General features: G+C 36.6%; 107 protein-coding genes and 1 tRNA gene (1 of these 108 only partly in view). 78 read left to right on the top strand and 30 right to left on the bottom strand.

Features of this window, described 5'->3' with window-relative positions:
* The 9 genes from purB to NZD88_RS02035 all read left to right on the top strand — a co-directional run.
* On the top strand, positions 1-386 hold the end of the coding sequence (gene purB, locus NZD88_RS01995) for an adenylosuccinate lyase (protein WP_259827016.1). Its footprint begins 1042 nt before the window's first position; only the last 386 of its 1428 coding nucleotides appear in the window; the start codon falls outside the window, past its left edge; the stop codon is at positions 384-386.
* 49 nt (positions 387-435) lie between these two features.
* Entirely contained in the window at positions 436-969 is a 534-nt protein-coding gene (locus NZD88_RS02000; RefSeq protein WP_259827017.1) for a hypothetical protein, read from the top strand.
* Between the two features lie 32 nt (positions 970-1001).
* A complete protein-coding gene (locus NZD88_RS02005) occupies positions 1002-1961 on the top strand; it encodes a WG repeat-containing protein (protein ID WP_259827018.1) in 960 nt (319 codons plus the stop codon).
* Between the two features lie 11 nt (positions 1962-1972).
* Entirely contained in the window at positions 1973-3397 is a 1425-nt protein-coding gene (locus tag NZD88_RS02010; protein WP_259827021.1) for a serine hydrolase, read from the top strand.
* A gap of 74 nt (positions 3398-3471) precedes the next feature.
* Positions 3472-7167: a phosphoribosylformylglycinamidine synthase gene (locus tag NZD88_RS02015; RefSeq protein WP_259827023.1), complete on the top strand. Its 3696-nt coding sequence runs from the start codon at positions 3472-3474 to the stop codon at positions 7165-7167.
* Between the two features lie 101 nt (positions 7168-7268).
* On the top strand, positions 7269-7673 hold the full coding sequence (locus NZD88_RS02020; protein ID WP_259827024.1) for a barstar family protein: 405 nt from the start codon (positions 7269-7271) through the stop codon (positions 7671-7673).
* Positions 7674-7765: 92 nt separating this feature from the next.
* Entirely contained in the window at positions 7766-8392 is a 627-nt protein-coding gene (locus tag NZD88_RS02025) for an SGNH/GDSL hydrolase family protein (protein WP_259827025.1), read from the top strand.
* Positions 8392-8724, top strand: coding sequence for a gamma-glutamylcyclotransferase family protein (locus NZD88_RS02030; RefSeq protein ID WP_259827026.1), 333 nt, complete (start codon positions 8392-8394; stop codon positions 8722-8724). Before NZD88_RS02025 ends, NZD88_RS02030 begins: the two co-directional genes overlap by 1 nt.
* 70 nt (positions 8725-8794) lie before the next feature.
* The gene (locus NZD88_RS02035) at positions 8795-8977 is read left to right on the top strand and encodes a bacteriocin-like protein (protein WP_259827027.1); all 183 of its coding nucleotides are present in this window, start codon (positions 8795-8797) and stop codon (positions 8975-8977) included.
* Positions 8978-9011: 34 nt separating this feature from the next.
* On the opposite strand, the gene NZD88_RS02040 is transcribed toward NZD88_RS02035, so the two are convergent.
* Positions 9012-9368, bottom strand: a complete 357-nt coding sequence (locus tag NZD88_RS02040; protein ID WP_259827028.1) for a diacylglycerol kinase family protein — start codon at positions 9366-9368, stop codon at positions 9012-9014.
* Positions 9369-9570: 202 nt separating this feature from the next.
* Here NZD88_RS02040 and dnaN point away from each other — a divergent pair, with 202 nt between their 5' ends.
* The 4 genes from dnaN (at position 9571) to NZD88_RS02060 (ending at position 14962) form a co-directional block, all read left to right on the top strand.
* Positions 9571-10701 (top strand): DNA polymerase III subunit beta, encoded by a 1131-nt coding sequence (gene dnaN, locus NZD88_RS02045; protein WP_259827030.1) that lies wholly within the window; start codon positions 9571-9573, stop codon positions 10699-10701.
* 67 nt (positions 10702-10768) lie between these two features.
* Positions 10769-11602, top strand: a complete 834-nt coding sequence (locus tag NZD88_RS21280) for a M23 family metallopeptidase (protein WP_279324396.1) — start codon at positions 10769-10771, stop codon at positions 11600-11602.
* A gap of 242 nt (positions 11603-11844) precedes the next feature.
* Complete coding sequence (gene pheT, locus NZD88_RS02055) at positions 11845-14247, top strand: phenylalanine--tRNA ligase subunit beta (RefSeq protein WP_259827031.1); 2403 nt, start codon at positions 11845-11847, stop codon at positions 14245-14247.
* A 304-nt stretch (positions 14248-14551) separates the two neighbouring features.
* Complete coding sequence (locus tag NZD88_RS02060) at positions 14552-14962, top strand: META domain-containing protein (protein ID WP_259827033.1); 411 nt, start codon at positions 14552-14554, stop codon at positions 14960-14962.
* Positions 14963-15012: 50 nt separating this feature from the next.
* Here NZD88_RS02060 and NZD88_RS02065 read toward each other — a convergent pair whose 3' ends face one another.
* The 5 genes from NZD88_RS02065 to NZD88_RS02085 form a co-directional block, all read right to left on the bottom strand.
* Entirely contained in the window at positions 15013-15252 is a 240-nt protein-coding gene (locus tag NZD88_RS02065) for a hypothetical protein (RefSeq protein WP_007845674.1), read from the bottom strand.
* A 53-nt stretch (positions 15253-15305) separates the two neighbouring features.
* Positions 15306-16196 carry a 3-hydroxybutyryl-CoA dehydrogenase gene (locus NZD88_RS02070; RefSeq protein ID WP_259827446.1) on the bottom strand — a complete coding sequence of 297 codons (891 nt, stop codon included), beginning with the start codon at positions 16194-16196 and terminating at the stop codon, positions 15306-15308.
* Between the two features lie 12 nt (positions 16197-16208).
* On the bottom strand, positions 16209-16616 hold the full coding sequence (locus NZD88_RS02075) for a hypothetical protein (protein WP_259827040.1): 408 nt from the start codon (positions 16614-16616) through the stop codon (positions 16209-16211).
* 93 nt (positions 16617-16709) lie between these two features.
* Positions 16710-17588 (bottom strand): CGA/CIA family class A beta-lactamase, encoded by an 879-nt coding sequence (gene bla-A / locus NZD88_RS02080; protein ID WP_259827041.1) that lies wholly within the window; start codon positions 17586-17588, stop codon positions 16710-16712.
* Between the two features lie 61 nt (positions 17589-17649).
* The gene (locus tag NZD88_RS02085) at positions 17650-18612 is read right to left on the bottom strand and encodes a Gfo/Idh/MocA family protein (RefSeq protein WP_169235766.1); all 963 of its coding nucleotides are present in this window, start codon (positions 18610-18612) and stop codon (positions 17650-17652) included.
* 139 nt (positions 18613-18751) lie between these two features.
* Between NZD88_RS02085 and NZD88_RS02090 the strand changes: the two genes are divergently transcribed.
* The 9 genes from NZD88_RS02090 (at position 18752) to NZD88_RS02130 (ending at position 26211) form a co-directional block, all read left to right on the top strand.
* A complete protein-coding gene (locus NZD88_RS02090) occupies positions 18752-19402 on the top strand; it encodes a protein-L-isoaspartate(D-aspartate) O-methyltransferase (RefSeq protein WP_169235833.1) in 651 nt (216 codons plus the stop codon).
* Positions 19403-19867: 465 nt separating this feature from the next.
* The gene (locus NZD88_RS02095) at positions 19868-20851 is read left to right on the top strand and encodes a 2-hydroxyacid dehydrogenase (RefSeq protein ID WP_259827043.1); all 984 of its coding nucleotides are present in this window, start codon (positions 19868-19870) and stop codon (positions 20849-20851) included.
* Positions 20852-20896: 45 nt separating this feature from the next.
* Positions 20897-21187 carry a hypothetical protein gene (locus NZD88_RS02100; protein ID WP_259827045.1) on the top strand — a complete coding sequence of 97 codons (291 nt, stop codon included), beginning with the start codon at positions 20897-20899 and terminating at the stop codon, positions 21185-21187.
* 386 nt (positions 21188-21573) lie between these two features.
* Positions 21574-23559, top strand: coding sequence for a urocanate hydratase (locus tag NZD88_RS02105; protein ID WP_259827047.1), 1986 nt, complete (start codon positions 21574-21576; stop codon positions 23557-23559).
* A 119-nt stretch (positions 23560-23678) separates the two neighbouring features.
* A complete protein-coding gene (locus tag NZD88_RS02110) occupies positions 23679-24596 on the top strand; it encodes a tetratricopeptide repeat protein (protein ID WP_259827049.1) in 918 nt (305 codons plus the stop codon).
* Positions 24597-24651: 55 nt separating this feature from the next.
* Positions 24652-25218: a hypothetical protein gene (locus tag NZD88_RS02115; protein ID WP_259827051.1), complete on the top strand. Its 567-nt coding sequence runs from the start codon at positions 24652-24654 to the stop codon at positions 25216-25218.
* Between the two features lie 51 nt (positions 25219-25269).
* Positions 25270-25464 carry a hypothetical protein gene (locus tag NZD88_RS02120; protein ID WP_259827053.1) on the top strand — a complete coding sequence of 65 codons (195 nt, stop codon included), beginning with the start codon at positions 25270-25272 and terminating at the stop codon, positions 25462-25464.
* A gap of 18 nt (positions 25465-25482) precedes the next feature.
* Positions 25483-25737 (top strand): DUF3997 domain-containing protein, encoded by a 255-nt coding sequence (locus NZD88_RS02125; RefSeq protein WP_259827448.1) that lies wholly within the window; start codon positions 25483-25485, stop codon positions 25735-25737.
* 15 nt (positions 25738-25752) lie between these two features.
* Entirely contained in the window at positions 25753-26211 is a 459-nt protein-coding gene (locus tag NZD88_RS02130; RefSeq protein ID WP_259827054.1) for a hypothetical protein, read from the top strand.
* A gap of 77 nt (positions 26212-26288) precedes the next feature.
* Here NZD88_RS02130 and NZD88_RS02135 read toward each other — a convergent pair whose 3' ends face one another.
* Together NZD88_RS02135 and NZD88_RS02140 are read right to left on the bottom strand one after the other, a co-directional pair.
* Positions 26289-26528 (bottom strand): hypothetical protein, encoded by a 240-nt coding sequence (locus NZD88_RS02135; RefSeq protein ID WP_259827056.1) that lies wholly within the window; start codon positions 26526-26528, stop codon positions 26289-26291.
* A 181-nt stretch (positions 26529-26709) separates the two neighbouring features.
* Positions 26710-28215: a BspA family leucine-rich repeat surface protein gene (locus tag NZD88_RS02140; protein WP_259827058.1), complete on the bottom strand. Its 1506-nt coding sequence runs from the start codon at positions 28213-28215 to the stop codon at positions 26710-26712.
* Positions 28216-28840: 625 nt separating this feature from the next.
* Here NZD88_RS02140 and NZD88_RS02145 point away from each other — a divergent pair.
* Entirely contained in the window at positions 28841-29563 is a 723-nt protein-coding gene (locus NZD88_RS02145) for a TonB-dependent receptor plug domain-containing protein (RefSeq protein WP_259827059.1), read from the top strand.
* Between the two features lie 57 nt (positions 29564-29620).
* On the opposite strand, the gene tpx (NZD88_RS02150) is transcribed toward NZD88_RS02145, so the two are convergent.
* Positions 29621-30178 (bottom strand): thiol peroxidase, encoded by a 558-nt coding sequence (gene tpx, locus NZD88_RS02150; RefSeq protein WP_259827061.1) that lies wholly within the window; start codon positions 30176-30178, stop codon positions 29621-29623.
* 176 nt (positions 30179-30354) lie between these two features.
* Between tpx (NZD88_RS02150) and NZD88_RS02155 the strand changes: the two genes are divergently transcribed.
* The 5 genes from NZD88_RS02155 to NZD88_RS02175 all read left to right on the top strand — a co-directional run bounded on the left by NZD88_RS02155 (position 30355) and on the right by NZD88_RS02175 (position 35070).
* The gene (locus NZD88_RS02155) at positions 30355-31983 is read left to right on the top strand and encodes an NADP-dependent glyceraldehyde-3-phosphate dehydrogenase (protein WP_259827063.1); all 1629 of its coding nucleotides are present in this window, start codon (positions 30355-30357) and stop codon (positions 31981-31983) included.
* 156 nt (positions 31984-32139) lie between these two features.
* Positions 32140-32649 carry an RNA polymerase sigma factor gene (locus NZD88_RS02160; RefSeq protein ID WP_169235777.1) on the top strand — a complete coding sequence of 170 codons (510 nt, stop codon included), beginning with the start codon at positions 32140-32142 and terminating at the stop codon, positions 32647-32649.
* Between the two features lie 12 nt (positions 32650-32661).
* On the top strand, positions 32662-33477 hold the full coding sequence (locus NZD88_RS02165) for a hypothetical protein (RefSeq protein WP_259827065.1): 816 nt from the start codon (positions 32662-32664) through the stop codon (positions 33475-33477).
* 483 nt (positions 33478-33960) lie between these two features.
* Positions 33961-34461 (top strand): RNA polymerase sigma factor, encoded by a 501-nt coding sequence (locus NZD88_RS02170; protein WP_259827067.1) that lies wholly within the window; start codon positions 33961-33963, stop codon positions 34459-34461.
* An 18-nt stretch (positions 34462-34479) separates the two neighbouring features.
* Positions 34480-35070 (top strand): hypothetical protein, encoded by a 591-nt coding sequence (locus tag NZD88_RS02175; protein WP_259827068.1) that lies wholly within the window; start codon positions 34480-34482, stop codon positions 35068-35070.
* Between the two features lie 43 nt (positions 35071-35113).
* On the opposite strand, the gene NZD88_RS02180 is transcribed toward NZD88_RS02175, so the two are convergent.
* The gene (locus NZD88_RS02180; protein WP_259827070.1) at positions 35114-36646 is read right to left on the bottom strand and encodes a S41 family peptidase; all 1533 of its coding nucleotides are present in this window, start codon (positions 36644-36646) and stop codon (positions 35114-35116) included.
* Between the two features lie 173 nt (positions 36647-36819).
* On the opposite strand from NZD88_RS02180, the gene NZD88_RS02185 reads away from it, so the two are divergent.
* Positions 36820-37914 carry an MBL fold metallo-hydrolase gene (locus NZD88_RS02185; RefSeq protein ID WP_259827072.1) on the top strand — a complete coding sequence of 365 codons (1095 nt, stop codon included), beginning with the start codon at positions 36820-36822 and terminating at the stop codon, positions 37912-37914.
* Between the two features lies 1 nt (position 37915).
* On the opposite strand, the gene NZD88_RS02190 is transcribed toward NZD88_RS02185, so the two are convergent.
* Positions 37916-38203 carry a GNAT family N-acetyltransferase gene (locus NZD88_RS02190; protein ID WP_034725627.1) on the bottom strand — a complete coding sequence of 96 codons (288 nt, stop codon included), beginning with the start codon at positions 38201-38203 and terminating at the stop codon, positions 37916-37918.
* Between the two features lie 377 nt (positions 38204-38580).
* Between NZD88_RS02190 and NZD88_RS02195 the strand changes: the two genes are divergently transcribed.
* The 4 genes from NZD88_RS02195 to NZD88_RS02210 all read left to right on the top strand — a co-directional run bounded on the left by NZD88_RS02195 (position 38581) and on the right by NZD88_RS02210 (position 42190).
* Positions 38581-39009, top strand: a complete 429-nt coding sequence (locus NZD88_RS02195) for a hypothetical protein (protein ID WP_169235783.1) — start codon at positions 38581-38583, stop codon at positions 39007-39009.
* Positions 39010-39130: 121 nt separating this feature from the next.
* Entirely contained in the window at positions 39131-40036 is a 906-nt protein-coding gene (locus tag NZD88_RS02200) for a helix-turn-helix domain-containing protein (protein WP_259827077.1), read from the top strand.
* An 88-nt stretch (positions 40037-40124) separates the two neighbouring features.
* Positions 40125-41126 carry an aldo/keto reductase gene (locus tag NZD88_RS02205; RefSeq protein ID WP_169235785.1) on the top strand — a complete coding sequence of 334 codons (1002 nt, stop codon included), beginning with the start codon at positions 40125-40127 and terminating at the stop codon, positions 41124-41126.
* Positions 41127-41197: 71 nt separating this feature from the next.
* Complete coding sequence (locus NZD88_RS02210; protein WP_259827080.1) at positions 41198-42190, top strand: MBL fold metallo-hydrolase; 993 nt, start codon at positions 41198-41200, stop codon at positions 42188-42190.
* Between the two features lie 211 nt (positions 42191-42401).
* Here the strand turns inward: NZD88_RS02210 and NZD88_RS02215 are convergent, their stop codons facing one another.
* From NZD88_RS02215 to NZD88_RS02225, 3 genes are all read right to left on the bottom strand, one after another.
* Complete coding sequence (locus NZD88_RS02215; RefSeq protein WP_259827082.1) at positions 42402-44621, bottom strand: NADP-dependent isocitrate dehydrogenase; 2220 nt, start codon at positions 44619-44621, stop codon at positions 42402-42404.
* A gap of 105 nt (positions 44622-44726) precedes the next feature.
* The gene (locus NZD88_RS02220; protein ID WP_259827084.1) at positions 44727-45842 is read right to left on the bottom strand and encodes a cadherin repeat domain-containing protein; all 1116 of its coding nucleotides are present in this window, start codon (positions 45840-45842) and stop codon (positions 44727-44729) included.
* A 13-nt stretch (positions 45843-45855) separates the two neighbouring features.
* Complete coding sequence (locus NZD88_RS02225) at positions 45856-46308, bottom strand: T9SS type A sorting domain-containing protein (RefSeq protein WP_259827085.1); 453 nt, start codon at positions 46306-46308, stop codon at positions 45856-45858.
* Between the two features lie 162 nt (positions 46309-46470).
* Between NZD88_RS02225 and tpx (NZD88_RS02230) the strand changes: the two genes are divergently transcribed.
* The 25 genes from tpx (NZD88_RS02230) to gcvP all read left to right on the top strand — a co-directional run bounded on the left by tpx (NZD88_RS02230) (position 46471) and on the right by gcvP (position 67103).
* On the top strand, positions 46471-46968 hold the full coding sequence (tpx, locus tag NZD88_RS02230; RefSeq protein WP_259827087.1) for a thiol peroxidase: 498 nt from the start codon (positions 46471-46473) through the stop codon (positions 46966-46968).
* 88 nt (positions 46969-47056) lie between these two features.
* Complete coding sequence (locus NZD88_RS02235) at positions 47057-47404, top strand: VOC family protein (protein ID WP_259827088.1); 348 nt, start codon at positions 47057-47059, stop codon at positions 47402-47404.
* Positions 47405-47451: 47 nt separating this feature from the next.
* Complete coding sequence (locus NZD88_RS02240) at positions 47452-47856, top strand: glyoxalase superfamily protein (protein ID WP_259827089.1); 405 nt, start codon at positions 47452-47454, stop codon at positions 47854-47856.
* Between the two features lie 102 nt (positions 47857-47958).
* The gene (locus tag NZD88_RS02245) at positions 47959-49170 is read left to right on the top strand and encodes a DUF763 domain-containing protein (RefSeq protein ID WP_259827090.1); all 1212 of its coding nucleotides are present in this window, start codon (positions 47959-47961) and stop codon (positions 49168-49170) included.
* A 295-nt stretch (positions 49171-49465) separates the two neighbouring features.
* Positions 49466-50056, top strand: coding sequence for a Crp/Fnr family transcriptional regulator (locus NZD88_RS02250; protein WP_169235794.1), 591 nt, complete (start codon positions 49466-49468; stop codon positions 50054-50056).
* Between the two features lie 77 nt (positions 50057-50133).
* Positions 50134-50544, top strand: coding sequence for a VOC family protein (locus NZD88_RS02255; RefSeq protein WP_259827093.1), 411 nt, complete (start codon positions 50134-50136; stop codon positions 50542-50544).
* Between the two features lie 222 nt (positions 50545-50766).
* Positions 50767-51228: a hypothetical protein gene (locus tag NZD88_RS02260; RefSeq protein ID WP_259827095.1), complete on the top strand. Its 462-nt coding sequence runs from the start codon at positions 50767-50769 to the stop codon at positions 51226-51228.
* 59 nt (positions 51229-51287) lie between these two features.
* The gene (locus tag NZD88_RS02265) at positions 51288-51728 is read left to right on the top strand and encodes an SRPBCC family protein (RefSeq protein ID WP_259827096.1); all 441 of its coding nucleotides are present in this window, start codon (positions 51288-51290) and stop codon (positions 51726-51728) included.
* Between the two features lie 20 nt (positions 51729-51748).
* Positions 51749-52273, top strand: coding sequence for a DinB family protein (locus tag NZD88_RS02270; RefSeq protein WP_259827097.1), 525 nt, complete (start codon positions 51749-51751; stop codon positions 52271-52273).
* Position 52274: 1 nt separating this feature from the next.
* On the top strand, positions 52275-53051 hold the full coding sequence (locus tag NZD88_RS02275; RefSeq protein ID WP_259827098.1) for an alpha/beta fold hydrolase: 777 nt from the start codon (positions 52275-52277) through the stop codon (positions 53049-53051).
* A gap of 53 nt (positions 53052-53104) precedes the next feature.
* On the top strand, positions 53105-53536 hold the full coding sequence (locus tag NZD88_RS02280; RefSeq protein ID WP_169235800.1) for a VOC family protein: 432 nt from the start codon (positions 53105-53107) through the stop codon (positions 53534-53536).
* A gap of 75 nt (positions 53537-53611) precedes the next feature.
* Positions 53612-54025, top strand: coding sequence for an SRPBCC family protein (locus NZD88_RS02285; protein WP_169235801.1), 414 nt, complete (start codon positions 53612-53614; stop codon positions 54023-54025).
* Positions 54026-54060: 35 nt separating this feature from the next.
* Positions 54061-54300, top strand: coding sequence for a helix-hairpin-helix domain-containing protein (locus NZD88_RS02290; protein ID WP_228464798.1), 240 nt, complete (start codon positions 54061-54063; stop codon positions 54298-54300).
* Positions 54301-54391: 91 nt separating this feature from the next.
* Positions 54392-55258, top strand: a complete 867-nt coding sequence (locus NZD88_RS02295) for a VOC family protein (RefSeq protein ID WP_259827100.1) — start codon at positions 54392-54394, stop codon at positions 55256-55258.
* 74 nt (positions 55259-55332) lie between these two features.
* Complete coding sequence (locus NZD88_RS02300) at positions 55333-56184, top strand: VOC family protein (RefSeq protein ID WP_259827102.1); 852 nt, start codon at positions 55333-55335, stop codon at positions 56182-56184.
* Between the two features lie 109 nt (positions 56185-56293).
* Complete coding sequence (locus NZD88_RS02305) at positions 56294-57127, top strand: SDR family oxidoreductase (RefSeq protein ID WP_259827103.1); 834 nt, start codon at positions 56294-56296, stop codon at positions 57125-57127.
* Positions 57128-57290: 163 nt separating this feature from the next.
* Positions 57291-57719, top strand: a complete 429-nt coding sequence (locus NZD88_RS02310; RefSeq protein WP_259827104.1) for an SRPBCC family protein — start codon at positions 57291-57293, stop codon at positions 57717-57719.
* A 34-nt stretch (positions 57720-57753) separates the two neighbouring features.
* Complete coding sequence (locus NZD88_RS02315; RefSeq protein ID WP_259827106.1) at positions 57754-58197, top strand: SRPBCC family protein; 444 nt, start codon at positions 57754-57756, stop codon at positions 58195-58197.
* Positions 58198-58312: 115 nt separating this feature from the next.
* Entirely contained in the window at positions 58313-58771 is a 459-nt protein-coding gene (locus tag NZD88_RS02320) for a DoxX family protein (RefSeq protein WP_259827108.1), read from the top strand.
* A gap of 129 nt (positions 58772-58900) precedes the next feature.
* Entirely contained in the window at positions 58901-60907 is a 2007-nt protein-coding gene (locus tag NZD88_RS02325) for a S9 family peptidase (RefSeq protein WP_259827109.1), read from the top strand.
* 407 nt (positions 60908-61314) lie between these two features.
* Positions 61315-61893, top strand: a complete 579-nt coding sequence (locus NZD88_RS02330) for an RNA polymerase sigma factor (RefSeq protein ID WP_259827110.1) — start codon at positions 61315-61317, stop codon at positions 61891-61893.
* Positions 61894-61906: 13 nt separating this feature from the next.
* Complete coding sequence (locus tag NZD88_RS02335; RefSeq protein ID WP_259827112.1) at positions 61907-62242, top strand: hypothetical protein; 336 nt, start codon at positions 61907-61909, stop codon at positions 62240-62242.
* 90 nt (positions 62243-62332) lie between these two features.
* Positions 62333-62590 carry a hypothetical protein gene (locus tag NZD88_RS02340; protein WP_259827114.1) on the top strand — a complete coding sequence of 86 codons (258 nt, stop codon included), beginning with the start codon at positions 62333-62335 and terminating at the stop codon, positions 62588-62590.
* A 343-nt stretch (positions 62591-62933) separates the two neighbouring features.
* On the top strand, positions 62934-63581 hold the full coding sequence (locus NZD88_RS02345; protein ID WP_259827116.1) for a J domain-containing protein: 648 nt from the start codon (positions 62934-62936) through the stop codon (positions 63579-63581).
* 663 nt (positions 63582-64244) lie between these two features.
* Positions 64245-67103, top strand: a complete 2859-nt coding sequence (gene gcvP, locus NZD88_RS02350) for an aminomethyl-transferring glycine dehydrogenase (protein WP_259827118.1) — start codon at positions 64245-64247, stop codon at positions 67101-67103.
* A gap of 69 nt (positions 67104-67172) precedes the next feature.
* Here the strand turns inward: gcvP and NZD88_RS02355 are convergent, their stop codons facing one another.
* The 3 genes from NZD88_RS02355 to NZD88_RS02365 form a co-directional block, all read right to left on the bottom strand.
* On the bottom strand, positions 67173-67337 hold the full coding sequence (locus NZD88_RS02355; RefSeq protein WP_259827120.1) for a hypothetical protein: 165 nt from the start codon (positions 67335-67337) through the stop codon (positions 67173-67175).
* A 398-nt stretch (positions 67338-67735) separates the two neighbouring features.
* The gene (locus tag NZD88_RS02360) at positions 67736-69100 is read right to left on the bottom strand and encodes a S41 family peptidase (protein WP_259827122.1); all 1365 of its coding nucleotides are present in this window, start codon (positions 69098-69100) and stop codon (positions 67736-67738) included.
* 700 nt (positions 69101-69800) lie between these two features.
* Positions 69801-70508 carry a leucine-rich repeat domain-containing protein gene (locus tag NZD88_RS02365; RefSeq protein WP_259827124.1) on the bottom strand — a complete coding sequence of 236 codons (708 nt, stop codon included), beginning with the start codon at positions 70506-70508 and terminating at the stop codon, positions 69801-69803.
* A 228-nt stretch (positions 70509-70736) separates the two neighbouring features.
* Here NZD88_RS02365 and NZD88_RS02370 point away from each other — a divergent pair, with 228 nt between their 5' ends.
* Positions 70737-70919 carry a hypothetical protein gene (locus NZD88_RS02370; RefSeq protein ID WP_259827126.1) on the top strand — a complete coding sequence of 61 codons (183 nt, stop codon included), beginning with the start codon at positions 70737-70739 and terminating at the stop codon, positions 70917-70919.
* Between the two features lie 315 nt (positions 70920-71234).
* Here NZD88_RS02370 and NZD88_RS02375 read toward each other — a convergent pair whose 3' ends face one another.
* A complete protein-coding gene (locus tag NZD88_RS02375; protein WP_259827128.1) occupies positions 71235-71966 on the bottom strand; it encodes a YggS family pyridoxal phosphate-dependent enzyme in 732 nt (243 codons plus the stop codon).
* Positions 71963-72682: an AAA family ATPase gene (locus NZD88_RS02380; protein ID WP_259827130.1), complete on the bottom strand. Its 720-nt coding sequence runs from the start codon at positions 72680-72682 to the stop codon at positions 71963-71965. The genes NZD88_RS02375 and NZD88_RS02380 overlap by 4 nt, the downstream gene beginning before the upstream one ends.
* A gap of 1158 nt (positions 72683-73840) precedes the next feature.
* Here NZD88_RS02380 and NZD88_RS02385 point away from each other — a divergent pair.
* Complete coding sequence (locus tag NZD88_RS02385; protein ID WP_169235827.1) at positions 73841-74176, top strand: DMT family transporter; 336 nt, start codon at positions 73841-73843, stop codon at positions 74174-74176.
* A 189-nt stretch (positions 74177-74365) separates the two neighbouring features.
* Here NZD88_RS02385 and NZD88_RS02390 read toward each other — a convergent pair whose 3' ends face one another.
* Complete coding sequence (locus tag NZD88_RS02390; RefSeq protein WP_259827134.1) at positions 74366-75337, bottom strand: DUF6268 family outer membrane beta-barrel protein; 972 nt, start codon at positions 75335-75337, stop codon at positions 74366-74368.
* Positions 75338-75341: 4 nt separating this feature from the next.
* Positions 75342-75770 carry a hypothetical protein gene (locus NZD88_RS02395; RefSeq protein ID WP_259827136.1) on the bottom strand — a complete coding sequence of 143 codons (429 nt, stop codon included), beginning with the start codon at positions 75768-75770 and terminating at the stop codon, positions 75342-75344.
* A 198-nt stretch (positions 75771-75968) separates the two neighbouring features.
* Between NZD88_RS02395 and NZD88_RS02400 the strand changes: the two genes are divergently transcribed.
* Both NZD88_RS02400 and NZD88_RS02405 read left to right on the top strand, forming a co-directional pair.
* Complete coding sequence (locus NZD88_RS02400) at positions 75969-77045, top strand: sensor histidine kinase (RefSeq protein WP_259827138.1); 1077 nt, start codon at positions 75969-75971, stop codon at positions 77043-77045.
* Positions 77042-77767 carry a LytR/AlgR family response regulator transcription factor gene (locus NZD88_RS02405; RefSeq protein ID WP_259827140.1) on the top strand — a complete coding sequence of 242 codons (726 nt, stop codon included), beginning with the start codon at positions 77042-77044 and terminating at the stop codon, positions 77765-77767. The genes NZD88_RS02400 and NZD88_RS02405 overlap by 4 nt, the downstream gene beginning before the upstream one ends.
* Before the next feature lie 35 nt (positions 77768-77802).
* On the opposite strand, the gene NZD88_RS02410 is transcribed toward NZD88_RS02405, so the two are convergent.
* From NZD88_RS02410 to NZD88_RS02420, 3 genes are all read right to left on the bottom strand, one after another.
* The gene (locus NZD88_RS02410) at positions 77803-78201 is read right to left on the bottom strand and encodes a YybH family protein (protein ID WP_259827142.1); all 399 of its coding nucleotides are present in this window, start codon (positions 78199-78201) and stop codon (positions 77803-77805) included.
* Positions 78202-78204: 3 nt separating this feature from the next.
* Positions 78205-78828, bottom strand: coding sequence for a class I SAM-dependent methyltransferase (locus tag NZD88_RS02415; protein ID WP_259827144.1), 624 nt, complete (start codon positions 78826-78828; stop codon positions 78205-78207).
* A gap of 71 nt (positions 78829-78899) precedes the next feature.
* Positions 78900-79634 (bottom strand): DNA-formamidopyrimidine glycosylase family protein, encoded by a 735-nt coding sequence (locus NZD88_RS02420; RefSeq protein WP_259827146.1) that lies wholly within the window; start codon positions 79632-79634, stop codon positions 78900-78902.
* Between the two features lie 70 nt (positions 79635-79704).
* Between NZD88_RS02420 and NZD88_RS02425 the strand changes: the two genes are divergently transcribed.
* A complete protein-coding gene (locus NZD88_RS02425) occupies positions 79705-81060 on the top strand; it encodes a deoxyguanosinetriphosphate triphosphohydrolase (protein WP_259827450.1) in 1356 nt (451 codons plus the stop codon).
* A 608-nt stretch (positions 81061-81668) separates the two neighbouring features.
* On the opposite strand, the gene NZD88_RS02430 is transcribed toward NZD88_RS02425, so the two are convergent.
* The 5 genes from NZD88_RS02430 to NZD88_RS02450 all read right to left on the bottom strand — a co-directional run bounded on the left by NZD88_RS02430 (position 81669) and on the right by NZD88_RS02450 (position 87477).
* Positions 81669-82049 carry a Fur family transcriptional regulator gene (locus NZD88_RS02430; protein WP_259827148.1) on the bottom strand — a complete coding sequence of 127 codons (381 nt, stop codon included), beginning with the start codon at positions 82047-82049 and terminating at the stop codon, positions 81669-81671.
* 172 nt (positions 82050-82221) lie between these two features.
* The gene (locus NZD88_RS02435; RefSeq protein WP_034747440.1) at positions 82222-82569 is read right to left on the bottom strand and encodes a DUF4377 domain-containing protein; all 348 of its coding nucleotides are present in this window, start codon (positions 82567-82569) and stop codon (positions 82222-82224) included.
* 374 nt (positions 82570-82943) lie between these two features.
* Entirely contained in the window at positions 82944-83300 is a 357-nt protein-coding gene (locus NZD88_RS02440; protein ID WP_259827150.1) for an Mpo1-like protein, read from the bottom strand.
* A gap of 139 nt (positions 83301-83439) precedes the next feature.
* On the bottom strand, positions 83440-85122 hold the full coding sequence (locus NZD88_RS02445; protein WP_259827153.1) for an APC family permease: 1683 nt from the start codon (positions 85120-85122) through the stop codon (positions 83440-83442).
* 114 nt (positions 85123-85236) lie between these two features.
* A complete protein-coding gene (locus NZD88_RS02450; protein WP_259827155.1) occupies positions 85237-87477 on the bottom strand; it encodes a CocE/NonD family hydrolase in 2241 nt (746 codons plus the stop codon).
* Positions 87478-87712: 235 nt separating this feature from the next.
* On the opposite strand from NZD88_RS02450, the gene NZD88_RS02455 reads away from it, so the two are divergent.
* Both NZD88_RS02455 and NZD88_RS02460 read left to right on the top strand, forming a co-directional pair.
* Positions 87713-90676: a tetratricopeptide repeat protein gene (locus NZD88_RS02455; protein WP_259827157.1), complete on the top strand. Its 2964-nt coding sequence runs from the start codon at positions 87713-87715 to the stop codon at positions 90674-90676.
* A 125-nt stretch (positions 90677-90801) separates the two neighbouring features.
* Entirely contained in the window at positions 90802-92568 is a 1767-nt protein-coding gene (locus tag NZD88_RS02460; RefSeq protein WP_259827159.1) for a TonB-dependent receptor, read from the top strand.
* Between the two features lie 75 nt (positions 92569-92643).
* On the opposite strand, the gene NZD88_RS02465 is transcribed toward NZD88_RS02460, so the two are convergent.
* The gene (locus tag NZD88_RS02465) at positions 92644-93741 is read right to left on the bottom strand and encodes an alpha/beta hydrolase (RefSeq protein WP_259827161.1); all 1098 of its coding nucleotides are present in this window, start codon (positions 93739-93741) and stop codon (positions 92644-92646) included.
* Positions 93742-94013: 272 nt separating this feature from the next.
* On the opposite strand from NZD88_RS02465, the gene NZD88_RS02470 reads away from it, so the two are divergent.
* From NZD88_RS02470 to pgl, 13 genes are all read left to right on the top strand, one after another.
* Positions 94014-94087: transfer RNA gene (locus NZD88_RS02470), tRNA-Arg, on the top strand.
* Between the two features lie 416 nt (positions 94088-94503).
* Positions 94504-95886, top strand: a complete 1383-nt coding sequence (locus NZD88_RS02475) for a T9SS type A sorting domain-containing protein (RefSeq protein ID WP_259827163.1) — start codon at positions 94504-94506, stop codon at positions 95884-95886.
* An 11-nt stretch (positions 95887-95897) separates the two neighbouring features.
* Positions 95898-106262: a SpvB/TcaC N-terminal domain-containing protein gene (locus NZD88_RS02480; RefSeq protein ID WP_259827165.1), complete on the top strand. Its 10365-nt coding sequence runs from the start codon at positions 95898-95900 to the stop codon at positions 106260-106262.
* Positions 106259-106537: a hypothetical protein gene (locus NZD88_RS02485; RefSeq protein ID WP_259827167.1), complete on the top strand. Its 279-nt coding sequence runs from the start codon at positions 106259-106261 to the stop codon at positions 106535-106537. Before NZD88_RS02480 ends, NZD88_RS02485 begins: the two co-directional genes overlap by 4 nt.
* Positions 106538-106660: 123 nt before the next feature.
* Positions 106661-107182, top strand: a complete 522-nt coding sequence (locus NZD88_RS02490) for an RHS repeat-associated core domain-containing protein (RefSeq protein ID WP_259827452.1) — start codon at positions 106661-106663, stop codon at positions 107180-107182.
* Positions 107183-107247: 65 nt separating this feature from the next.
* The gene (locus NZD88_RS02495; RefSeq protein ID WP_259827169.1) at positions 107248-107529 is read left to right on the top strand and encodes a polymorphic toxin type 33 domain-containing protein; all 282 of its coding nucleotides are present in this window, start codon (positions 107248-107250) and stop codon (positions 107527-107529) included.
* Positions 107530-107532: 3 nt separating this feature from the next.
* Positions 107533-107940, top strand: coding sequence for a DUF4279 domain-containing protein (locus NZD88_RS02500; protein ID WP_259827170.1), 408 nt, complete (start codon positions 107533-107535; stop codon positions 107938-107940).
* Positions 107937-108506, top strand: a complete 570-nt coding sequence (locus NZD88_RS02505; protein ID WP_259827172.1) for a hypothetical protein — start codon at positions 107937-107939, stop codon at positions 108504-108506. Before NZD88_RS02500 ends, NZD88_RS02505 begins: the two co-directional genes overlap by 4 nt.
* Positions 108507-108758: 252 nt before the next feature.
* Positions 108759-110561 carry a POTRA domain-containing protein gene (locus tag NZD88_RS02510; RefSeq protein WP_259827174.1) on the top strand — a complete coding sequence of 601 codons (1803 nt, stop codon included), beginning with the start codon at positions 108759-108761 and terminating at the stop codon, positions 110559-110561.
* A gap of 131 nt (positions 110562-110692) precedes the next feature.
* Positions 110693-111289 carry a class I SAM-dependent methyltransferase gene (locus NZD88_RS02515; RefSeq protein ID WP_259827176.1) on the top strand — a complete coding sequence of 199 codons (597 nt, stop codon included), beginning with the start codon at positions 110693-110695 and terminating at the stop codon, positions 111287-111289.
* 284 nt (positions 111290-111573) lie between these two features.
* Positions 111574-112992, top strand: a complete 1419-nt coding sequence (gene gndA / locus NZD88_RS02520; protein ID WP_259827178.1) for an NADP-dependent phosphogluconate dehydrogenase — start codon at positions 111574-111576, stop codon at positions 112990-112992.
* A gap of 11 nt (positions 112993-113003) precedes the next feature.
* Positions 113004-114485, top strand: coding sequence for a glucose-6-phosphate dehydrogenase (gene zwf / locus NZD88_RS02525; RefSeq protein ID WP_259827180.1), 1482 nt, complete (start codon positions 113004-113006; stop codon positions 114483-114485).
* Between the two features lie 27 nt (positions 114486-114512).
* Positions 114513-115223: a 6-phosphogluconolactonase gene (gene pgl / locus NZD88_RS02530; RefSeq protein WP_259827182.1), complete on the top strand. Its 711-nt coding sequence runs from the start codon at positions 114513-114515 to the stop codon at positions 115221-115223.
* Positions 115224-115343: the final 120 nt, after the last annotated feature.

Genomic DNA, 115343 nt, shown 5'->3' on the forward strand with positions numbered 1-115343 from the left:
ATATCATGAACGGAATTGTTGTGTATCCTAACAGAATCAACAAGCATATTGAAGAAGAGCTTCCTTTCATGGCAACAGAATATATCATTATGGAAGAAGTGAAAGCAGGTGGTGACCGTCAGGAAATTCACGAAGTGATCAGAGTTCACTCTATGGAAGCTTCTAAGAAAGTGAAAGAGGAAGGAAAAGAAAATGACCTTATTGAAAGAATCTTAAACGATGATTCTTTAAAATTAGATAAATCAAAATTAAAAGAAGTTTTAGATCCTAAAAACTTTATCGGTTTTGCCCCTATTCAGACGGAAGAGTTCATCAGCAATGAAGTCCAGCCGATTCTGGATCAGAATAAAGACCTGATAGGATTGGAGGCTGATCTTAAAGTATAAAGCTTATGCAGCCTTCTGGGCTGCATATTTTTTTGAAATTAAACAATTCATGAAAAATATATTTCTCTCTTTTATAGTGCTTTTTGTGAGCTTGTTTTCTGTGAAAGCTTTTTCTCAGTTCAGATCTGAGGAACTAGAGGCTTTTCAGCTTACAAAAGAGGAATATAAACAATTGAAGAATTATTTACTTTCAAAAAATCTAAAAGTAACGGATACTATTTTTATCAAATATGATTTCAATAAAGAAAACTGTTGGAATGGATTAGATAATAAAAGTAAGGATTACATTAATAAAGTTGTACAAAATTTTCAGAATTATACTTCACGATTTAATCAAAAATTTGAAACAGCTGTGGCGTATAATTTCAGACAACCTGGAAAAAGTATGAATAAGTTAAAACTTTGGGATAATACTATTATTATTGATGATCAGGAAATTCTCAAAAAGCTTATTTTCAAAACAAAAGTTCAATGTGGCTGCTCTGCTCTTATTTTGAGTGACGGATCATATTTGATGTTCAAAAGAGATCCCCATTTTGCCCTTTTGAATTTACACCATAATTATGAATTTGGACAGTTTTAACTATTGTTAATGATTTTTACCAAGTAGATCAAATGAAAAAAATACTTTTAACCATTTTATTAATACCCATTCTTTCTTTTTCTCAGAAGAAAGAGGCTTTAAAGTATTTTATCTCAAAAGATACATTGGTAGGAGTGAAAGATCAGGACGGGAAAATTATTGTTCCCGCCCAGTTTAAAATATATTCAAATCTTGAAGATGGAGATCTTGTAAAAGAGGAAACCATTTATTTGGATGGTTCCAAAAAAGGGGAAGCCAAAGAGAAAAATGCCTGGGGTTATGTATATGATAAAAAAGGAAACTTCCTGTACAGACCTTTCTTTTATGACAATGGAGCCGATTATTTCAATGAAGGCTTAAGGAGATTCGTCAAAAACGGGAAAGTTGGTTTTGTTGACCGGAATGGGAAAATTGCCATAGAAGCCAAACACGACTTTGTTTCATATTTTGAGTACGGTTACGCTGTGTTTTGTGATGGCTGTGACTGGGAGAAAACAGAAGATGAACATAAAGCAATGGTAGGGGGAACCTGGGGGGTGATGAATACCAAAGGAGAAACCGTTAAAGCCGTTGTAAAACAATCTGATAAAGACAAAGAAATTCAAGGAAAATATTATCCGTATCCATTTCAATACAACGAAAAAGAGAAGACTATTCTTCAGTTTTTTGAAAAGCAAAATAAAATACTTTCAGGATTGTATTACGTAAATGTTTATCCCGGAATGTCTGATGCTGAAAAGAAATTGCTTTTTGAAATTGTAGAAAGACCAAAAGAAAACTTTCCCTATTATCAGGTAAATGTTTATTCAATGAGCAAGAACAATCAGAGTTCCTACAGGTTTACATTTCTTGTTTCAGAAGACGGAAAAGAAAAGTACGCTATGGATTACAATGATAAAATTCCTTTTGATCAATGGCTGAAAAATGAAACGAAAGAAGCGGAACAATATCAGAAGGAATATCCTGACAATCCTAATAAATTTATAAAATAACAATAATCCCCATGAAAAACCTGTCGATTTTTTTATTGATTCTTATGTCCGCAAAGAGCTTCTCACAAAGCCAGAAAGACGTGTATTCCATTATGGAGGTCAATGCACAAAAATTAAAAGAAAAATCAGGGGCCTATTCCGTATCTGTCGGAATAGTGAAAGATGGTAAGGTGTATACAAAACATTACGGGGAAATAGATAAAGGAAAGGGAAACAAAGCAGATAACAATACCTATTTTGAAATAGCATCGGTGACCAAACTTTTTACAGGACAATTGTTGGCTCAGGCCGTTTTGGAAAATAAAATTAATCTTGAAGACGATATCCGTAAGTATCTGAAAGGATCATATCCCAATTTAGAATACAATGGAACTCCGATTAAAATTAAAGATCTGATTTCCTACAGAACAGCACTGCCGCGTAATCTGCCTGATGACACCGAAATCAGGAAAAAAATGTCAGATGAAACGCCTTTTCAATACAATAAATTAAGCGAAAATTATACAAAAGATCATTTTAAGCAGGACCTTCAAAAAGTAAAACTGGATACGGTACCCGGAGTCAAATATAGCTACAGCAATCTAAGTCTTGAACTTACAGGTTTGATGCTGGAAAATATATATGGTCAAAGCTATGAAACACTGCTTAAAGAAAAGATTTTTTCAAAAGCAGGAATGGATCACACCAAACTGGAATTGGGTAAAAATGAAGTCTTAGCAAATGGATATCATTCGAGCGGACGTCTGATGCCAAAATCCATAAGTCATTTATGGGGTTCAGGGGGTTCAAAAACCAAATCGACGATGGGAGATATGGTGAAGTTCTTAAAGTATGAACTGGATTCAAAAAACTCCATTGTTCAGGAATCTCAAAGAAATATCAGCAACAGTAAAGGAGATTGGTACGGGTATTTTTGGGACGGTTATGGCCTTAGCGAACATGGGAAAATGGGGTATAAGCATGGAGGAGCATTCGGAGACCAAGTCTGGTTTACGATATACCCTGAACTGAATATGGGTATTTGCGTTATTGTAAATGTCAGCGGTCCGGATACGTTTCCGGCTCTTTATAATTCGGTGGCCAGATTGATGAATGATCTGACGACAAAACCGGGCAAAAAGGAAACAGAAGGATACTTTCTGAAAGGAGATAACGTTGTATTTATCTATACGCATCCAAAGAATTTAAATTCAAAACTGATCAATAGCGCTTCTGTCGCAGGATCTTTCAATGATTGGAAGACAGACAATAAAAACTTTCAGTTAACGAAAAAAGAAGATAATCGCTTCGAATTGGAAGTTCCAAAATCTAGTTTCGAAAAAGGAAAAATCTATACTTTTAAACTGATTCTGAACGGAGAAGACTGGATCAATGCATCAAGAAATGCTTCCAATACAGACGGAACAGATGACAATAATCTGACGTTGAAGCTGTAAAAATATAAAGAATCAATGGGTTCTGAAAAAGTAAAAAGAAAGTAATAAATCTAATATTTAAAATCTGACATCTAATGTCTAATAACAAAAGAATTTTCGTAGAAAAAAGAGGTATTTTCGATGTTGAAAGTCCAAAAATTTTTGATGAAGTAAAAGCAGTCGTTCCGGCGGTCAAAAATGTGAAAGTGTATAATGTGTACGATATTTTCGGACTGAATGACGGAGAATTCGGGAAAGTCGTAAACAGTACTTTCGTAGATCCTGTGACTGATATTTTACACACAGAAAATCCCGGAAAAGAGATCTGGTTTGCCATGGAGTTTCTTCCAGGCCAGTACGATCAACGTGCAGATTCTGCCCAGCAGTGTATTGCTTTACTGACGGAAAATGAAAAGTCCAAAGTAAGAAGCGGAAAACTGATTCAGTTTGAAGGCATTTCTGAGGGAGACCTTGTAAAAATCAAAGACCTTCTGATCAATAAAGTGGAATCTCAGGAAAAAGATCTTTCCATCTTAAACATTCCTGCTGATGAAATTCCTGCAAAAGTTTTGATCCACGAGAATTTCATCAGTTTTGATGATGCCGGGCTTGAAAATTTCTACAATGATCACGGTTTTGCGCTAGGATTGGATGACCTTAAATTCATCCAGGAATACTTTAAAACAGAGAAAAGAAATCCTACCGAAACGGAACTGAAAGTTTTAGACACGTATTGGAGTGACCATTGCCGTCATACCACCTTTGAAACAGAATTGTCAGATATCCAGTTTGAAGGAGCATTCAAACATACATTGGAAACTATTTTCAATGACTATATCGAAAAAAGAAAATTCTTAGGCCGTGAGCTGAAACCGATCTCTTTAATGGATCTTGCGACAGTTTGTGGTAAATATTTCCATAAAACAGGGAATCTGGATAACCTTGTCATCTCAGACGAGATTAATGCATGTACCATCCAGATCGAAGCTGAATACGACGGTAAAAAAGAACCGTGGTATTTACTATTTAAAAATGAAACCCACAATCACCCTACGGAAATTGAACCTTTCGGAGGAGCTTCAACCTGTTTGGGAGGAGCGATCAGAGATCCTTTGTCCGGAAGATCATTTGTGTTCCAGGCGATGAGATTAACGGGTGCTGCTGATGTTTTAGAATCAGTTGACAAAACGTTACCGGGGAAACTTCCTCAGAAGACTATCACCAAACAGGCTGCTAACGGGTATTCATCTTACGGGAACCAGATTGGTTTGGCAACTACCATGGTTTCTGAGATCTATGACGAAGGGTATAAAGCCAAAAGAATGGAAGTAGGATTCGTTACCGGAGCCGTTCCTGTAGATTGGGTAAGACGTGACAAACCTGAAAATGGAGATTCTATAATTATTTTAGGAGGTGCAACAGGTCGTGACGGTGTTGGTGGAGCTAGTGGAAGTTCAAAAGTACAGGATGAAAACAGTATCCATACCATGTCTACTGAAGTTCAGAAAGGAAATGCCGTTGAAGAACGTAAAATCCAGAGACTGTTCAGAAATCCTGAAGTAACGAAACTGATCAAGAAATCAAATGACTTCGGAGCAGGAGGTGTTTCTGTAGCCATTGGCGAAATTGCGGATTCATTAGAAGTGAACCTTGATGTTTTACCTTTAAAATATGAAGGATTAAACGGAACTGAGCTTGCGATTTCAGAATCTCAGGAAAGAATGGCGGTTGTAGTTGATCCGAAAGATAAAGAACAGTTCATCAAATTCTGTCAGGATGAAAATATTGTTGCTGTAGAAGTGGCAAAAGTAACAGATTCAGGAAGAATGCAGATGTTCTGGAAAGGCGATAAAATCGTTGACCTTTCAAGAGAATTCCTGGATACCAATGGATGTTCTAAAACTCAGGAGGTGAAAATTACCCATCTTGAAGAAGTGAAAGAAGAAACATTATCTTTTACAAAAGAGAACTTCATTAAAATAATAAGTGACAAAAATGTAGCTTCCCAAAAAGGACTGTTGGAAATGTTTGACTCTTCTGTAGGTGCCACTACGGTTGCGATGCCTCTTGGAGGAAAATACCAGCAGACATTGATGGAAGGAAGTGCTCAGACATTACCTATTTTAGGTGCAAAAGATATTGAAACCGTTTCCTTTGCAAGCTGGGGATTTGATACCGGAATTTCAAAGCAAAACTCACTGTTAGGAGCTTCTTATGCGGTAGTAGAAAGTGTAGCTAAGATCGTTGCGATGGGTGGCAATTACAAAAATATCAGATTAACCTTCCAGGAATATTTCGAAAAACTGGGTCAGAATGCTGAAAAGTGGGGGAAACCCTTAGCTTCTCTTTTAGGAGCTTATGATGCACAGATCAACCTTGGTCTTGCTGCGATTGGAGGAAAAGACTCTATGAGCGGTACTTACCAGGATTTGAATGTTCCACCGACCTTGATCTCGTTCGCCTGTGCCAACGGTGAAAAGAAAAATGTGATTTCCCCGGAATTCAAACAGGCTGGAAACAAAGTATACTTCTTCAACCATATTCCTCAGGAAAGCGGTCTTCCCAACTACGAAAGCTTAAAAGGAATTTTCGAATTTATTTTTGAAAATATCAAAACCGGAAAAATCGTTTCTGTAAAAACCATTAAAGAAGGAGGTGTTGCAGTAGCTTTAGCCAAAATGAGCTTTGGAAACAGACTGGGAGCAGACATTACAATTGATGAAAATGCTTTATTAGCTAAAAATATAGGTAGCTTAATTATCGAATCAAAAGAGGAATTGAGCCATGCTTCTCTGCAAAACATAGGTGAAGTAAAAGATTTAGGGATCTTAGCTATAAACGGACTTGAATCTACGATCTTAGATCTTGTAGCCGCTTATACCGGAACATTTGAAAACCTCTTCCCAACTCAGGAAAAAGAAAAAATAACGGTTGAAATCGATGAGAAATCAAATTCCATCAACCCAAGAAATATCATCATTAAAAAACATGGAGTTGCTAAGCCGAAAGTATTTGCCCCTGTATTCCCGGGAACAAACTGCGAGTACGACACTTTGAATGCATTCCAGAAAGAAGGCGCTGTAACCAGTAGTCTTCCATTGAAAAATATCAGCCACCAGTTGCTGGATGAAAGCATTGATGCATGGGTAGAAGAGATCAGAACGTCTCAGATCCTTGCCTTTTCAGGAGGCTTCTCAGCAGGGGATGAGCCGGATGGTTCAGCGAAGTTCATTGTGAATGTTCTGAAAAACGAAAAGATGAGAAACGCTGTTCACGAATTACTGGACAGAGATGGAATGATCATTGGAATCTGTAACGGTTTCCAGGCTTTGGTTAAATCCGGTCTTTTACCTTACGGAAGAATCAAAGATCTGGATGAAAATTCTCCAACACTGGCTCATAATGCGATCAGAAGACATATTTCCCAGATGGTGAATGTAAAAGTAATCAATGACGAAAGTCCTTGGTTGAAAGGAATGAAAGATCAGGTATTTACTATTCCAATTTCTCACGGGGAAGGTCGTTTCATGGCTTCAGAAGAAGAAATCAAAAAGCTTTACGAAAACGGACAGATAGCAACCCAGTACCTCGATCTTGATGGAAATATTGCCCACGGAATGCCTTTCAACCCCAATAATTCATTATTCGGAATTGAAGGAGTAACGAGTCCTTGCGGAAAGATTTACGGAAGAATGGGACACCCTGAGCGCTTTGCAGAAGGCCTCATGAAAAACATACCGACCGCGAATTACCATAATATATTCAAAAACGGAGTAGAATACTTCAAATAAACAGACCAATGACCGCCACCGAATGGCGGTCATTTTTTTTATATTTACAGGGATTAAATTTTAGGGCAACCCAACCAGCTTCCAACAATACATTCAGGACAATGTTGAATTCAGATAAAAATAAAGCAATCACAATCAAGGGCAACCATTTTTCCGATTTGTCAGGCTTTTACGATGAAGTCTCTTTAGTGTTAATGAAAGATACAGACTGGAAAGTAGGAACACTCGACGGCTTTGATGATATTCTGTACGGTGGTTTCGGAGTATTTGAAAGCGGAGAGGAAGTTGAAATCGTCTGGAAAGATTCCCAAAAATCAAAAGACGATCTTGGGCTGGAAGCTACCCGTCATTTTTATGAAAACAAGATCAGGCAGGGAAAACCTTTTAACGTAGAATTGATTCAGCAAAAACTGAATGAATTGACTTCCGGAAATGGTCAGACGTTATTTGAAATTTTAATTGAAATTATAGAATCACACAAAAATATTACATTAATTTTGGATTGATATTAAATGAATGATGAATGATGAATGATGAATGATGAATGATGAATGATGAATTGTGTTCAACAGTACTAATTTCTAGCCTCTTATTAAAAATGAAAAAAATGATTTACGGGCTGTTTTTCGGAGACAGTATTACATATGGAGAGTATGACGGAGTATTTGGTGGATGGGTAGATATTCTTAAAAGGTATGCGCTGCAACAGTTTCACGAAGGAAGTAATGAAATCATCCTTTTCAATCTTGGAATAGGTGGTGAAACTACAGAAGGCCTGCTCAAAAGAATGCCTCATGAACTGGCTGCCCGGAATTCTGCGGAAGGAAATATTGTTTTTATTGGTTACGGCGCCAACGACCTCGCGATAAAAGACGGAACCCAGCTGGTAGCCCCTGAACAGTTTAAAGAGAATATTAAAACAGCCGTTCAGCATGCCAAACAGTATGCCAATGATATTTATCTTGTTAGTATCCTTCCGTTCTCTCAAAAGGTAGATGGTGTACAAACTCCTGCAGGAAAATTAAGAACCAACGGAGACGTTTTAGTGTACAACCAAATCCTCAAAGATATAGCGGCTGACAATGCTTTGCATTACATTGATTTTTACGCTGCTTTTGTTCAGGATAAAGAAATTCTGCTTTCCGCAGACGGAGTTCATCCTAACGAAAAAGGCTACGGTATAATGGCTGAAACGGCAATCCCCATCATAGAAAAATATTTATAATGGCTTATCTGTTTTCTTACGGAACCTTGCAGAAAAAAGAGGTACAGCTTGAAACATTTGGAAGACTGCTGGTAGGTGAAAAAGATAGTCTGACAGGCTATACATTGAATAGGGTAGAAATTACCGATCCGGAAGTGTTGCGTAAAAGCAACCAGAAATATCATCCCATCTTAACGTTTTCCGGAGATAGCGAAGATGAAGTGGAAGGAATGCTTTTCGAGGTCACCGAAGAGGAAATTCTTCAGGCGGACGAATATGAAGTAGATGACTATAAAAGAGTAGAAACAGTGTTCAAATCCGGAAAGAAAGGATTTATTTATGTGGGTAGATAAAATTAATTTATCTTGATATGGTGAAATATTAGTTTTATTTGTTAGTTTTAGGTTGACAAATAAAAATAGTATGAAAAATCTAAAAAAACTTAAAAGACAGGAACTGAAAAATGTAAATGGGAAAGGGATAAACCCACCTTTAATTGTTGTTCCTGTTGATGAAAATGGATATTGTAATTATCCTTATGGTTGGTATTGTCCCAAATTTAATGGGTGTATGACCTCCGAATCATGGGACTTTCACTGCTCTTAAAAAACGGCAAGCATTTCTTTTTAGAAGTGCTTTTTTATTGAAACACATATTTCCAGTACACAATAATCCCGATCACAACAGATCCGATAGCCATCACAAGAACAGCTCCCGCGGAAATATCTTTAATAAAGCCGATTCTCTTATCGAAATCGGGTTGAATGACGTCACATATCCTTTCTATTGCTGTATTGAGAATTTCGGCACTTAAAACAGCTGCAGAGGCCATAAGAACCAATGCGGTATCTACTGCTGAAAGCTTAAAATAGAAAATGAGGAAAAGATTAATGAAAAAAGCCACAAGCTCAATTTGGAAATTTCTTTCCGTTCTTGCCATCAGGAAAATACCCCGGAAAGCATGTAGAAAACTTTTATGAATAAGTGGTTTTTTCATGATTCTTTTTCACAAATATAGGATTTGTATTTTGATGCTAATAGGATTTCAGATCTTTGGCGTGAAAATTAATCATCACTGAAAAGGGAACATAATATCAAGTCTGAAAACAGGTTAGTGATATTTGTTCAAAACTCCTTAAGATTATTTTTTTCATTATAGTTTCTATTTATTATATTTGTAGAAACTTATTTTTAAATCTATGAAATTTATTATTTCAAGTGGTGAACTGCAGAAAGCATTGCAAACTGTAAGTGGCGTAATATCAAGCTCTCAATCGAGACCGATTTTAGAAAACTATCTTTTTGAACTAGACGGGAATAACGTTACCATTACAGCTTCCGATGGCGAGACTACTCTTGTTACTTCTTTGGAGGTAAAGTCTGATGATTCGGGTAAATTTGCCGTTCCTGCTAAAATTTTTCAAGATTTTATCAAGACTTATGGTGAACAGCCTTTGACGTTCGTTGTGAAGGATAATGCGGAAGGAACCGGAAGCCAGCTGGAGATTTTAGATGAAAAAGATAATTTCGCTGTAGCGCTGGATAATGCTGAGGACTATCCTGAACTTCCGGAATTTGATGCTTCCCAAAGCGTATCAATGCCCGCCGGAGTTTTATCCGAAGCATTGACCAACACTCTTTTTGCAACAAGCAACGACTCTCTTCGTCCCGTAATGACAGGAGTGCTTTTCCAGTTTGGAGAAAATGAAACGAATTTTGTTTCTACAGATTCCCACAGACTGGTTGTGTATAAAAGAACAGACCTGATGAATGCTGAGCCCATGGAATTCATCATGCCTAAAAAACCTTTGAACATTTTCAAAAACATACTGGCAAGTTCCAACGAAGACGTTAAGATCGACTTCAACGAGAACATGGCTAAATTTACTTTTGGAAAACATATCTGGATCTGCAGACTGATAGATGGGAAATATCCTAACTATACCGCTGTGATTCCAAAGGAAAATCCAAATGTACTGACGATCAACAGAAACCTTCTTTTAGGAGCGATCAAAAGAGCGTCAATCATGTCTAATAAATCTACCAACCAGGTAAGATTTAAATTGTCTGCCAATATTCTTCACCTTCATGCAGAAGATACAGAATATGCAAACAAAGCAGATATGCAGATTCCTTGCGATTACAACGGAGAAGATATCAATATCGGTTTCAGCTCTAAATTTTTAACGGAAATGCTAAGCATTCTAGGTTCTGACGATATCACAATGAAAATGTCACAACCCAACAGACCGGGGATCATTGAACCTCTTGACGGTCTTGAAGATAATGAAAACATCCTGATGTTATCAATGCCGGTGATCGGATTGTAATATTTAAAATGTATAAAATATAAAGAGATTGATTTTTTCAGTCTCTTTTTTAATGAGTTAATGCCTAATGAAAAGAATATTTATATTCCTCTTAATAACCCAATCTATCAATTTGTTTTCTCAGAAAAATATTAAAGTATACCATGAGAAAAAAGGAGATACTGTGATGTTGTATGCTGACAATCAAGAGATATATCCTATGTCTTTTGTTTTTTCCGGACCACCGGAATTAGAAAATATGAAAACTCCTGAAACGTTTAAAATGACTCAGGTTATACCCGCTAAATCATTGAAAAATAGAATAGCCTATTTTGTTATTGCTGATAAAAAAAAGAAGTGGGCTGTAAAACAGATCCCGGGTTATATGATGTATGTTGGAGATGTCACTTTGACAAATTATGACAGGGACTATCAATATGACCTGCCGTTTAAAAAAGGGAAATCGATTAATGTTTTTCAGGGATATAATGGCGTTTTTTCTCATCAAAATGAAAATTCTTTAGATTTTAAGATGCCTGAAGGCACAGAAATTATAGCTTCCAGAGAAGGATTGGTAACAGATCTTGTTCAACATAACAATAGCGGCTGTCCCTCAAAAAGCTGTGCAGATCAGGGCAATTATATTACAATCATGCATTCAGACGGAACCTTTGCACAGTATTATCACTTGCAACAAAATGGTGTTAAAGTAAATATCGGAGATCATGTGAAGAAGGGCGATACCATTGGCTTAAGTGGAAATACAGGTTGGAGCAGTGGTCCTCATTTGCATTTCATGTGCTATCTTCCAAAAGCAGCAAAAGATAATTCCAGAGAAACGATAAAAACTCTTTTTAGAACAGGTAAAGGAGACAATGCAGAATATTTACTGCAGAAAAAAAACTATTCAAAAGAATATTAAATTACATGCTTTGTAAGCCGTGTTAATGATTAATCATGACACAATGGTGATAAATAGAATTAATTTTTATAAAAATAAAAATCCGCAAAATTTACTAAATCTGAGATAAGAAAAAATAAAAATTATTCTCTTAAAGTGATCTGTAAATTTCTCTACTTCTTAAAAAAACACGACATTTGTACGGGAAAAACCGTGCAGGAAATAGGGTACGGAAATTCAATAAATTTTTCAAAATATAGCAAATGAAAATATCAAACAACTGGCTGAAAGACTTTATCAAAACGGAACTGAAAACGGAAAGAATCGGAGAATTCCTTACTGATATAGGTCTTGAAGTTGAAGGGATAGAAAAATTTGAAAGTGTAAGAGGCAGCCTGGAAGGGATCGTAGTAGGAAAAGTATTGACCTGCGAAAAACATCCGAATGCAGACAAGTTAAAGAAAACAACAGTTGACGTAGGAAACGGAAAAATATTGAATATTGTTTGCGGAGCGCCCAACGTAGAAGCAGGGCAAACAGTTCCTGTAGCAGTTGTCGGGACTAAAATCTATGACAAAACCGGAAACTTTTTTGAAATCAAAGAAGCGAAGATCAGAAGCGAGGTTTCCCAGGGGATGATCTGTGCAGAAGATGAACTTGGCCTTAGTGAAGACCACGGAGGAATCATGGTTTTAGACGAAACTAAATATGAAGTAGGAAAGAACTTTGCTGATTATTTTGAACTGGCCAACGATGAAGTTTTGGAAATTGGTCTTACACCGAACAGAACAGACGCGATGTCTCATTATGGTGTTGCAAGAGATCTTCATGCATTCCTTTCAACGAACCAACAGAAATCAACATTTGAGAAAGTGTCTTCTGAAGCTTTGAATAATGAAGGTTCACACAATTTCACTTTAGAAGTTGAAAGTGCTGAACTATGTCCAAGATATATTGGAGCAGTGATTGAGGAGGTGAAAGTAGCTGAATCTCCAGCCTGGTTAAAGTACAGATTAAAGGCGATAGGCTTAAACCCAATCAACAATATTGTAGATATTACCAATTATATTCTTCACGGTTACGGACAGCCTCTTCATGCATTTGATGGAGATAAGATTGCTGACAGTAAAGTGAAAGTTGGAACTGTAAAAAAAGGAACGAAATTCACAACTTTAGATGGTGTTGAAAGAACTTTAAATGGTTCGGAAGTCATAATCAAAGACGGAAAAGATAATCCAATGTGTATTGCCGGTGTTTTCGGGGGTGCTCAGTCAGGAGTTTCTGATGAAACAAAAACGATATTCCTGGAAAGTGCTTATTTCAATCCTGTAGCAGTAAGAAAAGGAGCTAAATTTCATAATTTAAATACAGACGCTTCTTTCAGATTTGAAAGGGGAGTAGATCCTAATATTACCAGAACAGCCATCACTCACGCGATTAAACTAATCCAGGAGATTGCAGGCGGAAAATTGGTGGGAGACCTTTTAGAAGAATATCCAAAGAAAATAGAAGACAATTATGTGATCATCAGATTCTCAAAGATCGAACAGATCTTAGGAACTAAAATTCACAGAGAGAAAGTAAAAGAGATTTTAAAAGCTCTTGAAATTCAGGTTTTAAACGAGATCCAGAACGGACTTGAAATTTCAGTGCCTGCTTACAGAGCTGATGTAACGAGAGAAATTGACGTTATCGAAGAAATCTTAAGAATCTACGGATACAACAAGATCGATGCGCCGCAAAAAATTTCATTTACACCTGTTAAACTGAGCGCCAACGATCAGGATGAGCTGGAAAACAACTGGGCAAGAACGTTACAGAGCATTGGATTCAACGAAGTGATGAACAACTCGCTGACTTCTGTAAAAGATGAAACCGATGCGGTAAAATTGTTGAATCCTCTAAGTGGAGATCTTGCATTCATGAGGAAATCTTTATTGGAAGGACTTCTGCAAAATGCAGTGTACAATATCAACAGAAAGAATCAGGATATCAAGTTCTTTGAATTCGGAAAAATCTACCACAAAAAAGATCAATACGAGGAAAGAAAACAATTGGCGATCCTGGTAACAGGAAGAGATGTTGCCGAAAACTGGCTACAGCCTAAATCTGCGGTGAGTTTCTATAATCTTAAAGCCTATGTGAAGGTTTTATTAGAAAAACTTGCTGTTGATTATAAAGAAGTGGCTTCAACAGACGAAAGGTTCTCTGATTCATTAGCTTACGAAGCAGACGGGAAAACTTTAGTGAAAATTGGGAAAGTATCCCCTGTATTACTGAAAGACTTTGATATCGATCAGGAATGTTTCTACGCAGAGATCGAACTTGAATTGGCACAGGAATTACGTTCTAAAAACGAACTTAAGTTCAAAGATATTCCTAAATTCAACAAGATTAGAAGAGACCTTGCCTTGTTGATCGATAAAAATATAAACTATCAGGATCTGTATCAGACTGCTAAAAAGAACAAATCTCCTTTCATTAAGGGCATTAATTTATTTGATGTCTATGAAGGGAAAAACCTTCCGGAAGGAAAGAAATCTTATGCAATGAGTTTTGAACTTCTGAATGAAGAAAAGACCCTGGAAGAGAAAGAAATTTCTGAAGTAATGGATTCTCTGATCAAAGCATTCCAAAAAGAATACAACGCAGAGTTAAGATCTTAATCAGGAACAATATACTATTGAAACGGGCTATAAAGCCCGTTTTTTTGTTTTACTCCTGCTGATTGTGTAAATTTCACAAATGATTATGTTTAAAATATTCAATAGGACGGGCTTTAGCCCGTTTTCTCATTATTTGAAATGAAATTTGGTTTTAACCAAAAAATAAAGAATATGATTTATGAAATGAAATGAATTTGTGTTTAAAAATAATCAGAAAATAGAATTCTTAAAAAGTAATAAAATCCTTCGCGCGCCGTTTAAATAATATAATTTCCTTAAATTTGAGTAATTCAAAAAGAAAAAAATGAAAAATCTTTTTTTAAGTATAGGTGCGGCTGCTATTCTGGCATCGTGCGGTACAATGTCCAGCGCTTCTGCATCTAAAGTAGGAAAAGCACAGCCTTCACTGGCTAATACAAAATGGACATTGGCAGACAATGTGAAAGGCAAAGTTCCAACCCTGAATATTGAAGGGGAAAAGATCAATGGAAATGGGGGATGCAACAACTATTTCGGAACGGCTAAAATAGATCCTTCTACAGGTGATTTCGCTGCAGGACAGATGGGGTCTACCAAAATGATGTGCAACAATATGAGTGTTGAGCAGAATTTTATGGATATGGTAGGAAAAGCTAATAAATATGTGATTTCCGGAACTACCTTAGAACTGTACAAAGACAATCTTCTGCTGTTGAAATTCAACAAAGCGGAATAAAATAAAAAAGGAACTCAATTTGAGTTCCTTTTTTTATGTTTAGGTCGTTATTATTCTTCCTCTTCTTCGTCGTACTTAGCCAACTCTTCATCACACCATTTAAACGCAGCCTCTACCACTTTTGTAGCTTCGTCTGCCATAGTTTCTTCATCGTCACCTTCTAAATCATCCAACCACTCAACTTCTTCTTCTTCAACGTTTAAGATGAATCTTGGATATTCTGTGTGAACTACGAATAAATCTTCAGGAAATTCCGAATTGTCTGCTAATAAAAACTTTGGTAATTTCATTTTTTTTAATATTTTAACTTTGATCAAAGATAAATAAAATTATTGACTTAAAATTATTTCAAAAACATTTTTGAAACTTTTTCAGCTTTTTTATTTTCTGAATAATCATAGAAACCTTCCCCTGACTTTACCCCCAGTTTTCCTGCCATTACCATGTTCACAAGAAGTGGGTTCGGAGCATATTTAGGATTTTTGAAGCCGTCATACATTACATTAAGAATCGCAAGACAGATATCAAGACCGATGAAATCTGCCAGTTGAAGCGGACCCATTGGGTGTGCCATTCCAAGCTTCATTACTGTATCGATTTCTTCTACACCAGCTACACCGTTGTAAAGGGTTTCAATAGACTCGTTGATCATCGGCATAAGAATTCTGTTGGCTACAAAACCTGGATAATCATTCACTTCCACAGGAACTTTCCCTAAAGTCTTACTCATTTCATAAATCGCATCAAAAGTCTCTTTAGAAGTAGAATATCCTTTGATGATCTCAACCAGTTTCATAATAGGAACCGGGTTCATAAAATGCATTCCGATCACTTTATCTGCTCTTTTGGTAGCCGCTGCGATCTTTGTAATGGAAATAGAAGATGTATTGGTTGCCAGAATACAGCCTGCAGGTGCTAATTCGTCCATCTGACCGAAGATTTTCAGCTTCAGGTCCTGATTTTCAGTTGCTGCTTCTACAATAAGGTCTGCAGATCCTGCAGCATCTTTAAGTTCTGTAAAAGTGCTGATATTGCCTAGTGTTTCAGCTTTCTGCTCTTCAGTAAGGTTTCCCTTTGCAATTATTCTGTCAAGGTTAGTGGTAATTGTTTTCAGACCTCTGTCAAGTGCTTCCTGAGAAACATCTACCAGATTTACGTTGAATCCGCTTTGTGCAAAAGTATGCGCAATACCGTTCCCCATAGTTCCTGCTCCAATAACTACAATGTTTTTGATCATTTTATTCTTTTATTTATAGATAGTTAAATTTTTTCTGTTCTTAAGGTCATCGTTAGAAAAAGTGACAGCACTGTCGAAATTCACAGTTCCATCACTGTACTCATTCCTTTTGCTGTTCTGTATAGATATCGCAGAAGAAAGGCCTTGCATGAAAAGTTTTTGCTGCTTTTTGTTTAGCTTATCGACCCCTATATATAAGCTGAATTCTCCTTCTCTACCTTTGCTCCTCTGTATCAGCACTTCAAGAGCTTTTAGTTTGTTTTTTTTCTCAAACTGCTTCAGATAATCTGTCACAGGTTCAGTAGATGCTGTTCCGCAGCAAATACTGCCATAGTAGATCTCAACATAGCGTAGATTCTTTTGTGAGAACAGAAAAGTGCAACAGAACATGAATAGTGTTAATAATACTTTTTTCATATCAATGGTTGTTGTGAATGAGCTTTTCATCCGGTTTTATAATTTAAACCTGAATTTTACCAATTCCTCTGCTTTAAAAATAAGCTTAATATTTTACTTATTAAAATCGTCCCATACTGCCTTTGAAATGTCAGAAACCACTTTGCAGTTTACGGCATCCGTTTCAGTAGAATTGCTTACAAATACGGCAATGGCGTAATGTTTTCCATTCGGAAGGGTGATGATTCCCATATCATTTTCAGCAACAGTAAGACCGTTATCATACTTTCCTGAAGAACCGGTTTTATGGGCTACAGGCGTATTTTTAGGAAGCTGTTCAATAATTTTATTAGTGCCGGTTTTGGTTCCGATCATGATCTGCATCAGATAATCTGTAGACTTTTTGGAAAGTAATTTCCCGTCATAGAATTTTTTCAGAACCTGAACCGCAGAGTTGGGCGTACTGTAATTGTCGTATTGCGTTTTCCAGTTTTTGTGCATGTCATCTTCATTACGCTTGATCTGGAAGCCTTTTACACCTTTAGAATTCATAAAATTCTGAACAGTCTGTGTTCCTCCGATCAGTCTCAGCAGCATATCACAGCCATTATTGTCACTTAATGCAACGGTATAATCCAACACTTCACCCAGAGACAGTGAAACATTGGCATCAGGATACTTCTGGCGGATCGGCGACCATGTATTTTCAAGCATATCCGCTTTTTTAAAGAAAAGTTTCTGGTCTAATGACAGTTTTCCTTTATCTACAAGATCCAGAACCGCACAGGCAATATGGAACTTGAATACACTTAACGTAGGCAATGGCTTATCACCGTTTTTATTGTATTTAAAATTATTTTCAAAACCCAGAACTGAAACGCCAACTGTTGCTTTTTTACCTTCAGTAATAGCGTTTATTTTTTGTTCTAATACTGATTTCTGAGCGAATGTCAATGATGAAACCAGAAGAAAGAAAAATCCTATTTTTTTCATAATACGGTCATTAAAACAGATCTCTTTTACACTTAAAAAAGAAAGCTGAGGTTTAAAATAATTAAGAAATCAGTTTTACAATTTCCAGAGCAACCTTTAAAGCTTCAGTTCCGTCTTCCAGGGAAACTTCTACATTTTTATTTTCCATAATGGCATCTGCAAAAGAATTCAATTCATCAAGGATCGCATTATTGGGCTGGATATTTGGATATTCAAATAAAATCTGGTTTTTTTCGCCTTCAGCATTTTCAATGATCATGTCGAATGGAGTAGGGTTTTCAGGAGCGTCTTTCATTCGGATCACTTCTGCTTTTTTCTCAAGAAAATCTACAGAAATATAAGCGTCTTTCTGGAAAAACCTGCTTTTTCTCATAGCCTTCATAGAAATTCGGGATGTCGTAAGATTGGCAACGCATCCATTTTCAAATTCTATTCTTGCATTGGCAATATCGGGACTTTTGCTTACCACGCAAACACCGCTTGCATGGATATCTTTGACCTTAGATTTTACCACACTCAATAAAATATCCAGATCATGAATCATTAAATCCAAAACCACAGAAACATCCGTTCCACGGGGATTAAATTCTGCCAAACGGTGAATTTCGATGAACATCGGATTCTGAATATAATCTTTTGCTCCAATGAACGCAGGATTATATCTTTCAACATGTCCAACCTGTGCTTTGATGCCATTTTCACGGCATTTTTGAAGAATTTCCTCAGCTTGTTCAAGCGTTTGGGTAACCGGCTTTTCAATAAAAAAATGAAGACCCTTATCAATAGCCTTTAAAGCATAATCATAATGATAAAGAGTTGGTGTTACGATATCCAACATATCAATTTGATTTAATAAATCTTCAAAATTTTCAAAATATTTATACCCGAATTCAGCTTCTATTTTTTTTCCGTTTTCAATATCTTTATCGTGGAAACCTACCAGCTCGTACTTATCTGATTGGTTAAGAAGTCTTAAATGAATCTTTCCCAGATGTCCGGCACCTACCAAACCTGCTTTTAACATAGATTTTTTAATTTTGGTAAAGATAAGAATTTTAGGTATTAGGAAATACGTTGTTGCATTTAGGTTGATAAGTATTGATAGTTTTTTTACTTTTGTAGAAACTACTATCTGTAACCTAATAACTACTATCTTACTAATGATGCATGATTCGTTTGTACATAAAGGAAAAAGAAAAATCCTGGTTGAATATTTAAGACATAAGATCGGGATCTCAGATGAGAATGTACTTTCGGCAATGAGTGAAGTTCCGAGGCACCTTTTTATCGAAAGTATTTTTGAGGATTTTGCCTACGAAGACCGGGCATTTCCAATTTTGTCACACCAGACTATTTCCCATCCCTCAACGGTGGCGGAACAATCGGAGCTGCTTCAGATAAAACCTGGCGAGAAGGTCCTTGAGATCGGAACCGGATGCGGCTACCAGACTGCTGTTCTGCTGACTATGAAGGCTTTGGTATATACCGTGGAAAGACAGAAAGATCTGTTTGATTTTTCGAAGAAGAAATTCCGTGAATTACATTTGAATCCAAAATTTCAGAGTTTTGGGGATGGTTTTGCAGGACTTCCGACCTTTGCGCCTTTCGATAAGATCATTGTAACCTGTGGGGCTTCCGTTTTACCTACAGAATTATTGAAACAACTGAATGTCGGAGGAAAAATGGTCATCCCATTAGGACCTACCGATGAACAGATTTTATACCGGTTTACAAAAACGGCTCCTACACAATTTGAAAAAGAGGAATTCGGGGCTTATAAATTTGTTCCGATGTTGGGAGACACGAACCATTAAATAGTAACGAAGATTTTTTCTACCATAAAACGGCTCTAAAGTTTTTAATTTATTTAAACACTTTAGAGCCGTTTAGTTTTAAAAGTTTATCATCCTTAAAATAAGAACAGTATATCACCAGAAAATCAAATATTTTCATAGAAACTTAAGTGTACTTCTTTTCTATGAGCAATATATTCAACTTAAAAATAACTTAAGTTCCTATAAAAAAAATTATGACTTTTGTGGTTAAAAATTGAAGTTTTAATAATCGTTAAGACCGGTTCGGAATAGTAATTGGATTAGAAAACATCAATAATTTTTAATTCGATAGTTAAAGAACCTCACTTTTTAACGCAGTGAGTTTTTTTTATTTGAAAATTTCACGAATATCTGTCATTTGTCCTTGAAGGATCTTAGTGAACCTTGCGATACAAAAATAGGATATCAAAAATTGTAATCACTAAAATTAAATCAAAATAAAAAATGAAAGTATTTGTAAACAGAAGGATTCCGCAAACAGGAATCAATATGCTGAAAGAGGCGGGACTGGAAGTTTTTATTCCGGAACATGAAAATCTGTCTCACGAAGAATGGCTGATCTATTGTCAGAATCACGATGCCATTTTAAGCGTGGGTGGAGAATTTAAATACGACAAAGATTTTTTTGCTCAATGCCCCAATATAAAAACGATCGCTTTATATTCTGTAGGTTTCGACCATGTAGATATTCAGGAAGCGAACCGTAGACAGATTCCGGTAGGAAATACACCTGACGTTCTCAGTAAGGCTACTTCTGATGTCGCTTTTTTATTGATGCAGTCGGTGGCGAGAAGAGCGAGTTACAATTTTCAGAAGGTAAAAGACGGGAATTGGGGAGACTTTGACCCGTTGCATGCTTTAGGACAGGAATTGTACGGAAAAACCCTGGGAATATTGGGATTGGGAAGAATTGGTTTTGAAATGGCTAAAAAGTCCCAAAAGGCTTTTGATATGAACATCATTTATCATAACCGCCACCAAAATGAAGAAGCAGACAAAGAATTGAACGCGACTTATGTTTCTTTCGAAGACCTGATTGCACAGTCAGATGTACTAAGTGTTCATGCTAATTTTACCCCTGAACAGAAAGATCTTTTCAATGGTCCTGTGTTTGAAAAAATGAAGGATAATGCCATCTTTATCAATACCGCAAGAGGGGGGTTCCAAAATGAAAAAGACCTCTATGAAGCCTTGGTTTCAAAGCAGATTTGGGGAGCCGGTTTAGATGTTACCAATCCTGAGCCGATGTCTAAGGAAAGTCCGCTCTTGGAGCTTTCCAATGTATGTGTACTACCGCACATAGGTTCGGCGACCATCGAGGCCAGAACAGGAATGGCGAAAATTGTGGCTGAAAATATCATTGCTTTCTCCAAAGGGGAGAAAATACCTTATTGTGCAAATCCTGAGGTATATTCGGTGAGTTCTTAGCAGCTTGGAATTATTTTTGTTGATAAACCTTAAACACTTAATATCATGATACCAGAAAACAATACCAACGAACAGAACAGAAAACTGGAAGAAATGGATTATAATCCCAGTGAAGATATATTTAATAAAGAAAAACATATTCCGCTGGACGGTGACGGAAATCCCATCCTGAATGAAGAGGACGATGATAAAATAGATAAAGGTCTTGATATCCCCGGAACTGAAGATGACGACGATATGGAAGAAATAGGATCCGAGGATGAAGAAAACAATTACTGGAGCCGCAGCGATAATGCAGACGACCACGAAGAAGAAAATGATGACGTTTTAACCTGAATTCTGAATCTATACAACAGACTAACCTTACTGAAATCAGTGAGGTTTTTTTATTTTTGAAAACTATTTATTCTCTGACGAATATCATTTCCCTTTTTGGAGGGGTGGATTCGACTAAAAGGAGAAGACGGGGTGGTCAAAAAGTAAAACATAAAATTTCAACATAAGCATTTTATTATTCAGCATTTTGGGAGCACCCCGTCTTCCCAAATTCTATAAATTTTGTAATCCACCCCTCCAAAGGAGGGGAATATTCAGTCGGTATTTTTATTATAGTCGGTATTTGTAGATTAACACATCATCAAATTCCCTTGCCTATATTTTCTAATTTGAATATCTTTAAAACTTCAAAACATTGAATTCTAAACATTGAACTAGATAGCAATATGACATTTCAAGAACAGATACAGCAGGGGATTCCGAATCAGCTGCCACAGCCTAAACCATACGAAACCAATATCAACCATGCACCGAAGCGTAAAGAAATTTTAGGGGAAGAAGAGAAAAAGCTTGCCCTGAAAAATGCCTTACGTTATTTCGAACCTCAGTTTCATGCAGAACTGTTGCCTGAATTTAGAGAGGAACTGGAGAAATACGGGAGAATTTATATGTACAGATTCCGTCCGGATTATGAAATGAAGGCAAGGTCCATCACAGATTATCCCGGGAAATCGGAGCAGGCAAAAGCGATCATGCTGATGATTCAGAATAATCTGGATTATGCAGTGGCGCAGCATCCTCACGAACTGATTACTTATGGTGGAAACGGAGCTGTATTCTCCAACTGGGCACAATATCTTCTGACGATGAAGTATTTGTCTGAAATGACAGACGAACAGACTTTAACCATGTATTCCGGGCATCCGATGGGATTATTTCCCTCTCACAAAGATGCGCCGAGAGTAGTCGTAACGAACGGAATGATGATCCCTAATTACTCCAAACCGGATGATTGGGAGAAATTCAATGCATTAGGTGTTACCCAATACGGGCAGATGACAGCGGGAAGTTATATGTATATCGGTCCGCAGGGAATTGTTCACGGAACCACGATTACCGTTCTGAATGCTTTCAGAAAGATCAAAAAAGAACCGCAGGGAGGACTTTTTGTAACTTCCGGATTGGGAGGAATGAGTGGTGCACAGCCAAAAGCAGGAAATATTGCAGGCTGTATCACCGTATGTGCTGAAGTAAATCCAAAGATCACAAAAATCCGTCACGACCAGAAGTGGGTGAATGAGATTTATGAGAATATAGATGAACTGATAGAAAGAGTAAGAAAAGCTCAGGAAAATAAAGAAACGGTTTCTCTCGCTTACCTTGGAAACATTGTTGAGGTTTGGGAAAAATTTGATGAGAAAAACTTAAAAATCGATATCGGTTCAGATCAGACATCACTTCACAACCCTTGGGCTGGTGGTTATTATCCGGCAGGACAGAGCTTTGAAGAATCCAATAGAATGATGGCTGAAGATCCTGAATTATTTAAAGAAAAGGTTCAGGAAACATTAAGAAGACACGCTGCAGCGATCAATAAACATACTCAGAAGGGTACGTACTTCTTTGATTACGGAAATGCCTTTTTACTGGAAGCTTCCAGAGCAGGAGCAGATGTAATGGCTGAAAATCCTACCCTGGGAAGAGAATTCAAATATCCTAGTTATGTTCAGGATATTATGGGTCCAATGTGCTTCGATTACGGTTTCGGACCGTTCCGTTGGGTATGTGCCAGCGGAAAACCGGAAGATTTGCAGAAAACAGACAATATTGCATGTGCTGTTTTGGAGGAGATGGTAAAAAACTCTCCTGAAGAAATTCAGCAACAGATGAAAGACAATATCCAGTGGATCAAAGGCGCTCAGGAAAACAAACTGGTTGTAGGTTCACAGGCAAGAATCCTTTATGCAGATGCAGAAGGAAGAATGAAGATCGCAGAAGCTTTCAATAATGCTATCAAAAACGGAGAAATCGGTCCTGTTGTTTTAGGAAGAGATCACCACGATGTTTCTGGTACGGATTCGCCTTACAGAGAGACTTCCAATATCTATGACGGTTCAAGATTTACTGCAGATATGGCGATTCACAACGTGATCGGTGACAGTTTCCGTGGTGCTACATGGGTGTCTATCCATAACGGAGGTGGAGTAGGCTGGGGCGAAGTGATCAACGGTGGTTTCGGAATGCTGCTGGATGGAAGTGATGAAGCAGACCGAAGACTGAAATCTATGCTTTTCTGGGACGTGAACAACGGAATTTCCAGAAGAAGCTGGGCGAGAAATGAAGGCGCCGTTTTCGCTATTAAAAGAGCTATGGAAGCAGAACCTAATCTGAAAGTAACGCTTCCAAATTTTGTGGATGAGAATTTGTTTTAATTCAACAGAAATTAAATCATAATAAACAACTTTGCTGTATTTTGTATAGCAAAGTTGTTTTATTTTTAGCATGATAACTAATAGTATAGATTGTTATATAAAATTTCAGATAACCGCCTATGAGAAAGCTCTTTTTAAGTGTGATGTTTTGCTCTTTATTTTCAATTCCGGCTTTGGCTTGCTTAAACGGAGAAACCAAAGAGCTCAAAGACGGAACTATGATTTATATGGATTTTCAGGGGTTTGTTCCCAGGGGCCATCATTTTAACAATCCTGAAGACCTGGAAAAAACTTTAGGAGGACTGGAAAAAGAGTACAAAAGAACTAAAGATCTGGATTATTTATCGGATAAAGGCTATATCCTGATTATTCTTAAAAAATATAAAGAAGCCATAGAATTGTACAAACGTATAGAATCTATTGCTCCCGGCAGATACTCTACAGCTTCCAATATGGGGACCGCGTATGAATTGATAGGTAACAACGCTGAGGCTTTGAAATGGATCGAAAAGTCTATTGAAATCAAACCTGAATCTCATTTCAGTTCCGAATGGATCCATGCCAATATTTTGAAAGCAAAAATTAAAGGAATTGAAAATTATACCTCAGAATCCTTAATTCAGACTGATTTTGGAAACAAAAAAATTCCTGAAACGGATTTAACCAAAGACGAATTATTTAAACTTCGCAAATCTCTTTTTTATCAGTTAAATGAACGGATATCTTTTGTAAAGCCTGAAGACAAAATTGTTGCTCAGCTATTATTTGATTTGGGAAATGTGGCTTTTTTAATGAAATTTAAAGATGAAGCTTCAAGAGATTATGAAGAGGCAAAGGATTATGGTTTTAAAGATCCTATCATACAACAAAGGATGATTTCTTTATCATCAATAACAGCCGGCAAAGAAGCGCAGCACAGTTCAATTGATGAATCAGCGGAAGAGATGATCAAAATCGGGTTGTCTGTATTTTCGTTACTTTTTTCGGCAATGATCGTTTTCATTTTCAGAAAGAAAATATTTCTGATGCTTAGATAAAATTCTTCCTTCCAAAATTTTCAAAAATAAATTATCTTTATAAAAACATAATGATATGATACTTACTATGCCAAAGCCTTGTCATGAGAATTGGGAAACGATGACAATTGATGACAAAGGCAGATTTTGTTCTGTTTGTACTAAAACAGTTAAGGATTTTACAAGCTTCTCAGATGAAGAGCTTTTGATGAATTTTAATTCCGGTGAAAAAATATGTGGCAGGTTTACGGAAGACCAATTGGGAAGAAATATAAGTTTCTCATTAACCAGTAAAATTGCTTTCGGATTCTTGGCTGCAAGCGGAATAGTAACCACTGCCAATGCGCAGGAGTTAAAAGATGAAGAAGTAAAAAAGGTAGATTTTAAAAAAGGATTTGAAGCTGTAGAGATTATTAATAATACCCTGAATAAGACCGTGTGGTTGGGTATGCCAAGTAAAGAAGACATTGAATCTACACAACCTTTAATTCTGTTGGATAATAAAAAGATATCTGAGGAAAAAATGAAAAAGATCAGTTCTGATAAAGTAAAAAGTATAAAAGTTCTTTCTGGTGAAGGGGCAAGAAAGATTTATGGTGAAAGAGGGCAATATGGAGTAATTGTTATTGAAAGTAAAAAATAAGAATACTTGAAAAAGCTCACCGCTCAAATTGATGAAAAATATTTTTTTTAAATGAAACTGAAAACCAGATATATAAAACTATCCCTGTTCTTTTTAGGAATAATTTTACTTGTATTAGTGATAGGTCTTTTATTTCCATTTGTTTATGGTCCTGGAATACAGGATTTCACCAAAGGTTTAACAGGTCGTTATAATTTATACAGAAATTCTTCCCATAAGATTTTTGTCGCTCCTGAAGACGGGTGAAGTGATGAAGATGCAATAATTCCTTCAAAAGTTATTAAGGTGAATACTTACGATGAATTTATTATAGCCGAAAGACAGGGTTTGAAAATGCGAAATCCTAAAGATAGTTTGGACGGTTATGAAATTCCGGATCCAGATGTAATGGATTACTGGATTCTCAACACAGATAAAAATTATGTACTAAAAAATTTAGACAATGATGATTTTAAAAAGAAATTGGATTCTCTTAAAGTTCCAGTTAATATTAAATTAATTGATGTCTATGAATATTAAATTCACTTCAGAATATTGAAAAAATATACAGCCCAAATTAACAACAAACAACTTGTCTTAGTTTCAGAAGATCAAAAAGAGATTGGCAGGATTGTAGAACTGAATAAGTTCTTTTCTTCAGGCTATTATATTATTTTCAATTCCAGAAGCTACGATATAAGAAATGTTGGTTTTCTGAAGAACGATGCAGAACTTTTTAATTCCAAAGGCGTCATTTATTTTACAGATTTGGGGAAAGAAAGAATCATTAAGTCTGGAGCCGATGTTAGGATTTATAATTTCAAGTTGAGTAAAACAAATCAGCTATTTGAAAAAGGAAAACTCTTAATAGAAGTAATTACCGAAGAGAAAAGGAAACTTAAATATCCTATTTATCACGTTGAGATTGATGAATCTGTTGATGGCTTACTGGCTTTGTTTTTCTTACATTATTCAACGCAGGAGTTTAGTTCTATTGGTGGGGATGGGGATTAATAGTTTGGTTTAAACTTTTTAGATATGAGAAAAACCTGCTTTGAGGCAGGTTTTTCATGCTTTATATTTATTGACACCTATGAATCTTTTTGTGAATCATCAATATCAGGAAATTTTATTATTAGGTTGCCTAAGCTGTCAAAAAAAGAACTTTCTTTTATAATAATTTCTTCGTTTAATGGCATATTCTCTAATTTCTCCACAAATTCACGTGTGAACTTTTTAATATCCTCGCTCGGATTTGTTATGCCTTCTTCCTGCATATCTTTTCTCATAATATAAATATCGAGAAAATGTTCAACGTCTAATTTTTTCATATATAAATATTTTTAACTAAATTATTCTAGGGCCATACACTAATATAATACCCTGTGTTGGTGTGAGTATCTTATTCTACTGTATTGAGCACGAGCTTGGAAGCTTGCGCTAACGGGGGAGTATCTTGTTTATCTGTTATTTTATAGAAGAACAAGCTTGAAATTTTCCATCGTAAATTTTTTACTTTTTTTGTATTTTAAATGATTTCAATTTTGATTTCAAAAGGTACCAACCATTATCTAAATTTGAAATATCAATTTTGTTATTTCCCTTTTGAATTTTAATAGTTTCTACTAATTGACCATTCATATTGTAAATACTAAAATTTTCAGAATTTTCAGTTTTAATATATAAAACTCCATTTGTTGGGTTAGGATATATATTTGTATTTATTTCTTTTTCTGAATTCATTACTGAGAGAACTCCGTTGCAACTAGCATTGTATATATCTCCACTAATTGTCCAGCCTTTACTATTTGTTAATTGATTTCTATATAATAATCCAGAATTACTGTAATTTTTTGATGTTGCACCTAATGTTCTATTGTTAGGAGTATTTGTATTTTCTGCCCACCCCTTCAATGTACTACTGTAATTTATGCAACTTAAACCCGACCATTGTAACATCGAAGTTAAATCAACATTAGATTTTAATTGCCAATTTCCTAAATTTTGATTAAAAGCGTAAGCAGCAAAAAACATTAAAGACATATCTGTAACATTAATTGTATTCCAATTTGATAAATTTTGATTAAAAGCATGGGCTTCATGAAACAGATGCCCCATATTTGTAACATTTGTTGTATTCCAATTTCCAATATTCTGATTGAAAGCTAATGCATATTCAAACATAGAAGACATATCATTGACATTTATTGTATTCCAACTTCCAATATTTTGATTGAAATTATCTGTAGTTTGAAACATTGCTGCCATTTTTGTTACATTTTTAGTATCCCAGCTTCCAATATTTTGATTAAAGACTTTAGCATTTCTAAACATGATTGACATTGTAGTAACATTGGATGTATTCCAATTTCCAATGTTTTGGTTAAATGATTGAGCGTTATCAAACATTTCAGACATATTAGTAACACTCGATGTATTCCAATTGCCAATATTAGCATTAAAATTTGTTGTATTACTGAACATACCTTGCATATTTTGAACATTTGAAGTATCCCAATTATTTATATTTGGAATGTCAATTAAGCTTGAGCATGAAACAAACATATAGAACATGTTTGTAACATTAGAAAAGTTGGGTGTATCAGTAGCAATAACTTTTAAGTTTCTACAACCAAAAAACATATTAGATAAATCAGTATTCCAATTAATATTTCCCCATTGAATTAATTGAGTTATTTTGTTTCGATCTGAATTATGTAATGACGAGTATCCAAAGTTTAATTTGAAAGTTGAAGAAGGTAAAATAGTTATTAAATATTCACCGGGTTGAGGTAAAGTTATGGTTGTAACGCCGGTACTGCCAAGACCACTACCAATAATAGTTGGATTTGAAGTACTTTGATAAGAGTAAGTATATGATCCTATCGCGGGTATTTTTAATTCATTCGAGTTATCACTATTAATGTTTGTATTCCATTTAGATATTATAGCATTTTGGGTTTTGGCAGTAGTAAAAAGCACTAAAAAGAAAAATAAAAGATAAAATTTTTGTAGCATAATTTGAGTTTTGAATTGGATGTTTTTATAAATAGATTTTAAATTTAAAATTAGTCAAATATAAAAAAAGGATTTTAATCACTGTTGTGAGAAACCGTAATTTAAAAAATACAATGCAACTTATCCAAAATTTCCAAATCCATAAAAAACACCAAAAGAAACAGCAAATCAAATTAATGTCATCTAGAGAAAAATACAACATCGTCCAGAACTAAAGATTGATGTCTTCTTTGCCTCCTAAGTATAAATAATAAAAATTAAAACTTTGCGTCAAAAAAATCAGATAAACTCAACATTTACATTAGGTCTCAACTTTTACTCTTAACCAAAAAAACTCAGCACACCGCTGAGTTTTATATATAGTTTTAAGCTTCTTGATGGGAAATCGCAAAGGCGCAAGAAAATCAAAGATTTTCAGCTATAGATTCATTGTGAAATGGGCGGTACTAAATTTTATCAGAGATAAAATCTTTGCGCCTTAAAACGTGTTTTTGTCATATAACTTGCGTCTTTGCGATGTTCCAACCATAAAAAATAAAAGTTTTTTACGGCTTGTTTTTACAGAACTTGTCTAAATATTTCCAACCTTTTCCATAATTACAGCATCTCTATATAAAAAGAGACTATGAAAATCACCATACCAAAACCATGTCACGAAAACTGGGAAATGATGACGCCTGAAGAGAAAGGAAGATTTTGTTCCGTGTGTTCCAAAACTGTACGGGATTTCACTGTGGCTTCTGATCAGGAAATAATAGAGGTTTTTTCTCATTCATCAGAAGATATTTGTGGAAATTTTAATGCATCGCAGCTTAACCGAGATCTGCAATATTCTTTTATCAATTCACTCTTTGCGAAGTTTGCGGTCGGTTTTATGTTGACAACAGGAGGATTTGTTTCGGTATATGCCCAGCAAAATGAAGTACACGATACTTTAAAAACAGACGAAATAAAAGATGTAGTGATCTTCCCCAAAAAACAAAAAATGCTGCTTGGATCAACAACAGTAGTACCGGGAAATCTTTTAGCGAATACTCAACAGAGTGAAATGCAGGCCCAGCTGAGCGGTTTGATGGGGAAAGGAATTCCTACTGTACAACAAGGCGATACCGCTCACCGGAAAATGACGATCGGGGGCGCTTCCTCAACTTTGAGAAGCACTGAAAAACCTTTATGTGTAATCAATGGAAAGGTGAGTAGTTTTGAAGAACTCAGTTCGATGGACACTAAAATAATAAAAACCATGAATGTTCTGAAAGGGGCTTCCGCAACGGCAATGTATGGCTCAAAAGCTCAAAATGGCGTCATTGTAGTAACTACTAAAAAGAAAGAAAAACTAAAAAAATAACCAGCTTCGGCGATCGAAGATCGCCGAAGCTGGTTAAATTATTTCAAAAGCAAAAACTTACTTTTTCACCGCTGCAATAGCAGCCTCATAATTAGGTTCATGTGAAATATCATCCACCTGCTCTTCATAAACGATTTTCCCGGAAGGATCAATCACCACAACGGCTCTGCTTAAAAGCCCTTTCATCACAGAATCTGTGATTTCCACTCCATACGTTTTTCCGAAATCAGAACGGAAATCAGAAAGCATCACCACATTCTTGATTCCTTCTGCGCCACAAAATCTTTTTTGGGCAAAAGGCAGATCTTTGGAAATACAAAGAACCACCGTGTTTGGAATATTGGCTGCATCTTCATTGAAATGATGTACAGAAGCCGAACAAACTCCCGTATCTACACTTGGAAAAATATTAAGAATAATGAATTTTCCTTTGTAAGAATCAAGAGTCTGATCTTTCATCGTAACATCTGTAAGCGTAAACTTGGGCGCCGCTTTATTCACTGCCGGCAGTTTGGCGTAGGTATGTACCGGTTTTCCTCCCATCATCACCGTATTCTGAGCGAACGTGCATACTGAGAAAAGGAATAACGTGCTGAAAATTAATTTTGAAAACATGAAATTTTATTTTTAGTAAAATTATTCATTTTTTTAGTACCCAACATTAATTTTAATTCAAACACCCGTCAAATAGAGCAAATCTATCAACTGCCTGTTTTTAAAATCAATTTTATCGGTTACCTTTATTCTGTATAATATTAGAATGATACTCAATTATCAAAAAATAAAAATTTATGGATTCAGTCAACAAGCCGTTATTTCAAGATATTTTTAAAAACGAAAGCGAAATTCCAGAAGAATTTAAAGTTCCCGAGATTCACCAAAAGGTCTATCTTCTCAATGGAGAACTGGTAGAATGGAAAGGAGAGGTCCAGAATATCTATTCGCCCGTCTGTATCCCTACAGAAAATGGCCTGGAAAGAAAACTTCTCGGAAGTATTCCCAACATCGGTCCCAAAGAAGCAATGGAGGTTCTTGAAGCTTCCGTAAAAGCCTATGATAATGGTCTGGGCGAATGGCCAACCATGTCTGTAGAAGGGCGTATACAGTGCATGCAGAAATTTGTTTATCTCATGATTGAGCAGCGTGACCTGGTTATCAAACTTCTGATGTGGGAGATCGGGAAAACGTTGGCCGATTCTACCAAAGAATTTGACAGAACCGTAGATTATATCAATCAAACCATTGATGCTTTGAAAGATCTGGACAGGGAATCTTCCCGTTTTCAGGAAGCAGAGGGAACCATAGCGCAGATTAGGAGAGCTCCTCTTGGCGTTGTTTTAAGCATGGGCCCATTCAATTATCCTTTAAACGAGATCTTCACCACATTGATCCCTGCACTGATCATGGGAAATACAATATTGTTTAAGCTTCCAAAGCATGGTGTTTTAGCCCATTATCCTTTACTGAATGCATTTAAAGAAGCCTTCCCGAAAGGAACGGTCAACACGCTTTACGGTAAGGGTTCAGAGATCATCACTCCAATCATGGAAAGCGGAAAAGTAAATGTTCTGGCCTTCATCGGATCCAGCAAAGTGGCCAACGGACTGAAAAAGCTGCATCCTAAAGTCAACCGTTTGCGCGCTATCCTGAGCCTTGATGCTAAAAATGCCGCCATCGTGACTAAAAATGCCAATCTGGATGTTGCGGTAAGCGAATGTATCCTTGGAGCATTGTCTTTCAACGGACAGCGCTGTACCGCCCTGAAATTGATATTTGTTCAAAAGGAAATTGCAGACGAATTTACTCAAAAATTAAGTGCTGCTGTTTCTGCCCTCAAGCCAGGGTTGCCGTGGGAAAAAGACGTCAAAGTAACCCCACTTCCTGAAGTGAACAAACCTCCTTATCTGAAAGAATGTATTGAGGATGCTTTGGCAAAAGGAGGGAAAGTTTTAAATGAAAACGGAGGATTTACTGAAGAGTCTTTTGTCTTTCCTGCAGTGGTTTATCCGGTTAACAGCGAGATGAAATTATACCATGAAGAGCAGTTCGGTCCGGTGATTCCGGTGGTTCCGTTTGAAGACATAGAAGAACCTATCGATTATCAGGTGAATGCGTCACACGGAATGCAGGTGAGCATTTTCAGTGAAGATCCACAGGAAGTTTCCAGGCTAATTGATCCGTTTGTGAATCTGGTAAGCCGTGTCAACATCAATTGTCAGGCGCAGAGAGGTCCGGATGTTTTTCCGTTTACAGGAAGAAAAGACAGCGCAGAAGGAACACTTTCTGTATTTGATGCGCTTCGCTCATTTTCAATCAGGTCTCTGGTAGCTGCAAAACTGACGGATTCCAATAAGAAATTATTAAATACGATCGTGAGAGAACATGATTCTAATTTTCTAAGCACAGACTACATTTTCTAGACAGATTTCTGATTCTATTTAACATAAAATAATAATCCTCAATAAATTTCTTTATTTTTTGAGGATTTTGTACTTTGAGACAGAGAGTTTTTAGTTTTTTGTGTTAAAAAAGTAGTGTTTTTATCAAAATGCTGCTTTACGAGTAGAGTTTCGAACATGTCTTTAATGGAAAAAGAATTTTTAGAGAAAATAGAGAAGCATAAAGGTGTTATCTTCAAGATCTCTAAAATGTATATGGACGATCAGGATGATCAAAATGATCTTTATCAGGAGATCATTTATCAGGCCTGGAAATCATACGGAGATTTCCAGAGGAGGAGTGACTTCTCTACATGGCTTTACCGAACTGCACTTAATACAGCGATTGTATTTTTGCGCAGTGAAAAAAAACGTAGTTTTATACAAAATCAGGGTATAGAGAATCTTGTTGTTCCACATGAATCCTATAATGATGCAGATGATAGAAATATGAAGCTGATGTATGAAGCTATCCACCAACTCAGTCCTATAGACAAGGCACTTATTTTTTTCTTTTTGGAAGATTTTCCGGGCAAAGAGATCGCACGTCAGCTAGGTATTACCGAAGTGAATGCCCGTGTAAAGATGAATAGAGCCAAAACAAAATTAAAGGAAATCATCGAAAAGCAAAAGAGTGACCAGATTTAAAAACAAAAACAAATGGAGTTAGAAAATTTTAAAACACTTTGGAATAAAGACAACAAAGAGGATTTGCCTGAAATTTCCATTGAAAAACAGACAGAGATCCATTCACCAATGCAAATGCTCAGGATCAATATGGAGACAGAATTCTGGTTAATGGTTGTCACCATGCCTATGCTTCTGATAGGATTTCCGTTTGCTTCCGGAGATACGAATATTGTCATCATATCAGCTTTTGTCGTCGCACTGACGATGGGTTTTATTATTTATTTCTATTCCCGTTTTCTCAAGCTTTACAAAATACTTCGTAAAAGCGGTATCAATACAAACTATGATCTGTTTAACCTTAAAACACAGCTTTTAATATCGAAAGAAATCTACATTTCCTATTATATTTCCTACATTCCGCTTGCTTTTCTGTTATCGCTCATCAAGATCAACTTTCATTTTGAAGAAAAATACAACCTGGCTATTTTTGGAGTTAGTTTTCTGATGACGCTGATGCTGGTCTGGTTCATTATAAAATATTGGATCTATTATATGTACGGTCGCTATATAGAAGATGTGGTACGCTTGGTGGATGAACTGAATGGCTTGGAAATAGAACAGAAAAAGGCCAGAAAAAATTCATGGTTTGAGCGTTCCCAGAGATTTTTCATGAATAAATTCGGTCTCAAAGGAAATATCCTGAATACGGTGATATGGTTTGTCTCGGTATATATTTTTATCATTATATTTTTGACGCTGGTTCTTTTGCTATTCATCATTATCGGTGTAAAACTTGATTTTATTGATCTTCACATACTTCAAAAAGCGTTAGACAGACTGAATTGATTTCTTCATAAATTTAATCATATCCATTAGTCCCGACAGAAATTTTCTGATGGGGCTATTTTTTTATACGAATTAATAAAAAAAAGGTCTGTTAAAAAACGCCTGTATGAGAGGGCTAAGGAGCTTGTGAAAATGAGAAGAAATATAATATTGTTTTTTAATGTAAATTTTTCCCCAAATGGTGTAACATTTTTGCTTTTTTTCTACTAACTATTAGAAATATAAAATGTTAGTCACATATTTGAGTTGTTGAGGCTCAAATTTTTAACTAACCTGTTCAATTTAATTGATAAACCATTTAAGAGAAAGTTTATAGATTAAGATTATTTCGTCCAAAGGCTATGTTTTTTTAACGGATGCTGGAGAAAAACTAAATAAAACACACAATGAGACCCGGCAGGAATTTTCTGTTGGGTTTTTTATTTTAAAAAATATTTGTAACATTTTTTTACAATTAAAACTAACTCTATAGAGCCCGAAGATATGAACTCGTTAGAGCAGGAATTTTTAGACAAAATAGAAAAACATAAAGGAATCATTTTTAAGATTTCTAAAATGTATATGTCCGAAAAAGACGACCGTGATGATCTTTTTCAGGAAATTACCTACCAGATCTTGAAAGCCTATCCCAACTTCAGAGGGCAGAGTGAATTTTCTACCTGGCTGTACAGGATTGCCCTCAACACCGCTATTATTTTTCTGAAATCTGAGAAAAAGAGAAGTTTCATTTCTAATGGTGAATTGTCCGTCCTTAAAGTCATTCAGGATGAATATGATGACGGAAAAGAAGAGAAACTTGCTCAGATGTATAAAGCGATCCGTCAGTTGAATCACATTGATAAAGCTTTTATTTTTTACTATCTGGAAGATTTTTCAGGAAAAGATATTGCAGAGCAGATGGGGATTTCCGAAGGTAATGCAAGGGTAAGAATGAACCGCGCCAAAAATAAGCTTAAGGATATCCTGAACTCAAATAAATCATAATTTTTAAATCAATCCCAAATGAATATAGATGAACTAAAAAACGTATGGAATGAAGATGTTTCCGAAGAAGCACCTGAAATAAGTATGGAGCAGAGAAATAAGATCAACCTTCCGCTGGAAAAAATGCGTAAAAATATGCGCATGGAATTCTGGTCCATCATTGGAATCTTTATATTTTCATTTATAGTATGCGCTTTCTGCAGACCCTTTAAACTACAGTTTTATATTACGGTTCTCATAGCGTCAATGCTGATGGTTACAATCTTCTTTTTTAGTAAATTTTTCAGGCTTTATAGCGATATAAGCAATCCGATGCTCAAAACATATGATTCTTTAAAAGATCTGGTGATGCAGGTTAATCTGAATAAACAGTATTATCTATCCTATTATCTGAGCTTTGTGCCTTTTATCGTCTGCGAAATGATCATTGTGATAGAATTTATTCCTTGGCCTGAACCTATGAGTGAAATAAAAACGGCCGTGATTCTGATCAGTTCAGTTACGATAGGATTGTTTGTGCTGTTTGTGACCGGGAAATTCTGGTTCAACCGTTACTACGGAAGATATATTGTACATATTGAAGATCTTTTGAAGGAATTAAAAAAGTGAAAACAGTTTCGGCGGGCTGAAAGCCCGCCGAAACCTTATAAAACTATTGATGTTCTTTTTCTTTTGCAATTTCTTTTTTTACCCATTCCAGCTGCGGATCTTTTTTATCGATAATATCCTGCATGCTTTCTGTAATGGTAATATCAGGGATGACTCCTTTTTTTGTATTCAGAAAATCGATGTTGGGTTGCACCAATAACAATCCAATAGGAAGATTGATCCTCGAATTAGGCAGCTTTTGGTAGGAATAAAACCCTGCAACAGTTCCATCATTCGCACCGCCGGTTTCTTCACCTACAAGAACTGCCCGTTTATCATATTTCAGTTTCGCTGTGATAATTGAAGATGCTGAAAAACTTCCACCGTTGATCAGTACAAAAACCTTCCCATTAAAGGCGTCTTTATTGGGTTTCGTAGGTTGATCTGCTTTCATTTTATAGTAGACCTTTCCATCTTTTTTATAAGTGCTGAAAGTCTGGGCAAAAACATAAGTAGGGTAGGCCAGACTCTTAAAAGCATATTGAAAAGCACTACTTTTTCTGAAATAATTGGTCTTTAGAGGAGTCAGTCTTGACGTAAGCTGTGAAGGTTTTATAAGGACATAGGGCTTCGGAGCCAGATATGAATACAGGTTGTTGATCTCATACAAAGACCCGCCGTAGTTGTTGCGGACGTCTATGATAAGGTATTTGGATCCGGCATTTTTTATCTTTGCAAATGTTTCCTTGTAAAACTTATCCGAATAATCCCTTGAAAAACTTTTTACTTTTATATACGCTGTTGTGCTGTCTTTATCCAGAAATTTGAAATTCCGGTTATAAGAATTGCTGGAGGCTACATAATCATTCACTTTCTTTTCAGGAGTGCGTTTTTCCTGCTGTTTATCCTGGTCCAGATCATTTTTGGATTTGGATTCCCGGTGTAATGTATATGTGTGTTTTTCACCGTTGTACAGTGTTTCTATAGTTGCGGTGTTTTTAAACCCGTTTTCTGCAGTATAAAAATTAAAGAAAACATCCTTTAAAAAATAAGACTGAAAGGTATCGTTATAGCCGTCGCTGCTGATGAGTTCACGGTATTTTTTTAAATATTCAGTAACAGGAATAGCATTGATAGACAAAACTTCAGTTCCCGGTTGTATGTTTTCTATTGAGTCTCTGTTTTGAATGATATAGAGATGATTATCTTTTACATAATATTCAAAACGGCTGAACATTCCTTTCTTATTTTCAATAGTTTTAATTTCTCTTTTCGAAAACTTTTTTCTGGGGATTCTCAGCGACAAATGTCCTTCACGGATATCTGCAATAACGGGTTGCAGTTTAAAATAAAACTGCAGCGGAGTCAGAGGTTCGTTGATCGTCTGTTTCAGGCTGTCAAATTTATGGTCAAGATCCTGTTTGGAAATATACCAATAAAGCTGGGGATGCATCTTCTGAAGCTTAGAGTAGGCATAGTCTATGTCCTCCTTAAGCTTGTCCGGTTCAATGCATGACGCTCTCTGCTCATTATGCCTTCTGATAGAAGCACATGAAGAAAGGGCTGCTGCCAGCAATATGATCGAATAATTTTTCAATGTGTTTTGACTTTTTCAATCGGCTAAGTTAAAAAGTTTAAGATTATTCTCGATTAAATAAATAATAAATTATTCAAAAAGCTTTATAAAATTAGTTAAAAACAACCTTCCATAGAATGATATTTTTAAGAGAAAGTAAAAGTCAATACCTTTGCCTCCTTATTTAAATGCAGATGATATATTTGATTTTAATTGCTGTTTTTCTGGTTGCCATGTATTTCATAGTGATGAATCTGCCGGCTTTCGGAGCAGAACCTAAAGGTAAAAGATTACAACGTATAAAAAAGTCAAAGCTTTATAAAAACAGAAAGTTTCAGAATATCAGCCATACTCCGAATATTGCTGAAGGGTATAGTACCCTAAAAGTCACTTATGATTTCGTATTCGGTAAAAAAGATCCGTTACTGAAGCCATTAAAAGCTATTCCTTCTATTCATACAGATTTAAAAAATATCCAAAAAGATCAGGATGTGTTCATCTGGCTGGGGCATTCGTCCTATTTTCTTCAGACCGATGGTGTTTCCTTTCTTATTGATCCGGTGCTGAGTTTATATGGTTCTCCTTTTAAATATTTCAATAAAGCTTTTAAAGGGTCAGATATTTTTAAACCGGAAGATATTCCCAATCTCGATTATCTGGTGATTACACATGATCATTTTGACCATTTGGATTATTCAACAGTGAAATCCATTAAAGACCGGACGGGTAGGGTTATTGTGCCGTTAGGAGCCGGAGCACACTTTGAAAGATGGGGCTACCATGAAGAAAGTTTGATTGAAGAAGAGTGGGGAACAGAAGTGCTTTTAAAAAATAATCTAAAAATAACCTTCACGCCGGCGAGGCATTTTTCCGGCAGGAAAATAAAGCAAAACAATACGCTGTGGACATCCTACGTTCTGGAAACTCCTACGAAAAAGATATTCCTGGGCGGTGATAGCGGATACGATTCCCATTTTAAAACTATAGGGGAGCAATTGGGGCCTTTTGATTATGCAGTTCTTGAGAACGGACAATACGATGAAGCCTGGAAATATATACATGCACTGCCTGAAGATGTTATTCAGGCAGCGGTTGATTTAAAAGTAAAAAATATTATTCCTGTTCATTCTTCAAAATTTGCACTGGCTCTTCATCCCTGGAATGAACCGCTTCAGAAAGTAACAGATTTAGGAAAAGAAAAAGGTCTCAATATCCTTACCCCGATGATTGGGGAAGTAGTGGATTTGAACCGTTTTGACCACCAGTTCAGAAATTGGTGGGAAGACTGATTCAGGCATGCCAGATGTCCTTATACCTTGCAGGATGATTTTCAAACTGCTGGCGTACAAAATCACATTCCGGATCTACCAGAAGGTCTTTTTCCTCAGAATAGCGTACCAGCTCATCCAGAAGCATTTTGGCATAGCCGTGCCCTTCACGTTCCTCAATAATTTTGGTGTAATAAACGATCAGGAGCCTTCCGTCAATTTTTATAGACATATATCCTGCTTTCTCTCCATCCAATAATAGTTGCAGTTCGTCCTGATAGGGAGATATCTCAAACTTTATATTTTCCATAATAATTAAGATTTAGTTGAGTTAAATGACTTGCTTCATTCAGTTCGTCAAGCATTGAATAATCTGGCAACATGACAATCCTATCGGATTTATACTTCTCACTCTTAAAATTACAAATTAAAATAATACGAAACATGAGTTTCCCCTAAACTTAACGAAATTTTAAGTTCTTTTAAAAAGGTGAGTGCGTTGTAATGTTTCAGACGAAGAGCGTATAACAAGGATCCTGTACTTATAATGAACAAAGTTCTGAGGATATTATTCTAAGATGGACCAGGGGTGATTTGTTTTTTTAACAAAGATTAGGATTGTGCTTTATGAGATTGGCATTTTAATTGACTATGCTAAAACAGTTTAACTTTAAAACAAGCTAAAAGATGAAAAAAATATTAATTGCATTAATGCTTGCAGGCACATTTGGCCTCACTTATGCGCAGTCAGATTATTATAACGATTACAGAAGAAGTATCACAGATGTTAACTGGCAATCCGTGGCTGCAGATCTGCTGCTTTCGGTAGCACAAACCAACCAACTGAATGCTTTAAATGACAGATACCGTGATTATGATTCCTGGAACAGGGCTTATGTAAGCCAGCCAGATCGATGGAGAGAAGACAGGTATTATGAAATAGAAAGAATACTTGGAAGAGAAAAGTATACTAAGTTTAAAACTAAATACTATAAAGGTCAGAATCCTGTAGCGGTCTATAACCGTAACAAGAATAACTATAAGAAAAGTAATTCCAAACAATACAAAGAGTATAGAAAGGAATATAAAAAAGAACACAAAAAGGGACATCACTAAGTCTCAAATATCAACTATATATTTAATTTTAGATGGCTGGCATTTTTGCCGGTCATTTTTTATGGTATCTATAATCAGAATTTAAATATTTTTATTCGTTTGAATTTTATAACTTAGTACTATGGAATCTAAAGAAACTATAAAAGGATTTTATTTACGCAATGCTTCAGTAGAGAGGCTGGAGACTGATGCCACAGCCGGAGTAGGACATTTTAATGTGTTTACACGGGAAAGCTGCTCATTGTTAACCTCTTATAGCAGGAGAGATTATTATAAAATTTCACTGATTATTGGAAAAGGAAAGCTTCATTATGCAGATAAATGGATCTATGTAGACCGTCCGGCGCTGTTATTTTCAAATCCCATCGTTCCTTATTCCTGGGAAGCAGAGAATGATGACCAGACTGGCTGGTTCTGTCTTTTTACAGACCAGTTTCTGCAAAATGGGACCCGTCTGGGGAATCTTCAGGATTCACAACTTTTTAAAATTGGGGGAACTCCTATTTTCTTTGTTGATGAAGAGCAGCAGAAGACCATCTCCGATCTTTTTATCAAGATGATGTCCGAGATCGAGTCTGAGTATATGCACAAATATGATATGCTCCGTACCTGCCTCCATCTTTTGATTCATGAAACCATGAAAATGCATCCTGCGGAAAACTTTGAGCCCTATCAGAATGCGTCACATAGGGTTGCTTCATTATTTATGGAACTTCTTGAAAGACAGTTTCCCATTGACAGCCCTGAAGCCTATCTGAAGTTAAAAACACCCAATGATTATGCACAGAGTTTGTCCATTCATGTCAACTCTTTAAACCGTTCCGTAAAAGAAATGACCGGAAAGACCACAAGTCAGCAGATTGCTTCAAGAATTACTCAGGAAGCCAGCGCACTGCTGAAACATACAGACTGGAATATCTCCGAAATTGCCTACGGATTAGGATTTGAAGAGCCTGCCTATTTTACCAACTTCTTTAAAAAGCAGACCGGATTGGCTCCCAATGCCGTCAGAACAACGGTTGTTTGATTTTTATAATTCTTAGTTTGAATTCTATAGAGCATCCGGGCTGTCCTTGTTATAATTTTGTCTTATCAATTTAAAATCACAACCCATTATGAAATTCAGAAAATTAGGAAACACAGGAGAGCAGTTATCTGCAGTAGGTTTAGGATGTATGGGAATGAGCTTTGCTTATGGCCCGGCAGATGAACAGGAAAGCATCAGCACATTACACAAAGCATTAGACTTAGGGGTCAACTTTTGGGATACGGCAGATATGTATGCAGCCGGAGAAAATGAAAAACTGATCTCAAAGGTTTTGGTTCCCAACCGGGATAAGATCTTTATAGCTACCAAATTCGGATTCAGGTTTAAAGATGGAAAACCAAGTCACAGCGGAGCTCCGGGAACGTATTTTGACGGTTCGCCGGAATGGATAAAAAAAGCCGTTGATTTAAGTCTTCAGAGACTGAAAATAGATACCATTGATCTTTATTACGCCCACCGGATTGATCCGAATATTCCGGTAGAAGAAACGGTAGGTGCTATGGCAGAATTGGTAAAAGCAGGAAAAGTAAAGTATCTTGGGTTATCAGAAGCTTCTCCGGAGTCTATCAGAAAAGCGAATGCCATTCACCCGATCACAGCGTTGCAGTCAGAATATTCCATTCTTACCAAGGATATAGAAGATGAAATACTTCCGACCATCAGAGAACTGGGAATTACATTGGTGCCATATTCTCCGTTGGCAAGAGGCCTTTTTGCCAATATCAATGAAGTGCAGAATTTTGGTGACGAAGATTTCAGAAAGACATTACCGCGCTATCAGGAAGAGTATTTGGAAAATAACAGAAACCTGGCCAGAGAAATCAATGAATTTGCTCAGTCTAAAGGTATAAAAGGGACTCAGTTAGCCCTGGCATGGGTGTTAAACCAGGGAGAAGATATCATTCCGATTCCGGGAACTAAGCGCATCAAATATCTGGAAGAGAATATTGAAGCGGTGAACATCGATCTTTCACCATCAGATCTGGAAACCATCGATAGTCTTCTTAAAAAATACCCTAATGTAGGGGAGAGATATACTGAAGGTTCTATGAAATTAGTCAACAACTAAACATCCCTATTTCCGGATTCCTGCTTATTATTCAGGAATCCGGATCTATTATAAAAACACCTATTTTGATTATGAACAGAAGAGAACTTTTAAAAAACGGACTGATGGCAGGTGCATTAAGCTTTGTCCCTTTTACAGATGTTTTTGCAGGAACTAAAACAATTGTGCCTGGTCCGGAAGAAGATCTTTCCGGATTTAAAAAGATAAAACTGGGAGAATTGGAGGTATTCATTCTTACGGATGGATATATTCACGAGAAAAATGTCGATACATTCTGCCCGAGAGCCGATGTACCTCAATTGAAAACAATTCTGAGGGATAATTTCCGACCGGATGATTATATAGACATGGCGATGAATCTGATGCTTGTCAAAACCAAGGACAGACTCGTTTTATTGGATGCCGGAATGGGGATTTTTGCTGATGAAAGAACTGGTTTTCTTTTAAAAAGTCTTCAAAAGGCCGGGTTTTCTCCAAAAGATATCACAGATGTTTTTATTTCCCACGCTCACCCGGATCATATCGGTGGAGTGGTAGACAAACAGAATAATTTGGTTTTCCCCAATGCAGATTTTTACATTTCAAAGATTGAACATGACTTTTGGCTACAGGCTTCCATGAAAGATTTTAAAAACAGCTTTCTAAAGACCCAGCCGGAATTTCTTAATCAGGTGATTCCACCTATCCAGAATATTCTGAAAACGATTCGTCCGAAGCTCAGGTTTTATGACTTTAAAAAAACGCTGTTTGATCATTTCAGTTTTCAGCTCGCTCCCGGACATACACCCGGACTTACGGTCATGACTATTTCTTCCGGTAACGATACACTCATATATGTGGCAGATCTTATCCATTCCGATGTGATCCTTTTTCCGCATCCTGAATGGGGCTTTTCAGGGGATACAGATCTTGATATTGCTGTAGAATCCCGTAAAAAACTCTTATCACAGTTAGCAGAAACCAAGACTAAAGCTTTTTCTTATCATCTTCCATGGCCGGGACTTGGCTTTACAAAAAAGAAAGGGTCCGCCTATGAATGGATTCCTCAGAGCTTTATGAACTAATTAAACTTCAATTTTCTACGACATAGTTTCTATAATAAATCCTCTCATTTCCGGGAGGATTTGTTGATTAATAGTCTAAAGAGTTTGAGAATGGCAATGTATTTTAAATAGTATTTATTTGAAGGCTTAATAGAAATGGTTTCAAAATTTATTAATTCAGGCACAAAAAAAGCCCCTTAAAAAAGGAGCTTTCATTTATATCAATCAGGAATTAAATTCCGTCAATGATTTCATTTAAAACAGTACTTGGTCTCATCGCTGCATACGTTTTATAGGTGTCAGTTTTGTAGTAACCGTCAATGTTTTGAGGCTTACCCTGAGCACTTATTAATTCAGCATTGATAACCTCTTCGCTTTCCTGCATTGCGTTTGCAACCGGAGCAAAATGAGATGCCAATTCAGCATCTGCAGTCTGATTCGCTAAAGCTTCAGCCCAGTACATTGCTAAATAGAAGTGAGAACCTCTGTTGTCGATTTGTCCGACTTTTCTTGCCGGAGATTTATCAGTCGCTAAGAATTTAGCGTTAGCCTCGTCTAAGGCATCTGCTAAAACCTGAGCTTTTGTATTTCCCTGCGTCTGAGCCAGGTGCTCTAAAGAAGCCTGAAGTGCTAAGAACTCACCTAGAGAATCCCATCTTAAATAACCTTCTTCCAGGAACTGCTCAATGTGCTTTGGAGCAGAGCCCCCTGCACCTGTTTCGAATAAACCACCTCCGTTCATCAATGGAACGATAGAAAGCATTTTTGCAGAAGTCCCTAATTCAAGGATAGGGAAAAGGTCAGTTAAATAGTCTCTTAATACGTTTCCTGAAACAGAGATGGTGTCTTTGCCTTCTCTTGCTCTTTTAAGCGTTTCAGTCATAGCATCCTTTACATCCAGAATTCTGATGTCAAGACCTGTAGTATCATGATCCTTAAGATATTTTTCTACTTTTTTGATGATTTCTCTGTCGTGCGCTCTTCCTTTGTCTAACCAGAAAATAGCAGGTGTATCAGAAAGTCTTGATCTGTTTACCGCTAATTTCACCCAGTCCTGGATAGGAGCATCTTTCGTCTGACACATTCTGAAGATATCACCTGTTTCTACTTTTTGAGAAAGAAGAACGTTTCCTGCTTCGTCCTGAACTTCAATAGTTCCGTCTGCAGATGCCTGGAAAGTTTTGTCGTGAGAACCATATTCTTCAGCTTTTTGAGCCATTAAACCTACGTTTGGAACAGAACCCATTGTGGTAGGATCTAATTTTCCGTGCGCTTTCATATCATCAATAACAGACTGATAGAAACCTGCGTAAGAACGGTCCGGGATAATGCATACCGTATCTTCTTCCTTACCTTCTTTGTTCCACATTTTACCGCCTCCTCTTACAAGGGCAGCCATAGAGGCATCAACGATGATGTCAGAAGGAACGTGGAAATTAGTAATTCCTTTGTCAGAATTTACCATAGCCACTCTTGGTCCGTTGGCTAAAGCAGCTTCAATATCGACTTTAATCTCAGCTTCCTGAGCATTTCCTTTGATTTTATCGAAAAGGTCAGCAAGACCGTTGTTTGGATTAACGTCTAAAGATTTGAATGTTTCAGCATATTTAGTGAAAACATCCTTAAAGAAAGTTTCTATGATAGCTCCGAAAATAATAGGATCAGAGATTTTCATCATCGTAGCCTTCAGGTGAGCAGAAAGAAGGACGTTTCTGTTTTTAGCTTCATCAATAGCTTTCTGTACAAAAGCTCTTAAAGCATTTAAGTTCATTACAGAAGAATCAATCACTTCTCCGGCTTGAAGACCTGCGAAATCTTTTAATAAAGTTTCAGAACCGTCTGTTCCTTTGAATGTAATTTTATATTTTGTGGCATTCTCAAGCGTGGTAGAAGTTTCTGTTCCGTAGAAATCTCCGTTGTCCATGTGCGCAACGTCAGTTTTACTGTCAGAAGCCCAGTCTCCCATTCTGTGAGGATTGGCTTTTGCATAGTTTTTAACCGCTTTTGGAGCACGTCTGTCAGAATTTCCTTCTCTTAATACGGGGTTTACAGCACTTCCTAAAACTTTAGCATATTTAGCTTTGATCGCTTTTTCGTCGTCATTCTTAGGCTCTGCAGGATAATTGGGAACGGCAAAACCTTTAGACTGTAATTCAGCAATAGCTTCATCTAACTGAGGGGCAGAAGCTGAAATATTGGGTAATTTGATAATGTTTGCATCTGGTTGAGTGGCCAATTGACCTAATTCAGCCAATGCATCACCGATTTTCTGGTCATCTTTCAAAAACTCAGGGAAGTTGGCTAGAATTCTTCCCGCCAAAGAAATATCCGGAACGGCAATCTCAATGTTTGCTGATTTTGTAAATGCTTTTACGATAGGTAAAAACGAGTGTGTTGCCAACATTGGAGCCTCATCCGTAAGGGTGTAATAGATTTTTGATTTGTCTGACATTATACTGGTATTTATTATTTGATTTTTTAAGAATCACAAATTTACTAAATATGATTGTTTTATAGAGTTATTTTGCATAAAAAAAGAGGCATGTGCCTCTTAAGTTTATATTTGTGTGATGGTATAAGTTCCGGTACCATCAAAATTGAGGCTGAATTCAACCTTATAGTTTTTGGGTGTGGTAGAAGAAAGATTGGGAAAGGTAATCGCTGCACCTTCTATATCAAAAGATCCGTCATTCAGGTTATCTCCTAAATCTTCAACCTCTAGACTATCTGAGGCAAGCTGGATATAAAATGAACCTCCGGTACTGGTGGTAACTCCATTGATAATAGCCGTAAATTTTCCTGTAGCATTATTATAGGTGACAGAAGTTACTGGCGTGGTACCTGAAATAGCAGTAAACTTGATTTTGGGAACAAAGTTGAAGAAACCTGCCTTCATTTGCGGACCGTTAGAAGCGACCAGGATCTGGTAGTATCCGTTGGACGCAACATTATAATTACTTCCGTTAGCAGTAACGAATCCGTTGGAGTCTGAACCGTAAACCTGTGCACCATTACTCGGTGAAGCTATGAACTTAATCTGGGTATTGGCCTGAAGGTATTTATAACCTACTTTCGTAGTGCCGTTTCCCCGTAGTAATTCAGCGGAGGAAGGAGTAAAGGAGTTATATGATCCATACGTATATAAGTTGGAAGGTAAAGTATTACCAGATGAGCTCGTATTCGTAGGCAGACTTAATATACCGGAGTCGCTTACGTTTAATGTATAATTGGTTCCGTTTGGAGATACCAGAGTAATGCCCTGGCCAGGACCAGTAACGATTGTTTTACTCACCTGCGCATAAGGAACACTCATTAGTTGATTCACTCCAACATTGGTATAATTACTTCCACCAGCAGGATCCATTTCTACTTTTACAAATTTGGTATTGGCTCCCCAGTTGATTCCTCCGAAACTCCCTGTAGATGCAGTTCCCTGTCCAATATTTAAATTAATCAGACCTTTAGAGTTAGTCGTTTTGTTATGTGTTTCAGTATACAGAACGTTTCCTGTAGCAGTGTTTTCTAAAATGCTTACTCTTAATGAAACGTTTCCATTGGAAATCGGTGCTCCCGAAGCATTGAAAGCAATAGTCTGATAGCTGAAAGCCTGCGGAACCTGTGCGCTTAATAAAGTGGCAATGCATAATCCTATAGTAGCGTAAAGTTTTTTCATGTTTGAATAGTTTTTAAGGTTTTTTAATGATTTTAATAGGTTTAAGATCCGGATTTTTAAAAGAGATCATATACACTCCGGAATTAAGACTGCGGAGATCAAGCTTCCCACTGTCCAGTTTCGCTTTTAATACAAGCCTTCCCGCAGTGTCATACACTTCTGCATCCTCAATTTTTGATGTTGAGTTTAAAGTGATATGAACAAAATCAGCGGTAGGGTTGGGGTAGATCTTGACATGGTCTTTCTCAAGTTCTTTAACGCCTAAAACCTTTAAAACAGATTGATAATACATTCCCATAGTTCCTGAATTAGCCTGGTCAGGATCAGTAGGAATTACATAAATTTCCCCTACAGAATGCGTGAAATTGGTGTCAGAAACTGCCCCGGAATTAACATTCCCGATCACAGACTGGGCGAAACCAAAGACCGGCACTCCAAAGAGCAAGAGAGTAATTTTTTTTCGCATTGTTATTATTTTTTTTTGGATAACGAATATAAATAAAAATCTGACTAAAAAATCACTGCAGGGAGATAAGTCTTTTTATTTTCACTTTAAGAATTATTTAACCTTTAATTGACTCTAAAAACTTTCTATTTTAAGTAAATTTGAAGAACAAAAAAATAAATTATGTCAAATATTACATTAAAAGGAAACGCAGTCAATACAATAGGAACTTTACCATCAGTAGGAACTACCGTTAAGGATTTTGCTTTGGTAGATTCGGGTTTAAATGTGAAAACACTTCAGAGTTTTGAAGGAAAGAAAAAAGTTTTTAATATTTTCCCAAGTATCGATACGCCTACTTGTGCATCTTCAGCAAGAAAATTCAATGAAGAGGCTTCAGGCTTAGGTAATACAGTTGTGATCAACGTTTCTAAAGATCTGCCTTTTGCTTTGACAAGATTTTGTGCAGCGGAAGGGTTGAATAATGTAGAAACCCTTTCAGATTTCAGAAGCAGTTTTGGCGACGATTATGAAGTAACTATTACAGATTCTCCGTTAAAGGGACTTTTAAGCCGTGCTGTCATCGTAACAGACGAAAATAACAAAGTAGTTTATACAGAGCAGGTTTCTGAAATTGCAGACGAACCTAATTACAGTGCTGCTATTGAAGCATTAAAATAATTTTGAGATAAAATCTTTATAAAAGCCTTGTGAAATTTTTATTTTGCAGGGCTTTTTCAGCAGTAAGTATGTCAAAAATCCGGGTCAGATGGTAAAGAGAATTATAGCCAATATAAAGACAGATGATCTGTCAAAAGCAGATCATTTCTATCGTGATATTCTGGGTCTTGAAATATTGATGGATCACGGATGGATCAAAACTTTTGGAAATGATGAAGATGCAAAAGTTCAGATAAGTTTTGCCAGCCAGGGAGGAAACGATACCGAAGTTCCTCATCTTTCTATTGAGGTGGATAATGCAGATGAAGTGTATGAGAAAATGCAGGAGGCAGGTTTCGAAATTATTTACGCAATGACCAATGAAGATTGGGGAGTACGCAGATTCTTTGTCAAAGATCCATTTGGACAATTAATTAATATACTTTCACATCAATAATTTATTTTGCAATAGGCAATATTGATTCAAAAAGACAACTTTTACATATGAAAGCAGAGAAGATTATTCCGGTTCTCAGGATTTTTGATTACAAAAAAGCGATCGAATTTTATATCGATTGGCTGGGGTTTGAAGTGGTATGGGAGCATCATTTTGAAGAAAATACACCTGTTTATATGGAAGTGAAAAAAGAAGACATCATTCTCCATTTAAGCGAACATCATGGAGACGGAACGCCCGGAAGCAGAGTGTTCATCTGGGGAGAAGGTGTTGCAGATTACCACAAAGAACTGATTGATAAAAAATACAAATACAACCGCCCCGGACTTGAAAAAGCCTTTTATGGAGCGGTATCTTTTACAGTAGATGATCCGTTTGGAAATAAAATCATATTCAATGAAGAATTTGATGAGGAGAAACATAAAGACCTTGAATTCTCTTCAATTCATTAATATCAATAGGAACGGATTTTAGTCCGTTTAATAATGAAATGTATAATAAAACGCATGATTCAGATCATCAAAAAATTCATCAGATAAAACTACCTTTACATCATGAAACGTTCAGGAACTGCAGATATGCCTTTACATTACGGAAAAGTACCGCCGTGGCTGTATGAGCGTATGTCCGCCCTTGGACTTTCCATTATTGAAGTCATTTTAATGGATTATGGTAAAAATGAAGTGCTCAGAAGGCTGGCAGATCCCTTCTGGTTTCAGAGTTTTGGAGCTGTGATGGGAATGGATTGGCATTCTTCAGGGATTACCACTTCGGTGATGGGCGCTTTGAAACGTTCCATCAACCCTAATTCTCAAGCGCTGGGGCTTTATATCTGTGGCGGAAAAGGGAAATTCTCAAGAGAAACTCCATCGGAACTTATTCAGATTGCTGATAAAACGGGGCTGAACGGCCATGAGCTGGTAAGAGCCAGCAAACTCTCCGCGAAAGTGGATAATACAGCCATTCAGGATGGGTATCAATTGTATCTGCATAATTTTATTTTAGCGGATAACGGGAGCTGGAGCGTCGTACAGCAGGGAATGCATGAATCAGATGGTACTGCGAGACGCTATCACTGGCATTCCGGAAATATCAAATCATTTATAGAAGAGCCTCACACGGGGATCAATGGTGTTTCCAGAGGAAAGATCCTCAACCTTACCGATGCTGAAGCTTCAGAAAACAGAAAAGGAATTCTGGATATTTCCCATACCGATTCCATTGATGTGATGAAAGATTTTTCAAGACTGATTCTTCCTGCTCATCATGATGTTCAGGCCTCAGACGTTGATTTAAAACGTTTGGGTGCCCTTTTATATCTCACCCGCGAGCAGCAGCCTCAGAATTTTGAGGATCTTTTAATGCTCGAAGGTGTAGGACCCAGAACCATGCAGTCTTTGGCATTGGTGAGCGAAGTGATCCACGGTGCCCCGTCAAGGTTTGCTGATCCTGCACGGTTTTCCTTTGCCCATGGAGGAAAAGACGGACATCCTTTTCCGGTTCCGACCAAAACCTATGATGAAAGCATCAGTATTCTCAGAAAAGGAATCGAAAAATCAAAACTCGGAAATTCTGATAAGCTGAATACTTTAAATAAACTTCATCAGATTGTAGCTGCCACCGAAAAAGACTTTATACCGGATTTCGATATCCAGCAGGTGATAGAAGAAGAAAGACAGAATTCATGGCGTTTCGGAGGAAAAACGGTTTTCGGAGATGCCGAACCTCCCAAAAAACCAAAACCGATCCAGCTCTCTCTATTCTGATATAATGTATAATAGTTCAGAATGTTTTCTTACGCTCAATTTTTTTTAATAATCATCGGTTCTTACCATTACTCCCATTGAATGGGCGAGCATTCCCATCCTTTGGAGGGGAGGCAAATTGAAGATTTGACGCGGGTGGTTAAAACATGTTTAATTATTTAGAAACAATAAAAAAAGTTAGTAAAAATACTGTTAAATGCAGCTTTCTTTATATATTCCATTAATTTGTTTAATGCTTTTGATCCATGATTCAATTAAAAATTCTATTTTTAAAGCTTTAACAAACACCGACTCAATGACCAGTAAAGCCTTAGAAATCTGCTATGATTTCCCGTTTTTTCTACAGGAAGAGCTTGACGAAATATTTCAGGCTCATGAAAAAGTGTCATTCCAAAAAGGAGACATCATTCTTGAAGAAGGAAAAATGGCCAATGAATATTATATTCTGGAAAAAGGCCTCGCTCGTTCCTATGTCAACGATTTTAGCGGAAATGAAGTAACCACCCACTTTTTTGCAGATAATGAGATCATTATTGAAGTCTTATCTCTTTTCCAGAGAATTCCTTCCCAGGAAAATATCGTCTGCATCACAGACTGTGAATGCTGGAGGTTTGACTTTGAAACATTCCAGGAGCTGTACCATAAAATTCCTAATCTCAGTGAATGGGGCAGATCATGGATGTCAAAAGAGCTTTTTGTCTATAAACAGCGTTCCGTGGAAATGTTTACCCTTTCTGCAACCAAACGTTATCTTAATCTTTTAGAACAAAAGCCACAAGTGGTGCAGTTTGCGCCCCTCAAACAGATCGCCTCCTACCTGGGTGTTACAGATACTTCTCTGAGCCGGATCCGTAAAGAAATAGTTTCCCATCCCAAGAAAAATTAAATCTTGTCCTATGGCAAGTTGATTTTCATAAAGGCTTGGTAATTTTGGTTAAAAGTTAAACATCAAATAATTATAATATGAAAATCAATCAGATCTATGTCAATCTTCCTGTAAAAGATGTGCAGAAAACAAGAGAATTTTGGACAAAACTTGGTTTTTCTTTCAACGAACAGATGTCTAGTGAAAAAGCAGTTTGTGTCGAAATGAAAGAAGAGCAGATTTACGTCATGTTTCTGACCGAAGAATCTTTCCAGACTTTTTCCGAAAGACCTGTTCCAAAAGGTGATACTACACAGGTTCTTGTTGCGATTAGTCTTGACAGCAGAGAAGAAGTTGACCAGGTAGTGAATACAGCTTTGGAAAATGGAGCTACTCAGCATGAGGAACCTCAGGATTACGGATGGATGTATCATAATTCTTTTTGGGACATTAACGGTCATGGCTGGAACGTCATGTTTGCGGACGCTTCTCAAATCCCGGCAGAATAATTTTATACACCAGTCAGTTGGATAAAAAATTAAAGGTAGTCAATACTTCTATTCCGGAAAGCAAAAAATAACCATATAAAAATACCGTGTTAATTTGGAAAGCCACCATAAAGAATCTGTGGCTATCCGGATACCCTGTGGGAAAAAATGAGCAACTTGTCATATTCTCCAGTTCAGCGAATTCGCTTGATTCAGGAGACGTAAAAATAAAAATCTAAAGTTATGGAAACACAATCGAATGATATAGAAATCATAAAAATTCAGGTATTCAGCAATTACAAAGTGATTTCAATGAATATCGACAGCATTACCCATGAAGAATCTATGATCTTTCCGAATGGTGAAGCGAACTGCATGAACTGGATTTTAGGACATTTAATTTACATCAGAAATGCTTTCTTAAATGTTCTTGGCGAAGAATCTGTGTGGGACATTGAAAAATTTTCATGCTACAACAGAGGAGCTATTCCACTTGAAAGAAAAGAGGAATTGGTCACTTTTGAAGAACTGAAGTCTTATCTCCAGCAATCTCAGGATAAACTGGAGGCAAAACTCATCAGTATGGAAAGCTTTCATCCGGAAACGGTGAACGACATTGCGATCTTAAGCTTTCATGAAAATTATCACAGTGGACAATTAGGCTATCTCAGAAGAATTCTCGGAAAACCAGGCGCTATAAAATAATCCTGAAAAGAATAGCTTGATCTGAAACATCAGCAAAAAAAATCCAAATCCCTAATACTATGGACAATTCCTTTTCAATTCTCCACGACCTGGAAGTCGATGCCACCCTGGAAAATGTATTTCGAATGGTTTCCGTTCCCGAATTTCTCAATGAATGGTGGACGCATTATTGTCAGGGCGTCCCCGAGTCCGATTCAGAATATACTTTCGAATTTTCCGAAAAGGATATTTTAAAAGGAAAAATCTCAAAATTCAATCCTCCTTATGAAATTGAATTTTTAATAACAGACGGTGATAAAGATTGGGTAGAAACCAGCGTTGGATTTATTTTAAAAGAAGCCGGAAATGGAACTAAGTTAAGTTTTTATCATACCAACTGGAAAGATACCAATGAGCATTTTCGTCAGACCTCATTTTGCTGGGCACTGTATTTAAGAGTTTTGAGAAAATTTGCAGAAGAGGGACTTCATGTTCCTTATTCAGAAAGATATCATTTTTAAAACAACTAAAAATCAAAGAAATGGACACACCAAAATCAAAAAAAATGGAGATCGTTATGCCGGCTTACAGAATGCACAGCCAAAGCTTTCTCAATGTTTTGGACGGTATTTCGGAAGAAGATGCATTGAAAAGAATTGACGGAAAAACCAACCATATTGTTTGGATGGCAGGGAACTTTGTGAATATGCGTTATAGCCTGGGTTGGGTTTTAGGACTCAGGGATGAGGATCCTTATAGCGATCTTTTCTTTCAGGGAAAAGCACTGGATGAAAGTTATACGTATCCGAGTTTAGATGAATTGGAGAAAAACTTCCATGATATTTCGCCAAAAGTATTCCAGAAGCTGGCGGAAGTGACCGATGAAGAATGGGACGAAATATTCGAGATCGGGATGAATATTCCTTTTGTCCGGGAAACCAAACTCAACTTCGCAGGAATGTGTATAGGTCGTGAGGACTATTTATGCGGACAGATAGGTCTGATGAGAAGAATATTGGGTTATCCGGGAATGAAATATGATATGGATGAAAATCTAAAATATTAATATGGAACCCAAAGAAAAAGGTTACAAACAGGTCAACGGAATTCGTATGTATTATGAAATTTATGGTTCAGGAAAACCTCTGGTACTGATTCATGGTGGCGGTTCCTCGATCCTGTTTGATTTTAAGGAAATCATCTCCAGGCTGGAAGGACAGTTTCAGTTAATAGGAATTGATCTGCAGAACCATGGAATGACCGATCACCGGGATATTCCCGAAACTTTTGAACAAGATGCTCATGATGTAACCGCTCTTTTAAAAGAACTCCATATTGAAAAAGCTTCCTTCTGGGGCTTCAGTAACGGAGGAAATACCGTGATGCAGATTGCCCACCGTTACCCTGGAATTGTTGAAAAACTGATTGTTGCCTCCGCATTCTACAAAAGAAATGGAATGATGGATGGCTTTTTCGAAAGTATGGCAGAAGCCACTTTGGAATCAATGCCAGAACCTCTTAAGATCAATTTTCTTAACCTGAATCCGGATTTTTCAAAGCTTGAAAATCTTTTCGATAAAGACAGCAAAAGGATGCAGACTTTTGAAGATTGGGATGAGGCTGTTTTAACCTCCATAGAAGCTCCCACCTTATTGATCAGCGGAGACAAAGACGTTATGAAACCTGAACATACGGTAGAAATGTGGCGATTGATCCCGGATTCTCAACTGATGATCCTTCCGGCAACCCACGGCTCCTATATGATGGCCGATTTTGGAGGAAATACAGACCATAATTTAATAAATCTAACGGTTAACGAGGTGACGAAATTTCTAAACCCTTAGCGTTTAAAACAAAAACATAAAAATCATTACTATTAATTTAAAAATCAAAAATCATGGCTAAATTAAATCCATACCTCAATTTTGACGGAAAAGCAGAAGAAGCTTTTACCTTTTACAAATCTGTTTTCGGAGGAGAATTCCGTGGAGAGGTTTTCAAAATGGGCAATGCCCCGGGAACCGAAAACTTATCAGACGAAGAAAAAAACAGGGTGATGCATATTGCTTTGCCAATCGGAGATGACCTTCTGATGGCTTCGGATATTGTTCCAAGCTTTGGACAGACCCTTAACGTAGGAAATAATAATTATGTTTCAATTTTTCCGGAGTCCAGAGACGAAGCAGACAGACTGTTCAAAGGACTTTCTGAAGGCGGGAATGTAGAAATGCCGATTGAAGACCAGTTTTGGGGCGATTATTTCGGAAGCTTTCAAGACAGGTACGGAGTTCATTGGATGGTGAACTATAATGAAGAATACACAAAATAATCTTATATTTAACTCAATTATAAGGGCAGTTCAAACCCGGACTGCCTTTTTACTTCAACATTAAAAAGTAGAATTATGGATCCTATTAAGATAGATATTACGATTTTAGCTCCTGTAGAAAAGGTTTGGAATTATTTTAATGAACCAAAACACATCACAAAATGGAATTTTGCCCATGAAACCTGGGAATGTCCAAGTTCGGAAAATGATTTGAGAGTAGGAGGTAAATTTAAGACCAGAATGGAAGCGAAAGACAAAAGTTTCGGTTTTGATTTTGAAGGAATCTATGATGAGGTGATTCCGAATGCCCATCTCAAATATCATTTAGAAGACGGAAGAAAAGTAGAAGTTATATTTGACAAGATAGACGAAAATACGACCAAGGTGACCGAAATTTTCGATCCTGAAAAACAGAATTCCGTGGAGATGCAAAGAGACGGCTGGTATGCTATTCTCAATAATTTTCACAAGTACGTTGAAAATCACTAAAACACACAAGTGCAGTCATGATCAATCTCTTAATAATGGCAAAATGTTTAGGCTCTATTTGTGCTGTTAATCATGTTGTTAAAAGTAATAATTTCCTGTGTGGTATTATTGCAGTACCGGCGAGAAGGTCTTTAGAAAGAGAAAAAATAGACTCTTTTGAAAAACTTTCGGACTATTCTGAAGAAGAGATCATGCAACTTCATGGTTTCGGGAAGAACGCCATGGAAAAACTGAAAAATCATATGAAGGAACATCAGGTTTCTTTCAAAAATTAATGCCTGTAATTACCGGATATTTTTGTCATTGTGAGCCCCAATTGGCTTGCAGTGATTCATAAAACTATATATCAACCCTAAATTTAATAGTATGAATAACGATATTTTTCCATGTCTCTGGTTTGATGAAGAGGCTAGGGAAGCCGCAGAATTCTATGGCCAGGTCTTCGACGGAAAAATCACCGCAGATACTCCTGTAGTCATGAATATGGATCTGTTCGGGCAGAAACTGATGCTGCTGAACGGAGGTCCCCACTTTAAAAAGAATGCATCCATTTCCTTTATGGTCATCTGCGAAACAGAGGATGAGGTACAACAGTATTGGGATCAGCTGACAGATGGCGGAATTGCCCTTCTGGCTCTGGATTCTTATTCCTGGAGCAAGAAGTACGGCTGGGTGCAGGATAAGTACGGCGTTAGCTGGCAGCTGTTTTTAGGAGACAAACAGGGATCGCAGAAAATCATTCCTACGATGATGTTCATCCATGAGAATAACGGAAAAGCAATGGAAGCGATGGAGTTTTATACCCAGACATTCCCCAATTCAAGCATTGGAAATATCCTGAGATATGGAGACGGCGGAGAAGGACACCCTATATCCGAGCCCGCTGAAAATGTACAGCATGCCCATTTTACCATTGACGGATACAGCTTTTTCTGTATGGATAATTCTTATGATCATCCATTCGATTTCAATGAAGGAGTTTCTGTCGTGATCATGACCGATGATCAAAAGCAAACCGATCACCTTTGGAACACCCTTATTTCAGATGGTGGAAGAGAAAGCATGTGCGGTTGGCTGAAAGACAGATACGGAGTGAGCTGGCAGATTGTTCCCAAAAGACTGATTGAATTAATGAACGATTCAGATCAGCTGAGAGCTCAAAAAGTAGTTCAGGCAATGATGAAAATGCAGAAAATAATTGTAGAGCAGCTGGAAGAAGCCTATCATTCATAAAGCCAAAATAGTCAACTTATTTCTTATGAATTTGTAATTGCCATCAACTGAAAATTCCACTAAAATCTTAAATTATGAATAATAATATCTTTCCATGCATTTTGTGCGGTGGAGATGCTAAAAAATCAGCAGATTTTTATTGTAAGCTATTTAACGGGAAAATTACCGTAGATACAGAGGTTGTTATTAATATTGAGCTTTTCGGACAGAAAATAATGCTTCTTAATGGTCCGCAACAGGAGAAAAATCCTTCAGTCTCTTTTATGGTGATCTGTGATACTGAAAATGAAGTACAACACTACTGGGATAAGCTAAAAGAAGGAGGGAAAGTTCTGATGGATCTCGATTCCTACCCCTGGAGTAAGAAATATGGCTGGATACAGGATCAGTATGGGGTTAGCTGGCAGCTGTATTTAGGTGAAAAGGCAAGCGACCAGAAACAGGTTCCTACCTTGATGTTTATTCATCACAACAACGGAAAAGCTGTGGAAGCTATGGCATTTTATACAAAGGTTTTTCCCAATTCAAGTATCGGAAATATATCAAAATATAAAGATGGAGGAGAATCCGTGGAGAATCCTGAGCATGTCATGCACGCCCATTTTACCCTGAATGATTACAGTTTGTTCTGTATGGATAGTTCGCATGATCATCAGTATGATTTTAATGAGGGCATTTCAATGGTGGTGATGACTGACGGTCAGGAAGAAACCGATTATTTCTGGAACAGTCTTTCCGCTGGAGGTAGCGAAGAAATTTGTGGATGGGTAAAAGATAAGTATGGGTTAAGCTGGCAGATCTTTCCAAAACAGTCAATGAAGTTGGTGAGTGATCCTGATAAGGATAAAGTTCAGAAAGTTCTTCAGGCGATTATGAAAATGAAGAATATTATCATAAAAGACCTGGAAGAGGCTTATCATTCTTAAGATAGATTGGTTAAAAGATGAACAATAAATTCCTCTTTTAGCCCTTTTCCGTTTGTATGTTTCAGTTTTCGGCTTGCTGTTTGATGGAGTTTAGGGAAAAGATTTGCTTATGAAAACACAGAACAAGTCACAATCCAAATCAAAAGTTCCCAAAGAAGGACTTTTCCCGGAAATCATCCGTAACGATTATGAGGGAAGCCGGAAGCTCAAAGGAAAAAAGGCGGTCATCTCAGGAGGAGACAGTGGAATAGGCCAGGCTGTAGCCGTTCATTTTGCCAGAGAAGGCGCAGATGTTGCAATCATTTACAATGAAAGTGATGACGATGCTAAAGAAACCAAAACACTTATTGAAAAGGAAGGACAGCAATGTATGCTCATCAAAGGAGATCTCACCAAAAAAGCATTCAGAGCAAAATGTGTGGAAAGGATAAAAAAAGAGTGGAAGAATTTGGATATTCTGGTTAATAATGCAGGAATTCATACTTCGAAAAACACTCTGGAAAAGATATCTGATGAGCAAATTCAGGAAACTTTTAATACCAATATTCTTTCTATGATTTCTTTAACGAGAGATTATATACCTTTAATCTATGAAGGGGGCCGGATTATCTGCACAACTTCTGTTACAGCATACCGTGGAAGTGATCACCTGATCGATTATGCAGCAACCAAAGGGGCTATTTTATCTTTTATCCGGTCATTGTCAACCAATCTTGCTGAAAAGAAAATAACAGTGAACGGAATTGCTCCCGGACCCATCTGGACGCCTCTTGTAAAAGAAGCTTTTGATGATCTTTCAACATTTGGAAAAGATACCCCTATGAAAAGGGCGGGACAGCCTTCGGAAGTGGCGCCGGCTTATGTTTTCCTTGCTTCAAAAGATGCCACTTATATTACAGGAGAAGTAATTCATATCAATGGCGGAGATTTCGTTGGAGGATAAAATCAGAGGCTAGAAGTTAGAAGTTAGAAGTTAGAAGTTAGAAGTTAGAAACTGGAAGTTATAACTATCAATAGTAGTATTTTTAACATTTACCATCTGAAATCTGAAATCTGACGTCTGGCATCTTGATTCTTGACTCTATCTAACCCTAAATAAAACAACAATGCAAAAAATATTTTTTGAAATTCAAATCGATGCACCCAGTGAAAAAGTGTGGGATGTACTTTGGAGTGACATCACTTACAGACAATGGACTACTGCTTTTACAGAAGGCTCTTTTTATCAGGGAACATTTGAAGAGGGAAGTATCATGAAATTTTTTGACCCCAACAATAACGGAATGTACAGCCGGGTTGAAAAAAATATACCCCACAAAGAAGTCAAATTCCTGCACCTCGGAGAAATTTATGATGGTGTAGAAACACCCCAGGATTGGGGCGAAGCTACAGAAGCTTATGTTTTAGAAGAAACAGAAATAGGGACAATTTTAAAAATTGAAATTCAGACCCCTGAAGAGTTTAAAGAGTTTTTTGAAGAAAAATTTCCGACAGCTTTAGGCATTGTGAAAAATCTTTCTGAAAATCAATTATAAACTGCAAAAATCATCAACCATAAAAATTTAAAATATGGAAACCTTATCGTACGAAATCATTATCAACGCCTCATCACAGAAAGTATGGGACGTTCTGTGGACTCCTGAAACCTATACCGAATGGACTCAGTATTTCGGTCCCGGATCTGTAATGAAATCCGACTGGAAAGTGGGTGGAAAAACTTATTTTGTGAATGCAGAAGGGGCAGGGATGGTATCAACTATTGACAGTCTGGATAAACCCAATCAGATCATCTTCAAACATCTGGGAATGGTAGATAAAGAAGGCAACGAAGACATACACAGCAAAGAAGTAATGGAATGGAGTGGTGCTTTCGAAAAATATATTCTTATTGATCTGGATGGAAAAACCAAGCTTCATACTGAGGTACAGGTCGAAAAAGAATGGAGAGAACATCTGAATACGGGATTTTTAAAAAGCCTGGAAGTGGTGAAAAACCTTGCCGAAAATAAATAATCCATATATTACCTTAACAAAAAATAATCGAATAGATTTTTGAAATCTATTAGGTTTAATATGGATATCATGTGAAGATGCAGTATCTTTCTGATCAGTTATAATCAACAACCCTATGAAATTATTAAGCATTCTTTTCGGAACATTTCTTCTCGCATTGCTGGCTACCTTTGTTCTTCAGGGAAGGCCTGATTTTTTATTCTCCGGAAATCTGGGAATGGCTGTATTCATTATATTTACAGGGTTTTCACACTTCAAATTTCAGAAAGGAATGGCGATGATGATTCCCGATTTTGTTCCCGGTAAAATGTTCTGGGTTTATTGTACGGGAGTTCTTGAAATTGCTGCCGGAATAGGATTAATGATCCCTTCAATACGTGAATTGACGGCGATACTCCTGATTATTTTTTACATCTTGGTTTTTATCGCGAACATCAATTCTTCAAAGAAAAATATCAATATTTTCAAAGCAGACTATACCGGTCCCGGCATGCAGTATCTTTACCGTGAAAGAATCCCAATGCAGATTATTCTGATCGCATGGACTATATATTTTGGAATTTATTTAAATTAAACTCACTGTTTATATAAACTCATTCTATCATTTTTTTCATAATTGATGTAACATTTTGAGGTTAAAGGTGTCCTATTATAAAGAAGACTTACAAAGTTGACTAACACCTAACATTAAATCACATGAGTTATGAATCTGAATACTAAAATTTTTGGTGCGGCTCAAATCGTACTATCAGCCATTATGATCAATGCACAGACTTCAACGGCTAAACTGCCGGGCGACCTTACGCTTCCCACTTCCAAAGAAAATCTTGATAAGCTGATTTCCTATGATAAAGGGAATTTCAAGTACAAAGTAGAAGACTATTTTGCCAGGCCCAATGCCTCACAGTTTAAAATTTCACCGGACGGGCAGTACCTTTCCTATAAAGAAAAAGACAAAGACAAAAAGAACCATGTCTATGTAAAAGAACTGAAAACCGGGAAAATCACGAAAGCTATCGTAGAAAAAGATGATCTTATCGGAAGCTACGGCTGGCTGGACAAAAAAAGATTGTTCTATACGCAGGATAAAGGAGGTAATGAAAATACCCATATGTATGCCGTAGATATTGACGGACAGAATCTCAAGGATCTGACTCCTTTTGATGGAGTAACCCTGAATTATGCAGATATCATTAAGGATACAGAATTCGTTATTGTTGCTTTGAATAAAAATAATAAACAGATTTTCGAGCCTTATAAAATCAATTTCAATACGGGTGAAATGACCCAGCTTTTTGAAAATAAAGACGTTAATAATCCTATCGACGGCTATATTTTTGACAAGAAAGGAAATATGAGGGGCTATACGGTTCTGGAAAATGGATTGACCACAAAGACCTACTATAAAGATTTGGAGACGGGTAAATTTAACCTGATCAAATCAACAGACTGGAAAAATACCTTCAATATTATAGGATTAAACGACAATTCTAAAAATAAAGATGAAGCGTATGTAGTCACCAATTTAGACAGTGATAAAGAAAGAATCGTGCTGTATGATCTGAAGAAAAATGCAATTATAAAAGAAGTGTATTCTAATCCTGTATATGATGTTAGTTCTATAAGTACTGCTCGTAAAAACAGGAATTATGAACTGGATTATATAAGTTATAACGGGGTTAAAAGCGAGACCATTCCAGTAAGTAAATTTTATAAAGAAGTTTACGACAAATTAAAATCTGAATTCAAAGACAAAGAATTTTCGGTGGTTTCCTCCGATGATAATGAAGACAAGCTTTTAGTGGTAGTAGGAAGCGATAGATTATATGGAACTTATTATGAATATGATACAAAATCTAAACAGATAAAACTTCTGTATAACTTGATGCCACAGCTGAAAGAAGAGGATATGGCAGAAATGAGGCCTATTGAATTCAAAAGCAGAGACGGCCTGACAATCCGGGGGTATATCACAATGCCCAAGGATGCAGTGAACGGCAAGAAAGTTCCATTGATTGTTAATCCTCACGGCGGCCCGCAGGGTGTTAGAGATAATTGGGGATTCAATCCTGAAGATCAGCTTTTTGCCAGTAGAGGATATGCGACACTGCATGTGAATTTCAGAATTTCTGGTGGTTATGGAAAAGAATTTCAACACTCAGGCTATAAGCAGATAGGACGTAAAGCAATGGATGATGTGGAAGATGGTGTAAAATATGTGATAGAACAAGGCTGGATCGATAAAAATAAAATCGCCATCTACGGGGGAAGCCACGGTGGTTATGCGACCCTGATGGGACTTATCAAAACACCAGATCTTTACGCGTGTGGAGTAGACTATGTAGGGGTTTCCAATATCTTCACGTTCTTTGAATCTTTCCCGGAATACTGGAAGCCTTACAAAGAAATGGTAAAAGAAATATGGTATAATCTGGACGATCCCAAAGAAGCTGAAATTGCTAAAGAAGTTTCTCCTGTCTTCCATATTGATAAGATCAAGAAACCTTTATTTGTAGTTCAGGGAGCCAATGATCCAAGGGTGAATATCAATGAATCAGATCAGATTGTAAAGGCGATGCGTGCCAAAGGAGTTGATGTTCCGTACATGGTAAAATATGATGAAGGTCACGGATTCAGAAAAGAGCCAAGCAGAATAGAACTGTACAAATATATGATGGGCTTCTTTGCCGAGAATTTCAACAAGAAATAATACGGATTGTATAATAATAGGAACGGAGAGTGTTATGCTTTCCGTTTTTTGTTTTAGGAGAAGCTAGAGGCTGGAAATTAGAAATTAGTGGTGGGAGATAGAGCAAAAAGCAAATCGAGATGCTAGATTCCAGACACCAGATATGAGATTTTATGTTGAGACTAAGAGGTAATCATTTGAAGTTTAAATATTCAAAACTTATAATCCACCAACACTGAAACAAAAACCCGGTACAATGTTTTTTTGTTATGGTTTCAATCTCCTTCTCTAAAACTCTAAAACTCTAAAACTCTAAAACTCTCAAACCCTCAAACTCAGAAACCCGCTTCCAGAAACAAAATTCCAACAGTCAATAATTTTTTTTAAATTTATTAAAGTAAAACCAAAAGGCAGATCGTCATAGCAATATGGAGGTTGTCGAAGAAATAACAATGCCACAGGAGGAGAAAGCAAGTATCATCTCACAAACCGTTTCAAAGTACGGAGGAAAGCTGATGTCTTATATTCGTCCGAAAGTGAAAAACACCGAAGATGCGGAAGATATTCTGCAGGAGGTCTGGTATCAGTTCAGCAGTATTACCAATCTTTCTGAGATTGTAAACGTGGGTGGATGGTTATATAGAGTCACTGCAAATAAAATCACAGACAAGTATCGTAAGAAGAAAACCGAAAATCTTGAAGATTTCGTGTATGAAGATGAAGACGGAAGTTTTTCTATAAAAGATATTCTTTTGTTAGATGAAAGTGCAGGTCCGGAAGTGAAAATGTTTCAGGATGAAATTTGGAAAAAATTATTTGAAGCATTGGATGAACTTCCCGAAAAACAAAGGCTGGTTTACGTTGAAAATGAATTAAACGACAAAATACTTCAAGAAATTGCCAATGAACAGGGCGAAAATATAAAAACCATTATCAGTAGAAAAAATTATGCTGTGAAGCATTTGAGAAACAGACTGAGAAGATTATACGAAGATTTAAATAGTTAGTAAAAAGAAAGTTATGAATCATAATAAACACAAAAAAGGCTGGATTCTTTTATTCTTATGTCCGCCATTGATTTTACTGGGCGTTACCTGGATTGTCATGTCCCTTTGGAATTGCTTGCTTCCTGATATTTTAGGCGTGAAATCAATCACCTATTGGCAGGCAATGGGAATTTTGATTTTGAGTAAAATCCTATTTGGAGGTTTCCATTTTGGAAAAGGGGTGAGAGACTTTAAGGAAAGAAAAATGAGGGAGAAAATGGAAGGACTTTCTCCGGAAGAAAGAGAAAAATTTAAAGAAGTATGGAGAGACAGATGTTCAGGAGGGTTCTTTAACAGAAACAACGGATAATTTAAAAATTTTAAGAAGTAGTAAAGTAAAATTGAAATTCATCCGTCTATATAAAAAACAAGAAGTAGTAAAATTTAAAATTTTGAAAAAATGAAAAATTCAGCATTAAAAGGAGCTCTTGGAGCACTTGCCGTTGTGGGCGTGGCATTGGCTGCCAAAAAAATAGCACAGAGAAAAAGATTTATGAAAGGTATTTTTAGCGAATACGGAATCAAAGAAAGATCGCCTTTCGGTCTTGCAGATAAGATCAGAGAAATGGACGATGAGCAGTATCAGGAATTGAAGGGTAAATTCAAAAAAGAATTCACTTCAAGATGTTGTAAAAAAGACAATACCGTAGAAGCATAAGAAGTAAATAACTCAATTGAAATTGTTTAATTCCGGCGCGGGAAGCAAAGCTTCCCGCGCCGGAATTTTTTTGTATAGACCACTGTCATTGCGAGCGAAGCGAAGCAATCTCTCCGGTTCCCGAACCACATGAAAAAAAGATTGCCACGCTACGCTCGCAATGACAGGGTTGTGTCAATTAGTAAAGCATTTTGTACTGTAGGTGTTCAAGAAATTATATGACAAGATAAACACCTGCATCATTTGAATACAAACCTTTGCATTTTTTACCATAGGAGGACATTATATTTTATCTTGAGGAAGCAATAAGAAAAAAAATAATTCCTTATTTTTGCATAGCTTAATGAAAGATTACTACTATTTTCTCGGGATTACACCGGATGCTTCAGAAGAAGACATCAAGAAGGTCTATAGAAAGCTATCTTTAAAATACCATCCTGATAAGAATGACAACGATGATTTCTTTGCAGGACGTTTTTGCGAAATTCAGGAAGCTTATGAAATTTTGAGCGATTCTGAAAGGAGACGCACCTATGATCAGAATTTGGAGAGCCATCAGAAAAGTTTCAGATATAATATTCCACCGAGTATTAAAACGTTTACGGCGAATAAAATTCATGCTAAAAAAGGAGAGGAGATCATCATCAACTGGCAGACGAGCAATGCCGATGTGGTGAAGGTTTTGCCTTTCGGTTTGGAAAAGCCGTTTGGAGAAAGGATTTTTAAGATCACAGAATTTAAGGACGGGAAATTTCAGTTATTGCTTCATGTAACGAATTCTCTCCTTCACAAAACGGTAGTTCAGGGAATTACCATTACCGAAGTTTTTGAGAACGATAGTGCTCAGTTCAAAAGCAGTGTGGAGGAAATGTTTAAGCCTCAGCCCCGAACAAGAATGAACAGATCCGGCCAGCCAAAGATCATGATGCTGATCTGGGGAATTATTATTTTGGTGTTGGCGGTATATTTTTTATTCAGGAATTTCGGCTAGTTTAAGCCATCTTTTTTCTTCCCGGACATTTTTTACATCTTTTCCCTTTCTTGAACTTCTTACAGCAAGATTTCTTTTCACAATACATATCTTCATTATTAAATGCAAATACAGGAGCTAAAGGCGGTACTTTAAATGGGACAATCATATTCATGTTGCAAATATATTAATTTAGAATAAATATAATTAATAAAATTTCATAAAAGTTACAATGCCTGTTCTTCAACATGTTCAGTCCATATTCACATCTTTATTTTCGATGAAAAATGCTGATTAAGGATTTATATACTTCCCGAAAAATGAAGTTGAGTAAGACATGAAAACATCAAATATGGGATTATTAGGTACCCGTATAAAGTGAACTTTTTGATTCTTGTGGGGAAATGATAAGATTTCCGTGGATAAACGATCATATAGATGTTGATAAATTTTACATATTATTTAGGCAAATGATGAATCGGACTGTTGATTTAACAAATAATATGCGATAGGGTCACAAAAGAGGCTTCTTCAATTTTAATCAATAAACAGATTTCATTTCAATTTTTTTAGAACTGATATGATATTTTCGTTATTGTTTCGGCAATTTTGAACTCTTGTACAGTCGTTTAAAAAATTGTAATTTTACGAATCTTTTTTACAAACAAAATCTAATAAATAAAAATGAATACAGAACAGTTTGTGAGCCGTCACATTTCCCTTAATGAAGCCGATAAACAGGCAATGTTGGAAAGGTTAGGCGTTTCAAGTATTGAAGAACTAATTTCTCAGACCATTCCTTCTTCTATCCGATTAGAGAAAGACCTTGAGATCTCTGCACCGCTTTCAGAATACGAAATGCTGAACCATTCGAAAGATTTGGCATCGAAGAATACTGATTATACGAGCTACATTGGTTTTGGATACCACAATACACTTTTGCCATCAGCTATTCAGAGAAATATCTTTGAAAATCCAAGCTGGTATACGGCGTATACACCTTATCAGGCTGAAATTGCACAGGGAAGACTGGAAGCTCTTCTTAATTTCCAGACGGTAGTATGTGATCTTACAGGATTTGGGCTGGCTAATGCTTCACTTTTAGATGAATCTACAGCCGCTGCAGAAGCAATGCACATGTTCTTTAACAACAGAACAAAGGACCAGAAAAAGGCCAATGCAAACAAATTCTTCGTTTCCGATCTTGTTTTACCTCAAACAGTTTCAGTGTTAAAAACTAAAGCTGAAGGTTTAGCGATCGAAATCGTAGAAGGTGATCACAAAACACACCAGTTGGACGAGAGCTATTATGGTGTTTTATTACAGTATCCAGGTAAAAACGGTATCGTTTTAGACTATACGGAAGATATTGTAGACTATAAAAAATTAGATTTGCAGGTGGTTGTAGCTTGTGATCCGATGGCTTTGGTGAAACTGAAATCTCCGGCTTCCATGGGTGCTGACTGTGCCGTTGGAACTTCACAGAGATTTGGGATTCCATTAGGGTACGGAGGACCTCACGCAGCATTTTTCTCTTGCAGAGAAGATTACAAAAGAGATATTCCGGGAAGAATCATCGGGGTTTCTCAGGATATGTACGGAAAACGTGCATTGAGAATGGCGCTTCAGACCAGAGAGCAGCACATCAAAAGAGAAAGAGCCACTTCCAATATCTGTACAGCACAGGTACTTCTTGCGGTAATGGCAGGAATGTATGCGGTTTATCACGGTCCAAAAGGATTAAACTATATCGCTGACCAGATCCACTTTAAAGCCAACGCTTTGAAAAATGGTCTTAAAGCATTAGGTTACCAGACCGTTGAAGAACCTATCTTCGATACGGTGAAAATCACCATGAGTGAAGATGAAAAAGGAAGATTGATGAGAATGATGCTTGATCACAGACTTAATCTGAACTATTTCACAGAAGGTGTAGTAAGCATTGCAATCAACGAAAGTACAACATTGGAGAAATTAAACTATCTGATGGCTTCTTTTGCTCAGTTTAAAGACAAGCAGACTTTCAAATTAGAATTAAAAGAAGGATACAGCATTCCGGAAGAATTGTTGAGAAAAGACGAGATTCTTACGGAGCAGGTATTCAACAAATACCATACGGAGACAGAATTGATGCGTTACATCAAACGTCTTGAAAGAAAAGACTTATCGTTAACGCATTCAATGATTTCTCTTGGTTCTTGTACCATGAAGTTGAACGCTGCTACTCAAATGTTGCCGCTTTCTTGGGATAACTGGGGAGCTGTTCACCCATTTGTACCGGTAGACCAAGCTGGAGGGTATCAGGAAATGATCAGAGAATTGGAGAAAGATTTAGCTGAAATCACTGGTTTTGCAGGAACTTCTCTTCAGCCAAACTCTGGAGCTCAGGGAGAATATGCTGGATTAATGGTGATCAGAGAATATCACATTTCAAGAGGCGAAGGCCACAGAAATGTAGTATTGATCCCTCAATCTGCACACGGAACCAACCCGGCTTCTGCAGCAATGGCAGGAATGAAAATTGTTGTGGTTAAAAACCTTGAAAGCGGACAAATTGATTTTGAAGATTTAAAAGCTAAAACAGAACAGCATTCTGAGAACTTATCTTGTGTAATGATCACTTATCCGTCAACATACGGATTCTTTGATGACAATATTAAAGAAATTACAAGCCTGATCCACAAACATGGCGGACAGGTATATATGGACGGTGCCAATATGAACGCTCAGGTAGGATTCACTAGTCCTGGAAACATCGGGGCAGACGTATGTCACCTGAACTTACACAAAACTTTCGCGATTCCTCACGGAGGTGGAGGTCCTGGAGTAGGTCCGATCTGTGTGGCTAAGCACCTGGTTCCTTTCCTTCCTTCCAATGCGAATATCAGAATCGGTTCTAAAGAAGCGATCGAAGGTATTTCTGCTGCACCTTATGGTTCAGGTCTGATCCTAAACATTTCTTATTCTTACATCAAGATGTTAGGAACAGATGGATTGAAAAAAGCAACAGGACACGCGATCATGAATGCGAATTACCTAAAAGAAATTTTAGCAGAGCATTTCCCGATCTTATATTCAAACGAGAGTGGAAGAGTAGCTCACGAATGTATCGTAGACTTCCGTCAGTTCAAAACGTTAGGAATTGAAGTGGCTGATGTGGCGAAAAGATTGATGGACTATGGATTCCATGCACCAACCGTTTCTTTCCCTGTAGCTGGAACATTAATGATTGAGCCTACAGAATCTGAAAGCAAGTCTGAAATCGACCGTTTTGCAGAAGCATTAATCTCCATCAAAAAAGAGATTGATGAGATTGCTAACGGAGAAGCAGATCAGGCTAACAATGTGCTTAAAAACGCTCCTCACACAGAGCAATTGGTGATCTCAGATTCTTGGGATAAACCATACAGCAGAGAAAAGGCAGCTTATCCATTAGAGTGGGTAAGAGACCACAAATTCTTCGCCTCTGTATCCAGAGTTGATGAAGCGTATGGAGACAGAAACCTGGTTTGTACTTGTGAGCCGATTGAAGCTTATATGTAATCATTAACAATCAATATAAAACGCCCGTTTAGATTCTAAACGGGCGTTTTTCTAATTATTTTTATTCTGTTACCTTCTTCGATAGCTGTAGGCTACAAGAAGTGCTATGGCCATGGTACCAAAAGTTACCATTGACACTGTTTTAATTGAAATCTCACTGTCTTTTGTTTGTGATGTATCACGATATTGATCACATGAAGTCAGGAATACTACTGTCATGAATAGACAGCTCAAGAGTAATTTTTTAATCATAGGTATATTTGTTTGGTTTTTAATGTTTTACGAGCAAAAAATATACCGGATGTTCTATGGGAATGAGAATTCTGTATGCGGTAAATAGGAAATTCTTAGAATAATTAGGATAGGAAGAGCTTTTCAAATTGTTGTCATTAAATGTATTCTATCGGTAGTCATTGCGAGCGAAGCGAAGCAATCTCTTTTTTACGGCAAAGTCTATAAAGATTTCTTGATTAATAAGTGCCGATATAGTCTGTAAAGATATGTTTCTTCAACAAAGATGAAAATATAGGCTAGACATAATAAATATTGAGAAAGATAGACCTGAAGTTATGATAAAACCCTTCTCAAAACAGAAAAGGGTTTATTGTTGTATATAAAAATAGATTGTTCTTTTATTTCCCGTTCAGCACTGTATTCACATAGTCAGTCCACTCATAGACCGGAATGCTTCTGTCTAGGTAAAAATCAGGCTGTAATCCCTTTCCATCGATCGTAAAATCGGGAATACGCATGCTTCTTGAAAGTGAATAGCCTAATTCAAACTCTTTGCAGGGCGAAGGAACATAATACATATTGGAAACATCCAAAACGCCAAAAGTCGTAGTCCCGAACAGTTTCACTTTCTTACTTTGCTTGGCCGCCAGCAAAAATTGCTCGTCTGTACTTCCGTTTCGTTGATTAATGATGATTCCTACATTTTTCGGATAAGGATAAATGGTATCATACTTTGTGAGGCTGACTACATTATCATTGAGGTTGACGAATTTTCCCTGCTGTTTTTCCAGTGTATTAAATGAAGCCTGAGCCCATTTTTTATTCTCTTCATCGAAGCCGTATTCAGGTTTGTTGATGAAATCCAGCATTCTCTGATTGTTCAGTTGGGTAGATAAATATTCTACGCCTACAGTTCTGATTGGATTGGTGTAAATCAAAGGAAGGATATTGTGATAACTGGCATCACTTCCTCCGGTTCCGTTTCTGATGTCAATGATGAGATTTTCAGTGGAGAGGATTTTATCTTTATTGGCAGCAATAACGCTGTCAATCTTCTTTTTCTGGGAAGCCTGAAAAGACGGGATTCTTAGATAAAAAGTAGTTTCGTTTAATTTTTCTATATATGGTTCATTGGCGCCTACCGATTTAAAATACTGCGTATATTTGGGGTCGTCCTCAAGCTTTGGATACACTCTTGAAAGACTGAAATCTCCGATTTGTAAATGGTTTTTCCCCGTTAGAGTTACTTCTTTGGATTCCACCCCGGAATGATCACGCATATAATACACAGAGTTTAATTTGCCATCTGAAGAATTGAGTTTCAGCTTTACCTGTCCTTTTGTCCAGGTTTCTGCCCCCGATTCTATGATAAATCCTACATACTGGTCTCCCTTCTTTTTAATCCCAATGGTATAAGGTTCGGTATACCAAATCCCTTCATAGTCGGACGTTTTCTTTTGGTCCAGATACTTCTTAAAATCTTGCGTTTCTACCGCCAGAGTTTCCCAACTGGCAAATGGGTTGTTTGATTTTTCGGGAGTAGCCGATTTGGGAGATTCTTGCTTACTAATAGGTCTGATAGAAGCGTGTCCCGAACGAAAAAAAGTAAGCCATTCGGACAAAACAAGACTGCATTCACTGAATGTTTTAGCAGATTTTACTTTTTCGGATGTGGTTTTATTATGGGCTTCATAAGCCTGATTACTTTTTTGCTTTAATGCATATTCAAAACCTGCATCATTTGTTTCAAAAGTTTTTTTCACCCATTCAAAATTTTTTGTGCAATCGCAATTTTGGGCGTATACCGAGGTAGTTATTAATGTGAATAAAGACGAAATTAATACGGCTTTTAAGTTTTTCATGGTCTTAGTTTATATATAGGACATTCGAAAGGTTTAAAATATTACATTTTTACCGTTGCAATAAGGGTTTATGGCAATGTAAAGCCAATCCAAATTAGATGGGGCTAAAAATATATAAATATCCACTGAAAAGCAATATTTAATTCAATGCCTGATGAAATCAATGACATAAAACTACTTTTTTTGCAATTATGGCCATTTTGCTGCAAAAGCAACAATTGCAAAATAAATGAGTAGCATTATAATATTGGTTAAAAGGTTGACCATGAAAAATGGTTTCAGTAATCTCCATCCCTGTTGTTTGGTTTTTAATGAAAGCCAATAAAAAGGAAAATTCAATGAGTAAGGTTGCAATAAAACTGCATAGAAATCCAATAAAGAAACCTCCAAGTTCATATTCCCCAACTCTTGATTTCATACCCCAAAAATCAGGATAGCCATTTGCAAAAGAAAACCTGGGATGAATAACAGGAATAGTAAGAGGTAATTGTGGTAATTAGTTTTCATCATATAATTAGTAATACGTAATGGATTTTAAATCCGAACTCTCAGATATATTATTGAGTCCCATATTGTCCAGTATGAGACAGCCTGTAATTTTTTATTTTGTATAAATAATTGGTGCTTTGGTATAATTTTTCATTTGTTCTGGAGTTCCAATAATTTTCACATTATCATCAACGTACAGGACATTCATCATAAGGTTTGGATTTTGGGTGATATCAATCGTTTTAATATTGTTTTTATTGATGACAATTTGAATTAATTCAGGGTTATTGGTTAGATCCAATTTTTCAAATTGATTATTATCAATCGACAGATATTTTAATTTTTTAAATCTTTTGACATCAAAATCACGAATTTGATTATCCATCATATTGATTGATTGTAGATTTGGACAATTAATAATAGTGACTTTTTTTAGTTCATTTCTTCCAACAGCCAATTGTTCTAAAGAAGGGATATTGGCTATTTCGAATTCGGATAATTTATTTCTTGCACAATAGATTTCTTTTAATTTATAGAAGTCATGAAGTTTTAGTTTGGTAATTCCATTGATCGTTAATGAAAGGTATTCAATATTTTTGAAATATTTTACGTCATCAGCATTTGTGAGATTCTGTTCCATTAAATCAAGTCTTGAAACAGATTCAGCTTCTTCTTTTTCTATTTTTCCGTTTTTATTCCAATCTATTTCCGGATGCTTCAATAATACACTTTTCTCAAAGCTTGGATTAGTGAAATGGATAGATTGGGCACTTATGAATTTGGCGCAAAATAGGAAGATAATAAAAAGAGTTTTTTTCATTTTATATTTAAATACATTTTAGCTAAAATTGCAGATTATAACTTAACACCACGGGGCAGTTAGAATATTTTCGCTAAAATTAATAAAATTGCATTCAAAAACAATCCCTAAACTAGCTGTTGGTGAAGGAAAAGATGGAAAAACTGTCTGAAAAATAAGTTTTATTTTTATTCTTTCCGCCTGATTTTTTTTGATAGATAGAAAATACTGAAAATTGCGGCAATGGTTATGCAGGTCACTAAGAAAGTGGCCTTAATCGTTTCGCTTTCATTGCTTGTTGAAGATTTTGAACAGTCCATCAAGAGTAATGAACCGATTAAAATAAAGAACAATATTCCGAATGATTTTCGGAGAGAGATCAAATTATCTTGTTTCATCATCAGAGTGTATTGGTGTCCTGTAAATCTATAAATAAAACTGATCTAACCTATTGTAAATGAAAAGATTAAAATTTTTAACGTAAAATTTTAATGATTGCTTTAGAAACTGCTTATTTTTAGAATACAAACCTTTCCTTTTTGAAAAAGAAATACTGAATTAAGAGAAGCTGAAATCAACAAAAACAGATGATTATTTAAATATTTTCAGATCTGTAAAATCTGTGGGAAGAAATCCTAACACAAACAACACGAATCTCCTCCACAAATAAAAAAACATCCACACACAAAACCCCAAACGCCACACACTCTCAAACCCTCAGACTCTAATACCCTCAAACTTCAAAACTTAACCCCTTTCGTTCCAATAAAAACTATCCGGATGAACTCTTGCTCCAAAAACGGCTGTTCCCACTCTCACCATCGTAGCCCCTTCTTCAATGGCAGTTTCGAGATCTCCGCTCATTCCCATGGAAAGTTCTTTCATTTCGACGTTAGGAATATTTTGACTGATGATTTCCTGTTGCATATTTTTCAGGATTTTAAAACAGGATCTTACTTTTTCAGTTTCTGCACTGAAAAGGCCGATGGTCATTAATCCTTTGATCTTTAAAGTACTGAATTCAGAAACTTTCCGGGTCAGTTCAACAGCATCGCTGGGATGTACTCCGAATTTACTTTCTTCATCTGATGTATTCACCTGGATCAGAACCTCCATTGTTTTTCCTTCGGATACAAGTCGTTGATGAAGTTTTTCAGCGAGATCCAGACGGTCCAGAGACTGTACACAAACTACGTCGTATTTTAAGATATCCTTGATTTTATTCGTTTGCAGATGTCCGATAAAATGATTTTCATGTGGAGTATCTTTCAGTTCGTCATATTTTTCTTTCAGCTCCTGAACCTTATTTTCAGCAATTAAGGTCTGTCCGTTTTCTAAAGCTGTTTTAATATGCTCTGCAGAAACCGTTTTTGTAGCCAGCAACAATCTGACTTCATCAAGAGGTCTGCCTGCTTTTTCACATGCTTTCTTTATTCTGTCATTGATGATTTCGAGATTGTGGAGAATATCTTCTTTCATGATGGTGTAATTGACTGAGATTCCAGTTGTTTGATGAGTGCTGATTTTACGGCTGTAAAAGCATGATCTTTTGCTTCAGCAAAGGAAATGTTGTATTGACGGTCTATACTTCTCAAATCTTCCGGAAACTGAGACAGAAGGCGATCATAGAAAGTATCCAGAAATTCTGCAGAAGGCATTTCATAATTGATCTTCAGCTGAAAACGTCTCACCAAAGCGGTATCAATAATCTCCGCATGGTTGGTTGCACAGAGTAGAAGAGCATTTTCAGGATAATAATCGATTAACTGGATGAGGGTATTCACCAGTCTTCTCATTTCACCTACATCTTTGTCGTCACTTCCTCTTGCTTTTCCAATCTGATCCAGTTCGTCCAGAAAAAGAACAGATCTTTCCCTGGCAGCCTTATCAAAAATCATTTTAATATTTTGTGAAGTTTCCCCAATCCGGGACGAAACAATATTGCTGAGATTTAAAATCAGGATACTTTTGCCTAAAGCATTGGCAACGGCTTTAGCGGTCATCGTTTTCCCACAACCGGAATTTCCCTGCAAAAGGATCTTATTGTTCACAGGAAGCCCGTATTCCTGCAGTTCTTTCACGTAAGTGTGCTCCTTGATGAGCTGTGCCAGTTGGTCTCTGTTGTTTTTACCTAGAAATACATCGTTGAGGGTTACTTCCTCTTTATCCTGAATAATGAGATTGTACAGATTCATACTAAAACTAAAAAATGATTCTTATCTAGACAAAGATAAAGTTTTATTGAATGATTACCGGGTCCTGAAATAGAATAAGCTGGTAGGCCAGAAAAGGGGAGGATATACGGAATATTCAATAGGAATGGGCTTTATCCCGTTTTAACAAGAAAAGCCAGGCTATTGCCCGGCTTGACTATTTGGATATATAAAATTTGTTATGAAATTTAATTTTTTGGGGTTATGTTTTTGGGCCCTTTTACTCCAGTGAGTAAAAGAGCAGAATCTGATCATTCAGATCAAAAACATAAACAATACAATTAATATAGATGTTCTATAGGCTAATCTCCTTTAATAGAACTTAGTTTCTTTCTTCTCTTTTTACTGTCATAAAGTAAGAAGCGAATACTACTACACATGTTGCGATTCCGATGTAAGTTACCATTTTTGTTTTATTTAATTATTTGTGATTATTTTATCAATTATCTAATTGCAATATTACAACTTTCAAATCATGTGCCAAAGCAAATAATCATGATGTATATCAGTGTGTTATGTGTGATTAATTTTAATTTTTAACGAGTGTTTGTTTACAAAAAATTAATATGTTTTTATGGAATTATTGATATCTTTATTGTCTTATCTTTAAAAAATTAAAAAATTGACAACGGTTTGAACACTTCTATATTGGACCTGATAAAACAAAAAATAAGAAATGCGATGCATACTATTCACTTTTAACTTTGTTTTTTAACGTCAGATTTTAGGAGATGGACGAAATATTATGTTAAGAAAGCTTATTATTCAGGACCGGATTTTATCCTTGAATTTCTAAATGCTGACAGATGACATGACATCAATTTGAAACTTTTGTCACATAGCTATGAAATAATGACAGGTTTTAAACTCTTACTGTCAGACTTTTTTTGCCTCAATATTATTTAACTTGTGTAAGTGCTTCATAATAAATAGTTTGATAATTTATCACCAGGAGTAGAGTTATTAAGTCATTTTTTTTTATACTTTTTTTTCTGTTTAAGTGTACAGGAAAGGATTGAGATCAATTCAAAAATTGAAGGTGATTTTTGAATTCAATAATAGGATCTGACAGGTGTTTTATCAACCGATTTTTAGTGAAAAGCAGCAGCTTTTCCTTATTTTTGTAGAAAACAAGCTTTTATGGGACGCAGTTATATCTTTCTTGCTTTAGCAATCGTTTTCGAGATCATAGCCACTACTTTTCTGAAAAAATCAGAAGAATTTTCAAAGCTTTGGCCTTCTGTAGTGACCGTCATAGGATATGCTGCCGCATTTTACTTTCTAAGCATTACACTGCGGCAGATCCCTGTAGGAATAACGTATGCCATATGGTCTGGAGTAGGAATTGTTTTTATAACGATGATTGGTGTTATCGCTTTTAAGCAGGTTCCGGACCTGCCGGCTATCATAGGAATTGCATTGATCGTGATAGGAGTGATCGTTATTAATGTGTTTTCAAAAATGGGGACGCATTGATTTTTTTTAATTTAAAGATTTAAGAATTTAAAAATTCAAAAATTTAATGGATTCTATATAAAATTCAATAGGAGTGGGCTTTAGCCCACTTACAGGAAAATAAATCCGGCTATCGGCTTTAGCCAAATTATTAAAATTTTAAATACTTATTTTTTTCAAAGTTCCTTAAGAACTTCCAGAGGGTTGAAATTATTTTGCTCTAGGCTTTCCAAAAGGATTATAAGATATTCCGACATTGACATAGAATGAAGGTTTATAGCTGGCTTCAAAAATATAATCTTTAAAAGATTCCTCCTTATCAAACACTCTGGCCCGCGGAACCGCTCTGATCCCGGTTTTTAAAGTTCCGATAAAATTACTCCCAAGATTGTGTTCATAGATAGCCCCGGAATTGATTTCCAGCTGGCGGAATTCATACGTCCTGTTATTTCTGTACGTATAAAAAGAGGTATTATCCATTTCTGTTCCTAGAGAAATTCTGCCGTTGGCAAAAATATCCTTTCTAACCAAGAGTTTTTTAGGAAGCAAAATATCAAGTACCCAACCGTTGTTGAATTTGTTTTCATAGGTGAAGATCGGTAGGATCGGGATCTGTGAACTCGGATCAATAAAACCGGCAAGACCGATTATCATTTTTGTTTTTGGAGTTGCTTTTAAAATTACGGAAGCAGTTACAAGTCCTCTGATTCTTTCAAAATGCTGATCACTTCCGTCCACGGAAGCGTTGGCCGTATAAATTGCTGTTTTATTGAACAGTTTCGAAAAATAACTGAAATTAACAGCTTCAGAATGATAATGAAAGTCATTCCGCAGGCCTGTTTCTGCGATAATTGATTCTTCGGTATTGAATGCTGTATAACGGTAATTCAAAGAAGTACTGAGCAGCCAGTTTTTCTTTTTTACAAAATAGATGTTGGCGCTGGCTTTTAGCTGCTGGAAGCTTTTCATTTTATTGTCAGGCAAATCATTCCCGTCGAGTTTTGATGAAAACAGGAAAGGAGCTGTCTGGCTAAATTCAATATTAAGGTCCCGGCTTTGCGGAAATTTGTCTGCAAAATAAGCCCTTACCTTCAGCGGAATGCTGTCTTTTTTTTGGGAATAGGCAATATTCTTTAAGGGAAACAAGGCAAGGGGAATAAGAGCTCTTCTCAGTGTTTTCATGGTTTTATTTTAAGGATTTGATGGCAGATTGAAAAAAATGGAACAAGAATATTTTGTCATAAAATATCTCTATACTGTTCTCGGTTATAAAATCAACATGGCGGTTAGTATCAGAAATCGGATCTTCCTCTACGAAGACAAACCAGATTTCTTTAAGCTGATGCCTTCTTTTAAACTCTTCAAAAACATTCCAGTCAAATGGGGTAGAGTGTTTCAGATCGTAAAATAAAATTCCTTTTTTAATACCATTTTCCTCTATAATATTAATAGGATGATGGATATAGCTTAAAATCTTAATTTTCGGGTCATAGCATTCTACAAAATGGTGTAGGTCGATCAGTTGTATTACTTTCTCTTCTTGCTGCGACTCTGTCATATAAAAACATTCTAAGGTGATTTCTTCGGTAAGTTCCTGAAAAACGGCTAATTCCATAAGTGTAAAAAAATTGAACAGGGCAAAGAAAAAGAGAAAAACGCCACACGAATTTGTTTTTATACCAAACCGCTTCTATTTTATACGAAACCGGAGTACTTGACAATTGGTATAAAAAAATACAGGGTTTGTATAATATTATAGGTATTCTTTACGTTATTCTCTATTTTTGTTCTGCATTAAAATCTGCAGGACCCTATGAAATACGGTACAGAAAAATTTAAGGAAACACTTGTGATTGATTTTCTGGTAGAGGATCGGTTCCGGCTGTGCAGACATGTGCTGTTTCTGATTTTCTTTTTCTCCCTGTTGTACAGTGCGAGATTCTGGCACTGGTATTCAGGAATTCATCAATATTATGTTCTGCTATTTGTATATACCGTACTCATTACCATGGTATATATTAATATCTACGTTCTGGTACCCAGGTTTTTCTTTAAAACAAGATATATAACGTACTTAGTCTTGCTTGTCATGATGGGAGTTGTGGGCCTTAATATAATAGGATTTAGTCTTAGATTATGTTTTGAAGATTTCAGAGTGGAAAATATCAGAAAAGAAGGGAATAGGGGAAGTATTTATGAAGGTGTTTTGATGTGTGTGCCCATTATCCTGACTACAACCACAGTGAAACTGTTGCAGAAATGGATCAATGATTCCAAAAGAATTACAGAACTGAACAATCTTACTTTACAGATGGAACTGAATGAACTCCGGAACCAGATCAATCCGCATTTTCTTTTTAATATGCTGAATAATGTCAAAGCATTGACCAGAACAGATCCGGAGAAAGCCTCCGCTGTTATTGTTAAGCTTTCAGAATTTTTAAGGTACCAGCTGTATGAGAACGGCGAGGAGAAAACGTTGCTTGTTTCGGAAATAGATTTTCTGTCTAATTTTCTGAACCTTGAAAAGATAAGGCGGGATAATTTTTCTTTTGATATCCATGCAGAAACGGGGGACAGAAATGTAAAAAGCACTTTTATTCCTCCGAATTTATTTACAACCTTTGTTGAAAATGCCGTAAAACACAGTGTAGATATTAGTAGTACAGAATCCTATGTGAAAATTGATATTGAGGTTGGCAATAAAACGCTTTATTTTACCTGTACCAATTCTATGAACCCAAGTTTGGCAGTATCCAATAACAAATACGGAGGACTGGGGTTGGCTAATATTAAAAGAAGACTTGAACTCCTGTACGGTAAAGCATTCGAACTGAATATCACTTCTGGAGAAAAAGAATACACCGTCAAATTAAAAATTCCTGTATGAATTGTATAATCGTAGATGATGAACCGCTAGCAAGAGCAGAAATGCGTTCGCTGATCCAGGAAATTTCAAAGACCGAAATCCTTGGAGAGTTCTCCAATGCCCCTTCCGCCCTTGATTTTCTGAAAACCAACGACGTAGATCTTATTTTCCTGGATATTGAAATGCCAATGGTAACAGGACTGGAATTCGCAGAAATGCTGCCGGGGCAGAGCCTGATCATTTTTACAACAGCCTATTCGCAGTATGCTTTGAAAAGTTACGATCTCGATGCAATAGATTATTTATTGAAACCTATTGAGAAACAACGGTTAGAAAAGGCTATCAGTAAAGCGGTTCTCTATAAAGAGCTGCTGTCTAAGGATACCATAAAAAATACAATAGAATCCAATACAAAAGATTTTTTGTTTATAAAAGCAGACAGGAGATACTATAAAATCAATTTTACGGATATTAAATTTATTGAAGGTTTGAAAGACTATGTGGTTATTCATACCCAGCATCAAAAGCTGATTACTGCAATGAATTTAAAAACCATACATCAGAAGATTCCATCAGAGGCTTTTGTGCGGGTAAGTAAATCGTATGTCGTCAATATGGATTATATTGATTCATTCGATAACCATAGTATTTACATCAATGACTCGGAAATTCCTTTGGGAGAAGTGTATAAAAGTGCTTTTTTCATCAGATATTCAGGCGGATCATTAAATCCTGAATCTTAAATCATTAATAATTCCGCCTTTTTTATTTGTCTCATTTAATCTTCGAAAACCTGACCGGCAAAAGGATTGTCTACCAGCCAGAGCCAGATTCCTTCTTCATTTTCCTTCATCATACAGGTTGTGGCTCCGTTCATTTCAATAAGATTTCCATCGGGTGAGGAGGCCTTTAAGGTCCATTTGTCTACCCATACGGCAAGATCTCCGACAATGGTCAGTTTTTGTTTGTTTCCCTGAATATCAGGTTTCCAGTTACATAAATGTTCCAGAGGTCTTTTTATGTTGTCCAGTCCTTTTATTTCAATTCCGTCCCGTTCAATATATACTCCATCATTATCAAAACAGCTTAATGCCCCATTCAAATCACCTGTCAATATACAGTGTCTGAAATATTTTACGGCTTCTGCAGGGTTGGTTCTATCAAAGTTTTCTGGCATTTTTTATATTTTTTGTCCTATAAATCTTATGACAGATCCGGTTCCATTATGAAATACCCCTTCATTGAGTTCAATTTCTTTCTCTTCCAGTTCAATAACTTCATAATTCGGGAAGTCAGCCTTGATCTCATCGATTGAAAATAAGGATCCGATATCTTTCGGGCCACCCACTTTTTCGTTTTTCAACACATACTCAAGATGACTTTTACTGAAGGCTTCAAAAATAATCAAACCACCCTTACGTAGATATTGGTCCAGGACTGTATGCAGGGAAGATTTAATATCGGCAGGGAAGTGAGCGTAAATAAGAGCAATCACATCAAACTGTTCTGTATGGAAATCTAATGTTTCCAGTTCGCCCACCTGATAATCAATTTTTACATCATTATTTTGGGCAAGCTGCAAGGCTTTGTTTTTCCCTTCTTCACTGATGTCAAAAGCGAAAACCTTCCAGCCAAGTTTTGCAGCAAAGACAGCGTTTCGGCCTTCACCTTCTGCAGGAAAAAGTATGTTTCCGGGATTGAGCTTTTCAAGCTGTTCTTTTAAATAATTGTTGGGTTCTATGCCGTATGCAAATTCATCACTGCTGTATCGTTCATTCCATCGGTCTAGCCAGGTATCGGTCATTTCGTAAATTGTTTAAACCAAATTTACGCATTTCATGAATCTTAATATTGATTTACATTCAAATATTTATTTTAATACAGCTTCTGGTCTTTTTCACAGTAAAAACTCCGTCTTTTTCCAAGTCCGGTCTGCTTTTTTACCAGTTTTTCACCACATTTCGGGCAAATGGTTTTGGTATGAACGAGCCACTTTTTCTTTAAAACAAATTCACGTTTCCAGTCCAAAAAATCGAAACTATAATTTCTCGCCTCAGCGATCAGTTCCCTGAGTTTTTTCACGGGCAGATTTCCTATTAAACTTTCAGGGTGTACCCCAATTCTGAACAGAACTTCATTCTTAATAATATTCCCTACACCCGAGAAAATGTCCTGATTCATCAAGGCGTCACAGACCATCATTTCAGGTTTGGATTTCAGTTTCTTTTCTGCTTTTTTGGGATCCCAGATCTCACTCATAATGTCAGCTTCCCAATCGATGGTGGATAGAAATTCCAGATCTACAGATTTTACAGAACAGGTGTAAAAGTACAGACTTCCTGTTTGGAAGAAGAGGGATAAACGTAAGCTTTTATCAGGCTTTGTCTGTTCATCAACACTATAAGATCCGAACATCAATAAATGAATACGGACTGCTGATTCATCAAAAACAAGATAAGTCTGCTTGCCGAAAGTACGGACCTCACGAAGAGTCTGGCCGATCAGCGGTTCCTTATCGAATTTTGCATTACCCGAGGCTTCTGTCACTGTATTTCCGACAAAAGGCAACAGGTTTTCTTTCATTAAAATGATGGATGGTCCTTCAGGCATGGCTTTGCTTTTCAATAAAAGTTCAAATACTATTCCGTAAAAATAAAATTTGGAGTAATTTTGAAAAATGATGAATTTAAACCAGATTTATACGAATCAGCGTACAGGAAACAATCCGCATACTAAAGCTTCAAGAACTGATTTTCAGAGAGATTTCGACAGAATTATCTTTTCTTCAGCGTTCAGAAGACTCCAGAATAAGACCCAGGTTTTTCCTCTTCCCGGAAGTGTTTTTGTACACAACAGGCTGACACACTCGCTGGAAGTTTCGTCAGTAGGCCGAAGTTTGGGAAGTATTATCGGGGAATTTATCTTTGATGCTTATAAAAATGACCTTACGGAAGATTCAAAAAACTTCTATCTTCATAATTTAGGAAATGTTATTGCTGCCGCTTGTTTATGTCATGATGTTGGAAATCCGGCGTTCGGTCATTCAGGGGAAGACGCGATCGCGAGCTATTTTGAACGAAATGAAAAGGACCTGAAGCAAAAGTTCAATGAAAAAGAATGGGCAGATCTGGTGAATTTTGAAGGGAATGCCAATGCCATAAGAGTGCTGGCGCAACGTCAGCAGGGAAAAGATGAAGGAGGAATTCAGCTCACCTTTTCTACCCTCGCCAGTATTGCAAAATATCCGTGTGAAGCTGTTGCCAAGAAAAAAGGAATTATCCACAGAAAGAAATTCGGTTTTTTTCAGAATGAGAAAGATATCTTTCTTGAAATTGCAAAGGCTACGAATTTAATTGTAGAAAACGAAGAACCTTATATATTCAAAAGACATCCTTTTGTTTGGCTTGTAGAAGCTGCAGATGATATCTGTTATAATATTATTGATATGGAAGATGCCCACAGATTGGGGATCGTATCCACTTCAGACTGTGAAAACCTGTTTTTTGAACTGATCCGATCTGAAAGCAGTGATATGGACAAGGTGAAAAATAAGCTGGCTTCCATCTCGAATGAAAATGAGAAAATTTCATACCTTCGTGCTAAAGCGATCAATGCTCTGATCAATAAATCGCTTGAGATCTACAAACATAATTTTGAAAACATTCTTCAGGGAAATCTGGACAACGGACTTCTTGATATCTACAAATCTGAAAACCGTGCTCTTCAGGATATCGAAGCATTCTCAATCGAAAAGATCTACAACCATAAGGCCGTGGTGGAAATAGAAAATGCCGGGTACAACGTAATGTATGAGCTTCTTGATCATTTCATTCCTTCTATTCTGAAACAGGAGGATGACAGAAAATCTTATGATAAAAAAGCGTTGAAACTACTTCCGAGACAGTTTGTTTATGAGGAAGGTACTGATTACCAGAAAGTGTTGGGGGTAGTCGATTTTGTTTCAGGAATGACGGATAATTTTGCCACCGATCTTTATCGAAAAATCAAAGGAATTGATATCGGAATGACGGTTTAATTCTTTATCAGGTATAACTAAAAACTTCACAAATTCTTTACACTAATTTCACTAATACATCAAGGGGAATTAGTGTAAAGAATTCATGCGATTCGTATTTTAATAAACGCAAAGTTTTTATTTTAACATCGGATAGTTTTAGCAATGCAAAGATCAGAATCAATCTTTGATTGATTCGACTAAGCAGGCGTATTATGCAAACGCTTAATCAATGGAGAAACCATAATACTTTGCTTATCTTAAAGTTAGAAGCTTTTTGTGTTAGAACTTTGCGTCAAAAAAGAGTTGATTTTTATAACTACAAACATCACAAATAGTTTCACCAATATCACTACTGTGTCAGGGATATTGGTGAAATTCGTGTAAAGTATTCGTGCAATTCGTATTTTAATTTATAACGCAAAGTTTTATTTTAACATCGGATAGTTTTAGTAATGCAAAGACCAGAATCAATCTTTGATTGATTCGACTAAGCAGGCGTATTGTGCAAGCGCTTAATCAATGGAGAAACCATAATACTTTGCTTATCTCAAAATATAAAGCTTTGTATGTGAAATCTTTGCGTAAAAAGAATAATTGATTTTTAATCAAAAATGCTATACAGATCACTATTGACAATTAGGGCAAATTCCGGATACTGTCAGATTGATTTTGTGAACTTTGTAGGTTACAGGTAATTTAATCTTGGGTTCAACATCTTCCACACAGGTCACCGTTTTACACTGCTCACAGCTGAAATGCAAATGGTCGTGATGATGAATTTCTGTTGTACAGGTATGGCATTCCGCATACTTTATGGTACCATCAATGTCTACCACTTTATGGATGATACCTTCATCCATCAATCTTTCCAGTACCCTGTAAATCGTTACACGGTCGCAGAGTCCATCCAGTAAAACCTGCAATTGGGCATGGGATAATGCTACTCCGGATTCATGGATAAGCCTTGTTATTTCCGTTCTTGCTATTGTATTTCTTGACTGTTTCATGTTTTCTGTAAAATTCTAATACAGCTAATGCCATGCTGTTGCACTAGCAAATATAGGATTTATTTTTGAAAGTATATTGTATTAAAGACTGCAGAAGAGATAGCTTCAGACACCAAAAAGATAGAGGGCTACAAAATAAAAACTCCCGGAAATTTCCGGGAGTTTTTTGATATTATTTCTTGGTTTTGGAAACCTCTTTGATCAATGTGTATTTTATGGATGATCCGTCAGCTGGTGGATTGGCGATCTTTTCTGTTTTTACTTTCAAAACATATTCATAGCCAGGCTCATACGTAAATCCTTCAATGTTCGTGTAGAAATTGGTCCAGCTTTCTGAGGCCTTTTCTTTTACCTGCAAACATTTCATGGGTGCTACTCCGGTACAGTCTGCGGTCTCAGGTCCTACGATGAACGTTTTTTCGTCAGCTCCGGCCGTGTTAGCCGTAGTGGTACATTGGGTCATTGCGAATAGTGCTACTGCAGGAACAGCTCCTTTTAGAATGGTTGCTATAATTTTCATAAACTTTATTTTAAAGCTTAGTTCGCAATTACTATGCCGAAGTTTTTGATGTAATTTATCTACTGTTTTTTAGTTTTTAATGATTTAATTTAAGCTCTTCTAAAAATTTAATGAAAGAGTCCAAAAATCAAGATAAATGATGAATAACCTTGGTCAAGATGAAAATTACAAAATCTAAAAACTTACCTTTTTTATTACAAATGCTTTGGGATTACCTATTCTATTGATCACTTCTTCTCAGACAAGCCTGAAGAATTCATCTATAAAAATCTTTGATTTTTTTAAACTTAAGTGTACTTCTAAACGTTAATTATTCAACTTAAAAAACTCAAGTTTCAAAAAACTTTTGAGTCTTTTGTGGTTTAAAAAAGATATTAATTTGAGGCTTCAGGATTCTCAGTTTCCTTTGGTGCAGGAGCAATTCCTCTGAATTTTTGCTTACCGATTAACAGCTCAAAAAATAATCTGAAATCTGAGATCAGCGACCACAGAGGATACTTAAAAGTAGCGGGTTTATTTTTTTCAATAACCAGATGGCTGAACCATGCAAAACCATATCCGAAGATGGGAATGTACCATAGAAACCTTTCCTTTCCGGAACTGATCACATACCAAATCACTAAAAATATCAGAAGAGTTCCGATAAAGTGAAATATTCTGGTTCCTGTTTTACTGTGCTCAGTAAGGTAGAACTGATAAAATTCTCCGTAGGTTTTTATTCTTTCAGACATAGCCAATTAGTTTATAGTTTCTGTTAAGATCTATGCAATAATGCTGCCGATTTGAAGAGAAGCGGAAAGGTGAAAAAGCAAAAAGGCAAATTGCTATTTGCGAATTTGCCTTTTATTATATTGTATCGTGTGTAAATCACTATTTTGAAACCGTTTCCTGTCTAAGTTTACTGTTTCGGTATCCGTAGCAGAAATAGATGATAAGACCCAGAGCGAACCAAAGTCCGAACCAGAACCAGTTTTCATGACTCATTCCTGTAAGAAGATATAAGCAAGAGCTTAAACCAATCAGAGGAATCAGAGAGAAATTTTTAATAAAGGTAACAATACACAGAACCAGATTGATCACAATGAAAACCAAAATAGAAGCTCTGAATTCTCCTTCTTTAGGATCATTCCACTCTACTAAATTATTGAAAAATTCCGGTTGCCAGATGTAGAAACCGATTAATCCACCGATAAAAATAACGGGGAATATGATCTTACCATTAATATAAGGAAGGTGAAATCTGCCTTTGATCTTTTCTTTGGCAGGAAGCATTAAAACTCCGGCACAAACCAGTACGAAAGCGAAGATCGTTCCGATACTTGTAAAATCAAGAATAAACGTTTTATCTGTAAACAGGATAGGAACTCCCACGGCAATACCTGTAACAATCGTAGCAAATGATGGGGTTTTATATTTTGGATGTACAGTCTTGAATTTCTCAGGCATCAGCCCGTCACGGCTCATCGCGTACCAGATTCTTGGCTGTCCCATCTGGAATACCAATAATACTGTAGTGATGGCCACAATAGCAACGAAAGAAACCACAAGTTCCATCCACGCTACGTTAGCATTTGATTTTTCGAATATGAATGAAAGCGGATCTCCGATACCGTCGAACTTTCTGTAATCCACCATTCCTGTCAGAACCAATGTTAAAGCAATGTAGATTACCGTACAAAGTACCAGAGAAATGATCATCCCCTTCGGAAGTGTTTTCTGAGGATCTTTTGTTTCTTCAGAAAGAACGCTTAATGCATCAAACCCGATATAGGCAAAGAAAACTCCTGAAACTGCACTCATAACTCCTGCAAAACCATTTGGCATGAATGAAGCGACGTGCGTTTCTGGATTTACGGGCGTCCAGTTCTCTGTATTAATGTACGCAAAGCCAACTATAATTACTAAAACAATGACTGCTAGTTTTAAAATAACTAAAGAATTGTTGAAGTTTTTACTTTCTTTTACCCCTACATAACAAAGCCATGTGATAAGACCGTTGATGACCAATGCAGGCAGGTCAAGGATAAACTTGAAATTACCGATCAAAGGTGCCGTATTCCATGCCGCTAAAAGTTCTTTATTCTCCGAACCGTTCTGAAAAGCTTTTCGGGCTTCTGTATAGCTGCAGGTAAGATAATCCGGAATATGCATTCCCACACGTTCTAAAAAGCTTGTGAAATAATCTGACCAGGAAAAGGCCACGTAAATATTCCCGAAAGAATACTCCATGATCAGTGCCCATCCGATCACCCAGGCAATCAGCTCCCCGAAACTGGCATAGGCATACGTATACGCGGAACCGGCAGTAGGAATCCTGCTGGCAAATTCAGCATAGCACAATGCCGTAAAACCACAGGCAAAACCACAAATTAAATACAGGAGAATCACTCCGGGGCCACCTCTGAAAACTGCTTCACCTAAGCTGCTGAAACTTCCTGCTCCAATAATGGCCGCAATACCAAAAAAAACGATATCCCAAACACCTAAAACCCTTAAAAGGCTGGTAGATGTATCTGTTTCTGAATAGTTTTTCCTTCTGAAAAGTTGATTCATTCAATATTTATATTTGAGTTTGAAAAAAAGCAAATGTAATCATTTTTTATTTTGGTGTTGGCTGTAATCATAATATTTCGTTAAAAAGGCTGAGGTTCTCATGGTTAAATGCCTTTATTCTTGGTAAATAGGTATTTCCACATAGCTGTCGTTGTACCATTTTATCTCCAATGGCTCACTGGCATCTTTTATCGTTTCATCACTTACATCTTTTCCGGTTCCGTAATTGATCTGCCAGTTTGGGTTTTTATTGACTCCGACCAATAGTATCAATTTGCTGCCTTTTTCTATTTTTTTGCTAATGAATATTGAATTTTTTATAGGAATCTGTTCTGTTTTACCGGGCTCAAGGAGCTGGCGCACGGCATTGTTTTTGGCATAGCTCGCTCTTACAATATGCGTTGATAATAAAAAGGTCTTGCCCTCCGGATTTACCTGATACAAATAGGTGTCTGTATCAAAATCTTTCTTGTTAATGGAAACATTGAAGAATCCTGCAAGATTTCCACTGATGATCAAATCTTTGCTTAAAACTTCGCTTTCAAAATAAACGGAATTAGTGGTTTTTACACTGTCAATTTTGCTTACTGCATGATACGTCTCTTTTTGATCCCTGTTTTTAAAATCTACTGTTTGTTTTATGAAATTTTTCTGCGTAGGCTGATTGAAAACTGATGGCGTGTTTTTATGATCCTGAAGATAGAATTTCATTGTCGAAGTATGCATTTTTTCCAGAGTTGGAACATGTTTCCATGTATTGGTGTTCATCACCTGAAAATTGATCCTGTCTTTTAAAAGATCGGGTTTCTTTCCATTTTTCAGAATATAGTCAAACCAGGAGAAAGCAAGGTCATCGATACTTATCCTCGCTGCAGGATCGATCGGGTTACCATTCACATAAGTAAATCCGAAACTTTGAGCACCGCCATGGTCATAAGGACCCATTACCAGATAATGGTTTGCATTTTTGTTATATTGGTGATGTGCTTTAAAATAGGACAGAGCACCTATCTGATCATCGTCATAATATCCTGTAGTTGTCAGAATGGGAATGTTAATATTAGCAAAATCTTCTTTATATGGAACCATTTTCTGCCAGTATTCATCATAGCCGGGATGATCCAGCCATCTTTGAAAAATCTTATTCGGTTTGCCGCTTATGGTATCCAAAGCCCTGAATGATTTTCCGCCTTTGTACCAGGCCGTATTAATAGAATCCCATTTTTTAGCATTGTTGAAGTCTGCTTCATCTGTAAGCTTATTATTCGTTACATAATTGATCCACTGCAGCATATAGCTCATGAATATATTGTTTTGGGCGGGGTAGTCTATTCCGACGCCTACCGCAACTTGTGGAACAATGGTTTTTAAGGCCGGATGCAGTTTCTTTACTGCTGCCCACTGGCTGAAGCCCAGATAACTTCCTCCGATCATCCCAACTTTACCGTTACTCCAGGGCTGTTTGCTAACCCAGTCGATTACTTCATAAATATCCTGAGATTCGTGTTCAAAAGGATTGTTTTCATCATTGCTGTTTCTTTTGCCACGGGTATTCACCACAGCCCCTACATAATTGTAAACGGCCGCTCTTTTCCCGAATAAAGCATCAATGGGTCCGGCGTAGATATTATTGGTCAGAATAACAGGAAGTGGAGCGGTGTTTTCCTTTTTTCTGACAATAGTAATCGTCAGGGTATTTCCATTTTTTGTTTTCAGATCTTTGGTTTCGGTAATGAATTTCTCCTGATCTTTTAATTCTACTAAATGCACAATCTGAGGTTTGATGCCCGAAAAGGATTTATAGTTCAGATAACTTTTACATAAAGCCAGAGCGGCTCCGTAGTCTATGCTGTCTTTATCTTTCTGCTTCTCCAGTGTTTCTTTTAAAAGTTTTCTGCTTCCGTTCACATCCCCGTCTACCGCGATCCCCACCTTAGTGATCAGCTTATCCGGAAGGCTTTCATACTTTTTATTGAATGCCTTTTGAAGAGCAACAGGAAACGTTAGCTTTTCTTTTGCCTCCATCAGTTTGGCCATGCTATAAAATTCATAGGCGATAAACTTATTCCCGGCCATGTTATGAGCAGCAAATTCATTACGGTAATCCGATAGCGTGGTAATCGATTTTTTATAATCTTTGGCAACCATCTGTAAACGGAGAAGGTTATCTAAATAAGCTAATCTGTTGCTGTTTTTAAGTTTCAGAAACTGCGGTTGTGTCATCAATTTTGAGGCAAGCAAAGGCATTTGTTTCTCTAAAATGGTAGAGTCTGTGACTGCATTTTTGGGAAAGGAAAACTTCTGAGCCTGCATCAGGTTGACTAATATTAATGCTAAAAGTATTTTAATTTTCATGTAATGGTATGTTTTTAGCTGTGTAGAATGAGGATTTCATCAAAATATTCTTTTGATAATGTTCTATTGATATCTATTCACGTTTTATAATACTAAAGTAATCATTTTTTATCATCAAAGGGTGAAATGGAGTCAATTGTTAATTTATGTTATTAAACCTTTAAAACTTGCTTAAACAATAAGTTTTTAATATTTTCGTTAACTTATAAGACTAATCTTTTTATTCAGAAAAAGAATGAATTCAAAAAAAATACTTCTCTCAGCTGCAGTGCTTTATTTCGGAATTTCCGAAGCGCAACAGTCACAGTACTTTACACAGCAGGAAAATTACAGGTTCAATCTCGCAGAAAATCTTTATCAGACCAAAATATACAATGCTTCTCAGTTCGAATATGCAAGACAGTATTTCTATAATCAGAACTTGTCGAGATCTAGAAAAGAGGCGGCGCAATTTTTTGATAATGTGATCGGGGTGATTCTTCAGAAAAACCATGCGGAGGAAGGACTGACTGCCTTCATGAAAGAATATCCAAATTCAGCTTATTTTGCTCAGGCTAATCTTCCGTTGGCAGATTATTATTTAGCTAAAAAAGATTTTGACAAAGCGTTGGAGACACTGAAAAAAGTGAACCAGTATCAACTTTCGAAAGAAGAAAATACACAGTACATTCTGAAACTGGGGTATGCCAAATTCGTGACCGGTGATACCAAAGGAGCTACGGATGCTCTGGAAGAGGCGTATAAAACGGCAGATGAATCCCAAAAAGGAGACATTGCTTATATGCTGGGGCATTTGTATTACTCAAGTGGTCAGAATGATAAAGCTTTTCAGTATTTCGATTCTGTAAAAGATCAACCTAAATTCTCTAAACTGGTGCGTCCTTACTATGTACAGATGTATTATAATGATAAGAATTATGACCAGGCTATTTCTGAGGGAACTGCTTTATTGAACGAGGATCTTTCGGATTCTTATAAAGCAGAGGTTCATAAGATTATCGGAGAGAGTTATTTCATGAAAAATGATTATACTTCGGCTTATCCGCACCTGAAAGACTATTTAAGTGTACAGCAGAATCCGTCTGAAAATGACCTTTATGAAATGGGGTTTGTGGCGGCTCAGCTTAAAAAATATGATGAAGCGGTTTCTTATTACAACCAGCTTGTCAACAGCAATTCAGCGCTGGCTCAGAATGCTTACTATCAGTTAGGAAATGCATATCTGGCAGTAGATAAAAAGCAAGAGGCTCTTTCGGCATTCCGTTCTTCTTATCAGATGAATTATGATGCTAAGGTTAAAAAATTAGCACACGAACAGTACGCGAAACTAAGTTACGATATCGGAAACCCGTTTGAAAGTCCTTCTGCGGTAATCCAAAGCTATATCAACGAGAATCAGAATGATGCCAATGCGCAGGAAATGAGATCACTTCTTGTGAAATCATATTTATACTCCGGAAACTATAAAGAAACCCTTAACGCGATCGACAGACTTCAGAATTCTACCCCTGAGATTAATAAAGTGGATCAGGAAGTTTCTTATTTGTTGGGAACTGAGGAATTCAACAAAGGAAACTATGATGAAGCGGAAAGGTATTTCCTGAGAAGCTTAGGATTTAATATCAATAAAGAATTTTACAACAGAGCATTATATTGGCTGGGACAGGTGTATTACCAGAAAGGGAATTATCCGTCTGCTATCGCCCGTTACGAGAAGCTTCTTACTGAAACCTTCCCTGAGAAACAGCAATTGCCATATGATTTAGGCTATGCTTATTTTAAAGCTAAAAAATTCGATCAGGCAAAGACGTATTTCAATCAGTATCTGAGCAATCCGAAACCTGAATTTAAAAATGATGCAGAGCTTCGTCTGGCTGATATTCATTACGCGAATAATGATCTGAACGAGGCGATTGCGATCTACGATAAAAATGAAGATGCCACCGACTATACTTTATATCAAAAAGCAATGGCTTTAGGATTTAAAGGTGACACCCAGGCGAAAATTACCAATCTGAAAAATCTTCTTTCTAAATATCCGGATTCTGAATATTATGATGATGCCCAGTATGAAATGGGAACGGCGTACTCTGCACAGGATGATTTTACGAATTCCAATGATTATTTTGCGAAAGTGATCAAAACCTCTTCGGATAAAGATCTTATCGCGAATGCATCGATTTACAGAGCACAGAATTATATCGACCAGAACCAAAGTGATAAAGCACTTTCTGAACTTAAATCTTTAGGAGAACAGTATAAAAATACGGCTTATGCGGAGAAGATCGTTCAGGCTGCGAAACCTATTTTTACGAAAAACGGCGATGTTTCCGGATATGAAAGCTTTGCGAAAAATATTGGGGTGAATGTAGACGCTGCTGAGATCGATGAGATCAATCTGTCTACAGGTAAGCAGTATTTCACGAAGAAAGATTACAAAAACGCTATTTCTTATTACGAAAAATATTTAACGCAGAATCCTACTGGAGAAGGTCTTTATCAGGCTAAATACGAGCTGGGAGAAAGCTACTATCAAACCAATAATGCTACGAAAGCACTTCTTGTTCTTCAGGAGGTAGCATCAGTACAAAACGACTATCAGGATGATGCGCAAACCCGTCTGGCACAGATTTTCGTGGCTCAGGGTAATACGGCGGAAGCTAAAAAGTATCTTGAGAACATCAAAAACTCTTCAGACATCAGCATTAAAAACTATGCAAACGTCGAGCTGATGAAGGTCTATGCCAGTGAGAAAAACTTCTCTCAGGCTGAAAAACTGGCTGATGCGGTAATCGCCAATACGAAAAACTCTGCTGCGGTTATTGAAACAGCGAAAGTGATCAAGGCGAGAAGCATAATGAATTCAGGAAAAGATAAAGAGGCACAGTCAGCTTATACTTCCCTTGAAAAATCATCCAATACATCGGTTGCTGCAGAAGCATTGTATGCAAAAGCTTATTATCAGAATAAAGGAAAAGCATTCAAGTCTTCCAATGAGACTATCTTTAAATTAGCCAATAATTATGCCTCTGAAGATTATTGGGGAGCAAAAGCTTTGGTGCTGATGGCTAAAAACTATGTTGGATTGAAAGATAATTATCAGGCCAGTTACACCTGCGACCAAATCATCGAAAACTATAAAGATTTCCCTGAGATTGTAGCAGAAGCAAAAGAGGTTAAAAAGCAGATTAAAAAGTAAAATGTATAAAGTAAAATGTAAAAAGTAGAAAGTAGAAAGTAGAAAGTAGAAAGTAAAATGTACAAAGTACAATTCGATAGATACATGATACATCTGACATTATACATGAATACAAATATTGAGCAATGAACAGAAAAATTCAATTATTATCCATATTATTTTTAGGGTTTTCGCAGTTTGCGTTTTCCCAGATCAAGGAGGAAAAACTGATTCTTAATAAGAAGCGGGAACCGGAGGTGAAGAAGATCGAGAAGAAGAAGACTTCTGTGGAAACCATCAAGAATTATCCGCCAGAAGAGAAATCCCAGAATCCTGTGAAGTATACCATCACGGATGTGCCTGCGGTTTCGGATTTTAAGACGTCTACCATTCAGGGGCAGGATGTAACTCCGAAATTCGAGGGAACAGCTCAGAATAACTATTTACAGTTTGGAATGGGGAACTTCGGGAAGATTTTAGGAGATGCCAATATTTCCAAAACCCTTGATAATAAGCTTGAAGTAGGCGCAGATTTCCATTTCCTTTCCACTTTAGGTCTGAAAAAAGAATATGAGTGGGATTCCAAGCAGAGTTCTACATCAATTGGAGCCTACCTAAATTCATACGGTGAAAAAGGAAAATTCAATCTGAATGCTCAGTATGGACTGGATAATAACAGATATTATGGAATTTACGCGTTAACACCTGCTGCAGATGTAGATTTGAAGCAAAGGGTCAGCCAGTTCAAGGTGAACGGATATTATGATTTTTATTCCAATGAAATCTTAAATGATGTAAGAGTGAAATCCTCTTTCCTGAAAGATCATTTTGATGCACAGGAAAATCAGGTTTCCATTTTGGCCAACCTTTCAAAGCATGCAGTAGAGATTGGAAAGTCAGGAATTAACCTGAATGCAGATTTAGGAGTTGGGGTAGAAGCTGTGAAAACAGATTTCGCGATTGTCAACAAAAACTCTTCCAATTTCTTTAATACGAGCCTTACTCCGAAAGTAACATTTAGAAAAGGAGATTCCTATCTAATGTTAGGTTCCGGATTCTCTTTCCTGAATGCCAAGAATTCTAATGATGCATTGGGCGGAGAGGTGAAAAATAACAAAACGTACTGGTTTCCACAGGCTGAGTTCCAGGTGGCTGCCGCTAAAGAATTTAAATTCTATGGTGGGGTAGACGGAGGTCTTAAGCTTAATACGTACGGAGACCTTCTTCAGGCGAACCCATTTATTCTTTCTGACCAGTTTTTAAAGCCAACAGAAACGCAATATCATTTTTACATAGGTTTACGTGGAGATATCGACGAAACGTTCAAATATGACTTTTCTGCCGGTTATGGAAAAATGAGGGATATTATGTTCTTCCAGGGGAACAACCTTTTCGACAACGTCTATACTTTGAACCGTTCTGCCTACAATTTTGCGAATACATTCTCTGCTGTGTATGATGACGGAAATGTAAGTGATATCAAGGGAAGCGTACAGTATTTCCCGCTTGAAAATCTGGTTTTAGACGGAGAAGTAAGATTTACCAAATACGATCTTAAGAATTACGAAGATATTTACAACGTTCCTTTAGTGAATGCAAGCATCGGAGCGAAATATACCATGCTTGATAAAAAGTTATTGTTGGGATTCAAAGGGGTCTTTGCAAGTGACAGAACCACAAACTCTTTCGCGATTGAAGTAGCCAATCCAAACATGGTTTACCAGTCTACGGAAAACAGAAATGATAAAGTTGGGGGCTATGCAGATTTAAATCTTTCCGCAGAGTATAAATTTCACAAAAATTTCAGCGTTTTTGCACTCGGAAATAACCTTCTGAACTCAAACTACCAAACGTATAAGGGCTATAAAGTCCTGGGTGCACAGGTTGTTGGAGGTGTGAAGATCACTTTCTAAGTCTAAGAAATATTCAATACAATAAAAGCCTTACATTCCAGAATGTAAGGCTTTTTGTTTTTACCATAATGGTGTTTATCTTTTCTGTGTTGTGGTTGGAAGTACGTCATTTAATAAAGTGACCAACATTTTTCCCGGCTCTTCCCAAGGAATCAGATGGGCGGAATTCTCAAACCAGATTCCTTTTTTTGCAGGAGCCTTTACGTTTCGGAGCCAGGTATCTGTAGGTTCAGAGGGAGTTGTATAATCGTGGCGTCCCATAAACATGAAGACAGGAATCGGAAAGCTTTTAACGCCCTTAAAATCCACGTTTAAAAACTCGGGTAAAAGTCTTTTCAATGTAAAAAGGCTTCCTCCGCCAAGAGCATCAAGGTCCTTTTCCGAATATTCCGAGAAAAGCAGAGGGGCCTGAAAGTAGTACCTTGAATTATTCCTGAACGCGGTAAGTCCGCCATAATATTGGGGCCATTTCCTGGCAATGATAATTCTTTCTCTTGTTATGGGCTGATTTCCGGGATAGGGTGCAATGGATTTCAACTCTTTGATGGCTGTGTCGTTTTTTAAACGAATGGCTTCTTTTAGAGCGTATTCAACGCTTAGCCGTTCATTATCTTTTGTATTGATGATCTGGCCGATGCCTACATACGAATAGAATAAATCGGGTCTTTTCAGAGCTGCATTCATAGAGACAATAGTTCCCCAGCTGTGTCCCATCAATATGACTTTTTTCTTCTTATATTTTTTCTCAATATACTCTGCCAGTTCAATAACATCTTTTACATATTGGTCAATATGGATGGTTTCACCTAAGCTAAGGGTATCATTGATAGCATAGGTTTTTCCGGCTGCCCTCTGATCATAGTTAACCACTGTGAAATATTCCTCAATGGGCCTCTGAAACATCCACATCACCGGAGCTATTGGAGAGGCTGGACCTCCGTGGACAAACAGGATAATCGGGTTTTCTTTATTCTGACCTCTTACATATACCTGCTGTTTTATATTTCCTACAGTGAGAGGATAGCTTTCCTGAATACCATTTGGCGAAACAATGGAATCCAAATCTCTAATGATTTCTTTAGCTTTAGCATACTCATCATTTGTCTGATTCTTTTGTGCAAAAAATATAACCGTCCAAAAAAGTAAAAAAGCTGACAATACTTTATTTCTCATAATTTTTGATCTATAAAATGTATACTATGTTTTTCTGATGAGTCTGGAATTTATTCTGAATGTTACATTTTTGGATTTTAAATAACTGATCTTTAATTATTTATCTTTTCCTTCATTGGTCCCTGTTGGAAAAAAGATAATTTGTTTTGTCAATGATTTTGGAATTAAACTTTTGCAGGCTTTATAAATTGTAAAAAAATCAGTATTTTCGCAGTCGGAAATCGTAAGCGATACGTCTTTTGAGACTATTATTCTTCATTGCTTATGAACACGGCTGCGTAGTTCAACTGGATAGAATATCAGATTTCGGCTCTGAGGGTTGGGGGTTCGAATCCCTTCGCGGTCACAAATTTAAATCAACAACCTGCTGTTTTACAGTGGGTTGTTTTGTTTTCAATGCTTTGTTTTTTGTGATTGGCCAAGATAAGCCTTTACTATGGTCAGTTCATTCCGGAATTACGTGTCAGTTTAATCAGAGTTTACCCATTAATAGGGAATAAACCTACACTAGTGATATTTAGTCAAATGATTATTTGTTAACATTTTTTATATTTTTTTATATTTTTTTTATGATATGTTGTTTTTTTTTATATTTTTGAAATACCAAATGAATAAAAACTACAAATAGACTAATCATGAAAATAACATTATTTCTTCAATACACAAAGTTATAGTTCTCTAAAACTATGATTACAATTTTAAAATCTAAGATTGTAAATCCTCATTTTCTTTTTTCTAATGTTCCACATAATTCCAATTATTATGTCAAAATATCTATGCCATAAAACAGCAGCTTTACTGGTGTTATTATATTCGGTCAGTGCTTATTCTCAATTGGTTGGATCTGATGTCCAGATATGGGAAAAATCAAACCTGACAGCTCGTGAAGTTTCCAATTTAAAAGAGGAGAACCTGCTCAATTTCCATTATGGAATTAAGGATAAGTTTCTTAAAAAATATATTAAACACAGTAAAAATAAGAGTCATACCCTGAGTCTTGTCCATACTTCCAAGGAGGATGAAAAAATATGGGAGAATGAGGCGCAGAAGATCGCTTTGAGTAACAATGTTTATGAAAAGAAAGGGGCGGATAAAAATATCAAAATCCGTAAAAGACCAAGCTTGTTTACTTTTACCAAGAATTCTGAAAAAGCAGATGGGAAATCAGACAGCATCAAAATCAAGTTTGAGGACCGTCATCTTTATGAATTGATTTTCATCCCAAGAAAAGCTAAGAAAATGGATCTTAATAAAATTCATTCTTATCTATCCATCAAGTATGGGATTTCTCTTGAAAAAGGAAAGTATTATGGAAGTGATGAAAAAATAATCTGGGATCCTGAAAAACATAAAGAATTCAAGTACAGACCTACCGGATTGGGACGGGATGACGGAAATGAGCTGTATCAGAAACAGTCATCTAATCAGGAAGATCAATTTTTAACAATTGGGAAAACAGATATAAAAAAGACCAATGTAGAAAATACCAGCCCTTTTGATCATAATAATTTTGTCATGTGGTCTGATGACAACAAATCAATGGAGATGAAGGCTGAAGGGAATTTTAAGGTTCTGGAAAGAAACTGGGAAATTAATTTTATAGGTTCTACTATTCCAAAAACGGATTATAAAATAAGGATAGATAAAAGGGTCATTAACCCGGATTCGCTTCCTGTTGTTTATTGGATGTTTCTAAAAAATTCAGCAGGCGAATTAACGAAGGTGCAGGGTGTTGAAAACGAGAATTATGTAGATTTCAGTAAAGTAGATTTCTATAAAGAAAAAGAAGGAGAAGTTTTCAATCATTTTACATTTGCAGTAAGCCCTTTACGAGATATAAAGAAAGACAATCAGAGCATTTCCGGCTCATCATCCATTAATGAAAATCAACTTTCATTAGATCTGGATAAAATTGTTCTGTATCCAAACCCAGTTAAAAAAGGACAAAACTTTATGGTAAAATTTCCTGAAATGGAAAACTTATCTATTGCTATTTATGATGGTGGAGGACGACTGGTTAAATTAGAGAAAATAGACCATCATTCTAGATCGTACAGCAGTTCGCTTGATATTCAAAGTTCGTATCTCATCAGTCTTACACAGAACGGAAAAATAATAAAAACATTCAAATTAATCGTTGACTAAAAAACCAAATCATGAAAATAAGATCATTAAAACTTCCTTTTAGAAAGAAGTCAGCCCTGCTGGTGTGTTTTTTTGCAACTATGTTTGTTTTTGCAAGTTTTACAAAAGAAGACCGGTATAAAGTTCGGGAATGGAGGAAACACCTGATGAGCAGGCTTACGGATAAAAAAGATATAGATCAGCCAACGACCCATTCAGATGAAATTTTATCTGAAGACAAGGCTGACATAAAAAAAACAGATCAATATTCGTCAGATTCCAACACTCATTCTGGTTCTGAAGGTTTAAATTTAAATCATGCATTTGATATAAAAGTAGATTCTGAAGAAAAGGCTCCGGATATAATGAACGTGTATTCGGCTAAAGAAAAAGAAGGAACGGTTGGAGTCTTTTCAGATCAGGAAGAGGACAGGATTTCAGATAATTTCTTTACCATTGATATTCCTGCGCTAAGTAAAGAAAACACCAGTGCTTATTTAGAATATGATCTGTTTGGTTTAGCTTCGCATCAGTCCGTACCAAGATCCATTAATCATAATCTGGCAATGGGTGGTGAAATTATTGTACCTCATGCAGCCTGGAGCCATCAGAAAGAAGAATTAAGTTCGGAACTTATTAAAAACGGAATCAATACAATTTTGTTCACCGCTCCCGGAGACGGTGTAAAATATAAGGTTAAAAATCTGAAGATCGTTTTTGAAAAAGCCAAAAGAGCATCTAGTGAACTGGTCGTAAATTCCATGATGTCAGGGGATCAATTATATGTAAAAGGATTTAACAAATTATCAACAGATCTGAATATTAACGGGACTGACTTTAGTACTAAAAATGGCGAGTTTGAAAAAATAGTTCAGTTATCAGAGAAAGATAAACTGACTGGGAATTTTTCAATAATAACCCATGGAATTACTCAATTATATAAGATTCCTGCAGATACGAAATCATTTAAAGTTTCAAATAATAATTATTTCAATTCCAAAGGGATAACCATTTCAAATGACAAAGAATTTGATATTCAGTATGAAGATTTAAATTTGAAAATAGAAAAGGAAACATCTGAGGCTGCTTATATTGAAGTTTTAAAACTGAGAGAAAAAGATATTCCTTCAGCTTCAAACGGGCTAAAAAATGTTACACTGAACAAATCAGCGTATCGTTTTTCTGTAATTTCAGGAAAACTGAATAAAAAAGTTAAGATTACAATTCCTTATGACGAAAAAAGACTGGGATTGTTTTCTCCCAAAGAAATCAAGGTTTTTTCATTTGACTATGCCAAGAGGCAATGGAAGATGGCGGGGCCAACAGAAGTAGATGAGAAAAATAAGACGGTAACATTTGAGGGTGATGGCGATGGTGATTATATCAATGGTGTTATCTCCGCTCCTGAATCACCACAGCTCAATTCTTTTGCACCAACTACAATCAGTGGTTTGAAAGCTGCAAATCCAGTGAGTGCTCCTTTAATGGAAGCTCCTACAGCAAGCCAGACGGGAGATGCTAATATCAATTATCCATTAATGTTGCCGGCGGGTGTTTCGGGTATGCAGCCTTCCTTATCTGTTAATTATAGCAGTGGCAGTGGAAATGGCTGGATGGGAGAAGGCTGGAATATCGGTGGTTTATCATCAATATCAGTAGACACACGATGGGGGACTCCGGCTTTTACAACAGGGCAGGAAACTGAACTCTACTCCATAGATGGAGAAATGTTGGTGTATCCCAATGGCTATCTGCCTCACAGACATAATAAAGTGAATCCAAATGGCACATTTGATACTTCCCGGCAGGCAAGAAACGGAGCCGGCGCGAAAACCTTCTATTTAAGAAAAAACCATGACTTTACCAAAATCGAGAGGTTTGGAACAGATACTTCGGATTACCGGTGGATTGTTACTTCCACAAACGGTACAAAAACGTATTACGGCGGCGACCAATCCGCGCTTGTCCCAAATGCCGTTCTGAAAAATTATAATGGGAACATTATACAATGGGGAATATGGAAGGTAGAGGATGTTCACGGAAATAACATCATTTACGAATATAAAAACCAATCCATCAATAACTTTACAGGAGATGATCAGAATCTTAATGCAGGATGGGTATTCCATATTGATAAGATCTTTTACTCGGGAAGGAATGGTCAGAAAGGGCCTTATATTGTAACATTTTTTAACGATACTTCAAGACAGGATAAACAAATTAATACTAAAGGCATCCTCAAAAGAATTGAGCCTTATTTGCTTACAAAAATAAATGTTGATTTTAAAAATACGAGTAATCAGCAGCTTGGCATAAGGTCTTACAATTTCACATATAATACCGGGATATTTCAGAAAAGCGTTCTAAGCAAAATGCAATTGAAGATAGTTAATGCACGGACCGATGGTGCATCGTTTGACTATAATTTTGAATACCATAGTGATAGTACAGTTTTTGGGGCTGCTACCAATATAGCAACTCCGGGGACTGATGCTTTTTCTGACGTAGTAAGTTCTATAACGAGCCCTTCCAAAATAAGTGCAGATAATAATTTTGAATGGGGATGGTCTTTAAGAACAGGAGGAGGTTTGGCATTATTCAGACCTCAATTGGGAGGGGTGAAAAACTTTATGTTATCCCTGTTTGGTGGTGCTTCATATCCTCGAATGAAAAGAGGACAAGAGTTAGTAGATTTCAATGGTGATGGGATATCAGATATTTTATATCGCAAGAGAAATGGCGATAACGGTATTAAGTTGATTCCCGGAAGCATTGATAGTAATGGAAAACTGGTCTTTAACAGTACACAGCAGTCGGTAGGGAATCTAAACAGTAATTTTTCGTATTCAAAAGGGACAACATGGAATTTGGGAGGAAGTGTTGTTTTTAATTGGTTTAAAATAGGATTTGATTTTTCATATATTAATTCTGAAAGTGAAAATGAAACTCCGATTTATATGATGGATGCCAATTCTGACGGATTACCGGATGTTATTAAAGATGATAAAGTCTGGTTCAACAGAAGAAACGGCGATGCTCAGGAAATGGTTATTACCAGTGATTTAACCGAAAATATGGTTATTACTGATAATGATCCTCAGCCCTACACCGAGCCTGAAGATCCTGATGATATTGACCCTGTAAAGCCCAAAAATGATGTGGTCAAAGTGTGGATTGCTCCGAAAAACGGGTTTGTAGAAATTTCTGATGAAGTAGCTATTGATTCTGGTCAGGATAATTCTGCAAAAGCGGTGTATTCGATAGAGATTAAAAACCCGAATGATGTTTCAAAAAATTGCCGATTATATTTAAAGGAGCTCAACAGTACTGCAAGTCAGGGTATTTCGATACGTCGGTATGATAGTTATCCGGGAACACCACTGGGAGTAGCCAATTCTTCCAGAATTTATGTAAAGTCCGGTGAAAAAGTATATTTCAGATTACACAAAAGATCCGGAACTAATTATATTGTAAAAACAAATCCTATCGTCACCTATACCAATAATGTTGGGGATCCATTACATAATGAATTTATTGAGGAACAGGATGGATATTGGCCTAATCAAACAAATTATGATGATAAATTCTTTTTGAACAATTTGACGAAGTCTTTTAAATTTACGGAGCCGGCTCATATTCGGATTACTATTCCTGAATTTACAATACCTACACTATCCGATAGAGTAAAATATTCTATCGTTCTCATTAAGGAAGATACCAGTGTAGCACAGAATCAGCAGACTATCATCAATGTCATTTATGAGGAAATCCTCGATCCATCTCCCGGACAGGCTGTAACGGTTTCACCGGTTGATCTTAATTATTCCGTACCGGCTCTTAACGATCCGGACGAATCATGGCATTTAAAATTCTTAGTAGAAACAGATTCACACATCAATAAAGAAATTGAATGGAATGATATTTTGGTTGAAGGGTATCCTGATGCCTCTCACAGACACTATGCTGTAGCACAATATCCGTCTTATCATATCAGAGACCTGAAAAATAAATTTGATATTTCTACTTTAAATAATCTACCATCGGGGAATGATGACTATTCTATTTCTATCAATAAGAATTTTAGTTTCAGTCCTTCCGTATCCGGTAGATTCCTGTACGTTATCAAGAAAAAAGGAATTTTCCTTGATAAAAGAATAGTAGAAATATCTAACGGTACCTTAAAAGAGTTTACAATAGATCATAATCTTATTAATGGTAACGATCCAATACCTTTTTATCATGGTGATCCTACAGCCAATATTATTGATGATCAGGAAAAACTGAATATCTTAATTTTCTGTGACACTAATAAAGACAGGCTTGCGTATGAAGCACTTAAATTGCAGCTGAACAATAATATCTTTAATATTTACAATCAGTCAGGAAATTCTCTTTTAAATCATACCATCGAAACATCAATAAACACAGGTGAGTACAATGGGGTAAGTGCTGTTTATCACAACTGGGGGCAATTCCTTTATAATGAAGCTAAAGATATTGTTCCTGGGCCAGGAAGTACCAATCAGCAACCTCCATTGATTCCTGGCTGTGAGCCGCGTAAGGAAAATGACTGTATCATTATTCCAACAGGACCCAGCGGAAGCACCGCCCCGGCATATACCACCAATCCAAATACACCTAAAGACCAGTATGGTGCATTAATAAATGATGCAACGCTTGAAAATCCTTTCCAGTTTAATTTAAATTTTCCCGCTTGTGCAGGGATTACCAATGCGCAACAATATGGGGAATGTATGGGAGATCAGCTTGCCAACGATTTTCAAAACAACTATGCCAATAATCAGGTATTTGGTGCAGCATCTCCTTTCACACCGTTAAATGCTTATAAAACCGAAAAGATAACAGAACATAAATGGATTAATCAGCTGTTTCATGAGCAATATTCAAAAAAAGGAAGTTTCAAAGATGATGAAACGCCAACTTCTCCATTTGTAGACAGCGATACCGATACTGATGACATTGAAGTAGCCAACAACCCTAATACAAGAATGTTTGCTATTTCGAAAAAACAGAAAAGCAAGTCGAAAACTAAAAATGCTGGAATAGCCATCGGACTAAATTTCACCAATTCTATTTCAGAACTGAGAAATATAGGAAACATCCAAACACAGGACTTTTTTGACGTGAATGGGGATAATTATCCTGATATGCTGTATCGCGGCCAATCCCAACAAACTAGTATCTTAGGAGGTTTGAAGGGTGCGCAGAGTGGTATCGAAGGAACGGACAAAGTGATTACAAGAACAGACGACTTTATGAACTCGAAATCTAAGGCATTTGGTGCATCAGGAAGCAAGTCAGTAGGTAGATACAGTCCTGTAATCGGAGATACATCTGTTTCGTGGTCTATGAATATTGGTTCATCCAATTATCCGAACTCGTACAATAAAACAACTGAATACTGGATGGATATTAACGGTGACGGTTTGGCTGATAAAATTGAAGGAAACTCATACAAGCTTAACTTTGGAACCGGGTTGGTTAATGGTAGTATCCCAGGATCAACAGGATCATTTGCTGGATTCGAAGAGCCTGTATCAAAGCCTGTACATTCTTCATCTTTTGGAATTGGCGGAGGGATAAACTCTGTAATTGATGCAGTTCAGGGTGTTGAATTGGGGATAGCTGTTTCCGGTGGAGTTGGCGGAGGATCCTCTACCGCTACCTCAAAAAGATCATTCCTTGATGTAAATGGTGATGGGCTGGTTGATATTGTCCAGGTAGATGAAAATACCGGACAAACCAATGTGAAATATAATCTGGGAAATCGCTTTGGTAATGCTCAGGGTCTGAATGTCAGCCTTGCGGAAGAATCAAAAACACACAGTGGCTATGCCACCTTAAACGGTGGATTCTATATTAATATACCAGCTATTACGATTTTTGGTATTACTCTTTTATACTTAAAACCTTTCGGAGCAGACCTCACTGCCAACGTGGGATTGTCGGTATCTGAAATCAATAAGGGCTTAAGAGATGTTAATGGTGATGGTTTGCCTGACCTTGTGGTTAATACCAATGATGGTTTAAAAGTATACTATTCCCAGATCGGTAAAACCAATAAGCTTAAAAAAGTATCCTACGCCGAGTCATATAGTCTTACTCCACCTGTAAATCTTGGTACTGCTTTTACCATTAACTACGGATTCTCTAAACCGTCTTACAACGATCCACAGGCAAAGCTGGTAATGTCCGAAGTAACCATACCAAACCCTGATGCCTTCTCAGGAACCTATACTTTGAGTACAAGTGGCAAAGATATGATCAGCCGATTTGATTATGAAAACTCAAGATATGACAGAAGAGAGCGGGAGAAGTATGGCTTTGCAAAGGTTAAGACATACGTAATGTCAGATAATTCTACGGTCTATCGTACAACCGTTCAGAACTTTTACAATCAAAACTATTTTGTTCGTGGTTTATTAAAATCTACAGAAACTTATGGCGGAACGGGAACATCCAATCTGTTATCATCTGCTATAAACAATTATAAACTTTACAATTTTAATCAGACCATTAGTGAGCTGATTGAGTTGCCTGCTGCTCAGTTTGAAACCTATGATGTGGGCGGAACAGAAGGAAAGAAGATGGGTCGCGTATTATTGTCTGGTTCTACTAAAGCCAGTTACGAAAACGGGAATTCAATTTCAACACAAAGCCAGCTATTCTATAATAACAAAGGGCAGCTTACCAAATACCAGTACACAAGTCCGTCTGCGAGTTATAACAGTGTGATCGCTTATCATACCAATCTCAATAATAATATATTGAATGTACCGAGCACTATTACGGTGTATCCCGGAACAGGCTCTGTAAATCCTCTGCGTAAACGCTCAACAGAAATTACAAATTCCAATACCGGCGATATTTCTAAGATTAAAGTATGGCTTACTTCAAGTGACATTGCAGAGACAGATCTTACATATGATGTGTTTGGAAATATTAAAACCGTTAAATATCCTACTAATGAATTTAATGAAAGATCTGAACTGGAATATTTTTATGATCCTATGGGGAAATATGTCATTCAGGTAAAGGATCCTATTTTTAATCTGTCTTCCTATGCTACCTATGACCCTACGATGGATACGGTTTTAGAATCTACTGATGTTACAGGTAATAAAATGAGCTATGAGCATGACGGATATGGACGACCGCTTAGAATAGTCAGTCCTAATGATTGGCAGACGCAGCTTTATACCATTAATTATGAATATTATAATACGCCGGTGACACAGAGTAATGGTAGCAAATTATATCTTTTCACAGCAAGAACAAAACATCTTGATCCTTATCATCCGAATAACGATATTGAAACCATTTCTTTTGCAGATGTTACAGGTGACGTTATACAGGTGAAAAAAGATATAGAGATTGATGGTGAGGAAAAAATGTCAGTTTCAGGAAGGGTAATTAATGATAATTTGGGAAGAACGATTGTACAATATCATCCGGTCTTCGAAAATAAAGATGTTGCAGTAAATAATAAACTCACTCTTACCCTTGCTCAGCACCTTACTTATGCGGGCTATGATTACAAAGACAGAACAGTCTCTTCTACCGATGAAGCAGGTAATTCTGTAGATACCAAGTTCCTCATAGAAAACAGCAGCTTTAAAACAGAAACTACCCAAATGCAGAATGCATCAGAACAGATGAGAACAGAAGTTTTTGCCAATGCTGAAGGAAAAACCGTAGAAACAAGAAATCATTTGCCGGGACAGGTTTTAAACACGGTATTCTCATATAGCCAAATAGGAGAGATAATGAATGTTGTTGATCCTGAAGGTTTGGAAACCAGCTTTAGTTATGATATGGGTGGCAGAAGAATAAGCCAGAGACATCCAGACCGCGGTGAGACTTCCTACACGTACAGCAAAGCAGGGCAGCTTACACATGTCTTAAATAATAACCTGAATAATAATGGCGGTGTTCCTATTCATTATGTATATTATTACAACCGATTAACAAATATCGATTTACCGGATATACCGTCAGGTGGAAATCCTGCCAATGTTACCTACAAATACGGAAGTTCAGGAAATAGTGCTGGAAGAATTGTTGAGAAGCAGGATGGCACAGGAGTATCCTCATATCAATACGGGAAAATGGGTGAGCTGATTGATGAAAACCGTTATATCTATGGTTTCTATATGCCGACTCTTAATTTTAACACTAAATATAATTATGACAGCTGGAACAGAATTCGAGCTATTGAATATCCTGATCATGAAGATGTTCGCTATGAATATGATTTGGGTGGAAATTTAAAAAGAATATACAACAAGGACGGATATGAATATGTAAAATCCATCAAATATGATCATTACGAGCAACGTAAGAATATTGTTTTCGGCAATGATACTTCGTCCAGCTTTACCTACGAACCGGGTATGAGAAGACTGCAAAACCATCTTTTGGTCGACGCTAACAGTAATTCGTTATTAGATGGTGCTTACCACTATGATTACGCAAGCAACGTAGTAGGAATTGAAAACACTAGCCAGACCACCAATACAGGTTTTGGAGGAAACTATTCTCTTAATTATGAGTATGATACTCTGAACAGGCTTATAAGATCTTCAGGAAACGCTGAGCCGGGTAGAAAAGAAGGTTTGCCACCTACTCCAATTGTAGGAACTATAACCTCGATGTATGATACCGAATTATCTTATAACATGAGCAGCGGTATAGATATGAAAAGACAACATCATGAGCAGGATGGCGTGGTAAATACTCAAAACTCTTATCGTAATGAGTACCATTATATAAAGGGAACCCATATGGTAGAAAAAGTAAGAGATCTGGGTACTGGAAACGAAGAATATTTTAATTATGATGCCAATGGAAATGTAATTCAATATACCACATCTGATAAAAACGTTCTTGATTATTTCTATTGGGATGAACAGGATCGACTAAGAGGTATAAAAAAAGATGTGCAGGGAATGTTCCAGTACTATGTATATGATGACAAAGGGGAACGTACTATTAAAGCCAATCTACAAACCGGTTCTGAACTGTACCAGAATGGAGAAATGATTGATACTGGTTTAGTATTTGATAACTTTAAGGTATATCCTAATCCCTATGTTGTGTATACTTCTGATGGTATGTTTACCAAGCATTATTTTGCCGGAAGCCAGCGTATTGCGAGCAGGCTTGCAGATGCAGGTGGCATTTTCAACAGCAGACAGGCAACATCTGCGGGTAGTAAAGAAGGTGAGGATCCTAAAGATAAACAATCTGCTGCTGAAGCCGACTTCAAAAACTATTTTTCAAAAGCAGGCTATGAAAAAACGGAAATAGAGAAGGAATTTGCCAGAGCTCCGGCACCTGTAGGTGGTCTTTATTACCTGCACGGCGATCATCTGGGTACAGCAACCTATGTTACCAATGAATATGCAGAACCTACACAATTTTTCTTAAATTTACCTTTTGGCGAAACGATGGTAGAGCAGCAGGAACCAACAGCCTATGTCAATCCATATAAGTTTAATGCGAAAGAATTAGACAGCGAAACAGGTCTTTACTATTATGGAGCAAGATATTATAATCCAAGATTAAGTATTTGGTATGGGGTGGATCCGCTGGCAGTCTACAATCCTGTAATGGAAACCCAGTTTTATGGGGATGGTCAACATAATGGGGGGGTATTCTATTTGGGAAATTTGAATCCTTATATTTATACCTATCAGAATCCTATTAAGTATGTTGACCCAAATGGAAAACAGGTTAATGCAGTAGACCCCTATGCTGGAGTTGGACAAAAAATAGCGAATGGTGCATCTAAACTGTGGAATGGTATAAAACAAGGTTGGGCACAACAATACAGTACCAAAACAAATGCAGATAAATATGGAGGTTTAGAAAGGTATAGACAATGGCAATCCAACCCTGGCTATAATGAAGGAGAAGGAAAATATGACAGGATGTTTAGGCTTATGGGAAATAGCCATCGTGAAGAAATGCTTGATTTTGGCGGCGGCGGATATAATATGTATGGTGGGTATGGTAGAATTGCAAACATTGAAAAAGGTATTTTAAATGAAGCCCAATTAATTCTGAAACAAGAAGGAACTTTAAATAAAATTTTTAAAGCTGGGGTTGGTCAGGAGATTAACATTGGAGGTAGGACAATAATTGTTGAGCCGGAAGCTCCTATGTCTGGACTTACTCTTTTTGAAGAAAATGCTTTTGTAATTGGTAAGGATGCTTTTAAATCACCTTTGGAATTAAGAAAAACCCTACTACATGAATTATACAGACTTAATACTAGTAAGCTGAAAGGGCAAAATGTAACACAACAATCTGTAAGCAATGAAACAAAAGCAGCTTTTGATTTTGCTGAAAAAAATGCTAAAAAAATAAAATGAAATGTTTTTTAATAAAAAGTATTTTTAGATTACAAATTAGAAATAAATTAATCATTACAGGAAATGTTAAATCTGATTCTGAGCTAGAAAATTATAAAATTAATACAATAGTATTAAGAGATGTAACAATACCTATAAATACGGTTAATGAAACTGTCATTGAGAATCAATCATATTTGGCCCTGACTTTTGATATAAATTGTATTAATGAAGATTTGTTATCTGAAATAATGAAACTTAAACAAGGACAAGCAATTGAAATTGGGGATGGTTAATTTAAGTGAATTGTATCGTATACTTTAAGACGTAATTCAGATAGGGTTCCTACTTTCGGATGCTAAACTTATACTTTCCAATTTAGGAAATCGAGAAATTAGAGTATTGAAATAAGATACTCTATTTTTCTTAAATTCACCTATGGTAGAGCAGCAGGAACCAACAGCCTACGTCAACCCTATAAGTTTAATGCGAAAGAATTAGACAGCGAAACAGGTCTTTACTATTATGGAGCGAGATATTATAATCCTAGATTGAGTATTTGGTATGGTGTTGACCCGCTGGCAGTCTATAATCCTGTAATGGAAACTCAGTTCTATGGGGATGGACAGCATAACGGAGGGGTACTTTATTGGGGTAATCTGAATCCATATATTTACACCTATCAAAATCCTATTAGATATATTGATCCTAATGGTAAGCAAGTCGACTGGCAAAAAGCATGGAATGATACAAAAGTATTCCTTAGTGATGCTGGAGATGTTTTACACAAAACCGCTGAAAACTTAGCTCCCATTACTGTTCATATTAAATCTAAAGAAGAAATAGCACAGGATAAGGCTAAGTATGGAGATGGCTTTACTAGCAGTTTCAAAGAAATGTGGGGTGACCTCAAAAATTTTGGAAACCAAGTCGAGGACTAGGAGATATTGATTTTGATGATGTTCAGGAACGCTTTAATAATGCTTCCGCAAAAGAAAAAGCTGTAATGGCTACTACGATGGCTGCTATTTTGTTTTCCTTGAAAAAAGGTAAATTAGATACTAAAGGGTTGGTTTTGTTAGGAGCAAAAAATAATTTTAAAATCCTTACTGCCAATTTGTTGAAAAAAGCAGGTATTGATGCTCATGAATTGAAGTATGAATTTTTAGGTAAAAAAGCAAAAATATCAGAATATGATTTATATAAACATACTGATACAAATGAGGTTTTAATACTTAAAAAAGGAGGCAAAGGAGATCCAATACATACAGGAGAATATATAAAGTAAATTATGGATTACAATACTAATATTAAAATGGTTTTTTCAATATTTGGAAGTCCTTTTGACCCAAATTATTTTTCAGAATCTATAAATGTAATTCCTACAAATTCATGGATGGAAGGAGAATTTATACCTAATAATAAAAAAAACAAAAAGCGAGAAGAATCAGCTTGGGAATATTCAATACATTTTGATACCATATATTTTGAAGAAGTTTCTAATAAATTTGTCAATATTTTTGAAGACAAAATAGACAGTATAAATAAATTCAATAATCTTACATTGAAATTTGATATTGTATTGGAAATAGTAGAAGAACAGGGATTATCATTATATTTTAATAAACCTTTTTTAAATATAGTTAATAGGTTAAGTGCTGAAATTGATGTCGATACTTATATTTTAAGAAATGAATGAAAAAGTCTATTTTAATAATATTTTTATGTTTCACAACATTATTTTTAGCTCAAAAAAGAATTGATTCAACGGATTGTTTCGTTAACAAGTATGATGACGTTAAAGAAAAATTCTTTAAGACGCCAAGTTGTAATAATTATGCAGAGATTAAGAAATTGGTTATATGCAAACGTAGCACAATACAAGATTTTTCGATCATTTACATTGCAGCACATCAATCTAATTGTATCCAGGCACATCAAGATTTATTTAATTATTATAAGCAATTAAATTTTGAATTATCAAAAAAAGATAAGTGTTGCAGAAATACTTTATTATTAGAAAACTTGGATAGTAATTCAATAAAGTTAGCCGTTAAGTCGCTGCTTCAAGCACAAATAGATAAAAGTACAATTGCAGGTTATTATTACTATGGCACTTATGTCGCTAAGGATAAGAGATTGGCAATAAAGTCTCTTCGGGAATCTTACAATTACGAAGTTACAGAAAATGATTTAGTTGAGGAGCTAGACCAAATGAAGGAATTATTAACACCTTGTTCAAATTCAAATAATGTTAAAAGATAAAATTAAAGGTTTGGATTCATTACAGAAAAATGCTCCTGTTTCTGGGGCTTTTTTCATGTATGCACCCAGTTTTCTACCCGGTTCATGTTTTTTAGTGTAAAATAATTTCATATTCAGTAGCTAAATTAGAGGTCAAGTGTGTAAAATATACTTTTCTTTGTGGTACCTGGTTTATTTTTTCCGTTAAAACCTCCTTTTTTACCCTTATTGGCTTGTAAATTGATATCAAAAGCTTTATCGAATTTTTTGATTATGATGAATAAACTGATTGCAATTTTAATTTTCTTTTTAAGTGGTTTTTCCCTTCTGAATGCACAGGAGAAAAAAGATTCACTTTATTATAAAATAGAGAATTTTTCAGATAAAACGAAAGTCACCAAATTTATTCACCGTTTCATATTTCGTAGACAAGCGGATTCTGCATCGGTGAGAACAACAACTGAGAAACTGTCGCAAGAGACCTATAATGGGAAACACATCAGAAATATCAGGATAGAAACAATTGACCCTTTCGGATATGGTTCGAAAGAGAAAAAAGAAAAATCCAAATGGTACGATTGGTTCACCAACCATCTTCATGCGAATACAAGAGATACTACCGTTAATAATTATTTACTTTTTAAGGAAGGTGAGGAGTATAACGCGCAGAAGCTCTACGAATCTGAGCGTTTACTGAGAACAATGCCTTTTATAAACCGTGTGAATATAAGCGTTTCCGACAGTACATCCGGCAAAGATTCTATTGATGTTGTGGTAAAAGTTCTCGATTCCTGGAGTCTGAAGCCTAGGGTCAGTTATTCAGGAAGTAAGATTGGTTTGGGAGTTACCGAAGAGAATGTATTAGGATTAGGGCACGAATTGAATTTGCTGTACAGAAACGATTCCAAGGAAAAGCAGGATTATCTTTTAGGAAGCTACACCGCATATAACCTTTGGGGTTCTTATATCAACGCTCAGATCCTGGGGGAACGTGATTTTTTGAAAAATGAAAGAATCAATTTCAATGTCAGAAGAGATTTTTTCTCACCCCTGACGAAATGGGCCGGAGGTCTTACATTCGAATATTTTATGCGGAATGTGGCACTTCCGACAGCGACAGATACTAAATTTCCGGAAGTTCAAATCAAGGTGTACAGCCAGGACTTATGGGGTGGTTATCAGATTCCCGTTTCAGCTGATTCTAAAGAAAGAGTCAACAGTAATATTGCCTTGATAGGAAGGTTTCAGAATTACCAATATAAAGACAGTCCCGGAATAGATCAGTATCAATATTTTAGTTCTTACAGCAGTTTTCTGATGTCTGTCGGATTTATTCGAAGAAATTTTTCGGTTCAGAAGAATATTTTTCAATATGATTTACCGGAGGATATTGCGTATGGAAATGCGGTTAATTTAACTGCCGGAGCTTTATCTAGAAGTAATGAAGTAAGGCCTTATGCGGGCATTTCTGCGTCTTATGGTAATTTTATAAAGATTGGTTATTTCAATCTGAAAGCTGAGTTTGGACGATTTTTTAATGAGGATAGTCAAAATCGGGAGTCTTTCCGTTTGGACGGAACGTATTTTACCAATCTCATGGATTGGAAGTTTGCCAAAGCAAGACACTTCTTTTCTCCTACTTTAGCATTGGGAAATCCACAGCATAATTATACTTATAGAGACAGAATTAATCTTTCTGCTGCAGATGAATTTCCTGTTTATAATTCAGATTTTATAGGAACTAAAAAATTGGTCTTAAGATATCAGCTTCAGCTTTTTGTCAATAAAACATGGAAGAATTTCCATTTCAGTCCGTATTTAACTGCCGCAGTCGGCTGGTTAGGAATGCCTGCAGACAAATTGCTTAAAACCACCGCTAACACAAAAATAGGGGTGGGAGTTTTAATCAATAATCCGTTTTTGGTTTTCAACAGAATTCAAATTTCTTTTACCTATTATCCCCGTGTTCCTTTCGATAATAATTCGGTTTTTGATTTTAACAGCAACCGGAATAATATTTTACCAATGAATAGTTTTGGAACAGATATTCCTCATTTTGTGAATTTTGGAAATTGATAATGAAATGATTCTTGTGAAATTTTAATGCATCAAGCTTCCCCTTCGTTTCTTCAGCGCACCGTTTGATCAAAAAAAAGATCAAATCTGCTATTAATTTCTTAAATTATGAAGATTATATAACGTACCCAATGATTTTTGAACAACTCAAATTAAATATTGATGTTAAAGACAGTACTTTTAATGAACTTTACCCCAATCATATAAGAGAATTGGCAAACCGCCACTGGACACCCATTGCTGTTGCCAGAATGGCAGCCGAATACCTCGCCGAAGAGCCTAATAGTAAAGTACTGGATATTGGTGCCGGTGCCGGAAAGTTCTGCCTGGTCGGCGCAGCTTCTACAAAGGGAATGTTTTTTGGAGTCGAGCAAAGAGCCGCTCTTACTAAAATATCAAAAAAAATAGCGAACAGGCATAAAATTACGAATGTAGAATTTATACATTCCAATATCAACGAAATTTCTTTTTCGGATTATGATGCATTCTACTTTTTCAATTCTTTTTATGAAAATATAGATACTTCATGTTTAATCGATGATACGGTGATGACGGACAGGGATTTATATTATGATTATTCAGATTACGTAAAAGAACAGCTTGATAAAACTCCTGTAGGGACACGTTTAGCTACTTATTGGAGTAAATGGGATGAAATTCCAAGCAGCTTTGATTTAACCGGTACTGCCTGCAATGGATTATTGAACTTTTGGAAGAAAATTTCATGATCATTGTAAAAACAATTCAGTATCATTGATAAATTATTTATTTAACGAAATATATAGGTCTGAACATTGTATATTTTTTACTACAGTTTTTTGTAGTAATACTTTTTATGTACTAAAAAAATACCAATCAGAGATATTGCAAAAAACGATAGTGTACTATTAATCTATAAATGAACGATATATGATAAGGTTGGGAATTTTTTCCATCCTTTTATTTTTTTACTCATTAGCATTTACGTAATTTTATACTCCGTAAAATAGAATTCATATAAATATCAATAAAAATGGATAAATATAATTACGGGATGGTGGGTCTCGGAGTGATGGGGAGGAATCTTCTTTATAATATTGCTGACAACGGGTTTTCGATCGCAGGATTTGACCTTGATGAAGAGAAAGTAAAAGAATTACAAGAAGGTGCCACTTCAGAAATGAAAGTAAAAGGGACCGCTACTTTAGAGGATTTTGTATCCGCACTGGAAGCTCCCAGGAAAATCATACTTATGGTTCCTGCAGGAAAACCTGTAGATGCCGTTCTGGAAAGCATTACACCGCTTTTAAGCCAAGGAGACATCGTTATTGATGCCGGTAATTCTTATTTCAAAGATACCAACAGACGTATCGCTGATTTGGCCTCAAAAAATCTGCATTTTATGGGAATGGGCGTTTCCGGAGGTGAACAAGGAGCCAGAACAGGTCCTAGTATTATGCCCGGAGGAGATCTGGAAGCTTTCCGTCTTCTTAAGCCAATGCTTGAAGCCATTGCTGCAAAAGTAGATAACGAAGCCTGTACCGCTTATATGGGGAAAGATTCCGCAGGGAACTATGTGAAAATGGTTCACAATGGAATTGAATATGCCATTATGCAGCTCATCAGCGAAGCCTACGATTTACTAAAAAGAGGAGCTAACTTAAATAACGATCAGCTATACGACGTTTTCAAAGAATGGAATAATGGCGAAATGAATTCGTTTTTAATTGAGATCACCAGAGATATTTTCCAACAGAAAGATTCATTAACGGAAAGCTACCTTGTAGATCAGATCTTAGATAAAGCAGGAGCAAAAGGAACCGGGAAATGGACCTCTGAGCAAGCTATGGAAATTGGGGTCTCTATTCCAACCATTGATATTGCTGTAACTTCAAGAATTTTATCAGCGTATAAGGAAGAGCGGGTTCAGGCCTCTCAACTCTATTCTGAAAAACATATTACAAGCCCGGAAAATACTGAGTTATTCATTAAAGAAGTAGGGGATGCTCTGTATCTGGCTACATTAATCAGTTATGCACAAGGTTTAGCTTTATTGGTTAAAGCTTCTGAGGAGTATGATTTTCGGATTCCATTAAAAGATGTCGTAAAAATTTGGAGAGGAGGCTGTATCATTCGTTCAGTTCTGCTGGAAAAGTTTTATTCCGCATATACCCAGAATCCTGATTTGTCTAATATTTTACTGGATAAAGATATTGCTGTGATCGTTAAAGAAAAAATAGGTTCATTACGAAAAACGGCTGCTTTTGCTGCTTCAAACGGAATTTCAAGTTTGGGAATTCAAACTGCTTTAGGGTATTTTGATGCCTATACCACAGAATCACTGCCTGTGAATCTTATCCAGGCTCAGCGAGATTATTTTGGAGCCCATACCTATCAGCGTATCGACAGAGAAGGTGTTTTTCACACGTCTTGGCAAACAGCAAAAAATTAAAATTCGGAAAAATGAACGAAAATAAAGTCTTGAAGCCAACTACAATCATAATTTTTGGTGCTACAGGAGATTTGGCAAAAAGAAAACTTTTTCCCGCGTTTTATAATTTATATATCGATGGCAGGATGCCCAAAGGTTTTAATATTTTAGCACTCGGAAGGGCAGATCAAACCAATGAATATTTTAAAAATTACATTAAAGAAAATCTTGAGCATTTCTCAAGAAAAAAGATAACTTCAGAAGATTGGGCGGGTTTTCAGGCCCATATTACCTATTTTCAGCATCAGTTGGATGAGGAGAGTTCCTACAAAAATCTGTATCAGAAATTAGAAGATTTTGATATGGTTTACGGAACAAGAGGGAACAGATTGTTTTATTTATCAATAGGACCCAATTTTGTTTCTATCATTTCCAATCATATCAAAAATACGTTATTAGCTTCTGATCCTAAAAAAGACCGTATCATTATTGAAAAACCCTTTGGCCATGACAAACAGTCCGCAATAGAGCTGAACAGTTTGCTTGCCGAGGCTTTTGAAGAAGAGCAGATCTACCGTATCGATCATTATCTGGGTAAAGAAACGGTACAAAACATACTGGCGTTTAGATTTGGAAATTCTATTTTTGAACCTTTATGGGATCATAAACATATAGAATCTGTACAGATTACAGTGGCTGAAGAGGTAGGCGTTGAGACAAGAGGCGCTTTCTACGAACAAACAGGCGCTCTGAAGGATATGATTCAAAACCACTTGTTGCAGATTCTGTGTATGGTGGCTATGGAGCCACCGGCTTCATTGGAATCGGGTGAGATCAGAGACCGTAAAGTAGATGTCCTGAAGTCGATTCGAAGAATTTCAGCTGATCAGGTGGATCATTATGCGGTAAGAGGTCAATACGGAAAAGGGACGATCAATGGAGTAGAGGCTAAAGGCTATCGTCAGGAAGATGGGATTGCTGCGGATTCTAATACAGAAACTTTTGCCGCGGTAAAATTCTATCTGGACAACGAAAGATGGCAGGATGTTCCTTTCTACGTTCGTACCGGGAAAAAAATGAAAGAAAAACATTCCTATATTACCATTCAGTTTAAACCACTTCCACATTCCACATTTTCAGAAAGTTCACAGCTTTTATCAGCCAACAGACTGATTATTAATATTCAGCCGCTGATGGATATCAGACTGCAGTTTATGGCGAAAAAACCGGGACTTTCCCTGGTTTTAAAGCCTGTTGAAATGATTTTTGATAATTTCGCCTGCCAGGAAGATACTCCCGAAGCTTATGAAACCTTATTGCTGGATGCACTTATAGGTGATCTTACTTTGTTTATGCGTTCTGATCAGGTAGAAGAAGCCTGGGATGTGGTAAAAACCATACAGGAAGCCTGGGAGAATAATAAAGATTCATCTTTTCCAAACTATGAAGCAGGAAGCTGGGGACCGAAAGAAAGTATTGCATTGGTTGAAAGACAGGGGCATAACTGGGTATAAAACAATATAAATTTAAATTAGACGAAAATGAATATCACAGTATTTGATGATTTGGATAAGCTGTATAAAAAAGCAGCAGATACCTTTGTTGATCTCTCAAAAAAATCTATTCAGAAACATAACCGTTTTGTGGTTGCATTAAGCGGTGGTTCTTCACCTAAAGCTATTTTTAAATTGTTGGCAACTGAAGAATATTCGGAAAAGATTGAATGGAACAAGGTCTACTTTTTTTGGGTGGATGAGCGATGGGTTTCTTTAGATGATGAAAAAAGCAATGCGAAGATGACGTTTGAATCACTTTTCGATCAGGTTCCCGTAAATAAAGAGCAAATTTTTCCAATGTATCAGGACGGAATAAGTCCGGAAGATTATGCTAAAGAATACGAGCAGAAGATCAGAAATATTCTGGGAAATGAAGGCATTTTTGACTTCATCCTGTTGGGAATGGGAGATGATGGTCATACCGCTTCTCTATTTCCGGGTGAAGATGTATTAGAGGAAAAAGAAAAGTGGGTTTCTGCCTATTATCTGAAGCCTCAGGACATGTTCAGGATCACGTTGACGGCACCATTGATTAACAAAGCTGAAAATATACTGGTTGTTGCATTCGGTGAGTCAAAAAAACAGGCATTGAATGAAGTTCTTAATGGAGAATACAATCCTGCATTATATCCACTACAGCTTATTGATAAAAAAGAAGGCTTCCAGTTTTTCACAGATGAAAAAGCGAAAGGCTAAAATAAAACCTCATCGTACTGTTTTATTTTGAGTTGAAGCTTTAATAATATAACAAACGTTGCACGTTTTGAAGGTACTAAAATGTCCGAACCATTGAAAAATGATTCGGACATTTTTATA

Origin of the sequence: Chryseobacterium pyrolae, from assembly GCF_025153485.1 — a bacterium.
In the GTDB taxonomy this organism is placed as follows: domain Bacteria; phylum Bacteroidota; class Bacteroidia; order Flavobacteriales; family Weeksellaceae; genus Chryseobacterium; species Chryseobacterium antibioticum.

What these genes read in the sequence shown, in the direction of transcription:
- NZD88_RS02000 (WP_259827017.1), top strand. Translation starts at nt 436, where the DNA reads ATGAAAAATATATTTCTCTCTTTTATAGTGCTTTTTGTGAGCTTGTTT.
- NZD88_RS02410 (WP_259827142.1), bottom strand. Translation starts at nt 78,201, where the DNA reads ATGCCAGAAAACTTTGATAGAACCAACCCTGCAGAAGCCGTAAAATAT.
- NZD88_RS02325 (WP_259827109.1), top strand. Translation starts at nt 58,901, where the DNA reads ATGAATCTGAATACTAAAATTTTTGGTGCGGCTCAAATCGTACTATCA.
- NZD88_RS02400 (WP_259827138.1), top strand. Translation starts at nt 75,969, where the DNA reads ATGAAATACGGTACAGAAAAATTTAAGGAAACACTTGTGATTGATTTT.
- NZD88_RS02105 (WP_259827047.1), top strand. Translation starts at nt 21,574, where the DNA reads ATGACATTTCAAGAACAGATACAGCAGGGGATTCCGAATCAGCTGCCA.
- NZD88_RS02340 (WP_259827114.1), top strand. Translation starts at nt 62,333, where the DNA reads ATGAAAAATTCAGCATTAAAAGGAGCTCTTGGAGCACTTGCCGTTGTG.
- NZD88_RS02255 (WP_259827093.1), top strand. Translation starts at nt 50,134, where the DNA reads ATGAAAATCAATCAGATCTATGTCAATCTTCCTGTAAAAGATGTGCAG.
- NZD88_RS02200 (WP_259827077.1), top strand. Translation starts at nt 39,131, where the DNA reads ATGGAATCTAAAGAAACTATAAAAGGATTTTATTTACGCAATGCTTCA.
- NZD88_RS02185 (WP_259827072.1), top strand. Translation starts at nt 36,820, where the DNA reads ATGATATATTTGATTTTAATTGCTGTTTTTCTGGTTGCCATGTATTTC.
- NZD88_RS02025 (WP_259827025.1), top strand. Translation starts at nt 7,766, where the DNA reads ATGAAAAAAATGATTTACGGGCTGTTTTTCGGAGACAGTATTACATAT.
- NZD88_RS02250 (WP_169235794.1), top strand. Translation starts at nt 49,466, where the DNA reads ATGACCAGTAAAGCCTTAGAAATCTGCTATGATTTCCCGTTTTTTCTA.
- NZD88_RS02085 (WP_169235766.1), bottom strand. Translation starts at nt 18,612, where the DNA reads ATGTTAAAAGCAGGTTTGGTAGGTGCCGGACATCTGGGAAAGATTCAT.
- NZD88_RS02500 (WP_259827170.1), top strand. Translation starts at nt 107,533, where the DNA reads ATGGATTACAATACTAATATTAAAATGGTTTTTTCAATATTTGGAAGT.
- NZD88_RS02195 (WP_169235783.1), top strand. Translation starts at nt 38,581, where the DNA reads ATGAAAAAAATATTAATTGCATTAATGCTTGCAGGCACATTTGGCCTC.
- NZD88_RS02395 (WP_259827136.1), bottom strand. Translation starts at nt 75,770, where the DNA reads ATGGAATTAGCCGTTTTTCAGGAACTTACCGAAGAAATCACCTTAGAA.
- NZD88_RS02135 (WP_259827056.1), bottom strand. Translation starts at nt 26,528, where the DNA reads ATGAAAAAATTAGACGTTGAACATTTTCTCGATATTTATATTATGAGA.
- gndA (WP_259827178.1), top strand. Translation starts at nt 111,574, where the DNA reads ATGGATAAATATAATTACGGGATGGTGGGTCTCGGAGTGATGGGGAGG.
- NZD88_RS02010 (WP_259827021.1), top strand. Translation starts at nt 1,973, where the DNA reads ATGAAAAACCTGTCGATTTTTTTATTGATTCTTATGTCCGCAAAGAGC.
- NZD88_RS02275 (WP_259827098.1), top strand. Translation starts at nt 52,275, where the DNA reads ATGGAACCCAAAGAAAAAGGTTACAAACAGGTCAACGGAATTCGTATG.
- NZD88_RS02405 (WP_259827140.1), top strand. Translation starts at nt 77,042, where the DNA reads ATGAATTGTATAATCGTAGATGATGAACCGCTAGCAAGAGCAGAAATG.
- NZD88_RS02215 (WP_259827082.1), bottom strand. Translation starts at nt 44,621, where the DNA reads ATGTCAGACAAATCAAAAATCTATTACACCCTTACGGATGAGGCTCCA.
- NZD88_RS02375 (WP_259827128.1), bottom strand. Translation starts at nt 71,966, where the DNA reads ATGAAAGAAGATATTCTCCACAATCTCGAAATCATCAATGACAGAATA.
- NZD88_RS02270 (WP_259827097.1), top strand. Translation starts at nt 51,749, where the DNA reads ATGGACACACCAAAATCAAAAAAAATGGAGATCGTTATGCCGGCTTAC.
- NZD88_RS02445 (WP_259827153.1), bottom strand. Translation starts at nt 85,122, where the DNA reads ATGAATCAACTTTTCAGAAGGAAAAACTATTCAGAAACAGATACATCT.
- NZD88_RS02120 (WP_259827053.1), top strand. Translation starts at nt 25,270, where the DNA reads ATGAAACTGAAAACCAGATATATAAAACTATCCCTGTTCTTTTTAGGA.
- pheT (WP_259827031.1), top strand. Translation starts at nt 11,845, where the DNA reads ATGAAAATATCAAACAACTGGCTGAAAGACTTTATCAAAACGGAACTG.
- NZD88_RS02480 (WP_259827165.1), top strand. Translation starts at nt 95,898, where the DNA reads ATGAAAATAAGATCATTAAAACTTCCTTTTAGAAAGAAGTCAGCCCTG.
- NZD88_RS02155 (WP_259827063.1), top strand. Translation starts at nt 30,355, where the DNA reads ATGGATTCAGTCAACAAGCCGTTATTTCAAGATATTTTTAAAAACGAA.
- dnaN (WP_259827030.1), top strand. Translation starts at nt 9,571, where the DNA reads ATGAAATTTATTATTTCAAGTGGTGAACTGCAGAAAGCATTGCAAACT.
- zwf (WP_259827180.1), top strand. Translation starts at nt 113,004, where the DNA reads ATGAACGAAAATAAAGTCTTGAAGCCAACTACAATCATAATTTTTGGT.
- NZD88_RS02465 (WP_259827161.1), bottom strand. Translation starts at nt 93,741, where the DNA reads ATGAGAAATAAAGTATTGTCAGCTTTTTTACTTTTTTGGACGGTTATA.
- NZD88_RS02335 (WP_259827112.1), top strand. Translation starts at nt 61,907, where the DNA reads ATGAATCATAATAAACACAAAAAAGGCTGGATTCTTTTATTCTTATGT.
- tpx (WP_259827087.1), top strand. Translation starts at nt 46,471, where the DNA reads ATGTCAAATATTACATTAAAAGGAAACGCAGTCAATACAATAGGAACT.
- NZD88_RS02145 (WP_259827059.1), top strand. Translation starts at nt 28,841, where the DNA reads ATGAAAATCACCATACCAAAACCATGTCACGAAAACTGGGAAATGATG.
- NZD88_RS02260 (WP_259827095.1), top strand. Translation starts at nt 50,767, where the DNA reads ATGGAAACACAATCGAATGATATAGAAATCATAAAAATTCAGGTATTC.
- NZD88_RS02425 (WP_259827450.1), top strand. Translation starts at nt 79,705, where the DNA reads ATGAATTTAAACCAGATTTATACGAATCAGCGTACAGGAAACAATCCG.
- pgl (WP_259827182.1), top strand. Translation starts at nt 114,513, where the DNA reads ATGAATATCACAGTATTTGATGATTTGGATAAGCTGTATAAAAAAGCA.
- NZD88_RS02450 (WP_259827155.1), bottom strand. Translation starts at nt 87,477, where the DNA reads ATGAAAATTAAAATACTTTTAGCATTAATATTAGTCAACCTGATGCAG.
- gcvP (WP_259827118.1), top strand. Translation starts at nt 64,245, where the DNA reads ATGAATACAGAACAGTTTGTGAGCCGTCACATTTCCCTTAATGAAGCC.
- NZD88_RS02005 (WP_259827018.1), top strand. Translation starts at nt 1,002, where the DNA reads ATGAAAAAAATACTTTTAACCATTTTATTAATACCCATTCTTTCTTTT.
- NZD88_RS02210 (WP_259827080.1), top strand. Translation starts at nt 41,198, where the DNA reads ATGAACAGAAGAGAACTTTTAAAAAACGGACTGATGGCAGGTGCATTA.
- NZD88_RS02300 (WP_259827102.1), top strand. Translation starts at nt 55,333, where the DNA reads ATGAATAATAATATCTTTCCATGCATTTTGTGCGGTGGAGATGCTAAA.
- NZD88_RS02290 (WP_228464798.1), top strand. Translation starts at nt 54,061, where the DNA reads ATGGCAAAATGTTTAGGCTCTATTTGTGCTGTTAATCATGTTGTTAAA.
- NZD88_RS02100 (WP_259827045.1), top strand. Translation starts at nt 20,897, where the DNA reads ATGATACCAGAAAACAATACCAACGAACAGAACAGAAAACTGGAAGAA.
- NZD88_RS02225 (WP_259827085.1), bottom strand. Translation starts at nt 46,308, where the DNA reads ATGCGAAAAAAAATTACTCTCTTGCTCTTTGGAGTGCCGGTCTTTGGT.
- NZD88_RS02020 (WP_259827024.1), top strand. Translation starts at nt 7,269, where the DNA reads ATGTTGAATTCAGATAAAAATAAAGCAATCACAATCAAGGGCAACCAT.
- NZD88_RS02165 (WP_259827065.1), top strand. Translation starts at nt 32,662, where the DNA reads ATGGAGTTAGAAAATTTTAAAACACTTTGGAATAAAGACAACAAAGAG.
- NZD88_RS02380 (WP_259827130.1), bottom strand. Translation starts at nt 72,682, where the DNA reads ATGAATCTGTACAATCTCATTATTCAGGATAAAGAGGAAGTAACCCTC.
- NZD88_RS02295 (WP_259827100.1), top strand. Translation starts at nt 54,392, where the DNA reads ATGAATAACGATATTTTTCCATGTCTCTGGTTTGATGAAGAGGCTAGG.
- NZD88_RS02235 (WP_259827088.1), top strand. Translation starts at nt 47,057, where the DNA reads ATGGTAAAGAGAATTATAGCCAATATAAAGACAGATGATCTGTCAAAA.
- NZD88_RS02510 (WP_259827174.1), top strand. Translation starts at nt 108,759, where the DNA reads ATGATGAATAAACTGATTGCAATTTTAATTTTCTTTTTAAGTGGTTTT.
- NZD88_RS02330 (WP_259827110.1), top strand. Translation starts at nt 61,315, where the DNA reads ATGGAGGTTGTCGAAGAAATAACAATGCCACAGGAGGAGAAAGCAAGT.
- NZD88_RS02280 (WP_169235800.1), top strand. Translation starts at nt 53,105, where the DNA reads ATGGCTAAATTAAATCCATACCTCAATTTTGACGGAAAAGCAGAAGAA.
- NZD88_RS02140 (WP_259827058.1), bottom strand. Translation starts at nt 28,215, where the DNA reads ATGCTACAAAAATTTTATCTTTTATTTTTCTTTTTAGTGCTTTTTACT.
- NZD88_RS02240 (WP_259827089.1), top strand. Translation starts at nt 47,452, where the DNA reads ATGAAAGCAGAGAAGATTATTCCGGTTCTCAGGATTTTTGATTACAAA.
- NZD88_RS02090 (WP_169235833.1), top strand. Translation starts at nt 18,752, where the DNA reads ATGCATGATTCGTTTGTACATAAAGGAAAAAGAAAAATCCTGGTTGAA.
- NZD88_RS02515 (WP_259827176.1), top strand. Translation starts at nt 110,693, where the DNA reads ATGATTTTTGAACAACTCAAATTAAATATTGATGTTAAAGACAGTACT.
- NZD88_RS02310 (WP_259827104.1), top strand. Translation starts at nt 57,291, where the DNA reads ATGCAAAAAATATTTTTTGAAATTCAAATCGATGCACCCAGTGAAAAA.
- NZD88_RS02285 (WP_169235801.1), top strand. Translation starts at nt 53,612, where the DNA reads ATGGATCCTATTAAGATAGATATTACGATTTTAGCTCCTGTAGAAAAG.
- NZD88_RS02095 (WP_259827043.1), top strand. Translation starts at nt 19,868, where the DNA reads ATGAAAGTATTTGTAAACAGAAGGATTCCGCAAACAGGAATCAATATG.
- NZD88_RS02365 (WP_259827124.1), bottom strand. Translation starts at nt 70,508, where the DNA reads ATGAAAAAAACTCTTTTTATTATCTTCCTATTTTGCGCCAAATTCATA.
- NZD88_RS02205 (WP_169235785.1), top strand. Translation starts at nt 40,125, where the DNA reads ATGAAATTCAGAAAATTAGGAAACACAGGAGAGCAGTTATCTGCAGTA.
- bla-A (WP_259827041.1), bottom strand. Translation starts at nt 17,588, where the DNA reads ATGAAAAAAATAGGATTTTTCTTTCTTCTGGTTTCATCATTGACATTC.
- NZD88_RS02160 (WP_169235777.1), top strand. Translation starts at nt 32,140, where the DNA reads ATGTCTTTAATGGAAAAAGAATTTTTAGAGAAAATAGAGAAGCATAAA.
- NZD88_RS02060 (WP_259827033.1), top strand. Translation starts at nt 14,552, where the DNA reads ATGAAAAATCTTTTTTTAAGTATAGGTGCGGCTGCTATTCTGGCATCG.
- NZD88_RS02065 (WP_007845674.1), bottom strand. Translation starts at nt 15,252, where the DNA reads ATGAAATTACCAAAGTTTTTATTAGCAGACAATTCGGAATTTCCTGAA.
- NZD88_RS02345 (WP_259827116.1), top strand. Translation starts at nt 62,934, where the DNA reads ATGAAAGATTACTACTATTTTCTCGGGATTACACCGGATGCTTCAGAA.
- NZD88_RS02455 (WP_259827157.1), top strand. Translation starts at nt 87,713, where the DNA reads ATGAATTCAAAAAAAATACTTCTCTCAGCTGCAGTGCTTTATTTCGGA.
- NZD88_RS02075 (WP_259827040.1), bottom strand. Translation starts at nt 16,616, where the DNA reads ATGAAAAAAGTATTATTAACACTATTCATGTTCTGTTGCACTTTTCTG.
- NZD88_RS02420 (WP_259827146.1), bottom strand. Translation starts at nt 79,634, where the DNA reads ATGCCTGAAGGACCATCCATCATTTTAATGAAAGAAAACCTGTTGCCT.
- NZD88_RS02190 (WP_034725627.1), bottom strand. Translation starts at nt 38,203, where the DNA reads ATGGAAAATATAAAGTTTGAGATATCTCCCTATCAGGACGAACTGCAA.
- NZD88_RS02220 (WP_259827084.1), bottom strand. Translation starts at nt 45,842, where the DNA reads ATGAAAAAACTTTACGCTACTATAGGATTATGCATTGCCACTTTATTA.
- NZD88_RS02170 (WP_259827067.1), top strand. Translation starts at nt 33,961, where the DNA reads ATGAACTCGTTAGAGCAGGAATTTTTAGACAAAATAGAAAAACATAAA.
- NZD88_RS02495 (WP_259827169.1), top strand. Translation starts at nt 107,248, where the DNA reads ATGGCTACTACGATGGCTGCTATTTTGTTTTCCTTGAAAAAAGGTAAA.
- tpx (WP_259827061.1), bottom strand. Translation starts at nt 30,178, where the DNA reads ATGTTTTCAAAATTAATTTTCAGCACGTTATTCCTTTTCTCAGTATGC.
- NZD88_RS02110 (WP_259827049.1), top strand. Translation starts at nt 23,679, where the DNA reads ATGAGAAAGCTCTTTTTAAGTGTGATGTTTTGCTCTTTATTTTCAATT.
- NZD88_RS02475 (WP_259827163.1), top strand. Translation starts at nt 94,504, where the DNA reads ATGTCAAAATATCTATGCCATAAAACAGCAGCTTTACTGGTGTTATTA.
- NZD88_RS02485 (WP_259827167.1), top strand. Translation starts at nt 106,259, where the DNA reads ATGAAATGTTTTTTAATAAAAAGTATTTTTAGATTACAAATTAGAAAT.
- NZD88_RS02015 (WP_259827023.1), top strand. Translation starts at nt 3,472, where the DNA reads ATGTCTAATAACAAAAGAATTTTCGTAGAAAAAAGAGGTATTTTCGAT.
- NZD88_RS02415 (WP_259827144.1), bottom strand. Translation starts at nt 78,828, where the DNA reads ATGACCGATACCTGGCTAGACCGATGGAATGAACGATACAGCAGTGAT.
- NZD88_RS21280 (WP_279324396.1), top strand. Translation starts at nt 10,769, where the DNA reads ATGAAAAGAATATTTATATTCCTCTTAATAACCCAATCTATCAATTTG.
- NZD88_RS02430 (WP_259827148.1), bottom strand. Translation starts at nt 82,049, where the DNA reads ATGAAACAGTCAAGAAATACAATAGCAAGAACGGAAATAACAAGGCTT.
- NZD88_RS02035 (WP_259827027.1), top strand. Translation starts at nt 8,795, where the DNA reads ATGAAAAATCTAAAAAAACTTAAAAGACAGGAACTGAAAAATGTAAAT.
- NZD88_RS02315 (WP_259827106.1), top strand. Translation starts at nt 57,754, where the DNA reads ATGGAAACCTTATCGTACGAAATCATTATCAACGCCTCATCACAGAAA.
- NZD88_RS02115 (WP_259827051.1), top strand. Translation starts at nt 24,652, where the DNA reads ATGATACTTACTATGCCAAAGCCTTGTCATGAGAATTGGGAAACGATG.
- NZD88_RS02390 (WP_259827134.1), bottom strand. Translation starts at nt 75,337, where the DNA reads ATGAAAACACTGAGAAGAGCTCTTATTCCCCTTGCCTTGTTTCCCTTA.
- NZD88_RS02460 (WP_259827159.1), top strand. Translation starts at nt 90,802, where the DNA reads ATGAACAGAAAAATTCAATTATTATCCATATTATTTTTAGGGTTTTCG.
- NZD88_RS02505 (WP_259827172.1), top strand. Translation starts at nt 107,937, where the DNA reads ATGAAAAAGTCTATTTTAATAATATTTTTATGTTTCACAACATTATTT.
- NZD88_RS02265 (WP_259827096.1), top strand. Translation starts at nt 51,288, where the DNA reads ATGGACAATTCCTTTTCAATTCTCCACGACCTGGAAGTCGATGCCACC.
- NZD88_RS02320 (WP_259827108.1), top strand. Translation starts at nt 58,313, where the DNA reads ATGAAATTATTAAGCATTCTTTTCGGAACATTTCTTCTCGCATTGCTG.
- NZD88_RS02245 (WP_259827090.1), top strand. Translation starts at nt 47,959, where the DNA reads ATGAAACGTTCAGGAACTGCAGATATGCCTTTACATTACGGAAAAGTA.
- NZD88_RS02305 (WP_259827103.1), top strand. Translation starts at nt 56,294, where the DNA reads ATGAAAACACAGAACAAGTCACAATCCAAATCAAAAGTTCCCAAAGAA.
- NZD88_RS02370 (WP_259827126.1), top strand. Translation starts at nt 70,737, where the DNA reads ATGCAGGTCACTAAGAAAGTGGCCTTAATCGTTTCGCTTTCATTGCTT.
- NZD88_RS02030 (WP_259827026.1), top strand. Translation starts at nt 8,392, where the DNA reads ATGGCTTATCTGTTTTCTTACGGAACCTTGCAGAAAAAAGAGGTACAG.
- NZD88_RS02175 (WP_259827068.1), top strand. Translation starts at nt 34,480, where the DNA reads ATGAATATAGATGAACTAAAAAACGTATGGAATGAAGATGTTTCCGAA.
- NZD88_RS02385 (WP_169235827.1), top strand. Translation starts at nt 73,841, where the DNA reads ATGGGACGCAGTTATATCTTTCTTGCTTTAGCAATCGTTTTCGAGATC.
- NZD88_RS02435 (WP_034747440.1), bottom strand. Translation starts at nt 82,569, where the DNA reads ATGAAAATTATAGCAACCATTCTAAAAGGAGCTGTTCCTGCAGTAGCA.
- NZD88_RS02440 (WP_259827150.1), bottom strand. Translation starts at nt 83,300, where the DNA reads ATGTCTGAAAGAATAAAAACCTACGGAGAATTTTATCAGTTCTACCTT.
- NZD88_RS02040 (WP_259827028.1), bottom strand. Translation starts at nt 9,368, where the DNA reads ATGAAAAAACCACTTATTCATAAAAGTTTTCTACATGCTTTCCGGGGT.